This is a genomic window from Paenibacillus contaminans, from assembly GCF_003285015.1.
In the GTDB taxonomy this organism is placed as follows: domain Bacteria; phylum Bacillota; class Bacilli; order Paenibacillales; family NBRC-103111; genus Paenibacillus_V; species Paenibacillus_V contaminans.
The window spans coordinates 1-104517 of record NZ_QMFB01000033.1 but is presented as its reverse complement, the minus strand read 5'-3'; the positions used below and the strand labels follow the sequence as shown (position 1 = coordinate 104517).

Here is a 104517-nt window from a genome sequence, read left to right as displayed (position 1 = left end):
GAGTATCGCCTCAAAAGCGACTTTTATACTATAACACATTGTTCTTTCTCATTGCAAGCACTTTTTTTCAACCGATTTCGTCCGCCGCCTTACAGACAGCGTTCTAACGGGCGTCTTGCGCTTGCTTTGTTGCTTGTCCGCCTCAGAAGCGGCAAGAAGTAATGTATCACATTCCGCATACCGAATGCAAGCTTTTTATACGAAATTATTTTTCCATCGGCTAAACCTCCCTGCTTTATATGACGACAAGCTTTACCGCCGCCAATAAAGCAAGACCCGGAACCCCGAGAATGGCCACAACCGCAAGAGTCGGGACATTGATCGGAATATGGAACTGATAGGAGCTCCCCGCCCAATCGACCAAGTAGAGCAGCAGTCCGGCGACTACAACGTTCAACCCTACGTAAGCCAGCCACTGGACGGACAGTCTGCTTCTCAACAACAGCAAAATCAACAGCGAGAACGATACGATGAACACCATCCACCAAATCGATTGCATAAAACCCCTCCGAATCGTAAAGCTTTACCTTCAATTCCCACGGACCTTTAGCCGTTAAATAAACTTAGAAATGATACGTGCGCAAAAACGGAACGGACGAATCGACCGGTTCATGCACCGAGAACGGAGCTTTGTCCCAATTCAGCTTTTTGGCTTGGCGAAGCAGCATCTCGTACTTTTTCTCAGCAGCTTCCATAGCGTAAACGGCATAATCGATCTCGTCATGCTCCAGCACCCAGTCCAGTCGCATTTGAGCCGCCAGCCATTCGAGATGCGCTTTGCGAATCTCCTTCACAAGCAGCTGCTTGTCCTCTTCTTCCTGGTTCGAACGCTTTTTGAACAACAGCGTCATGCGTTTACCCCTCCTCGCATAGTCGAAAGACAGCATTCTTCTATACATATAGGCGGGACTTCCCTTTTTTAGAACCATACTCTCGCTAAAAAAACACCCTGCTTCAACTGCCTCAACGTTTTCGGAATTGCAATATCCGAATAACAATCGACAAGGGATCCCCCTGTCAATCCAGAAAAATATACTCCAGCTCGTTATCCGCATAATAAAAAAGAGCCCTTGCGGCAAAAACCGCAAGAAGCTCTCGTGCTAACGTCAATTCAGTTCGCGCCTGCCTTCAAGCGCCTTGGTTAGCGTCACTTCGTCCGCATACTCCAGATCGCCGCCGACCGGCAAGCCGTGCGCAATCCGCGTTACCTTCAGACCGAAAGGCTTGACGAGCCTGGATAAATACATGGCCGTCGCTTCGCCCTCGATATTCGGATTCGTCGCCAAAATAAGCTCCTGCACCTGCTCATCGCCCAGCCTCTTAAGAAGCTCCGCAATATAAATTTCGTCCGGACCGATTCCTTCCATCGGCGAAATCGCGCCGTGCAGCACATGGTAATAACCGCCGAATTCCTTCGTGCGTTCCATCGCCACCAAGTCTTTAGGCTCCTGAACGACGCAAATGACCGACCCGTCCCTGCTTTTGTCCTGGCAAACCCGGCACGGGTCGATATCGGTAATGTTGCAGCATACCGAACAGTAGTGAAGATTTCGCTTTACATTAACCAACGCTTTGGCAAAATCGACGACCTGCTCTTCTTTCATCCGCAGGACGTGGAAAGCGAGACGCCCCGCCGTCTTCGGTCCGACACCAGGAAGCTTGCCGAATGCATCGATTAATTTCGCAATAGGTTCCGGGTAATACAATACAATTGCTCCCTCTTTAATCGGGCGTTAGGCGCTGTTTATTAGAACAGGCCCGGAATTTTCATTCCGCCCGTATATTTGCCCATATCTTTGTTAGCCAGCTCTTCCGCTTGGTTCAGCGCATCGTTCACAGCCGTCAGAACGAGATCCTGCAGCATATCGATATCGTCCGGATCCACCGCTTCCGGCTTAATAACGATGCTTGAAATTTTCTTGTGCCCGTTAGCGACTACCGTTACGACGCCGCCCCCCGCGCTGCCTTCCACCGTTTTGGTGCCGAGCTCTTCTTGCGCCTTCATCATTTGCTCTTGCATTTTTTTCACTTGCTTCATCATTTGGTTCATGTTGTTCATATCGTTCGTCTCCTTTAATCTTTGATTTTGACTAAGTCCTCGCCGAACATATTAAGCGCCTGGTTAACATGCTCTTCCTTGTATCCGGCCGGCTCTTCCGCTTCCAAACGCATCTCTTCGGCCGGCTGCTGCGGAGCCGCCTCGGCCTCCTGCCATTCCTTCTGCATTACGGTTACGAAAGCAACCGTATGCCCGAAAACGCCGGTCATCACTTGCTCGATCAGCTGCTTGTTAGCAGGCTTCTCGGTCGTTTCGCGATGGAGGGGACTCTTGAAACAGAGCAGCACGTTATCTTGATGGAACGATACCGGTTCTCCGTTTACAAGCCAAGCGTGAACGGAAATTTTCTGCTCCTTGACCTGCGCCAGCACCTGGCTCCATTTCATCAAAACCTGCTTGAAATCGGACGAGTCTTTGCCCGCCAAATAAGGATCGAGCTTGACCGTCGATCTTCTGACGGCAGGCGCCGAAGTCGTGCGCGACGGCGCATCCTGCCCCCGGGAAGCGGCGGCCCCCGCAGCAGGCGCGGCTCCCGTCTGAATGATGCGCTGGAGCTGCTGCTCAAGCTGCGCAACCCTGTTCTTCAGCATCTCCACTTCCGGAGCGGAAGCCGCCGGCGCCGCTGCGGCTGCAGAAGCTGCAGCGCCTTGCTCGGCAGACGATGAAGACGTGCATATTTTCATGACGGCTACTTCAAGCAGCGTTTGCGGCTGGGCGGAATACTTCATTTCGACCTGATAGCGGTTCAGCGTATCGATGATGCCGAAAATTCGCTCGTTCGCGTATGCCCGGCCAAGCTCGGCGAACGACTGTACGTCGATGATCCGCTCCGTCACCGCTTGCCCTTCCGGCATCAGCTTAATCATAAGCATATCCCGGAAGTAGTGCAGCAAGCTTTCGATACAGCGGTCGGCGCTTTTGCCTTCCTCCAGCAGTCCGCCGACCAAAGCCAGCGCTTGCCCGACATTAGCGTCCTTCACCATAACGGCAAGCTGCCGGAATTGATCGTGCGCGATCCCGCCGGTCATCGAGACGACGCTGTCATACGTAATCTCACGCCCGGAGAACGAAATCATCTGATCCATCAGGCTGAGCGCATCGCGCATTCCGCCTTCGGACAGGCGCGCAATATATTGCAGCGCTTCCTTCTCCGTCTCGATTCCTTCTTCCCGGCAAACATGCGCAAGGCGTCCGACCTGCTCTTCGAGCGGAACGCGGCGGAAATCATAACGCTGACATCTCGAAATGATCGTGGCCGGAAGCTTGTGCGGCTCCGTCGTGGCAAGAATAAACATAACGTGCGCCGGCGGCTCCTCCAATGTTTTCAGCAGGGCGTTAAACGCTTCTGTCGTCAGCATATGGACTTCGTCGATGATATATACTTTGTGACGCACCTCAGTGGGCGCATACTTCACTTTATCGCGAATATCGCGAATTTCCTCCACGCCGCGGTTAGAAGCGGCATCGATCTCCTGCACATCGACAAGCGCGCCCTCCGTAATGCGCCGGCATGCCGAACATTCGTTACATGGCTCCTCGGCAGGACCTCGTTCGCAGTTGACCGCTTTCGCCAAAATTTTGGCGGCGCTTGTTTTACCGGTACCGCGAGGTCCGCAGAACAAATACGCATGCGTAAGTCTGCCTTCCTTCAAAGAGTTTTGCAGCGTACGCGTAATATGCGCCTGTCCAACCATATCGCCGAAAGCCTGCGGTCGCCATGACCGATACAATGCAATATGCGCCATTGGGTCCTTCTCCACATTTCATTTATTTCAGAACATTCATATCCATTATACTATACACGGCCTGCCAAGGAAATGGAGGGAATCTCCCCCGGCTGTTCTATAAGATCGGAATACAAAGGGTGAAGGTCGTGCCGAACCCCTTGGAGGCGACACGGATGGTCCCTCCCATGTCATGAATGATTCTCTGGCAAACCGACAGCCCTAGTCCGGTACCGTTCTCTTTAGTGGTGAAAAAGGGATCGAATATTTTGTCGATGACAAAATTGGGAATGCCGGGTCCCGTATCGTGAATATCGATGTGTACTTTTCTTTCGTCCATATCGACCTTTTCTGAAATGGAAAGGACCCCGCCCTCCGTCATCGCCTCGATTCCGTTCTTGCAAATGTTCAGAAAAACCTGCTTCAGCATCTCGCGGTCCGCTATGACCTGCGGCGCATCGCTGGCGCTCTCGTACTGTACGGTAACGCCGTGCAAAAGCGCCTCATTGTTAATAATAGGCAGCATCTCGCTCATAACCGCCGTAACCGACATCTTGTCGAAGTTAACGTTCTTGCGTTTGCCGAGCAGCAGAAACTCGCTGACCAGCTCGTTGATCCGGTTGATCTCCGTCAGCATAATGTCGGTGTAGCTCTTTTCCTTCTCCATGCCGCTCTCTACGAAGGAATTTTTGAGCACCTGCAAAAAGCCTTTTATCGAGGTCAGCGGATTGCGAATTTCGTGAGCCGTACCCGCTGCGATCTGCCCGATCATAGCCAGCCTGTCGCTTCTCTGAACTTGCTCCTCAAGCGAACGGAGATTCGTCACGTCCTTAAAAATGACGTAAGCCCCGACCGTGCGGCCCATGAAGTCTTTAAGCAGGTTGGAATCGAGCAAAAGCTCGTAGCGTTCCCGGTTATTCGTCCAGGAAACGGCGTGGTTGCGTACGATGACTCCTTCAAGGAGCGAAGGCTGCACAAGCCGATGCTCCAGCGGCACGGACGAAAATATGCGATCCATCGGCGTATTGATAATATCGTTCTTGTTAAGCCCGAGCACGCGGCATGCCATGTCGCTTATGTCGATCAGCGTAAAATCCGCGTCGATTAGCAGCACGCCGAGATTGACATCCTTCATGAGCGACCCGGCAAATTGCTGCAGGATCGTAGGCTCTTCTTTGCTGAGCAGCTGCTTGATATGGAGCAAATACATCGTTTCTCCCGTATCGACAGCCCGCAGCCGGAACATTTCATATTCGCTCTCGCGGACCCGGCCATATACGCTGATGCGCAGCTTTGGGACGCGCCCCGTTTTGGAAGCCTTTTCACATTCGTTATGAAGCTTTGAAGCCGGATCGTAGAGCTTAAACGCTTGAATGAGCGTCTCTCCGACAACGCACTTCCCGATTGCCGAGGTTAAAGCGGAGTTGCACATGACGATTCTTTGTTTGTCGTCAGTCACAAGTAAAGCTTGATTCGTGCTGCATTGGATAAAGACGCGAAGCTCATCCATTGAAAGATCCATTCGAAATAATTGAGGCGTATCCAACAACAAATCCCCCCAGTTTCAACTGCAAGCTGGTTTTCAATTTCCCGGCAGATCTGTCTTACCTGTTGTTAGGGTCCCATGGATAAAGGCGCGCTTCGCAAGCCGTTTATGCGACGCAACCGTTTATCTTCGTTCGGCCGTGTACTCTGATATGTATTTAACTTCTCCCTTTCTTTGCATTTTCCTTCCAAAACAAACAAAAACATTCCAAATCAAGACATCGTCTTAACTGGAATGTTTCGTTATTCGCTATTCGTTATCGAACGATATTCATTTGATGCCGCGCACCTGTTATTGATCGCTGCGATCCAAGCGGAACGCTTATCGTTAGCTCTGGCTAGGCTGCCCTCCGGCACATGAAAAATCTCACTTATGGCTGCTTCCTTCCGGACCTGACCAGGTTCATGAGCATCCATTGCGGAGGACCCGGCCGTCAACACCACGTGTAAGCGTCAGACCTTACATCGACAGGACCTCTAACAAGGAATTCAACCCCGCTATAGCGGATTGCAGGTTACAGGGCACCGCTACCTCCCCGTCTAGCGCGGCAAAACTAAGTATAGCCGATTAAACGCCAAATAGCAACATGGTCCAGCCATTGGCAGCAGCGGCTATTTTACCCCGTTCAGCATCCGCGACTTATTCGTGGACACTTTCACATTATAACGGGGCATCATCTGGCTTACCTTCGTCTGCGCCTCGTTTTTGATCCGCATCGCTTCTTCAAGCGGGGTGTCATCCGTCAAATCGAGGTTCACGTATACGTTAGGACCGTTCATGATAATGCTCGAAGAGCGGATCCCGGAAATTTGCTGGAGCGTGCTTTTGATGAGCTGCGTATCGGCGGCATAGGTATGATATTGGGGATTGGCGGGATTATTCGGATTCCCCTGCGTCGTCCCGAGCAATCCGTCATTTTTATAAGAGTTCGTCTTCACCTTATCGGCATTACCCCCGCAGCCGATCAACGCGATGGAAATAAGGGCGGCCGCGGCGACCGTACGGCTCCGCTTGCCGAGAAGCCGAACGAATTGCGGCGAAATGCAAGCCGGTATATTCATAAAAAAACAACCTCCTTTGGTCATAGGATGACCCGAAGAGGTTGGTTTAATCCGTTTGTGCTTAGATGCCGTATTTTTTCTTGAACTTGTCGACACGTCCGCCGGCATCGATAAATTTCTGCTTCCCTGTAAAGAACGGGTGGCAATTCGAGCAAATCTCAACGCGCAGATTTTGCTTGATCGAACCGGATTCAAACGTATTGCCGCAAGCGCAAGTAACGTTAGTAACGTGGTAGTTCGGATGAACTCCTGCTTTCATGTCTTTCACCTCTTTCCGCCCTGAGCCTTTGTTGGCAGCCCAGAGTAAATTGACACAGTAAAACGAGTATAACACGAACGAAGAAATCGTTGCAACTTCATTTTCATCCCCGGCGGGCGGAAAGTTCTGCCGGTACGTGCGTGTACGAACCGATAATGACGTCAGGCAGCTCTTCGCGGAAAATGTCGATCATCTGGTTCATCCCGAGAAGCTCGCCCTTCGCTTTTGGAATCAGCTCCAAGTACGCCTCCGGATCGATATTCAAATTCCGCATTTGGATGAGCTTGAGCCCGGTACGGCGGGCAAAGTCGATCATCGCTTCGACTTCTTCCTCCCGGTCGGTAACGCCGGGAAAGATCAAGTAGTTGATCGATGTTACGACACCTTTATCCGATGCGTAGCGGAGCGATTTCTCCACGTTTTTCAAGCTATAGGCGCGCGGTTTGTAATAAGCGTTGTAATGATCGTCAAGCGCGCTGATGGTGCTGACCCGCATCAAATTAAGCCCGGCGTCTACGATACCGCGTATGTGATCGGTCAAGCCGGCATTCGTATTGATATTGATGAATCCCATATCCGTCCGCTCGCGCACCCGCTTAATCGCTTCAATAATAAGCTTGGCCTGGGTGGAAGGCTCCCCTTCGCAGCCTTGGCCGAAGCTGATGATACTTTCCGGCGTCTTTAAATGCTCCAGCATCACTTCAACGATTTCGTCCACCGTCGGCTTGAAGTTCATTCGCGTCTGCGGCGCGACAAAGCCGCTTTCGTCAGGCTGTTCGGAGATGCAGCCGAAGCAGCCGGCATTGCATGAGTACGACACGGGAACCGCCCCTTCCCAACGATTCAGGAAGGTGTTCGATGCCGTTAAACATTCGTATTCAAGCGCGCACTTTGTCAAATGCTTGTACAAGCGGTTTTCCGGATACTTGGCCGCAATTTCCTCAACCTGAAGCTCAAGCTGATTCACATCGCAATTCGCAGGATTCCAGCGGTGCGGATCGTCCGTCAGGCGGCCGGCCACATAAAAGCCGCCGTCCTTCCAAACGACTGCGGAATACCCGAACAGCGGCAACCGCTGCGTTTTGTCCGTCTTGACGTAGCCCGGCAGCAGAAGCCGCGTATAACCTTGCGGCATCAGGGCGCCGACCGCCGTATATTCGCCGGGAAACGGCTTCATGTCTCCTGTCCGCGCATCCATATAGACCGGCCGAGTGTGAGGGAGACTGACGAGCGTAGCGCCTTCCGGAAGCGGAATCAGCTCGTCGTCCATCACTTCCACGATCATATCCCCATTCCGCGCAAGCGCGATATGGTCGGGATGATCGAACACGTTGCCGTCTTTATCTGCATAAACCAAATGCATGGTTGCTGGTTCCCCTTTATGCTACGAAGCTGAGTTTTTGACCTTTTTGGTTACGGCAGCGCCATTCTTGGCATCGAGCGTTTCCAAAAATTCGATGTTCGTTTTGGAGTCGCCCAGCTTCTTGATGAATGCCTCGGTAAAATCGTGCGATTCCTGCATGTTTTTGCGGACCGCCCAAATTTTTTCGAGCTCTTCCTTGGTCAGCAGCATCTCTTCGCGCCGCGTACCCGATCTGCGGATATCGATAGCCGGGAAAATCCGTTTCTCCGCAAGCTTGCGGTCGAGATGCAGCTCGAGATTGCCCGTACCCTTAAATTCTTCATAGATGACGTCATCCATCCGCGATCCGGTCTCAACAAGAGCTGTAGCCAGGATCGTCAGACTGCCGCCTTCCTCGATATTTCTCGCCGCTCCGAAAAACCGCTTCGGCCGGTGAAACGCTCCGGGATCGATACCGCCGGAAAGCGTACGCCCGGACGGAGGCACGACCAGGTTGTATGCCCGTGCAAGCCGCGTGATGCTGTCAAGCAGAATGACTACGTCCTTCTTATGCTCGACAAGCCGCTGAGCCCGCTCGAGTACAAGCTCGGCCACTTTAATATGATTTTCCGGAAGCTCGTCGAATGTGGATGCCACAACTTCGCCTTTAACCGAACGCTGCATATCCGTCACTTCCTCCGGCCGCTCATCGATAAGCAGAACGAATAGCTCGATATCCGGATAGTTGGTCGAAATGCTGTTGGCGATTTCTTTGAGGAGCAGCGTTTTACCGGCTTTCGGAGGCGCCACGATCAAACCGCGTTGGCCCAAGCCAACCGGAGCGAGCAGGTCCATAACCCGAGTGGACAGAACGTTAGGCGACGTTTCCAAGACGATTTTCTTTTGCGGATACAGCGGCGTCAGCGCCGGGAAATGAAGACGTTCCGCGGCCGTTTCCGGCTTTTCGCCGTTGACCGCTTCTACTTGCAGAAGTCCGAAATAACGCTCGTTCTCTTTAGGAGGACGGCACTTGCCGGACACGCGGTCGCCCGAACGAAGATCGAATTTACGGATTTGCGAAGCGGAAATATAAATATCCTCCGAGCTCGGCAAATAGTTGATCGGGCGCAAAAATCCGAAGCCTTCCTGCAAAATGTCGAGAATGCCTTCCATAAACATCAGTCCGCTCTTCTCAGCCTGTGCCCGAAGAATAGCAAAAATAAGTTCTTTCTTTTTCATTTGACTGTATTGCGAAATTTGATGCGTTTTGGCCAATTTGTAAAGATCGTTGAGCTTAAGCGTCTCAAGCTCAGCCAAGTGTAAGTCCATTACGTTTACCACCACACCTATTCAGTTTTTTTAGGAATTCTTTTGGCATTGAAAAATCATTAAAAAATATACATCGGATTTGCGAAACACAGAACCGGGAAAGTAGGATAAGCCCGAGGAAGGGGAAGCAGCATCTTCGGGAAAACGAGGGGAGCCTTCTTTCATTTTCCTCTCTAGCATTGCCTATTCGATACGAATCTATTCTTCCACATGGTATGCCGAAAAAGTGTTTACAGCTTCTCGCGCCATATTTCGGCCCCAAGCCGGGATAGATGATCGACCAGAAAGTCATATCCGCGGTCGATGTATTCCACGCCGTTCACTTCGGTTACGCCGTTCGAGACGGTCAAGCCGGCCACGACAAGCGCCGCTCCTGCGCGAAGATCGGTTGCCGTCACTTTCGCAGCGGATAGCTTGGAGCCTTCGATAATGGCCGAGCGGCCCTCGAGCTTGATGCGCGCGCCCATTCTCAGAAGCTCCGGAACATGCTTATACCGGTTGCTGTAGACGTAGTCCGTCATCATGCTGGTTCCTCTCGCCTGCGTAAGCAGACTCGTCATAGGCGATTGTATATCGGTTGCAAAGCCCGGATAAACGAGCGCTTTCACATCGACGCTCTCATATTCCGGCTGTCCCACTACACGAATCGACTCATCCATTTCGTAAATATGAACGCCCATTTCCTGCAGCTTGGCGGTGACCGCCTCCAGATGCTTCGGAATCACGTTATCCACGACAACGTCGCCTCGCGTTGCAGCGGCGGCGATCATATACGTAGCCGCTTGAATGCGGTCGGGGATAATGGAATGGCGGCAGCCGTGAAGAGAGTCCACCCCTTCTACGCGGATCGTTTCCGTGCCGGCGCCCTTGATTTTGGCCCCCATGGCATTAAGCAGAGTGGCAACATCGATTATTTCAGGCTCTTTGGCCGCATTTTCAATGATCGTAGCGCCTTTGGCACGAGATGCCGCCAGCATAATATTAATGGTCGCGCCCACGCTGACGACGTCCAAGTAAATTTTGGCGCCCTGCAGCTTCTTTGCGCGAATATGGATAGCCCCGTATTCGTTGCTTATTTCCGCTCCAAGCGCTTCAAAGCCTTTGATATGCTGATCGATCGGACGCGGTTCGAAATTGCAGCCTCCCGGCAGCCCGATTACGGCTTCGCCGAAACGGCCCAGTAATGCGCCCATCATATAATAAGAAGCTCTGAGCTTCTTTACGTTTCCGTTCGGCATCGGAACGGGCCGAAGCGATGTCGGATCGATTTTCATTTGATCGCCTTGCCGTTCGATAACGGCACCAAGCTCCGTAAGCAGCTCGGTATAGATGTTTACGTCGCTCAATTCCGGTAAATTATCCAGAATGACGGGCGACTCCGCCAATATGGCCGCAGGAATAAGCGCTATGGCGCTGTTCTTAGCTCCGCTAATCGGAACCGTGCCCCGCAGCGGCCTTCCTCCTGCTATCATCAACTTCTCACTCACACTACGAATCCCCCTGCCGCATTGATCATTCTCCGGCCCTCGGCGCAAGCCCTGCAATCCAAAAAAAGGCTCGCCAACCGGTATTCCATGCTGCTGTCAAAGACCGGCAGCGCCAACCGCCGGCAAGCTAGCAATCTAGCAGCCCTTCCGTCTATCAATCATTATATTTTAAAAATCGCCAAAGCATGAAAACAATCAAAGGAAGAGCATCGCAGCGGCAATGCCTTCCCTTTGAAGTTCTTAATCCATCCTTGAATTTACGCTTGGTTCGCGCTTCCGAACAGTTGGATTTTGGATTTAACGACCTCGACCATAGCTTGACGGGCAGGTGTGAGGTATTTGCGGGGATCGTACACTTTCGCGTCTTTAGCAAGCGCTTCGCGGATAGCTTCCGTGCAGGCCACTTGATTTTCCGTGTTCACGTTGATTTTGCCTACGCCTGCAAGGATCGACTTGCGGATCATTTCATCCGGTACGCCCGAACCGCCGTGCAGAACAACCGGTACCGGAATCGCGCTTGCCACCTTCTCGATGATATCGAAGCGGATGTTCGGCTCGCCTGCATACATGCCGTGCGCCGTACCTACTGCGATCGCCAAGCAATCGACGCCTGTCTCTTCATAGAAACGAATCGCTTCTTCCGGCTTCGCCAAGTTAGCGTCAGCTTCGTCAACGCTGATGTCGTCCTCTACGCCGCCGATCGTTCCGAGCTCGCCTTCGACGGATACGCCCATCGCGCGCGCCGCTTTCACCACTTCTTTAGTCAAACGGATGTTGTCTTCATAGGAATGGTGGGAGCCGTCGAACATTACCGAGCTGAAGCCGGCGCGAATACATTTCATAGCGACTTCAAACGTGCTGCCGTGGTCCAGATGAAGAGCAACCGGCAAGCCGCTTTGCTTCGCAGCCGCTTCCGCAATCGCTACCGTATACTCAATCCCCATATACTTCAGTGCGCCTTCGCTGACGCCGAAAATGAACGGGGAATTCAATTCCTTAGCTGCCTGGGCAATCGCTTGGGCGAATTCCAGGTTGTTCATGTTAAATTGACCGACTGCAAATTTGTTGGCTTTCGCCTTAGGCAAAAATTCATTCATCGAAACGAGTGGCATAGTACGTTCCTCCTTAAGGTTATGCGTAAGCCAACGACAGGTTAGACTTCCCGTGATCGCCAGAGAGCGAACACCCGCTTCACCTTCGCAGCTGTAGTTTCGGTTTTCATTCGTTTCGAAATTACAGAAATGCATACGCGCTTTATTTTCGTCTGATGTATTATAACACATGTCCCGTCAAATGATAACCAAGCTTCCCGCCGCCTAAGGCGCCTTCCCCGATACACGTTCCGATGGACATAAAAATGATCCTTTTGCAAGGATCAGACGGCGTAGCCAGGAGATGCCGGACTGCTCAGTTGGTTGTTCACCGCAATCCGCATTTCGTCTATATCGAAAGGCTTCGTAAAATGCATCAGCGCTCCCAGTTCGGTAGCTTCCCGAATCATGTCGAGTTCGCCGTATGCGGTCATCATAATGACTTTAATCGCAGGATTGATTTTCTTGATGTGCTTCAAGATGTCTAGTCCGTCCATGCCCGGTATTTTCATATCGAGCAGAACCAAATCAGGAGCTTCCGTCTTTACGATTTCGAGTGCGAGTTTTCCGTTGGATGCTTGAAAAGTTCGGTAGCCTTCGGACCCGAATACTTCCATCAGTAGTACCCGGATGCCATTCTGGTCATCAACGATCAGTATTTTTTCCTTTACCAAAAGGTATACCCTCCTCGAACGGAATGGCTGACATGACGCCCAATCCACATTGTGTATATAGTTTCGCTATAAAAATCGAGAATCCTTCTCGTCTGCAAAAGAAATTGAAGAGTTTTACAAAAAAGTGAACAATGACCCAAAAAAAAAAAAAAACGTTCCGAATCGCAGCGCCATGCCGCAAACCCGGAACGTAAAAATATACATCTATAGCTGTTGATGCAGCGCAGCTTTCACGAATTCGCGGAAAAGCGGCTGCGGACGGTTCGGACGGGACGTAAATTCCGGATGGAATTGAACGGCCAGGAACCATGGATGCTCAGGCATTTCGATCATTTCGACGAGACGGCCGTCCGGAGACGTACCGGTAATTTTCAAACCGGCCGCTTCAATCGCTTCGCGGTATTCATTGTTAAATTCATAGCGGTGGCGATGACGCTCGTAAACGAGCTCATCCTCGTAGCATTGCATAGCGAGCGAGCCCTCGGCGATTTTGCAAGGGTACAAGCCCAAACGCATGGTTCCGCCCAAATCCTCGATATCCTTCTGCTCGGGGAGCAAATCGATAACCGGATACGGCGTCGTCGGGTTGATCTCGGAGCTGTTGGCGCTCTCCAGCCCGACTACGTTGCGCGCATATTCAATGACCGCGACTTGCATGCCGAGACAAATGCCGAAGAACGGAATTTTCCGTTCGCGCGCATAACGAATCGCCATGATTTTGCCTTCGATCCCCCGGTCGCCGAAGCCTCCGGGTACGAGAATGCCGTGTACGCCGCCAAGCATTTCATCCACGTTGTTCTCATAAATGTCCTCGGCGTTCACCCAACGGATGTTCACCTCGGTGTTGCTTGCAAAGCCCGCATGCGACAAGGCCTCGACGATGCTCAAATAAGCGTCGTGAAGCGCCACATATTTGCCCACGATGGCAATTTCGGTCTTATGCTGCAGCTGCTTGATACGCTGAACCATGCTTTCCCAGCCGCTCATATCCGGAGGGTTGGTGTTCAGCTTCAAATGGTTGACGACGATATCGTCAAGCCCTTGCTCGCGCAGCGCGAGCGGTACGTCATACAACGTCTCGGCATCGAGACATTCGACGACGGCGTTCGGATCGATATCGCAGAAAAGCGCCATTTTGCGTTTGAGATCTTCGGACAGCGGATGCTCCGAACGGCAAACGATGACGTTCGGCTGAATGCCGATGCTGCGCAGTTCCTTAACGCTGTGCTGGGTCGGCTTCGTTTTGACCTCGCCCGCCGCTTTAATATAGGGAATAAGCGTAACGTGAATATACATGACGTTGTCGCGGCCGATATCGCTTTTGATCTGGCGGATGGCTTCCAGGAAAGGCAAGCTCTCGATATCGCCGACCGTTCCGCCGATCTCGGTAATCACAACGTCGGATTGCGCTTCGCGGCCCGCGCGGAACACGCGATCCTTGATCTCGTTCGTAATGTGCGGAATAACCTGCACCGTTCCGCCCAAGTATTCGCCGCGGCGTTCTTTCGTAATAACGGAAGAGTAAATTTTACCGGTCGTGACGTTGCTGTTTTTCGTCAAATTAATGTCGATAAACCGCTCGTAATGGCCGAGGTCGAGATCGGTCTCCGCCCCGTCGTCGGTTACGAACACTTCGCCGTGCTGATAAGGACTCATGGTCCCCGGGTCGACGTTGATATAAGGATCGAACTTCTGAATCGTCACCTTAAGTCCCCTGTTTTTAAGCAGCCGTCCAAGCGATGCCGCCGTTATCCCCTTGCCGAGCGAGGAAACGACACCGCCTGTCACAAAGATGTACTTGGTCATTATGGTACCCCCCGAAAAAATAGAAAAAAGTGACACCCGTTAGTCACGGGGCACTTTCAACGTTATCGCTATTATGAACCGTTGCACGTTTAGCCCATGCAATAGTTTACTCTGTACGGGTTACGCTGTCAAGTCACGAAAACCGGTATTTCCGGATGGCGGAAATCGGCGGCTGCCGGCCTTACTTATCTTCCTCGTCGTCGTCGGCTTCATCGTCCTCGAAGTCTTCTTCTTCCTCTTCCTCATCTTCGAGCTTGTCGATTTCCTCGTCGATCTCTTCGCCTTCTTCTTCCTCGATCTCTTCCTCGCCGAACATGTCGTCTTCTTCCTCTTCTTCGGCGACATCGTCGCGTTCCGTATCGAAAGCGTCGAAATCTTCTTCGTCGCCTGCATAGGTTTCTTCTTCTTCGGCGTAGTCCTCTTCATCGAGATCGTCGTCTTCGTCGTTGATGATGCGCGGACGCTTGGCGCTGCCCATCTCATCCGATTTATTGTCGACAGGGTACCACCGTTTCAACCCCCACAGGTTGCTGCCTACGCAAGCAAAGCGTCCATCCACGTTGATTTCCGTATACAGCTGCGCGATGACCTGCATCACTTGATCGTCGGAAAATTCTTTGATCTTCGCGATTTCCATCATAAGGTCTCGATAGTAAAATGGCGTGTTGGCAGCCTTCAGCACCTCGAACGCAAGGTCGACCATCGGCAGTTCCTTCGCTTGCGCCGTGGGAATTTTGAGCGTGTATTCGCTACTCAATCGGTTCACGTCCCTTCCAATATTCACTGCAGGCGGCGTCCGGAATACTCATCGTATGCCGGCCGCAACCGTTATCGTTTCTCTCAGCTTTCGCTAGTTCATCCTTAAGTAAACCCTATTTTATACAAAAATGCAACTGGCTCTCGCGCACGGGACAAGGGTGTGCCGAAAGACGGACAAAAATAAGCGAAGGCCATAATCGCCTCCGCTTCGTGACTGTACCCTTTTTGTTGATGGTGATCGGCCACTCACCACCTCGTCCCAGTAGCAAGAGTTCCGAATTCAACCCTCAAACCATCGTATGTGGGAAATAGTCCGTTGACACGGCCCTGCGTCTAATTATTTTCAAGCAGGCTACAATCTCAATCCAGTTCGCCGACCTGTACATATGATAACTCCATAACTGAAATCATTGCGGCAAAGGGGAAATTCCTGTGAGAGACGCCTGCCTGTTCCACTCGCTTCATGAGGAAATCCAGGTCCCGAACGATTCCGACCGCAGAGCCATCATCCGGTTCAATTCCCGCGATGATTTCAACCGGTGGCTGCGGTTGCGCGATACGCTTATTCCCGCGCTTCCCCGCTTAGCATACGTACAACCGCTTCCGATGATTCATGCCTTTGCTTGTCCCCTTTCGTGTGCCGGCCAACTCGCTTCCTTTCCGTCCGTCCTGTCCGTAGAAGAAGATTGCAAAACGGCCGTCGTTCACGGTTTGCCGGAATTCAGACGATCGTCCACGATCAAGCTGTCGGGCGACCACCCGTATATTCCATGGGGCGTCAGCCATATCAAAGCTCCACTGACGTGGAACCGGACAACGGGGGACCGGGTCCGCGTCGCCGTCATCGACACGGGTATCGATTACAACCATCCCGATCTCCAGCACGCCATAGAGAACGGGATCAATCTTATTCACCGCCATGCCTTGCCCGTGGACGACAACGGCCACGGCACCCATATCGCCGGAACGATCGCCGCGTCTGCCCGCCAAACCGGCATTGCAGGCGTCGCTCCGCAAGCATCCATCCACCCGGTCAAAGCCTTCGACGAGAACGGAACGGCTTACGTTTCCGACATTATATACGGCATTTATTGGTGTTTGCGAAACCGGATCGACGTCGTGAATATGAGCTTCGGCATGAAGCATCACAGCCGGGCGCTCGAGGACGCCGTCCGCACCGCCTATTACTCCGGCATGATCATCGTGGCGTCCTCCGGCAACGACGGCCGTACCTCGCGGATCGATTATCCCGCCCGATTCCCGCATACGCTGTCCGTAGGCGCCACCAACAAGAAGGGGCAAATCGCTTCGTTCAGCAACAAGAGCAAGTATATCGACATCTACGCGCCCGGCGAAAAGATCGTATCCACGTGGCTGCGCGGCGAATATCAGGAGCTAAGCGGCACCTCCATGGCAACCTCGCATGTCTCCGGCGTGGTCGCCCTGCTTCTATCCGCGAACCGGAAGCTGACGCCGCGTAAAATAAAATCCATTTTACGGCGGAATGCATCGCGAATCGCCTCCAAACGGCTAGTATCCTCCGAAACCGGCGAGCTCAATGCTTACCGAAGCGTAAAGTCCGCATTATAAACCGACCGAAGATAAACTCCCCGGTCGGTTTTCGATTTCTTAAGGGTATTTTTTATCCTGCCGTTACAGGCGCTGCGGCTATAATCGGATTTTCGGCCTTGTCGAAATCCGCATCAAACGTCGAACATTGTCATCGTAAGCTTGTAGCGTCCGGCATAGTCGCCGCTTACATATAAGTCGTACCTCCACGTTACGCTGGCCGGCTGCTCCTGCAGCTTTATTCTCAATTGCTTCGTCTCCGTATACAGCTCCATCGCGCCTTGCGCCGTCTCGTAATAACCGCGGAGTCTTTGCGAGGGGATAAACGTTTGCTCCGATCGGGTATCTCCATGCCGTATGATCCGAAGCTGCTTATCCCCGATTTTGACGGTGGTGACCGTCCGCCCCAGCTGGCTCTCCTCTTCGTTATACCGCAAATATACGTCTCCCGCTTTATCGTAAAGATCGGCCTTCACCCGCCGTTCGATCCGTTCGCCTCCGGTCTCGCTTACGATATGCAGCTCTACCGTCCGTTTGTCCGTCATCGTTCCGTATGCAATTCCTCTCTGCCGAGACCCCTTGGGAGCCCCCCTGATTTGGTTACTAGTTTAGCGGAAGGAACGGCCTATTTCAATCCGCTTCCGCGTTAAAACTGTGCTTGCCTCGCCGCCGGGCATGATATAATAATGCAAGCAAGGATAAACGGCTTCGCCTTCTGTTTGGAGCGAATGACGTTTATCGGGAAATGGAACAATCAACGAAGGTATGCTTTCTGACATTTCAAAGATACGGCCTCGCCCTCCTAAACGCTTTCGAAGAAACCGACTTCGTAAGCATAAGCTTGAGGCGAGACAGGGAGTGACATATGAACCGAAACACCTTCCCGCTGTTAACGGAAGCGGAGCGCAAGCTTCCGCTGTACGTTACCAGCGTAGGCGGCTGGAACAATCAAGAGCGGATGGTCCGGGAAACGGGCTTTCCGGATTATCAATGGATTCAGACGCTTGGCGGCGAAGGCACCCTCCATACCGAACGCATGTCCGCCGGCATAGCCAAAGGCCAGGGCATGCTGCTGTTTCCGCATGAGCGTCATGAGTATTACGGAACCAAAGAGCCTTGGGAGGTCATGTGGGTATCGTTCAACGGGAGCATGGCCGAGGAGCTTCTTGCATCGCTACATTTTACGCAGTCGCAGACGCTTTACGTGTCGCATCCCGATACGCTGCTCAAAAAAATGCACGCCGTCTTCTCGCTTCTCGACGCGCAAACGTCGCTGACCGGATTCGAATGCTCCGGTGTCATGTATCAGATCCTGCTCGACCTGCACACATACGCTTCGCCTTCCGAGGTCCGGTCCAAACGCCAGCATTACGAGCAGCTTTCGCCGGTATTCGGTTATATCGACTCCAATTTTCGACAGCCGATATCCCTGGAGATGATCGCTTCCCGGCTAAATCTGTCGCCGCAGTATACATGCCATTTATTTCAGCAAACGCTCGGCATGCGTCCGTTCGAATACATCAATAAGTTTCGGCTGAGCAAAGCGAAGGAATTGCTGCTGGACGAGATGACGATGGACGTCAAAGAAGTTGCGCAGCGGGTCGGCTACGAACACGCCAGCTATTTCATCAAGCTGTTCAAGCGCGAGGAAGGCGTGACGCCGAGCGCGTTTCGCCGCATCCATCGATAAACGGAAGCCGCGAATGCAAGGATAAACGCCTACCGGGTCGTTGACGATGGAGTTTACCAAGATTTAGAGCCGCTTCCACGATATACTTTCTGATTAATCAAGGACAACACGGCGTTGCCGACCTAACTAAGCCATATACGCTTTTATTTAAAGAAAAGCGCCCGGCGCTGCTTTGACAAGCAGTACGGGCGCTTTTTTTGAGAAAGCATATGGTGCCGGATGCAAAGCCTACTTGACCAAATTCCGGACGAAACGCGGAAGCGCGAACGCCGCTTTATGCAGCTCCGGCGTGTAATACTTCGTATCGATTTCCGGAATGGACGCTTCATCCACCAGAAGCGGATCATGCGTTTTGCTGCCGAGCGTGAACGTCCACAGGCCGCTTGGGTAAGTCGGAATATTCGCTACGTATACGCGTACGATCGGGAAAATTTCCTTCACGTCCCGGTTGACGGTTTGAATCAGATCCGCTTTGAACCACGGGTTGTCCGTTTGCGCTACAAAAATGCCGTCATCCTTGAGCGATTCGTAAATCCCTTGATAGAACCCTTTGCTGAACAATTCCACGGCAGGTCCGACTGGCTCGGTCGAGTCCACCATGATGACGTCGTACGTATTTTTATGGTCGTGGATGTGCATGTAACCGTCGTTTACGATCACTTCAACACGCGGATTGTCGAGCTCTCCGGCAATTTCCGGCAAAAATTTCTTCGAGTATTCGATAACCTTGCCGTCGATTTCGACAAGCACGGCTTTTTTCACTTTAGGGTGCTTCAGCACTTCGCGGATAACGCCGCCGTCGCCGCCGCCCACCACTAGCACGTACTCCGGATTGGGATGAGTAAACAGTGCGGGGTGAGCCACCATTTCATGATAAACGAACTCGTCCTTTACCGTCGTCATAACCATACCATCCAGAACGAGCATCCGCCCGAACTCTTCCGTTTCGATCATCGCGAGATCTTGGAAATCCGTTTTTTCCGTCACCAGCGTCTGGCGAACTTTCGCCGTAATTCCGAACGTTTCCGTCTGTTTCTCCGTGTACCACAATTCCATCGTCAGCACCTCAACTTCCTAAATGTATTTTTGTATCCGCAGGTGAAATCCGTCCGAACCATCGAACCGTTGCTGCTGCAGTACCTTCAATCGTCTTCGTCACCGTTTCATACTAATAAAAACCGCCGCTTTTTAAAATATCAGAATTGATATGTTTCACAACTACTTAAACCTGATATTTCACAGGTAAACGCGCCAGTCCTTAGCTTATGCTTACGAAGCCGTTTCTTCGAAAGCGTTTAGGACGGCGAAGCCGTTTATCCTTGGGGGGCTTTTTAAACATCCTCTATTATAGTAAATCACGTCAAAAAAGCAATATCGGCGCCTCCCTTCACAAAATATTTACTACTTTCGGCCAAACGGCGGTATAGCCGCGCCGCTCCGTTTCCATACTGGTAAGAACAACCCGAAACGACGCGACCTTGGCAGCGTACTTCAAGCGTTTGGCCGCGCCGCCGGGAAGAAATGCCCTGCAAAGCAAACTTGCAGCAGAAAGGAGGCAGCCCATGGCCAAGGACGAACCCCGTGCCGATAACGGTACGACCCGCAGCGGCTCAAGGGGAGCCGCGAACGGGACGCGAAGCGGAGGAAGCGGAGCCCGCCGTCCGCGCAGCAGATGGAAATCGGTATTTTCTTTTCTCTTTTCCTGCATCGTCATAGGCGGATTCGGCATGCTGCTCGGGCTGCTGTACCTCCGCTCGCAGGCGCTTCCCGCAGTAAGCGTCAGCCAGACGTCGCAAATCTATGATGCGCAAGGCAAGCTGATCGGGGCGATGAACGGCGGGGAAAACCGCCAGGTCGTCCCGCTCAAAGACGTATCGCCGACTTTCCTGAAGGCGATTCTCGCGGTGGAGGACCACCGCTTCTACGAACATGTGGGCTTTGACCCGAAAGGAATGGCGCGCGCGGCGGCGACCAATCTCAAGACGCTGTCCAAGGAGCAAGGAGCCAGTACGATCACCCAGCAATTGGCGCGCAATCTGTACTTAAACCACGACCGTACTTGGTCCCGGAAGGTCAAGGAGCTCATGTATGCCGTCCAGCTCGAAATGCAGCTAAGCAAGGACCAAATACTGGAGCAATACGTCAATCAGATCTATTTCGGCCACTCCACGTACGGCGTGCAGGCGGCGGCCCAAATGTTTTTCGGAAAAGACGCGAAGGATTTGGATCTCGCGGAGGCCGCGCTGCTTGCCGGCGTACCGAAGGGCCCCAAATATTACTCGCCGTATTTGGATATGGACAACGCGAAGCAGCGGCAAAAAATCATTTTGGACAAGATGGCCGACTATGGCGATATTACGGAGGCGGAAGCCGGCACCGCGTACGCCGAACAGCTTACGATAATTCCGCGCAAGACGGAGCAGCCGACGGAGGCGCCCTACTTTCGCGAATATATCCGTACGCTCGTCACGCAAAAATACGAGATCGACGAAAAAACGTTCGATTCCGGCGGGATCAAAATTTTTACGACGCTCGATTTGAACGCCCAGAGGGCGGCCGAGGAAGCGATCGCCAAGCAAATCGACAAAACCAGCGGACTGCAGGCGGCGCTTATCGCGATCGACCCGCGGAACGGTTATATCAAAGCGATGGTGGGCGGCAAAAATTACGGCGAAAACCAGTTCAACCGAGTCTTTGCCAACAGCCGGCAGCCCGGCTCCGCCTTTAAGGCGATCGTGTATTTAGCGGCGCTGCAGAACGGCTTCACGCCGATCAGCCGCTACAAAAGCGAGCCGACGTCATTCCCTTACGACGAAAACCGAAAAACGTACACGCCAAGCAATTTCAGCAACCGCTACTTCGGCGACATCGACATGCGGACGGCCATTTCGAAATCGGACAACATCTATGCCGTTCATACGCTCATGGATGTAGGGGCAGAGAAAGTAATCGAGCTGGCACGCAAAATGGGCATAACAAGCCCGCTCGAAGCGGTTCCTTCGCTTGCGCTCGGCACTTCGCCCGTCAGCCCGTTCGAGATGGCTTCCGCTTTCGGCACGATCGCCAACCAAGGCATCCGCGTCGAGCCGACGGCTATTCTGCGCATTGAGGATTCGCGCGGCCGCGTGCTCGTCCAAACATCGCCGAGCGAGCAGCGCGTATCCGCCCCCGCCTATACGTATGTGCTTACCGGCTTGATGGAGAGCGTATTCGAGGAAGGCGGCACCGGCTTCCGCGTATCCGACGTGATGAAGCGGCCCGTGGCCGGCAAGTCCGGGACGACCGACAGCGACGCCTGGATGGTCGGCTTCACGCCCGAGCTGTCTACGGCCGTGTGGGTCGGCTATGACCGCGACCGCAATATCAGCACGCTGGAACAGTATAAGGCGGCGCCGATTTTCGCGGAATTCACGGAAAGGACGCTGGAGGCGATTCCGCCTAAGCTGTTTCCGATGCCCGAAGGCGTGACGAACGTGTACATCGACACCGTTACCGGAAAGCTGGCTAACGACGCCTGTACGAGCTCCCGTTTGGAAACGTTCGTGAGCGGCACGGAGCCTACCGAGTACTGCGCCGAGTCCAAAACCGGCGTTCAGCCGCCGCAGCCGAACGGCAGCAAGCAGAAAAAATCGTGGTGGGACGATCTGAAGCGCTGGTGGAACGAGTAATGGCGCTGCCTACAATAAGTATCTTATCGCCATCGGGCGTAAAGGCTTTTGGAGACAGGCTTTTGGAAACGAATTTCATACGAACGTTTGCCCTGCAGCATCCCGGGAAGGCCAGCCTTCTCAGGATGCTGCTTGCGTTCGCAGAAAAAAGAATCCTTCCGCCTCTGTTCTGCGTATTAAACAAATAAGCGTAATTTCGGAAAGGGGAAAACGAATGGACGGCATAAACCCGGCTGCGATATCAACAACGAAGGGGGCTTCGCCGGAAACGCGGGAAGCTCTGTTAGCCGAGCTGAAGGCGGTGGAGCAATGGGAGCGGAGCCAGAAGGATTTATGGTTTTGGGAGAAGCTCGGGCGCTTGCCGTTTATGCTGCTTGACAAACTGACCCCCAAATTTCTGCAGGATAAAATCGGGCAGGCGATCGACGAGGTCGGCAGCTATGTACAGACAGGCGGGCAATATTTGATCTCGGAGCGTTCCGTCCTGCAAGGACTAAGCCGCCGCAGCGAAGCAAGCGGTAAGCAGCGCGTCGAAACCGTCGCGGAAGCGGCACGGCTGCCGATCGCCGTCATGGACGCCGAAGCCGACGATTTTGCCGGAACGCGCGCAAAGCTTGCCGCCGTGCAAGGGGCTACGACCGGTATCGGGGGCATCTTTACGCTTGCGATCGACATCCCGGCATTGCTTAGCTTGTCGCTCAAGGTGCTTCAAGAAATCGCCCTCTGTTACGGCTATGATCCGAAGGACCAGAAGGAGCGGATGTTCGTCGTGTTATGTCTGCAGTTCGCATCCTCCGACATCGTCGGCAAACGGGCGGTTCTGGAGAAGCTTTCCACTTTCGACAGTGACCAAAAGCAGCATCAGGCATTCTCGCAGCTCCAAGGCTGGCGCGAGGTCGTGGCGACATACCGGGACAACTTCGGCTGGAAGAAGCTTTTCCAGATGGTGCCGATCGCCGGCATGCTGTTCGGCGCCTTCCTTAATAAAGGCACGCTGCAGGATGTAGCCGAGGCAGGCAAAATGCTGTACCGCAAACGCCGCATTCTGGAGCGGTTGACATGTTAAGATTCATACATGCCGTCCGGCTTCCGGAGAACGCAAAAAAGCAGACACAGGGTCTGCTTTTTTGCTGTCCTAGTATATTGCTTAAAATATACTTCACCTAGTATACATCGACCCCAGAACGGTTCACAACCACTGACACAGAATCGCCACAATTAAGAATCAGGCCGTTCGGACGCCGATTTTGGTACAAACGCACATTTTCGTCGCCCCGTACAAATGTCCACGCCATAGCCGGATATCCCCATACAATATGGGTGTATCGTCAATAGTCTTTCTTCCCGGCCAATTCGCCCGGTATGCATAATTTGTCAGTGAAAGGGGTTGACCACATGCAACAACAGGTAAACGAACAAACCCTGAAGGCGTTAATAGGAAAGGACATTTACGCCGTCAAAAACGACGGATCGGTCGTTTACGGCAGGCTCGTCCGGCTGCATGGCAACATGCTGTATCTGGAAACAATCGGCGCCGATAAAGCCAGATTCGGCCCGATCATCCCTCTCGTTCTTTTCAATTTGCTCGCGATCGGCACGTTAGGCGCTTGGGGCGGCGGCGGTTGCGGATTCGGAGGCTGCGGCCCCTATCCGGGCTACGGCCCGTACGGAGCCGGTCCCGGCGGATTCCCCGGCCCCGGACCGTATCCGGGCGGTCCGTGCACGCCTTACGGCTGCGGCGGCAAAGGAGGCTATTACCGGCAAGGATAAACGCTTTCGAAGAAAGCGGCTTCGTAAGCATAAGCTAGGGACAGGCGCGTTTACCGGGAAGTCGAACAATCAGCGGAGGATATACTTTCTGAGACTTTAAGAAAACCCTTATCGGGGATACCTCCTTCTTCCTGCGGAAAGGCTCCTCGCACCATACGCGAGGGTCTTTCTTTGCTTAGCAGGATTATTAAGGCTTATATGCGATTTATCATGTTTTCTATATAAAAGACAGCAGAAAGATACCGGCATACGGCCAACAATTAGTGTGTTATAATGATGTCGACCTGTCAACCCAACAACGACGAAACGGGTGAACTCCTTGTCCCCAGAACTTCGCAAAATGTTGATTATGAATTTCGTTTCGGCGATTATTTTTATTTACATCGGCATTTTCGTTAATTTGTACATATGGGAAGCGAATAAAAGCATTTTCGAAGTATCTTGGTACAATTTGATTTTGTTCACCGGCTGGGGAGTATCTTATACGCTCGGGGCGAATTTGCTCTGGCGGTATTCGGTGCGGCTTTTGCTTGCGTTGTCCGCAGGCTGCGGAACGCTGGCATTCCTTCTGCTCACCTATTTGACATTGGACAACCGTTTGATATGGATTGCGCTGATCGGGGTGCCCGTCGGGTTCATGTGGGGCTTTTTCGCATCGGCCCAAAATTTAAGCATCGCCTTTTTCGGCAAGGGCAACGACGTAGCGGTTTATTTCGCGACGGCAAGCATCATTTCGCAAGGGCTGTCCATGCTCGTGCCTGTCGTATCCGCCCAAGTCATCGGATGGTTCGGCTACGGCGGGTCGTTCACCATGATGTTTGCCTTCCTCACGGTTATGCTCGTTTTTTCCTATTTCATGCCGCGTATTTCCGTACCGGCAGCAAGCATAGCGGAAGGAAGCTTCTGGGCGCAGATGAGCGTGAAACGGGTTTTCGCCGATCCAAGCTCCAAATGGCTGGCAATGGCTATTTTGGCGGCGGGCGTTTTCCTGCAGTTTCAAAACCTGTTCGCTCTGCTGTTCACCTTTTCGGTTACGCAAAGCAAGCTCTTGATCGCGCTGCTCAACGCGCTTTATACGATATCCGCGCTTCTGGGACTGCTTATGTACAAACGGATCAAATGGAGCGAGAACAGTTATTTATGGCTTGGCGTAGCGCTGTTATCGGCCGGGTTTCTGATGGTCATGTTCCCGCTGAAGCCTGTGCTCATCGTTTCCAACCTGCTCACGACGCTCGGCATGTTTTTCTTCGGTACGGTATGGAACGCCCAGCAGTTCCGCTGCATCCGGCATTATTCCCAAGGACGCCAAGCGACGTTCCTCGTATGGCGGGAATGCTTCATTTGCCTGACGCGCTGCATTATGCTGATTACGATCCTTTCGCTCGAAGAATTAAAAGGCGGCCTGTTCTACGCCTTGATTGCCATCTCCCTGGCTAGCCTGCTGTCGATTCCGCTGTTTCAAACCAAAGCTTCCAAGGAAGCGTCGAGGGTTCAACAGCCCGGAGGGATCGGCCCTTCCCTATAGCTTCATTAATAAGCGCAGGAAGTTAAGCTCGTATCGCTTATGCTTTCCTTTCATAACCCGAACCCCGGTCATGACGGTATCCGTCTGTCGGGGTTCGTTTCGTTTCCGCAAATTAGCGCAAAGTATGAAGGAACAGCGTGGCGTTCAAATACCGGCGGGCAAGCGAGTTGAAAAACGACGTTTGCACGCTGACAAGCGCGATGACGAGCATATTGCGCAGCGCCTCTTTCTGTTCGGAAGGAAGCGCCGTCAAGGCTTCTACGTAAAAATCCGTCTTTTGCCGGATCATCTGCTCCATAAGAATATCGTGATTGCGCAGACTGCCCTTGTCATGGCCGCTCACGTCGAGCAGCTGGTCATTGTTCTCGTCCAGCTCTTCGAATAAAGCGGAATACGTCCAGAACAGCTGCACGGGAAGCATCAAATCGTCGGTTTCGTCGTCCGGACTGCGGAAAATGATATGAAACATTTTGCGGATCGATTCGAAATCGAGATTCGATTTGAGATCCTCTATGATGAACAGCATAGCCGCTTGTTCGATCGAATATTTTTTACCGGCCTTTGGCGATCCGAGGAATTCCTTGAAATCCCGCTTCACCCAATTTTGCACCGATGTAACCGAAAAGTTCGTGTACTCGATTTGATTGCCGAGCGAGACGATTTCCGACAAGGAAAATCCGTCCACGCGCTGCTGCTTGATCATTTTCTCGAATACCGGCGGAAGCGCGGTCGACAAGAAGGCTACCAGCGAACCGCCTTTGGCCATATCTCCTTTATGGGTTCGTATCCAGGCCTCCTGCAGTACGGCCAAAGGCGCTCTATCGTGCTTGCCCTGCAGAGCCAGCAATAAAGCAGCCGCTTCCCGTCTGGTCAATATAAAGGTCTCCAACTCTGCCACCTCGCAATACTTACAAGTTCTTATGAACTTATCATAAAACCGAAGCAGGCTTGTTGTCAAAGATGAATACGGTCGTCCGCATTTGCCAAGATAAGAAAAGGATCAATGGAACGTTTATCTCTTACTGAAATCCGCGAGGTCAAACGCTTGCGAGGCCGGCGCCGGCCATGACGTCCGCGTTCGCCAAGAAATCGAACAATCAACGAAGCTACGACCCTCTGAAGTTTCCGAAACGGCGCCAAATGCGCAAATGATGGAATATTCGGCCCGAATCGGACATTGCGGTTTCCTTATTTACGGTCTTATAATAAGTTCATATGAACTAATCATATAAACTACTCAAATCAAACAGAGGGAAGGTTGTTATGGCCTTAAATTTAGTGCTCGTCGCTGTATTGATCTTTTTAACCGCATTTTTCGTCGCTACCGAATTTGCTATCATCAGACTTCGCTCCAGCCGTGTCGATCAGCTAGTTATGGAAGGGCGCAAAAACGCGATCGCCGTACAGAAGGTAACGAGCAATTTGGACGGTTACTTGTCCGCCTGTCAGCTTGGTATTACGATCACCGCACTCGGCTTAGGCTGGCTTGGAGAGCCTACCGTCGAAAAAATTCTTCATCCGCTGTTCTCGGCTTTGGGATTAAGCGATGATATCGGCAGCTTGTTGTCTTTCCTGATCGCCTTCATTAGTATTACTTATCTTCATGTGGTGCTCGGCGAATTGGCTCCGAAGACGCTGGCGATTCAGAAGGCGGAGGCAATCAGCTTTTTGACGGCAAAACCGATCATGGCTTTCTATAAAATCATGTACCCGTTCATCTGGGTTCTTAACGGCTCTGCAAACGCCCTGATCCGCGCATTCGGACTTAAGCCGGCCAAAGAAAGCGAAGAAGCGCACTCGGAGGAAGAAATCCGGATCATTTTATCGGAAAGCTTGGAGAGCGGCAAAATCAATACGACCGAATACGGGTATGTCAGCCGGATTTTTACTTTCGACGAGCTGCTCGCCCGGGAAATTATGATTCCGCGGACGGACATGGTCTGCTTATACACCGAAAACACGCTGGAGGAAAACTTGGCGATTATCAAGCAAGAGCAGTACACCCGTTTTCCTGTCGTGAGCGAAAGCAAGGATAATGTCGTCGGCTTCATTAATACGAAGCAGTTTTTCCTGCGGTACGATAATAATGCGGACTTCGATCTTAAGACGATCCTGCAGCCGGCCATTATGGTGCCGGACGTGACGCCGGTCAAAATGCTGCTCAAGCAGCTCCAGCAAGCGCAGGTCCATATCGCGATACTCGTCGACGAATACGGCGGAACCGCCGGTCTGATTACGATCGAGGACATTCTGGAGGAAATCGTCGGGGAAATCCGCGATGAATTCGATACGAACGAACGGAAGGAAATCGAGCAGCTCGACGATCGTCTGATCGTGGACGGACTGGCTTCGCTCAGCGAAGTGAACGATTTGCTCAATGCCGACCTGGAAAGCGACGATATGGATACGATCGGCGGATGGCTGTACAGCAAAGCGCCGGAAATCAAGGTCGATCAGAAGTTCGAGTATGACAATCTCCTGTTTGTCGTGAAAGAACGGGAGCCGAACCGGATTCGTAAAATCGAGGTTTTCAAGCAATCCGAATAGAAACGGACATGAGCGCAAACGCTGTCCCATACAACGAAGAAGCCGCCAACGCCACTGTTAAAGTGATGTTGACGGCTTCTTTTTGGTGCAGAAGAAACTATAAAGCTTGCTGCGCCGCTTCCGAACGCGCCCACCAATCGGCATTATGCCCTTCCAGCGCTTTCTTGAGCGCAGCTTTCTCGGCATCGTCCAGCCCTTCGACAAGAATATGGCGCTTCATCGCTTTGTCCATCCGGTTGACGTGGTCGGCAAGAATTTTCCAGCCCCGGCGCGCCTCCGTATCGATCAGCATTTCGCAAGCCGCCAGTCCCGCATAATAAGCGCCTTCCTCGGTCCGGTCGACGGCTACCCAAACGATCCAGCATTTGCGCCCGTTCGGCACGTCTTCTTTATTCGGCGAAAACTTAATGCCCTTCTCGATCTTGCTTTTGGCATGAAGCGTCCCGTCGTCGACATACGCTTCGCCGGCATCGATGATGATCCCGGATACGTTGCTAAGATCGATCGAGCCCGCGCCGAATCCTTTATGGTTCACTTTGGTGCTGACGATATTTAAAGCGGGAAGCTTTTTCCCTTTTCCTTGTTCCTCCATCGTTCCCACCGCCTATTATGTTGTTGTGTGGCGCTTCAAAGAGCGTTGTCCACTTTTTTCTCTATTTTAGCTAATATTTGTCCCAATGCAAACATATACATGCTGTAGATGCTTGTCAACGGGGTGAATAATCGTATGAAACCAATTCCTGCAAGCCGATCCGTCTTGTGGATCGTCGCCGTTCTGCTCGTTTGCGGCCTGACGATCACCTTGCACGCCCTGCTGTTTCCGAAACAGACGGGACAAACCATAGCCGTCTCATCCCTGAACGAGCCGGACGGGAATAACGCCATTCCGCTGGAGCCGCCGAAAACCCCGGAGAAAACGACGGAAACGCCGCTCAGCAACCGCATCGTGGAATATCACATGTCGGCGGTTCTGCAGCCGGATTCCAAAACGCTGCTCGGCGCGCAAACCGTCACCTGGGAGAACCCGGGGAAAAAACCGGTAAGCGAGCTTTATTTTCACCTGTACCCGAATGCCTTCGAGTCCAAAAAAACGACCTTCAACCGAGAATCGGGCGGCAAGCTGCGCGACACCGAAATGAAGGGCGACACGAACGGCTCCATGAGCATTCAATCGATCGTCAATCAGCAGGGCATGGATTTGCTGCCGCGCATCAGCTACGTCCAGCCGGACGACGGCAATGCGAGCGACCGCACGCTGATGAAGCTGGAGCTCCCGCAAACCGTCGGTCCGGGGCAAAAGGTGACGCTGACGATGAAGTATGCCGTCAAGCTTCCTTATGTATATGCGCGAATGGGCTACGCCGACAACGACTTTTATATGATCGGCCAGTGGTTTCCGAAGGTTGCCGTTTATGAGCCTGCAGGTATGCGCGGACGCGAAGAGGAAGGCTGGAACCTCCATCAGTACCACGGCAATTCGGAGTTTTATGCGGATTTCGGCATTTTCGACGTCAAAATTAAAGTGCCCTCTTCCTATGTGGTTGCTGCTACCGGGTTTCCGACCAAGCCGGCTGCCGAGGACAAAGGTTATAAAACGTACTCGTTCTACGCGGACGACGTGCACGATTTCGCTTGGGCGGCCTCGCCGAATTTCAAATATTTCGAGGAGCCGTTTTCGACTCCCGACCTGCCGGGCGTGAGAATCAAGCTGTATCTCGATCCGAAGCACGAGCCGTACAAAAACCGGTATATGCTGGCCGCCAAAAAAGCGCTCTCCCGCTACAGCGAATGGTACGGAACGTATCCGTATTCGACGCTCTCCATCGTCGTGCCTCCGGAAGGCGGGGACGGCGCGGGCGGGATGGAATATCCGAACCTGGTCACCGCATGGAGCGCTTCCGACGAAAAACCGAGCCTGGAGCTCGAACGCGTAGTCGTTCATGAGATCGGCCATCAGTTTTTCTACGGCATGGTCGCCTCCAATGAGTTTGAGGAAGCCTGGCTCGACGAAGGCTTCACCTCCTATGCCGAAGATAAGCTGATGGAGAAAGAGTACGGCGTCCGGTCGAACCTCCCTCTGGAAGGCAGCTACATGACCGCCCCTGCTCCGCTGAAGAAAAACGCTTGGGATTACGGCTCTCACGGCCAATACGCGGAAAATGTGTACACCCGCTCGAAGCTCGTCCTGAGCGCACTCGAGAAGGAAGTGGGTACGGCCACGATGAACAAAATCATGCGCACGTACTTCAGCCGCTGGAAATTCAAGCATCCGTCGACGCAGGATTTCCAGAAGACCGTCGAGGACGTCACCAAACGCAAATGGGACGACTTCTTCAATCAATACGTCTACGGCGGGATGATGATCGATTATGCCGTAGAAAGCATCCGCATGCGCAAAACCGAGCAGCAAGGTCAAACCGTCTACGAGAGCGAAGTGCTCATCCGCAAGCGCGGCGCGCAGCACGATGCCGTTCCGATCCGCTTCCATTTCAGCGACGGCACGAAGCTGGACAAAACCTGGAACAGCGACGGTACGGAAACGCTGTATAAGCTTAGTCACAGCGCACCTGTCGACTGGGTGATGATCGATCCCGACCGCAATCTTATACTCGAAAACAAACATATGAACAACTTTATGAAAGCGGAAGTCGATCCGAAATGGAATGCGCGCTGGAACATCGGCATCGATAAAATATTGGAGACCTTGTTCGGATGGGTCGCCTGGTGAGGTGGGTCGGATGATTCGATACGTGAAGGAAGGCTGGACGTCGGCCTGGAGGCAGCCTTTCGTCCTGCTGACGATGTTTGTATACCGGTTTGCCTGGGGTTTTGCGCTTTATTCCCTCTCCCGCTCCATCGTGCTGCCGCTCCTGCACCGCTACCCGGGCCAGTCGATCTCGGAAACGCAGGTCCAGTTGTTTTATGCGGAAGGACAGTTCCAGCTGCTCAAAACGAACGTCGCGGACAATTACCTCTGGCTGCTGCTCGTCCTGCTGCTTGCCCGCATGGCGCTCTCGCCGCTGCTGAACGCCGCCGTTTACTATTCGATCGCCCGTCCCGAGGAAAATGCAGGCTACCGTTTTTTCAAAGGCATCAAGAAGCTCGCTTTGCCGTTTATCGGTTACTACGCGCTGCGAATGGCGCTGACTCTCGCCCCGTTACCGCTGCTTCTGCCGAGGATCAAGAGCGTGCTGGCTAAAAGCATCAGCTATCAGGCGATGGGCATGGAGCTACTGCCTTATTTGATCGGCGCGCTCCTATACGGCGCCTTGCTCCATCTCGTGTTCGTTTATATCCAGTTAGGCCGGGCCGAGGAACGGCCGATGGGCGCATCGATCGGCATTTTGTTCCGCGCCTTCCTGACGATGCTGGGCGTAGCCCTCATCGTGTTTCTTACCGCCATACTCGTCTCGGGTATCGTCGTCTTCGCATCGCTTATGTGGGCGGGTCTCTGGGCACTCATCTTCTATCAATGCTACCGCTTCATGCAAACCATGTTCGATCTATGGGGAATTACATCCCAGCATCGCCTGTATGTGGAGAAAAGCGAGCCGTGAAACGCGGCTGTCGGCCGCTACTAGTATCGCAGCTTATCGGTTCCACGCCGGCTGACAAGCGTATAGTCCCTGCGAAGCCGGTACGCGCTCGACAAGGATTGAAAAATCGACGCTTATTACCGCTATAGCCGAATGACTTTTCAAGCACCGCTTAAGCGGTGTTTTTTTGTTGCTTATTGCCCGAATTCTTCTTGTTCATCACGCACTTCCGATCATTCAGGTTCGGTTCTTCCGCTAACTCCGTTATTCGCCGCTGACCCACTCTTCCTGCTAAGCCGCCGTTTCCACTGCTCCGCTCTTCTCGATAACCTCACTCTTCCGCCAACCGCCTCTCCCCCACTAACCCGTGCTTCACCCTAACCGTATTCTTCTCGCCATCCGCTTCTCCTCACTCCCCCGTTCACGCCGTCCCGCTCATCCCGCAATTTCATCTTGCCATTCGACAAAAGTCCCCGTTATCTTTAAAAACTCGAGAAATTCTTAAAGAATTTTTAAGAAACCGGCAGGATTTTCCCCTAAAACGACGAATCTATTACCTCGGCAAGAAAAAAAAGGAATGATGCCGAATTCCCTTATCGGGAAACGGGGGAACCACAAACGGGTGAATTGGTCTCGAAAGCAAGGGACCATAGGGATCCTTCAACCGAACCCTCAGCTAACCTCGTAGGCACGGAAGGAGTTTCGTTTTTGAAGAAGGCCGTCGTTTTTTTCGTAAGTATCGTAATGTTTTTAAGCTTTATGGCAAGCAGCGTTTCTGCGGAAACCCCGTTGAACGCAGCCGTCGATGAATTGATCGGAACCCCTTACAGGGATGGAGGAATGTCGGAAAAAGGGTTTGACTGCTCCGGCTTCACCAAATTTCTGTTCGACAAACTCGGCATCGAGCTGACACGCACCTCAAGATCGCAAAACACCGAGGGCTATTGGGTCGACAAGAGCGATCTCCGCGCAGGAGATCTGGTGTTCTTCAATACTAGCGGCAAAGGAATTTCCCATGTTGGCGTCTATCTCGGAGACGGCGTGTTCGCTCACTCCGCATCGGATGAAGGCGTCACGAAGTCGAAACTGTCCGAAAAGTATTACAAGGAGCGTTATGTTTCGGCACGCCGGGTCATGTGGGACGATATTTACAACCAACTGACCACGGAAAAATCAGAGTAATCGAAAGCTGAAATATAAGTACGTATAGAGAAAACCTGTACATATGCTTATATTTTGCGAAAAAACCTTCCGGAGGCTCCGGAAGGTTTTTTACTTTATTCAGAAAGATATCGCGGAAGCAACTAAACCGCTGATAGGCGTTTATCCTTGCTTTATGCCAGGCAGGTATTTATACGGCATGCATGATCGGCCAGTGCAGCTCGACGCCCTGCGTCGTAAGCAGCCGCTGAAAATCGGCGAGCAAAGCTGCGTCGTTGCGTACCTGCCGCGGCTCGACATGATTCAGCAGACAATATGCAGCCAGGTAACCGGCCGCTTCCCCGATGTTCCACTCCACCGGATGAAGCCTGTAACAGCCGTTCGTCAAATGCGTCGTCCCGATATTTTTGCAAGCCGGCAAAAGATTGTTCATCCGCACCGGAATTAGGCTGCCGAGCGGGATTTGGAACGGATAGGTGGAGCTGTCGATATACGTGCGCTGCCCGGTGCTCGGGTGCAGGTCCATCCGGTAGCAGCCGATGCCGATCGTATCATGGAACGGCATGGCGCCTTGATCGCCGCGGCAAGGAGCGGCAATATGCTGCTCGAGCACGGTAAATTCGGCGCGGATCCGGCGCGACTCTCGGATGTAGACGGCCTTCGCCAGTCCGTCCTCCGTCCCGACCACGTCCTTGCGAAGCCGTAATCCGGGGTAACCGAGCTTGCCGTCCGGACGCGGCGCTTCCGTCTGCATCCAGTAGAAGAACGAAAGACTAAGCTGTCTCGCCCCTTCGAGATGGCGCTGCCGCTCTTCTTCGCTGACGTCGATAACCGGCCCGAGCCAGTAATCGTGCATGATCCAGTTGACAAGCGTAATATCGCTGGCGTAAGTGCCCGGAGCGAAGTTCGATTTGTCTATGATGCGACGATACCGCCAAAAATCGGTCATGCCGTCCTGCGGCATGATCGAGTATAGCGTCGGTTCCAGCGAAATAAAGTGCGGAACGAGCATACCGAGCTGCTTGCCCGGCCAGAAGTCCGCTTGATAACTGCGCCAGAACTCGTAGTCCCGCGGCTTCTCGATGGTGTGGTCTTCTCCTTCAATATAATCCATTGCGAAGCAATGCGTGATCGCCTGCATATCCATCGGATCGGCATCGCCCGCAAGCGCATGCGGCTCGCCCGTCTCCCGCTGAGATTCCGACCCCGTTACATATTCCGTGCCCGTTAAAGGAAGCAAGTCGCCGCATTCCGTAGCGTCCAGGAAGTAAGGCGCCGTCAATACCGTTTCGCCGCCGATATCCGTATGGCGCACCGTAACGGAGCGAACGCGGTCGCCTTCCGTTTCGGCAGCTGTAGGCACGCAGTTCGTCAAAACGACAAGGCTGCCGTTATGAACGTACGGCGCCAGCATCTCCTGCAATACCGCCAGCGCAGTACGCGGCTCATGGCATATCCGGCTGACGTTCCCGTTGCCGGGGTTTAGATTCCGGTTTGCGCGAGCCTCCGGTGTAAGAGGCATATTCCGGCGGTAGTAATCGCGCACGCCGTCGCGAAATTGACGGTAGGTACGCGTACAGCCGAACTGCTCGATCCATTTGTGCTCGTCGGGCGGTACCGCTTGGCTGGTGAGCTGGCCGCCGATCCAATCCGTTTCTTCGGTCATGATAACCGTTTTGCCCATTCTTGCCGCAGCCAGCGCTGCCGCGCACCCTCCTGTGCCTCCGCCGATAATAACTACATCGCTATGCCGTTCCCGTTTCATCTGCCCTTCATCCCTTTCGCTTTCGGTTAGTGGTTAGTTACGGTAAGTTTCGTTTTACTTTCTTTCGACGCATAACGAATTGCCTTCATGCTGCATAACGTCCTTTGCATTGACATTCGTTTTTCCATCATTCTATAATCAAGTTACGCAACCTTTCTAGTTACGTTTTACATTCGTTTTTGCTTTTCTTAATTTCACTTTAAGTATGCCAAGGATAAACGAAGGCTGTAAAAATCACCATGTAAAGACGAGGAGATCGCAATGCCGCGAAAAAAATCGATCAAGCTGGACGATCTGGCGGAAGAGCTTGGATTAACGGCTCATACCGTATCCAAAGCGCTCAGAGGACTTCCGGGGATGTCCGAGGAAACGCGCCGGGCCGTTCGCGAGCATGCAGCCAAACGCGGATACTTTACCAAAGAGCAGAAGCAGGCCGCATCGCTCGAAGGCGTGCCGCTTTATGCCGGCAAGCCGTACCGGTTTCTTTTTGTCGTGCCGACGGAGCAGCTCAAGCAGTCCTATATTCATCATCTGCTGCTTCAGGGACTTCAAGAAAGACTGGCGGAAATCGGTCATACCGCGACAATGCTGTTTATGCCGGATAACGTGCAGACGGATCAGCAGTTCGCCGCTTGGATGGAGCAGCATGAGGTCTCGTATGCGGACGGCATCTTTATGACGCCGAATACGCCCCTTTTTGCCGAGCAAAAACTTCTAGAGCTCCCTATGCCGCGCATTCTGCTCAACTTCCCGCCGCCCGGCGCCCCTATCGACAGCATCGTATGGGACGTATACGACACTACCGTGCTGGCGGTCAATCATCTGCTGGCGAACGGGCACAAACGCATCATGTACATTGGCAACATTAAACAAACGCGGGGCTACAAGCTTCGATGGCAGGCGTTCGTCGACGCGATGGATCAGGCAGGACTCGCCGTCTCTCCGGACGACCATCTGTTGTTCGGAACCGTTCGCGCCGAAGAGCTTACCGCCATGTTTCTGGACAAACGTAAGCGGATGCTGCCCACCGCCCTGATTTGCGCAAGCGATCTCGACTTGTCCTGGCTGTATTATGCCTATGGCACGCTGCAGCAGCACATTCCGACCGATTGCTCGCTGATCAGCCTGGCCGCTTCGCCGCTGCCGTCCGACGTGACACGCCCTGCCTTCTTGATCAAAGAATGCGGCCACCGCGCGGCCGACCGGATGCTGTGGCGCATCGCCAATCCGCATGCCCCTTACGAGCAAGTCCGGCTGATCAGCCGTTTGCTGGAGGGCTCGACGGTCGCTTCGATCAAGCCTGCCGGCGAAGCCCGGTAACCCGTACCGGACGAATGTACGGAAGCATAACGTGAACGCACCGTAATGCTAATATGCCGACTGCGCAATTCGTCTCAGGCGTTTGCCTCAGGTTTAACGCCGCCGCACCCTAGAAAATCTTCCGAGAAACGAAAAGGAGCCTGACATCATGACAAGAATCGTATACTTGCCGCTCGACGAAAGACCCTGCAACCTGCAATACCCTCAGCATTTGGCCGACATGACGGACCTTGCGCTGATCGCGCCCGACATAAAGCTGCTAGGCGACAAAAAAAAGCCGGCCGATATTTCCGCTCTGCACGATTGGCTTCGCGACACTGCTGCCGAAGCGGAATATTTGATCGTTTCGATCGACATGCTCCTCTACGGAGGCATAGTCCCTTCCCGGCTGCATCAGCTATCGTTTGAGCAGTGCGCGGAGCGTCTCGACCTGCTTCGCTCCGTCAAAAAACGCAACCCTAACATCCGTATCCACGCGTTCAACCTCATCATGCGCGTTCCGAGCATGAGCACGAGCGAAGAAGAACCGGATTATTACGCCGATTACGGCTCCGATATTTTTAAATTCGGCTGGCTGACGGATAAGGCCGAACGCGGCGAGCTGACGGAAGAGGATCGGATCGAGCTTGATGCGGTGACCCGACATATTCCGGAGGACGTATTAAACGACTTCGTGGGACGCCGTGCGGTTAATGCGGAGGTAAACCGTCATGTCATCGCGCTGACCGAAGAGGGAATTATCGACAACCTCATCATTCCGCTGGACGACAACTCGCAATACGGCTTCTCTCCGAAGGAGCAGCGTGAGCTGATCGTGCGCGTACAAAAAGCGAATCTGTTCGACCGGGTCATGATCTATCCGGGAGCGGACGAAATCGGCTGCATTTTATTTGCTAGAGTGTTCGGGGAAGTCAAGGGGTACGTACCGGAAATATTCGTCCGCTACTCGTCCACGATCGGGCCGATGATGAAACCGAAATACGAGGACCGCAGCCTGCAGGAAAGCATCAAATCGCATATTACCGCGGCCGGCGGCGTTATGGCCGACAACTCCGTCGAAACCGATATCGTCTTGATGGTCAATGCGCCTCCAGCCGAACAACGTCTTATGGCTGAGCAGGGACCGTTCGAGAACCGCAGCCGGACATATTTTTCGGAAATTCACTATAGGGAATTCAGCGAGGCGATCAAGCATTATTTGCGTAAAGGCAAGCTCGTCGGACTTGGCGACGTCGCCATCTGCAACGGCTCCGATGTCGTGCTGATGAATTTGCTCGGCAAGCTCGGCCTGCTCGATCAATTGACTGCTTACGCAGGCTGGAATACGTCGGGCAACACGCTCGGCACCGTCATTTCGCATCTTATCGTCATTTCCTACTATGAGCGGCTCGCAAACGACGAGGCCCAAGCGAAAGCGCGCGCCGTCAGCCGCGCCTACTACTATAAGCGCCTGATCGAGGACTGGGGCTACATGTCGATCATCCGGCAGGAGACCGTTCGAGAAGTGCTGCCCGAGCTGGGCGCCAGCTATTATAACCTGTACCATGTCCGCGACGAGCTGTACCGCATTTTAACCGGGAAGCTGAACGCCTTTGCAGCCGAAAAAATCGGCAGCGTACGCGAAGGAAACGTTACGGTCGAAAACGTTTTTCTGCCATGGAAGCGCATGTTCGAGGTCGGGTTCGACGTCAAAATCGAGGGATAATTCCGCTGCGTATATGACGTATGGCTCCCCCAATCCGGGTATGAGATCGATCCGGCAGTCTGCGCCGACTTCGAATATTACCCCGAGCCGATTACGGACCGCGAGCATGCGCTCGTCGAAATTTATTTGCCTGTCGTGGCGAAGTCTTAATCGTTCGACAAGATGTTCCTCGATATACTTTCCAATAGTTTAAAAAAAGCCTAGCGGAGTTGGAATTCCGCTAGGCTTTTTTCCTTTTTCACGCGATCGTCTATTCGAGACTGCCGCCGGTAACCCACTTCGCGATGTCATCGATAATGGCCGGTGCAACGTTAGCCGGCTGGCCGTATTCGGCGCCGATCGAAACGCCTTCGTATACCGTCAGCACGTGGTTCACGCCCGGATACGACTTGAATTGAACGTCCTTCCGCTCCTGAAGCGTCTTCTTCCAACCGTCGAACTGCTTCATGGACACCTGCCAATCATTCTCACCCTGCATAATGAGCAGCGGAAGGTTTTGCTTCTTCGCCGTTTCAGCCGGCTGGTAGTTTTTCTGCTCGAACCACCAGTACGGCTGAGGCAGCGGGAAGTTAGCTGGGATATGGTCAACGGTATTTTGCGGATCGGCGACCATTTTGCCGATTTCAATCCATGCAGCGGCCGATTGCTCATAAGCGGCCGTCACTTCGGCGGGAAAACCCAAGCCTTTTACCCGCTCCACCACTTCCTGCTGCTGCTCGATCAGCGTCTCCGCCAAGCCCAAGCTCGGAGCCGATAGGATGACCGCCCCGGCGATGTCGCCAGCCTGATCTAGCCCGATCATTTTCGGCACCGCCATCCCGCCTTGGCTGTGGCCGGCTACATAGATGCGCGCAGGGTCGATTCCTTTCGTGCCCTTCAACAGCTCTACGGCCTCAAGCGCATCGTCGACCGTTTCCCGCTGCAGCGTCTGCTTCGGATCCAAGGCGAATTTCAAGTTATGCTCCTTCGTCACCTTCTCGTAGCGAAGAACGGCAATGTTCTGCGCAGCCAAGCCGACGGCCAAGTCCCGGAATGGCTTCACGCCGCCTATGGTTGAATCCCGGTCGTGCGGACCCGACCCATGAACGAGCACGACGACCGGGAAAGGCCCCTCACCGGCAGGCATCGTCAACGTTCCGGGCAGCGCGAAGGCGCCTTCGCCGATGACGACCTCTTGCTCCGTATATTTCGTGTCGTCGTCATAGGAAGGCTTTATGTAACCAACAGACGGCTGTGCAGGCGCCAAGCCGAAATCATCGACAAGTCCGGCCTTATCCAGCCGGATCGTCACTTCAACAGGGACGCTCGTCCCCTCGAAAATAAACGTAACGTTATCGTGTACCCCGTTCGATACGGCGTTTGCCGAAAGCATCTTCCCAAGCTCTCCGGCTTGCTGCCCGGCCATTTGCCATATTTGCTGCAAACCCGGCAGCGGTAAAGCGGCTTGCAGATTCGGGCTCAGCGATTTATGCGCGGCTGCAAATTCCCCGGCGTTCAGCTGCTCCAAAAAAGCGGCGGCCACTGCGGCAGTCCCGGTAAGAGCAGGCGTTTCGGCGCTAACCTCTTGATCGAGCCGCAGCTGACGGAGCAGCTCCATCGGAACTACCGTTTTCTCGTTGACAAGCTCGATCGTCTCCCCCAGCTCGATCGTTTTTCCGTTTAACTCCGCCTGGGCGCTGCCTATTTGCAAAATAAGCGTCATGCCTCCCCGCTTTACGGTTACGGTACGCGTACTATTTTCCCAGGTTACGACCGCGCCCGCCTTTTCGGCAATTTCACGGACCGGGACATACCCGGCGACGGCCGCTTCCGAAGCGGCAGCTGCCGTAACTGCAGCCTCTGCCGCAGCCGCGGTCCCGCTTACCGCCGGCATCGCTATAGCGGCGCTCAAGATAACGGCAGCTGCCGTTTGCTTTACATGTTTCATCCGGTTTCCACTCCCCTAATTTTCTTCTCGAAAGTAATACGAATGAGAAGCGGAAATCGTTCAGTTTTTTTGAAAAATTTTCTATTGGCGCTGCGAATGCGTATATTCGAGCGGACATACGCCGGTTGCGTTTTTGAACACGCGGCTAAAATACGCGGCGTCGGAATAGCCGACCTTCTCCGCGATTTCGTAGATCATGTACCGGTTCGCATTAAGCAGCTCCTTGGCCCTTTCGATGCGGTAGCTCGTCAAGTAGGCGATAAAGCTCGTGCCGGTTTCCCGCTTGAATAAATAGCTTAAATGATTGCGCGTCATGTGCAGCTGCCTTGCCAGCTCCGAGAACGAGAGCGGCTCCGCGAAACGGGATTCGATCTGCTCGATTAACTTACGGACGCAATCATGTGACGGACGCTGCTGCGATTCACGCTGACGAAACTGTTCGAGCAGCGCATTCAACTGATCCTCGACAAGCTGGACAACGGCTTCTTTGGAGCGGTGCTTGTATATGTCCTGAACGATGGGCAAAAAACGGTTCGCATTCTCGCGCTCCTCCTCCGCCAATTCCAGCGTCAGCCCGCTCATCAGCGAGATGGCGGCAATTTGCGCGACGCCTAGCGGCACCGATTCGCGCAGCAGCGCACCGCGCATTTCCCGCCACATCTCCGCCGTTTCGCCCCAGCCGCCCTGCCGGAAAGTTCCGCTCAGCAGCCGGATGGCTTTGAGCGGATCGTACGCCATAGAAGCGGCATAGTCGTTTTCCTCATCCGCCGACACGATTCTGTGGTATCCTTCGAAGTCGAGCGACCGAAGCATGTCGCAGCATTGCACATAAGAGGCGCGGTATTGCCCCGCCTTGCCGAACCACCCGCCGATGGCGACATTCAGCTCGATCCCGAGATGACGGGTGACGCTTTCGAGAACCGCCTCGGCCAGCCGCCGCGCTCTCAAGACGGCTTCGCCGGCATTCATGCTTATCACGAGAAGCGGAAGCCGGTCCTCTACGTAGCGGAGAAGAAAACAGCCGCCCGGTATGTCGTCCGCTGCCGCGATCGTCTCCGACACGATATTCGCGACCGAAAACTTGAACAGCTGCCAGTCCCGCTCGCTCGCGAATCTCGCGTCATCCGTCCGGTACAGCCCGATCGTCACGACGAGGCCGCCGGTCATCAGCTCGTCTTCGAGCTGATGGAAACGCAGCTGCTCCGCCGTCACGACGGCGCCGCCGGTAACGACGAGATCGAATAACAGCTGCTCGCGCAGCAGCGGTATCGAATGCTTCATCTGCCGGGAAAATTCGTCGGCGTATTGCTTCTGCTTCCGGACCGCTTCAAGATCGCCGATCACTTCGGCGAGCATCTCCTGAATTTCGGTGAACACCGCCGGCTTTAGAATATAGCGGGATACGCTCAGATGAACGGCCTCGCGCGCATATTCGAAATCGTCGTAGCCGCTTAAGATGACGATCGGGACATGCGGATCCTCCCGGCGAATCCGGGCGGACAGCTCAAGTCCGTTCATCTGCGGCATCGCCACATCCGTCAGCACGACGTCAGGCCGGTGGCTGCAGTACAATTGCCACGCCTCTTCCCCGTCCGCGGCTGTAAACACTCGGTCGATATGCAGCGCTTCCCAATCGATCATCTCGCGCAATCCATCGATGACATGCTCTTCATCGTCAACCAATAAGATGTTCATCCCGATCATCTCCCCGGTTTATATATCGTTCCAGCTCGTCCGTCGAATCGAAACGCGGCAGCGTAATTTCAACCCGTACGCCTGCGGTGCCGCAGCCGGTCAGTTGCACCGTGTATGCCTTTCCGAAATAGAGCTCGATCCGCTGTCTGACATTGCCGATGCCGTAACCGCTAGTCCCGTCCGCGTTCGGAGAGCCGTACTCCGATCCCTTCCCATTCCAGTCGGCCGGGAGCCCGTAGCCGTTGTCTTCGATAATCAGGCACAAGACCGACTCGCCCCGCAGCTCGGCCGACACTTTCACGACTCCTTGCCGCTCCAGCTGTTTGGGAAATCCGTGAATGATCGCATTTTCGATAAAGGGCTGAAGAATAAGCTTCGGCACGTACAGTTCTTTCAGAGCAGGCTCCGCATAAGACTCATACGTAAACCGGTCCTTGAAACGGGCCTGCTGAATTTGCGCATAAAGCAAGCCGTGCTCCAGCTCATCGCCAAGCTTGATGAACGTTTTCCCTTTGCTGAGGCTGATTCGGAACAGCTTTGCCAGCTTCGACGCCATCTGGCTGACGTCGTGGGCCCCTTTGCGCGCTGCCATCCAATTGATCATATCGAGCGTATTGTATAAAAAATGCGGATTGATCTGGCTTTGCAGGGCGGCATATTCGGCCTGCCGCTTGGCCCGGTGCTCCTCCCGCAGCTGGGCGAGCAGCTCCTTCAGCTGCGCAGCCATCCGGTTGAAGCTCTGCGACAATTGATTGAATTCGACGATCGGATTTTGCTCCGCCGCTTGCGTGTTGAAATTGCCGCCCTGAATTTGCTTGAAGCCTGCCAGCAGCTCGGGAATCGGCCGAATAATGCGTTTGGACAAATAAGATGCGGCCGGGAACGACAGCAAAATGCCGAGCAAGCCGATCGCAAGCACGATATTCCGAATCGTTCGAACGCCCCGATATAGTTCGTCGGCGGGAATCATTTCCAAAATACGCCACTGAGCATGATTCGGGGCGGAGAAGAGAATGAGGCTCGAGGTTCCCCCGATTTTGGCGGACTTGTAGCCTTCATCCTGCAGGAGCAGCAGCTCGGTCAGCCATTTCGGTCTCGCCGTCGGGTCGAAGCCGCCGTCGTTGCTCGACCCGCTCTGCGAGATCAACCGGCCGCCGCTGTCGAGCAGTACGATCGTGCCCGCCTGACGCTTGCGGTCTTTGAATAAATCGAATACCGTCTCTTCCGCGACATGTATCGCCAAATAACCGCCGACGCCGCCTTTATCCGTAAATATTTTGCTGATATAGGTGACGACCGGCTTTGGATTGTATTGCACGTTCGGTTCCATATGCGACTTCACCCAGAGCGCGTCCGACTGATCGAGCCGGTCCTTGTCTTCCAGCCAAGACATGAGCGATAATGGCAAATTATGCTCCGACGACATTCCGGCCAGTTCGTCGAACCGGTCGCTGTAAATTTGAATGCTTTTGATGGAAGCCTTGGCGAACCAGAATCGGTCGACGATTTGGTTGACTTCTTTCCGTATCGTAATGTTGTCGTATGGGTCCGCCGGTTTATTCGAGAAGGCCTCGATTATTTTCGGATGCGTCGAAATGGAAAGGGCGGTTTCCTCCACTTCCCGGAAGCGGGCGGTCAGCTGCTTCTGCATTTCCGCTATGAGCTGCAGCCGTGTCTCGCTCGTCTGCTCCGTAATGACGCGGGAAACGCCGAAATAAATGATCGCCGTCGTTATAAGCAGCATCGCTCCGGTAAACAGCACGAATGCAAGAAGAAGCAGCGGCTGCAGCCGCCACTTCCCCGTCCTTTCCATTCGCATCGCAATCAGCCTCCTATGAGGGCAAAGTCTATTCCCTGGGGAAAAAGTCCGGCCGGCCGGCATGTTCCCGCTCCTGTTTTTTCGTACCGGTTGCCGTCCGGCCCGGGAGTACGGCGGGCGCACGTTACCGGCGCTTCATCTTCTGCAGAGCGGCTTGCCGTCCGCTCCGGAATTCCAGAGGACACTTTGCGAGACGCAGAATGTCCTCGTTTTCAGCCGAATCCGTTCAGCCCCACGTCACGTCAGCCCTTCAACCCGCTTGTGGCGATGCCCTGAACGAAATACTTTTGACACGTCATAAAAATGACAAAGCTTGGAAGCAGAGAAAGCACAGACATCGCAAGCATCGGTCCCCATTCGTTTTTGCCGCTGCCGTCAAGGAACAGTCTTAACCCGAGCGGAGCCGTATATTTCTTCACATCATTAATGTATATCAGTTGCCCGAAAAAATCATCCCATGTCCAAATAAAGCTGAATATGGCCGTTGTAATCAGCGCCGGACCGCACAAAGGCATGACGATGCGCCAATAAATTTGAAAGGTGCCGCAGCCGTCGATCGTAGCCGCTTCGTCAAGCTCCCGCGGAATACCGCGGATGAACTGGACGAGCAGGAAGATGAAGAACGGCGTACCGCCGAGAAAATGCGGGACGGTCAGCGGCAAATACGTGTTGATCCAATCCAGCTTGTGAAACAGCGCATATTGCGGAATGAGCGTCACCTGTCCCGGCAGCATCATCGTCATCAGCATGACGCCGAACCATAACGACTTAAGCTTGAACCTCAGCCGGGCAAAAGCGAATGCGACAAGCGATGCGGAGACGATGTTGCCGATAACGACGAGCAGACTGATCAGCGACGAATTGGCGAGGAACGTGCCGAAGTTCATTTTGGGGACGCCGAACCAGCCCGTCTTGTAATTGGCAAACAGCCATTGCTTCGGAAGCAGCGCCTCGGAAGAGAAAATTTCCGCCGTCGGCTTGAACGAGCTGAATACCATCCACAACACCGGATATATCATGACGAGGCAGGAAAGCGCCAGAACGATGTGCAGCAGCACGCGCTTCATCCGTCTTCCGCCTATTGTCAAAGCCGTCATCCGTTCCCCTCCTCCGATTCATAATGCACCCACATCTTCGAGGAGCGGAAAATAAGCACCGTCATGGCCCCGACCAGCACCAGCAATATCCATGCGAGCGCCGAAGCGTAGCCCATTTTAAAATAAGTGAACCCTTTCTCGTACAAGTAGATGGAATAGAACAGCGTCGAGTCGAGCGGACCGTTCTTGGAAATGATGAACCCTTGCGTAAAAACCATAAACCCGCCGATCGTCTGCATGACGAGATTGAAAAAGATGACCGGCGACAGCATCGGCACCGTAATTTTTATGAATTGCTGAAATTTGCCCGCCCCGTCGATCGCGGAAGCTTCGTACAAGTGCTGCGGAATTTGCTTCAGTCCCGCCAGGAAAATGACCATCGAAGAGCCGAATTGCCAAACCGCGAGTATGATGAGCGGGTAGATGGCATAATCCGGATCGCCGAGCCAAATCGGTCCCGAAATGCCGAACAAATCGGACAGCAGCTTGTTAACGGTGCCGAGATCGCCGAAAATTTGCCGCCACATGACGGCGATTGCCACGCTGCCGCCAAGCAGCGACGGCAAATAATAGACGCTGCGGTACAAGCCGATCGCCCGGATGCCGCGGTTCAGCAGCATCGCGACGAGCAGAGCGAACAGCAGCTTGCACGGAACCGAAACGATAACGAAGAAAAAAGTAACCTTCAACGATTGGTAAAACCGACTGTCCTCTAAAAAGATTTCTTTATAATTTTGCAAGCCGATCCACTGCGGATCCGTCAGCAGATCGAACTTCGTCATGGACAAATACAAGGAGCTGGCGACCGGGCCGATCGTAAACAGCAGCAGCCCGGCCAGCCAAGGCAGCATGAACAAATAAGCAGTGGCGTTCCTCCGAAACGTACTCGCGCGCATACGCACCTCCATTTCCCGATAAACCCGTTATCGATGCCGCGATTGGGACGCCGTTATTTCGCTTTTTCCAATATGTCGTTCGCCTTCTTGATAAAGTCTTGCGCGGCTTGCTCCGGCGTTTTCTTGTCGAACTGCATTTCCTGGGTAACGGACACCAGCAAATTACGTACCTCGGCGGCCCCTTTCGGCTCGATGACGTCCGCAGGCACGGCGATTTTCGTTATTTTATCGATATAGGCGATTTGCTTCTTGTCCGTTTCGCTCAGCTGCGGTTTGATCGCATCGCGGATTTTGGAGGAAATCGGGACGCCGCGGTTTACACCCTGTATTTTGCCGGCTTCGACATCGTTGGTCAAAAAGTCGATCAGCATCGCCGCCTCCTTCGTATGCTTGCTCTTGCTGTAAACGGACCAATACATCGACGGAATCAAATAGTTGGCTTCCTTCCCGTCCGGCTGCCTCGGCGTGAGCGCCAATTCAAGCGGCCGGTTCGCCATCCCGAAATAAGAGACGTACTGGTTCATCGAGAACATCGTGAATGGGGTTTTGCCGGTCACGATCGGCGATTTTTCGATCGTCCCTCCCGCGAACGAAGCGGTCAACGCGCCCGATGCTACGGTACCCGCCTTGCGCAATTTCGTCCAGTAATTGAAATATTCGGTCAGCGCCTGCTCGGTAAATCCGAGTTTATTGCCGCTGAAGAAGGCCATCCCTTTCTGCCTGACGTACAAATTCAAAATGTCGATATTGCCGCTCTCGTCCATCAGCACGATGCCTTCTCGGCCGAGCTTGTCCTTGATCTGCTGGCCCATCTTCTCGTAATCGTCCCATGTCGGCTGCTCGGGCAGCTTTATGTTCGCCTTCTCCAGCATCGCGGGATCGTACAGCATCGCGTATGAGCTTATTCCGGCCGGTACCGCGTACAGCTTGCCGTTCAGCTTGCCGGTGCTCAGCGTACTATCCTCGATGCCGTCGAAGCCGATGCCTTGGCCGGTCAGGTCAAGCATCGCCTGCCGGTTCACATAATCGCTCAAATACGCATAGGACATCTGGATGACGTCCGGAGCGTTGCCGCCGCTGATCTGCACGGACAATTTGTCCCAGTATCCGTCCCATCCGGTAAACTCGGGCGTCACTTTAATGTTCGGATATTTTTTCTGAAACAGATCGAGCACCTTGAGCGTCATATCATGCCGGTCCTGGCTGCCCCACCAAAGGATCCGCAGCTCCGTCTGCTCGGTTTTCCCGCCGTCCTTCGCCTCCGGACTTGCCCCGCCCTTATTGTCCGCAGACGCTCCCGGCACTGCACTTGCATCCGGCGACGCCCCTCCTGAGCAGCCGGCAAAAACGACAGCCATAAGCGACAAGCTTAACGCCAGCAGCTTGTTTCGTTTACTCATGCTTACACTCTCCTCTTTTTGATATTGCGGCAGTCCCCTCGTGTATCGCACAGAAATCCGGAACCGCTTTCATAGGACTATCGTATAGCCGATGAGCTGCGAATGGAATGTAGAAATGTACGGACCGTTTGCAGAAACGTAAGAATCTATCTCCAAGGCCGTACAGCCAAGCAAAAGGCAAAGACACGGAAAAGCATACGGCTGATAGCCGGTTATGCAGCCCGTTATCATGCGCCGGAGCCGGACGATTCTGGAACGAAAAAAACCTAGGGGAATCCCGCTAGGTCCGTTACGTATAGCTTTTTGAGCTGCTGCCGGTTCGTCCATCGCCCCGGACAGCAGCCCTTGCATTCGATTAGTAGCTGATCAGCGCCGCCATCAGAAGACCCGTAGCTATGCTCAGTCTTGACGTAAAAATGCCCACCGAAACGTTGCCGGCCGGAATTTCCTTAATGACCTTGAACGGCGTGACGAGCTCGAACAAATAAAAAACGATGACCTGGAAAGCCGTCCCCAGCAATCCCCATATGATAAGATCGACAATGCCGAGCGAGTGATACACCGCTGAAGCAAGCACGAGCGACAAACCGATTATTTTGCCGCCCAAGTCGTTGGCTACCGCTTTGGCTGCCATCACTTTTTGCTGATCGGCGCCGTTCGCCCCTTCGCGAATAATTTGGAACTCCTTGTACGGGGTCGTTACCATGAACATCAAAAATCCGAACCCGAGCAGCGGTACCGTCACCCCCAAATAAATGAGAAAATTCGCGATATTATCCCATTGCATAAACTTGCCTGCCTCCCTAAATTGTTTTGGTGACACAAAGGTAACTGTAACGGCTCAACATGCATTGGCCGAATTAAAAATGAGGATACGCCTCGATCGCTACCCTTCCACGGCAACCGGCAAATAACACGATAAATTGCCCGTAATGGCTCCGCCGATGCGGGCGACCACTGCGGACGGCTTGCCGCCGATCAGAAACTGCCCCCACAGCAGTTTTCCTTCAAAGGGGCCGTTCATCGTTTCCACGCGCAGCGTCTCCAGCTCCGCCAGCTCCTGATAGACCATCGGCTGCTCCCAGTAAAATTCTTCGCCGTCCTGCGCGATCGTCTCTCCTTCCGCTCCGAACAACGTGACGCCGCCGCCTTCGCGGCCGAGAATCGGTTTGCTGACATAGGCGCATTTGCCCTGAAACCGGTTCTCCATATAGGTTGGCAGCATATATTTCTCGATCGCCTCGTGCTCCGTCTCGGTAAAAAACTGCCCTTCCTCGTGCAGCGTCCAGATGAGCGCCTGCAGCGACTTGGGCTGAGCCAAAAAAGCCGCGGGCGGATTGATCGTCGCCAGCCTTCCGCGGGCGATCAGATCGAGCGCATGCGCTCCTGTCGGATAGCCGTCGGTATCGGCATCCTCCGCCAGCTTCTCGATCGCATGCAGACGGTACAACACGTCGATCGGCTCATGACGGCCGTCTTCGGTCAATACGTGCAGCCGGTCTTCGTAGACGCGCAGCTCCGAAAGCGGCACGAATGCCGCCGGCCGGCCGTACCTTTCGAGCAAATAACGGGTCGTCAACGCGTCCTCTTCGTGCCAGCCGAGCGCGCTGAACACGACGCGCTCCGTCGGATAGCCGGCTTCGCCGTAAGCGTCCACAGCTTGCTGCAGCGCCAGGCACAGATGATCGGCCATCCCTTCGTTCGGATCGCGAAGGCCATAATAACGGCAAGCCTCGCCGTTTACATAGTAGGCTTCGACGATTCCGGTCGGCGTATCGCTGTTGAATTCGAGCATTTTGACGCCGTTCTTCGTATATGCGAAATCGAACCGCCCGATGACCGTCGGCCATTCCGGCAGAACGGTCAGCCTTACCGCGGCGAGCGCCGCTTCCGGTACGCCGAGCTCGAGCAAAAATTCGTCGTCGCCTTGCCGCACGATTTCGACTGCTTTTCGAAACACTTCGCCCAGCCGTTCGGCCGCTTCGGCCATCTCTGTCAGCTTGCCGGCGGACACACGGTGCACATCTGCGAGCGCATATTCTTCTTCATACATATAATCCCATGTAAAAATGCCTTTTTCGCGGATACTGCTATATAACTGCGCGCGCCGCTGCGTGTAATCCATGCTTCCCCTCCTCCAAGCCTTGGCCCTACCCGAAATTCGCGCTTCCGACTAGCTGCTGCTCGATTTGCTCGAGCTGCCTATGCCGCCTTTGGAGCCCGATGAGACGCTGTTAGAGCTGCCGCCTTTCGTCGTAAAGCTGCCGCTGCCTTGCGAGGTCGTAACCGAGCTGTTCGAGCCCGATGTCGAGCTGCCGCCGGTGCCGGAGTTCGTTCCGCTCGAGGTCACGCCGTTCCCGCCGGTAACCGTTCCCGAAGGCTTGCTGCCCCGGACATAATAATAATGACCGCCGGAATATCCGGCGCTTCGGCCTACAGAGCTGCCGTCGTCGTCGCAATAGCCGTCCTTGTTGTCGTCGTAGCATTTGGACTTGTTGTCCGAGCAGCCGACGGAACCTACCGCAAGCGCCGTCGTCAGAAACATGGCCGCAAGCAGCTTCGTTTTATTGGCGGCGGGGCTTGTGCCGGCCGCAATTCGTCTATTTTCAGCTTGTTCAGCCAATGTCGTTCACCTCCCGCACATACACCACGTACCGTTTGCGGTCCTCGTCAATTTCGGTCGACGATTTCTCCCATTCCTTCCCATCGGCATATACATAATGGCTGTTGATTTGCAGCAGCGCCTCTCTCTCGTCCTCAAAATCGCGGATGTCGAGCACGGGGTAATGAATCGCCTCGTTCGTATACTTTCGAAGCTCCACGCGGACTCCGCGCCAATCCGGGCGCTGCACTTGAACCGCTTCGTATGCGTGTTCTTCCTCCGCCTTTTTCACATAGATCACATACAAGTCCCGCTTCTCCATCGAACAGGACGTTTTCTCATACACCGTCTGTTCTTTCACGAAATAATCGCAAGAAAACCGCAGCGCGATCTCGCCGAGACCGATACGGGCATATTCATACAATAAAGGCATTTGTTGCTCCTCATCCAGTAAACGATATTCCAAGCTTGCCATGACAGCAATTCCCTCCCGGACATTAAGTATGACACTTTATACGAACGGAACGGCGATAAGTTCCTTTTCTTAGGAAAGCATTTTTTTGGAAAACCGGCAAGCGCCGGATCGGTTACGTTATAATAGAACTGAAGACAAAATGGAACAGAGAGAGGAGGCGATCTTCCGGTGCAGCTTCGAATAAGGGAGATGACCGAAACGGACGGCCGCGCCATTTGCGAATGGCGGTACGAGCCCCCGTACGACATTTATACATCCGAGCCTTGGGAGACGATGGCTGCCCGAGCGTTTGAATTCGCGGATCCGGACATCCGGAAGGCGCAATATGCATCGGTGGAGGACGAAGGCGGAGAATTGATCGGCTTTGCGCAATTTTTTCCGATTGTGGGCGTTACGCGTATCGGTCTCGGACTGCGCCCTGATCGCTGCGGGCAAGGGTATGGCTTGCCGTTCGTGAAAGCGATCGTCGCGGAAGCGAAGCGCAGAGCGCCGGACGACGAAATCGATCTGGAAGTGCTGGTTTGGAACGGCCGCGCCCGCAAGGTATACGAAAAAGCCGGCTTCCGCCTGACCGATACTTATGTCAGGAATACGCCGACAGGCTTGGCAGAATTCCACTGCATGGTGTACGAAGGAGAGTAACAGCCCGCTTTTGCTTACTCCGCAACATCGAGACGGGCGCTTTTCGTCCTAAACGGGTTCAGCTTCCATTGCGCCAGCAGCCTGACGACTACCGGCGCCTGCGCCGCCAGCACCATCGTCAACATAAGTCCGAGCAAGGAGCCGCATACGGACAGCGGGATGGACCATATATCGGCCGGATTCGCGAAGAACGGCACGAACGACACGGCCACGACCGGCGCCGCATTCAAACGCAGCTTCTGGATGAACATGACGGCCATTAAAGCGGTGACGAAGAAGGACAACATACCGGAAGACAGCGCGTAAAGGAGGCTTCCGACAGTGACGGCCAGAACGGCGGCCGAAACGATTTTGAACATTTCCTTGACGGAGCGAACCAGAAACAAGAAACCGAACGCCCCAAGCGTCGGATAAAAAACCATGCGAAGCTCATCCATTTGATGCGACAGACCATACAATGAAGCCAAATAAAGGCATAAAACGATTGAACGAAAGACCATGGGTTGCTTCCTTTTCATATAAACGTAGTCGGGATTTCTTTGAAACGGTTTAATTTTACGACGGTGGTTCTGATCGGTCAATGTTTTTTTACCTTGAACGGCATGAATCGCCGATCGCATTCGAAGGAGCGTGAATACGCATGAGCGCAAACGGACAGCAGACTTTTGCATCTCTCTATTTGCAGCAAGTACTCAGCGATTTTGAAGGAATTAAAAAGCTGGGCGATAAAGCCATGGCGCAGCTGAACGATGAAACGATCAATTATACGCCCGATGCGGAGTCGAACAGCATTGCGATTATCGTCAAGCACATGCATGGGAATATGTTGTCGAGATGGACCGATTTTCTGACGACGGACGGCGAAAAGCCGAACCGGCAGCGGGACGAGGAATTCGAAGGCGGGCTGCCTAGCCTTGCGGAGCTTCTGCGGCTGTGGGAGGAAGGCTGGGGGCTGGTGTTGTCGACGATCGAAGGCTTAACGGAGGCGGACGTGCTGCGCACGGTCACGATTCGCGGCGAGCCGCATTCGGTCTTGCAGGCGATTCAGCGGCAGATCAGCCATTACGGTTATCATGTCGGGCAAATCGTCTATGCGGCCAAGCTGATTCGCAGCAGCGAGTGGAACACGCTCAGCATTCCAAAAAGAAAGCCGTCGGTTTAAACGGCCCTACTGCGCATGTATCGCAGCCGGCAAGGCCGGTAGTGTTGCCGAACTGGCAAATACATGAGGATGCGGTCTGACCGATAGCGCGCAGCGACGCAAGGCGCGCCCGGAGAAGCGCGCCTTGCGTTAATCGGTGGCACCGACGGTGAAGTGCGCCCTTACGTCAAGCTGATCGTGACGTCGGCGGCAAAGCGCACCCTTACGTCAAGCTGATCGTGACGTCGGCGGCGATGCGCACCCTTACGTCAAGCTGAACATGACGTCGACGGCGATGCGCACCCTTACGTCAAGCTGAACGTGACGTCGACGGCGATGCGCACCCTTACGTCAAGCTGAACGTGACGTCGACGGCGATGCTTACCCTTACGTCAAGCTGAACGTGACGTCGACGACGAAGCGCACCCTTACGTCAAGCTGAACGTGACGTCGACGGCGATGCGCACCCTTACGTCAAGCTGAACGTGACGTCGACGGCGATGCGCACCCTTACGTCAAGCTGAACGTGACGTCGACGGCGATGCGCACCCTTACGTCAAGCTGAACGTGACGTCGACGGCGATGCGCACCCTTACGTCAAGCTGAACGTGACGTCGACGGCGATGCGCACCCTTACGTCAAGCTGAACGTGACGTCGACGGCGATGCGCACCCTTACGTCAAGCTGAACGTGACGTCGACGGCGATGCGCACCCTTACGTCAAGCTGAACGTGACGTCGACGGCGATGCGCACCCTTACGTCAAGCTGAACGTGACGTCGACGGCGATGCGCACCCTTACGTCAAGCTGAACGTGACGTCGACGGCGATGCGCACCCTTACGTCAAGCTGAACGTGACGTCGACGGCGATGCGCACCCTTACGTCAAGCTGAACGTGACGTCGACGGCGATGCGCACCCTTACGTCAAGCTGAACGTGACGTCGACGGCGATGCGCACCCTTACGTCAAGCTGAACGTGACGTCGACGGCGATGCGCACCCTTACGTCAAGCTGAACGTGACGTCGACGGCGATGCGCACCCTTACGTCAAGCTGAACGTGACGTCGACGGCGATGCGCACCCTTACGTCAAGCTGAACGTGACGTCGACGGCGATGCGCACCCTTACGTCAAGCTGAACGTGACGTCGACGGCGATGCGCACCCTTACGTCAAGCTGAACGTGACGTCGACGGCGATGCGCACCCTGCTTCAACCGGAAAGCGGCAGCGACGGAGAAACATGCCTTGCGTCAAGCGGAACTTGATGTGGCCGCCTGCAGAGCGGCTCGACCGGTAACGCAGCGGACAGGTTAGCCCGTTTAATCGGACGCGGCCGGGGAGCGCCTGACCGGAACCCCGTTCAGCAGCAGCCGCTGCTCTTCGATGCGGGCGATCCGTTTGTGGGCCGGCTCATATTCCGGCAGCCGCTCCAGCACCTTCTCGTACATCAGCTTTGCTTGCGCCTGCTTGCCAGCGAAGCGCGCCACCTCGGCAAGCAAGTAGTCGGATTTCCAGCCCGCGCTATCGGGACTCGCCTCTACGACGCCCCGATAGGACGGATATACGTCCTTCGCTTTGCGCAGGCGGGATTCGGCTGACTGAACAAGCCGGTATGCGCGCTTCAATTCGATTTCCGCAAGCATCACAAGCGCATCCGGGAAGTCCGGAATGCTCTCGAGCGCCCTGCGGCATGCGCTTTCCGCTTCTTCCAGCTCACCCGCTTGCAAATGCGTAAAAGCCAGCAGGAGCCGCACCTCCGCAATACGGCTGAAATGCGGGCTTGCCGGCGCATGCCGCTCCGCTGCGCGCAGCGCCTCCTGCGCCTTCCCGCAGTCGCCGGTTCCCAGCATGTCTCTCCCGTAGAAAAACAGCCAGCCCGGATTGTCGGGCTCCTCGCGCAGCATCATCTCGAGAAGACGGACATTGCGGGCCAGCTTTTGCTTTTGCTTCATTACCGAAGGCTCGTAGCCGTCGTGATGAAAACGGATAAGCACCGGCTTGCCGATCGGGTCGCGCGCGGACAATCCCTCAGCTCCCCCGATCTGCTCATGCACGCGTCCCTTGTAACGAAGCCCTCTGTTCAGCGGAAACATGCGGCTTCTGTTATATTTGATCCCGGCATCCCCGTTTTGGTGCTCTTGTACGCCGGCGTTGATGATGACGAGCTGCGCAAGCTTCCCGAACAAGCCCGCTGCCGTACGAATATTCGCGCGGTCCTCGGGCCACAGCGATTCATCCGCATCGACCCATATGACCCAATCACTTTCAATATGCGGCAGCCCGGCGTTGCGCGCCGCGGCAAAATCGTCGCACCATTCGAACGTCACCAGCTTCACGCCCGGAAATGCCGATGCCGCTTCTCTCGTCCCGTCTGTCGAGCCGCAGTCAATGACGACGATTTCGTCTACCGCGCCAAGCAGGCTTCGCAAGCACCGATCTATACAGCGGATTTCATCCTTCGCCAAAATCGCTGCGGCAACAGTTACCCGCGGCACGTCGAGCATCGCTTCTATGTCGATGCGCATATCTCCTGCAGGCGCTTGCCCGACCGCAGCGCGAGCCGTATCGGCCCAGGCGGCATGCGGATCGAGGAGCTGCGCCCGCTCGAAGACGCGGCCGGCCGTCTCGCCGTAGCCCCGATGAAGCAGCGCTTCGCCCAGCAGCACCCAGCTCTGGGCATCGAGCGGAAATTGCCGAAGATGCGCAGCGGCCGCCCGCTCCGCCCCCGCGAAATCCTTCTCCTTCAAAAGCGCGGCTATGCTGGCTTGGGAAGCGGTTATCATCGGATTTTCCTCCCTCATTATTCATGCAAACGAAACGCGGCCAACACGATGGTCGGCCGCCGGCATTTCATTTGCGTCACTAAAAATCTGCAAGTTAAGAGTTGACCGTGCGTGCGCCTAGTAGGCTGACCGCATAGGTTCTAAGGAGTGCTGCCCGCACTTGTCACGAAAGGAACCGCAATCAAACCGCGGGTTTCGTAAGAAGAATGGCAGCAAAGAACCTTACATGAAATGCGGTTAGTCTATTCGTACACAGTCCGATCTAAAGCTAAAGATTGTTACGGAATCGAACGCTTGATCGTTAATAAATCCGCACCTCGCCACGCGCGACTGCCGGCGCGCGGTGCTGGTGCTCGGTTACACGCCGGCTGTCAAACCTCTATGAATGGACCAAGCAATTAGTGAAGAAAACCTCATTGCTAATGAGGCAATCCTCACTATTTTACCGGCAAACTGTAGGTCTAGCTGCAGTTTTCAGCAGCTAGTGAGGCAAACCGAACTATTCATTTCCTTTTCCTCACTAATAATAACGTTTGCCTCATTATGTGGCCAAATCGCGTGTTGTGGGCGAGAAATAGTGAGGACTGCCTCACGAATAATAACGTTTGCCTCATTAGCCGGCCAATATGAATGGATTAAGCAATTAGTGAAGAAAACCTCATTGCTAATGAGGTAATCCTCACTAATAATAACGTTTGCCTCATTATGTGGCCAAATCTCGTGTTGTGGGCGAGAAATAGTGAGGACTGCCTCATGAATAATAACGTTTGCCTCATTATGTGGCCAAATCTCGTGTTGTGGGCGAGAAATAGTGAGGACTGCCTCATGAATAATAACGTTTGCCTCATTAACCGACCAGGCGAGTGTTATGAGCGAGAACTAATGAGGACTGCCTCATGAATCATAACGAGTGCCTCATTAAGCGGCCAAAACACGTGTAGGCAAGAACAGCGAGGACTGTCTCATGAATCATAACGTTTGCCTCACTAAACGGCCAAAACACGTATTGTGGACGAGAACTAGTGATTGTTTGCGTGTCGATTACTAACGCTCATTAACCGTTCAGAACACGAGCCGGCGGCGGTACGGAGTGCGTCTCTGGAGCCACGGTTTGATCGTGATGTCCGTCCGCTACTCGATCAAACACGCGGCATCGCTAGCCAAGTATTATACTCCGCCCTCCTGAGAGCCGGGGCGGCTGGAGGAACCGATAAGCGTCAGCAAATACCGCATGTCTCTGCGGTCATAATTACCGTCTTTGGTCACATCGCTAAACCCCGCGTCGGTCAAGCTCTGGAGTTTGACAATGTCGCCGATCTCGATTTTTTCATCTCCATTCAGGTCGAACTGCGGCTTCAGAGCAGCAAGATCCGCGACCAAGAACGGCTTCGAAACCATATTGACTTTACCGTCGCTGTCAAGCGTATACAACCAATACTCGCCCACGGGAATATCGGATGCCTCAATCCCGCCATACGCGCCGCCTTCATATAGCGGAACGACAATATCCTGTCCCGGCGTTTCGGCTGCTCCGACAATTACCTCGGAAGGCCGCAAATAGACGTTCTCCGGAGCGAAGCCTGCCGGCGGAATCACTTGGATGCTCAGCTCCGATTGCTTATTTACGATCGGCGCTTCAGGAGCTTCACCGTTGACCCTGACAATTATAGCAGGCTCAATCGTCAGATTGAACGTGATCGGCTCGGAGATCAGGCCGCCGTTATCAATCGCGCTTACCATTACAGGAACCGTTTGGCCGGGCGACACGCCCGAAACATTCAGCAAATGGCCGTTTTCCCGAGCGTAAACAGAGCCCGAATCATATGACAATTGGTATCCCAGAACTTCTTCGTTTATAAAATCCTCGGCAAGATCGGCATCGTCGAAATACTCGCTTAGATCAATAATTGCTCCGCCGGCCGGGTTCGCCGTAACCGCAACCGCAGCTTCGGAAATTTTCTTTTGCGGCTCCCTGTTCTCTATTACATCCAGCGTGAGGAGGCTCACCGCTTCCGCAGTGCCTGTCCCGTCCTCCCGATAGTCGTTGTCCCTAGCCGTCAGCGTGACGGTCTCGGTGCCCGTTTTATTGATAATAAAGAACGGTTGCAGACTTTCTCCATTCCAGTTTGCCGATTGGCTTGAATAAAGCCCGTCGGAAGGCGGGGAGACGGTTACTGTCAGCTCTGAGCTGTCCTCGTCCGCAAAGACGTTAGGGATTGTAGGATTTAGAATCTTGGTGTAGCCATTGCTGATATACCTATACTTAATAACCGGCTCGCTGCCCCCCACCGGAGACGACGCCGTGCGTACAGTAAAGGGATTGGAGTAAGTGACATTGCCGACCGTGTCCGTCGCCGCAATCTTATAGCTGTAGTAGTCAGGGGATGCCACGGTTCCGGGAGTGATTTGCAGGAATGTTCCGTCCGTTATGCCGACGCCCGCTATGCCCGGAGATTCCGGATCGAGACTGTTAATGGAATAGGAAAGAGTGTCCCCCTCATCCGGATCGCTGAAAAATTCGCTTAAATCAAGCGTATGCGGAGTACCGCCCTTGATCATAAGCTGATTAAGGATTTCATTGGAAAACACTGGGCTGCCTGCCGCGACGGCCGTAACCGCGCCTACAGCCGGCGATAACGCCAACACGGCCGCCATTGCCCCGGCCGCCTTGCGGACGGAAAAACGCTGTTCCTTCCTTTTGCTTCGCTTCATCTGTTAACTTCCTCTCCTTCCAGAACGCCAATGAAAATCTATCTAGTCTATTTATGTAGAAAACGAATTCCGGACTTGTGCGTTTCCCGCATGGGAAACGGCCCAACTTATGGGCTTTCTGGCTATAATTTTAACATAACGGGAACCTTAACTCTATCATTTCTTGCCGCGTATTCTTACTTTAAGCTAAAGCTTCCCGAAGCGGCCGGCGGATCCGGCCCTACTTCCCGTTACCTGCGCCGCCGCAATAGGCAAAACAATCCCAAATCTGGTATCATGTAAGGATAGCCTTTTTATGTTCGTGATGAAATCGTACCGGCCGCCGGCCGGCACCGATATAAGCGGTGAACGCTCCGCCCCCGGAAAGGGCAGTCCGTTCAACCAGGGAGGAGCGAATACGACCGATGCTCAAGCTGAAGCTTCCCGTAAACCGAATCAACTACTTGGCCGATGAAATCCGGTCGCGTTTTAGCCCTGGCGTTCTGGAGCGAGGCTGGCTTTATTACCATAAAGGCCGGGTTAAAGAATTGGAGCTCGAGGGCGGTACGGAGCTGCGTGCACGCGTGCGCGGATCGGAGTGGTACCGGGTCGTCGTCAATCTCGAATCGTTCGCGCGCAGTACGTGCGAGTGCCCGGCCGACGGCTGGTGCCAGCATATTGCAGCTGTCTTTTTTCAAACCTACGAATCGCATGGCCGGCCGGAGCTTATGCTCCGCCAGCTGCAGCTAGCCATACAAACGCGGGCAAGAAACAGCAAATCGGCCGCCGCTAAATTACGGAAAGAAGCGGAACGAAGGTCGGCGATCGAACTCGGCGACGGACCGAAGGAATGGCAGCGTTTCTTCGAGCAGCGCTTTCACGGCTACTCGCTTGGCAGTCCGCAGGCGGTCGAGGAATTTTACGATATGGCCGTATCCTCGCTGGAGAAGCTGGCCGAAGACTGGGATCCGCGCATAAAGCCGCTCTACTCCCTGCACGTTCTGTTGTTCATCCTGCGCAAGGTGGAGCAGCTCCATGAGGACAGCCAGTCGACCTATCTTTCCTACTATGTGGGAGTCGGCTCGGCCGCCGTATCGGAACGCTGCCGCGAGGCGATAGCCGGACTGGCCTCTGAGAACGAGCCGTCCCCGATCCGGAAGGCATATCCGAAGCATTGGGAGGAAACCATTGCGTTTTCGGCGGAAACGATGCTGACCGGAAAAGCCGGGCCGATCGACTGGCTGGATCTGTATCGGCTGTTATGGTGGCGTTGGTTCGGTGACGGCGGCGGGGAAGGAAGCGCAGTCCGCGAGGAGCGCACCCGCCTGACTCTTTTGCTTGGCCGCCAGGGGTTGACGCCCCGACGCAAAGATACGCTGCTGCTCGCTTTGACTCATTTCGATTTGATGAACGGCGAAGACGAACAAGCGATGCGCCAGCTCAATGAACTGCAAGCCAAAAAAGTCGGCGACTTCCGTATCGTGCTCCAGCACTTGACGAACGAGGGAGCATGGACCAGGCTGACGGCATGGCTGCGCTGGCTGCTCCCGGAAACCGTCAAGGCACGCCAAGACGAGTTTGTGATGATCTGCGGATTTTGGCAGTCGGCCGCCCCTCACCTCGAATCGGACGAAGAATGGGTGCGGATCATGCTCTCTCTGCTCCCGCGAAGCTATCCCTTCTATGCCGGATATTTAATGCAAAGCGGACGGATTAAGCAATGGGTCGATTTGCAGCTTTCGCTTAACGTGCTCCCGAACCGCCTGAACGCAATCGATCTGAAAACGGTCGAGCACGAAGATCCGGCGCTGCTGCTGCCGCTCTTTCACCAGGCTGTCGAGCGCTCGATTCTCGAAAAAAACCGTACCTCCTACAAAACCGCGGTGAAGCTGCTGCGTAAGCTGCAAACCATTTACAAAAAGCTGAACCGGCTGGACCGCTGGGAAGATTTCCTCCAGCGGCTTGCCGTCAAATATTCCCGGCTGCGCGCCTTCCAAGAGGAATTGAAGAAAGGGAAGTGGCTCACATGATCGCATCGTCCGCCGTTACCGTCATTTGCTCTTGGCTGCCTTCCGGCGCGTTGTTCCTGTGGGGTTCGAGGAGCCAGCACAGCTCGATCGATTCGCTGGAATTGAAGCATCAGCTGTTCGCCTGGCACGAGGAATCGTTCTACGGGACGTTTATCGATACAGCCGATCACCTCGATAAAGAAGGCGTGATCCTTCCCGCCGAGCTTGCGCTCGATTACTTCTGCGAGACGGTCCAGCTTCAGCATGCCTCGTTGCGCTGGAGCCCCGAGCTGGAGGCGCTGCGGCAATTGGCTCCGGCCGTGCGTCAAGCGCTGGAGGAAGGCCGCTGCATGCCCGATTTCGAGAAGTGGAAGAAAGGCTCGCTCGGCTGGAAGCTCGATCTGCCGGACGACGACGGCTCTGCGGCGGGAACGGTAGCGAAGGAGTGGATGAATACGCTCCTTACCGAATGGGCCCGCAAACAGCCGGCTTTTCGCGGCGCGCTGGAGCGATTGGAGCAGGCGCATCCGCAGCTGCGCGAAGGCGGGATCGCGAGCGGCATATGGCTCGACGAAGAAGACTGGCTGGTGGCCATCGGCTGGAAGCATGATTCCAGCCCGTTCCGCACCTGCCTCCAGCTGGTCGAGCCCGAGGAGGGCCGCACTTGGCGCCTGCAGGTGCTCCTGCAGGACCGCCGCGACGCGGCAATGCTGCTCGCATGCAGCCCGCAGGGCTTGCCCGCGGACGATACCCTCCTGCCGGAGAGCTGGCAGGACGACATCGCCCGCGTCGGCAAGGATGTGCAGCGATGGCTGCACATCCTGCCCTGGCTGCGCGAGCCTGACGAGCCCGAGCGCATGCGCGAAGCCATCTCCCACGACGAAGCGTGGGAGTTTCTGGCGCATGGCAGCCTGCGGCTCGCCGAGGCGGGCAGCACAGTATTTCTGCCCGCTTGGTGGGAACGCGTCAGCCAATTGAAGCCGCGGCTGCGCGCCAAAATCAAAGCGCCCGCCGGCACGGCCGGCGAGTCCATGTTCGGCATCGGCCAGCTGATGGAGTTCGACTGGCGGCTGGCCGTCGGCGACCTCGAGCTGACCGAAGCGGAATTCATGCAGCTCATCGAAGAGAAACGCAAGCTTGTCCGTTTCCGCGGCCGGTGGATTCAGCTCGATCCGCGCCAGCTTGCGCAAATCGAGCAAGCGATCAAGAAAGTCAAAAAGAAAAAAGGACTGTCGCTGCGCGATGTCCTCGAGCTGCATCTGCTTGGCTTGGCGGAAGCCGAGCAAGGCGACCAGGCCGGCGGCGATCCCCGATTCGACGAAGACAGCCCGGAACGGCTCGCGATGGAGGTCGAGCTGAACGGGCATCTGCTGCGCCTGATCGATCAGTTGAAGGAGCAATCGTCGATCCCGCGCATCGTCCCTCCTGCGGAATTCCGGGGAGAGCTCCGGCCTTACCAGTTGGACGGCGTATCGTGGATGATGTTTTTGCGGCGCTTCGGACTTGGCGGCTGTCTAGCCGACGATATGGGGCTCGGCAAAACGATCCAATGGATTACTTACCTGCTCGCCATCAAGCATGAGACCCGTTCAGGCATCGGCGCGGCACCGGAAAGCGGTCCGCTTCCTGACCAGACTCAGGCGGAAGGCGCGGCCTTCCCCTCTCTGCTCGTTTGCCCGACCTCCGTGCTTGGCAACTGGCAGAAAGAGCTGCAGCGGTTTGCGCCCGGGCTTCGGGTGCATCTGCACTACGGCCCGCACCGGCTGAAGGGCGATGCTTTCGTCGAAACGGCCGGGCAGGCCGATCTCGTCATGACCTCGTACACGCTCGCGCATCTCGACGAGCAGGAGCTTGCCGCCGTAGCATGGAACTCGATCTGCCTCGACGAAGCGCAGAATATCAAGAATGCTTATACGAAACAAGCAAGCGCCGTTAGAAGGCTTGAAGGCTATCACCGCATCGCCCTGACCGGAACGCCGATTGAGAACCGGCTGACCGAGCTGTGGTCGATTATGGACTTTCTCAATCCCGGCTACTTGGGCACATTGCGCGAGTTTTCGGCCAGGTATGCGATGCAGATCGAGAAATCGAAGGATTCCGCGTCCATCGCCAAGGTTCAGCAGCTGATCCGTCCGTTCATGCTGCGCCGCGTCAAGAAGGATCCGGCCATACAGCTGGATTTGCCGGATAAATACGAAAGCAAATCATTCGTTTCGCTGACTCCGGAGCAAGCCTCCCTGTATGAAAACTACATTCAGGACATGTTTTCGCGCATCGACCGTTCTTCTACGATGGAACGTCGCGGGCTCATCCTGACGGCGCTGACGAAGCTCAAGCAAATATGCAACCATCCGGCGATGCTGCTCAAGGAAGGAAACCGCGCCGTTTGGCGCGAGCGCTCCAACAAGCTGGAGCGGATCGTCGACATGGTGAACGAGCTGCGGCAGGAGGGGGATAAATGCCTCATTTTCACGCAATTCGTTGAAACCGGCCACATGCTTCAGACTGTGCTTGCCGAGGAGCTGCAAGAACCCGTGCTGTTTCTGCACGGCGGAACGCCGAAGGCGGCGCGCGACCGGATGATCGAAGAGTTCCAGAGCGGCAGCCCGGCATCCGGGGCTGCCGCTCCCGAACAGGCATCGGACGAAACGCTGGAAGCCGCGAACGCCGAAGGCGGGGTGTTCGTGCTTTCGCTGAAAGCGGGTGGAACCGGCCTTAACCTGACGGCCGCCAATCACGTGTTCCACTTCGATCGCTGGTGGAACCCTGCGGTCGAGAATCAGGCGACCGACCGCGCCTTCCGCATCGGCCAAACGCGTCATGTGCAGGTGCATAAGTTCGTCACGCTCGGCACATTGGAGGAACGCATCGACGAAATGATCGAGCGCAAGCAAAGCTTGAGCCAGCAAATCGTCGGCAGCGGGGAGAACTGGATCACCGAGCTGTCGACAGACGAGCTGCGCGATATTTTCGCCCTGCGCCGCGATTGGGTCGAATCCGTATAAACAAGTACGCTTCCAAGACACCGGTAAAGTGGATGGAGGCGTATTTGTTTGCCGATTTGGCATTTTGAAGCAACTACAGGTGGGGTCATGAAGATGGTAATGACTTCGGACTAATCGGGTTAGCCCCGTTTTTGTCGTGCCCGGGGTCCAGGGTCTAGATGGGAAAACTACAGCTAGTTTTGCTTAAAACATGAAAAATCGGCATCTTGATGGAAAAACTACAGGTATTTTCGTCGATTTCATCAATAATAGCCGAAACGGGTAAAATCAACTGCAGATTTTCCATTTAGTTCGTTCTGAAGCCGTGAAAGCTGAATAATAGATGTAGATTTTCCAGTATACTATTCCACGTGATGGGGGAAGAAGCTCTTTTTGAGACAGCCCCTTCCTTTTGTCGTATAACGAATAGTTTCCGGCTTCCAATTCATACTAAAGGAAATATCGATTCCATTTAGAGAAGGCCCGTATTAGGAGGCATTATGGAGACTTTTTGGGAAGTTATTCTGCGGACGGCTGCCGCATTCGTCCTGATTATGATCATCGCCCGATTGCTGGGCAAGCAAACCGTTTCGCAAATGACCTATCACGATTTTGTCGTCACGATTACGCTCGGCGCGATTGCCGGAAATTTCGCGTTTAATACTTATTATCATTTGTGGCACCTGTTGACCAGCCTCCTGCTATTCAGCGCGATCGCCTATTTCCTCTCCCATGTTTCCTTGAAAAGCCGCAAATCCCGCAAATGGATATCCGGAAAACCGACGGTCGTCATCGAGAACAGCAAAATTCTCGAGCAAAACCTGCGCAAGCTGAAGCTCACGCTCGACACGCTGAATCAGGAGCTGCGAGAGAAAGATATTTTCAACATAGAGGAAGTCGAATATGCCGTGCTTGAGCTGAACGGGCGGTTATCCGTGCTCAAGAAGCCGGAATACCGGCAGGTTATCCGCAAGGATCTGGCGATTCGGACGGCCGGCAAAGAGGCTTTCCCGGTCGAACTCATTATGGACGGGGAAGTCATTCATGAAAATTTGCGCAGGCATCCGGAGCTTGGCGAGGAGTGGCTGAACAGGGAGCTGAACAAACGCAATCTGACTCTGGCAGACATATGCTACGCCGTAAAGGGGACGAACGGCAAGCTTTTTATCGATAAATACGAAGACAACATCAAAAAGCCGATCGACAAGGAATAGCCTTGCGTCGGCTTTTTTTAAAATGTCGGAAAGAGCACCCCCGCAGATGCTCCAGACTTTGGGACAACCCCGTTCTTATCTCGGAATCGTCAGCTTCGCCCGAATCGCTCCGGCAGAAGATCCTTCAGCTCCGCATCGGTCAAGTCCCGCCATTGCCCGATTTTCAAAGCGCCCAGCTTGACGTTGGTAATCCTCACCCGCTGAAGCCGCCGGACATTGTACCCGAATGCCGAGCACATACGGCGGATTTGCCGGTTCAACCCCTGCGTAAGCACGATCCGGAACGTGTGCTGGCCCATCTTTACAACCTTGCACCGCTTCGTGATCTGGTCCAAAATCCGGACGCCGTTCGCCATCCCTTCAAGAAAGGAATCGGTAATCGGCCGGTCTACCGTGACGATGTATTCCTTCTCGTGATTGTTCTCCGAGCGTAAAATCTCGTTGACGATGTCCCCATTGTTCGTCAGCAAAATAAGCCCTTCCGAATCCTTGTCCAGCCGCCCGATCGGAAAAATGCGCTCCTTGTGGCCTACGAAGTCGACGATATTCCCTTTGATATGGCGCTCCGTCGTGCATGTAATGCCGACCGGCTTGTTCAAGGCAATGTATACGTGGCGGGTTTTGGCGCCGATCGGACGGCCGTTCACCCTGACATCGTCGCCTTCGCCCACCTGGCTGCCGAGTCCGGCAAGGACGCCGTTAATCGTCACTCTGCCCTCTTCGACCCATTTATCCGCCTCGCGGCGCGAGCATACGCCCGTTTCACTTATATATTTATTGATTCTCATCATCCTGCGATCACCCGCATCTATCTTCTCATTTCCATCGTCCGATGTCCAATCGATGGGGGGGGCCGGCTGCCAAGGACCCGTCAAATTCGCAACCAATCCATCTACACCTCCGTTGAAACCAGGAAATCTGGAATTGATTTTGCGGTCATTTCCCGGTTTCAAAGTCGGCCGCTAGGTCTTTCCGACGGACACCCCTATGCCCCTCCCCCGACTATGACGAATCCTTGGGCAGGCTGCAGGCAACACCCCTACAGCTTCGCATCGTCGATCGCATCGAGGCTTCCTTCGATGTGGCCGATTACCGATTCCACGCAGCCGTCCTCGAACGGCGAGCGCAGACCCGCCTCCCGCACCAGCTCCGTAAACGAGAGGCTCCCGCCCAGCTTGCAAAGATGCAAGTAATCGGCCCAAGCCTTCGTCCGGTCTTCTCCAGCCCGCTTCCAGAACTGCAGCGCGCAAATTTGCGCCAGCGTATAGTCGATGTAGTAGAAGGGCGCATTGAAAATATGGCCCTGCTGGTGCCAAAACCCGCCCCGTTCCAGGTACTCGTTATCCTCGTATTGGCGATGCGGCAAATAAGCGCGCTCGATATCGCGCCATGCCCGCTTCCGCTCGGCCGGCGTCGCTTCCGGATGCTCGTAGACGAAATGCTGGAATTCATCGACCGACACCCCGTACGGGATGAAAAGCAAAGCGTCGCTCAGATGCGTGAACCGGTATTTGTCCGCATCCTCCTTGAAGAACAGCTCCGCCCACGGCCAAGCGAAAAATTCCATGCTCATCGAGTGAATCTCGCAGGCCTCAAGCGTCGGACCGTAATATTCCGGTACTTCGAAATCGCGGCTTACATACATTTGGAACGCGTGGCCGATTTCATGCGTCAGCACGTCCACATCGCCGGTCGTTCCATTAAAGTTCGCGAAAATATACGGCGAGCGGTAGTCCGGGAAATACGTGCAGTAGCCGCCGCCCGCCTTTCCTTTTTTGCTGGCGAGATCCATCAGCTCATGCTCAAGCATGAACCGGAAGAACGCCGACGTCTCGGGAGACATGTCGTCATACATTCTTGTGGCCTGATCGACGATCCAGTCCAGATCGCCCTTCGGCTTGGCATTCCCGCTTGCGAATAAGTATTTGTCATCGTAGTAACGGATCCGGTCAACGCCGATTCTTGCGCGCTGCCGTTCCTTCAGCTTGGAAGCGACGGGCACGATATGCGTCTTTACCTGATTGCGGAAGTTCGCCACCATAGCCGCATCGTAGCCGATCCGCTCCATTCGCGCATAGCCAAGCTCGACAAAATTGCGGTATCCCAGCTTACGGGCAATCGACGTGCGCACCTTGACCAGCTGGTCGTAGATGCCGTCCAGCTCCTCCTCATGCTCGCGGAAAAATCCGTACCTCGCTTCTCCCGCCTGCCTTCTCACCTCGCGATCGGGCGATTGCATGAACGGCACGAGCTGGGACAACGTCCTTTCCTCGCCCGCAAACGGGATTTTGGCCGAGGCGATAAGCCTTGTATAGTCGCTTGAAAGCTTGTTCTCCTGCTGCAGCTCCGCCATCACTTCCGGCGAGAACGTCCGCAGCGCCAGCTCGGCGAGGCTGAACAGCTGCCGGCCCCATTTGGCCTCCAGCTCTCCGCGGTACGGGGAACGGACGAGCGCTTCGTAAAGCTTCGTCGTCATCCCTTGTACGATCGGCTGCGATTCGTCGTCGAATTCTTGCTCCGCCTTGTAGAAGGGATCGTTCGTGTCGACCGTATGCCGTACGCCGGCTATAGCCGACAGCGTTTTGTACTCGCCCCGAAGCTTATTTATCGCCGCCAGCGCCTCGATTTGCGCTTCCCCCGTATCCGCCTGCTCCAGCTTGCCTAGCCAAGCTTCGAATTGCTCCTCCAATAGCGCCATATCCGGCCGCCGGTACGCAAAATCGCTGAACTTCATGCTTCGATCGCTCCTCCCGCATCTTTGCGGCTTCCATCGCCGCTTGCAGCGCTGCAATTCTACCAACGCCGCCTCATATATCTTCCAAATTACGCATTAGAGCTCGTAGATGCTTTTTACGTGCTAACCGTATTTTACCACGCAACGGACGGCAACCCCAAAAACCTTCTCTAACCTATCAGCACTCCGCTAAACACTGATAGATAAAGGTGGAATTTCGAAGAATCTAGTTGTTTGGCTAGTACCTCTTAAATAAGGGATACGTATATATAAAGTACAAAGCACCACCAATGACAACCGAAAGGGGAACAAGCAAATGGCAGGACACAGCTATCTGAAATCCATGGTAGGCAAAGAGTTTAAAGTGAACAGAGGAGGACACGACGCAGTCTGGGGTAAACTGATCGACGTCAAGAACGACTTTCTCGTTCTGGACACCGGCGAAGGCAACGGCATCTGCTACTTCAACCTGAAACACATCAAAAGCTTCAACGAAGTCATCGGCGGCCAAAACGGTCAAAACGGCAACAATAACGCCAACGGCAACAGCAAAATCACGTACAGCAGCAGCCCGGAATACGTCCACGCAAGCAAATTTTCCGAAGTGCTGGAAAAGCTTCGTCCGAACGTCGTCACGATCAACCGCGGCGGCCCTGAAAAAATTGAAGGCGTGCTGACCGACGCCAACGAAGATTATATGATCGTCGTCGTCAACAAAGACATCATCCGCATCCCGACTTACCATGTTAAATCCATCTCGCTCTACACCGGCAACAACGACAAAAACGACGGCAATGCAAACGCCAATAACAACAAGAACGACAAAAACGACAAGAACGATAAAAATGACAAAAACAAAAACAAATCCGGCGGGAAAAACGACAAATCCGGCAAAAACAACCGCCGCGGCTACACCAGAGACCATGACCGCAGCGATCGCAGCGACGATCGGAGCGGACGCCGCGAACGCCGCGGACGTACGCGCAACGCTTACAGCAGCCGCACGCGTGCCGTTAACGGCAGCCGCAAGCAAGCCAGAACTCGAATGGCCGGCAAAAGCACAGCCAAAGTCCGGGCGAACGTTCGCGTCAAATAACCCTCCGAGCTTTCTACGGGTCTATAAGGGAGGGATAAATCATGCTGCCGTACCTCATTTCCATGCTTGCAGGCCTCCTGCTCTATAAGCTGCTTAAACCTCAACCGCACCCAACAGCCGAATATATCCAAACGAACGACGCACTCGATTCCGCCAACCTCTCTTACAGTCATAAGGCAAGATCCAATGCTTAAAAACAGTTGCTTATCATAGGCTTGCAAATCGCCGCAGCGGGGTGCTGCTCCCATAAGGACCCCCCGCTCGGCAAACGAGCCGGTACCGGCCGCAACGGAAAGCCGAAAGGCTTTTTCGCGGCCGGTGTCGCTTCGCTGACTTACGAAGAGAGGGGGTATACGATATTGAATGGCATTCGAAATTTTCTTGGTAAGCATATCGACGTGAACATATCCGGGAAAGGCGTGTTTACGGGGTTATTGATCGACCTGGGCAGCGACATTCTGGTCATGCATAACGGGTTTCATTATTTGTACATCCCGCTTGTGCACATCCAAAGCGTGAAGCTGGGCATGACCGATCTCGCGATTTCCGAACTGTCCGAGCAGCCGATCGAGAATCATGCGGAGCCTATTTCCTACCGTAAGATCCTCGTCAACGCCAAGGGACTTTTTCTGGAAATATACACATCCGGGGGCCACTCGATTCACGGTTATTTGACCGGCATCATGAACGATTATTTCGTTTTCTACTCGCCTGTTTACCATACGGTGTTCATTTCGATGAACCACCTCAAGTATTTAATTCCGTATCAGCAGGACATGACGCCGTATTCGCTGAATCAGGAATATTTTCCGGTCAAACCGTCCAATATCACGCTGTCCCGGACGTTCGAGCAGCAAATCAAAAAGCTGGAGGGCAAGTTCGTAGTGCTCGACATGGACGAACATCCGCGTAAAATCGGGCTTCTCAAAAGCTTCGAGGATCAGCAGCTGGAGCTCGTCACGGCTAACGGCGATACGTATTATTGGAACATGCACCATATCAAAACCGTTCATCTCCCCTAAATCAAGGCCTCTCCTCACCCTAAAAGGAATTCCTCCATCACCGCAGTCGAGAACTGCGTGGTTTTGGGGGATTTTTTTTAGGGAGTTTTTCGTTGATAAAATGAACCGTTTTGGCACATGTTAGAACTGGTTATCACTTTCCGAAGAGGAGGCCGTCCACAAATGGAAAACCGCACGCATGAGGGCAACTACGAAGGCACGCGCAATATGAAGCCCAAAAATCAGGATATGGCATTCGTCAACGATACGATCGATCAGGCGAAAAGCACGACCAATCCCGTAGGCGCCGTCACCAAAAAAGGACATGATAAAACGGCGCAGTGACGCTCCGATATGACGCATGAGCAAACAATCGAAGGGGTAATCCCTTGAACATCCGAGATGCTCCGGGGAACGGCCCCTTCGCCCGCTTATGCCTCCTTGATACCTCCTATATATGAAATCCCCGTCATGCCTTCGGCACAGCCGACAGAGACGCGATCTGATTCATATGATGATCGTCATGCCAAGCGAAATCGGCGATATATTCCGTAATGACAAACTTGCAATCGACTGCGGCATGGACGGCGGAATAATGCTCCTCCGGGATGGCCCGCAAATGTTCTACGATTTCCCGGCGGACCTGCACCGCCTCGTCGAGCAGCTCGTCCCTGCTTTTGGCCCTGCCGTAAACGGCCGCATCGCGGTTGAAGCCTTCAAAGTCGAAGTTCGCGAGCGTCAGCGGCTCATCGCGGCGCACCTTCGAAACCGCCGTCTCCATATAGTAGCGGTCCCACAGCATCATGTGACTGACGATATCGTGAACCGCCCATTTTCCCTCGCCGATCGCCATGGTCCATACACGCTCGTCCAGGCCGCGCAAAGACTCCGCGAATGAAATCCATTTCTCCATCGATCGGACAAGCTTCTCTTTATTCAACATGTATTCCCCTCCCATTTTAAGAACATATGTTTGTATTCTTCGTTTCTCCCTCAAATTCCTGCTTCCATTACTGAAAAAATTAGGGTGCCGAGCGTAAAGGTTCATGCCTTTTTCGCCATTCGATCTTATTCGCCAATGCCGGTATCTCTCTGAACAGTTTTCCCCCGCTGTCATCTATCGTTCAAGGATAATTACCCGCCTCGTTTATACGACGGCGTTTACGTTTTAGCGGTAAGCCGGCTTCCGATATTTCTTTCCGACTGCAAAAAAAAAGCCGCTGCAGTCCGAGTGCAGCGGCTTACTCTTCTTATCCTCTCCGGTAAAACTCGCCCAACGCTCCGAGCATCGGCACATAACCTTCATCATAAAGCTTCCGGTAAGCTTCGTGCCTCTCGACGTCCGCCTCGATGCGGGCGGAGCCGGAGGTGCGGACCGCCTTCACCGCTTCCTCGGGCGAGCCGTAAACGCCGCAGCCGATGCCTGCCGCCATTGCAGCTCCGAGAAGAGTGGCCTCTTCGATTGGCGGCACCTCCAGCGAGCAGTTCAGCACGTCGGCTTTGACCTGCAGCCATTGGCGGTTTCGCGTGCCGCCGCCTACGACGAGCAGCGTGCCGATCGGGCTGCCTGCGATTTCTTCCGCCGAACGGCGGATCAATTGCAGCTGATAGGCCGTCCCCTCAAGCACGGCTTTAATCAGCTCGCCTTTGCCTTGCTTGCCGGTGAAGCCGATGAACGCCGCCTTTGCGCGAGGGTTAGGCGACGGCGCCCCGCTGCCGGACAAGTACGGGTAATACAAAATGCCGGTCGGTCCCGGCTTGACCGCATCAAGCAGCTTGATCAGCTGCTCGTAGCTCATCGGTTCCTCGCCGAATTGCGCGCGCAGCCACTCGATCGAGCCGCCGGATGCGGAGTTGCCGCCCATCCAGAAATGGCGGTCCGGTACGACGTGGCAGCCGTAAGACAATCCGGAATCGAACTGCTTGCGGGTAAGCGGGCGCTCCTCAAGCGTGCCGACGAGCGTTTCCGCCGTCCCCATCGAATCGTAGACGACGCCCGGCGCTATCGAACCGACAGCGAGCGCGGCGATCACATGATCGTGACCGGCTACCGCCACCGGCGTCCCCGTCGTCAAGCCCGTCTTTGCCGCCGCATTCGCGTTTACGTCGCCCATGCGGGCTCCGCTTGGCAATGCCTGCGGGAAGAGCGATTCCTCGAAGCCGAAATGAGCGAGCCATTCCCGGTTCCAGCGCTTCTCGTCGATTCGGAAAGCGAGCGTTCTCGCCGCCAGCGAATAGTCGATCGCCATGCTGCCGGACAGCCTGTACGCGATATAACTGGAAGCCGACAGCCAAGTTACCGGGCCGTCCAAGGCTTCCGGGAACCGGTCGCGGATCCACAGCAGCTTGGCGAGTCCCATTTTAAAGCTGTTGCGGAGACCCGTTTGTTGAAACAACTCGAACGGCTCCGTCTCTTGCGCGATCCGGTCCGCCTGCGCCTGCGAGCATGTATCGAACCAAGGCATGAAGGGCGATTTGGCTTGTCCGGTTTCGCGATCGACCAGCAGCCCGCTTTCCGCCATGCTCGTAATACCGACAGCCTTTACCTTTGGGTTCCCGGCTTTCTGAAGCACCGTGCGAACCGCAGATGCGATGCTTTCCCACATTCCGTCCGGATCGTAGTATGAGTAGCCCTCGGCGTGAGTATGGGTTACCGTTTTGCGGCTTTCTACGGCCACCGCCCTGCCGTCTTCCGTATACAGCCCGGCCTTGCTGTTCGTCGTACCGATATCAATGCCAAGAAGCATCGCTTATGCATCTCCCTTTATCGTGCGTATTGGTCGTTATGTAAACGTGTGCAATCAAATATAAACCTTATGACCGTTACAATGGAAATCATGAAGTTCATTTCGCGGAAATATGAAGGAGGGGCAGAACGGCTTGCTTTCGCAAGTCTTCTGACATTTTAACAAAACCTTCAGGCAAAAAAAAGACGCCCGCTTGTTTTGCGCAAGCGGACGGCTTTGCTCGAATCAAAAACAGGTGAACTGGTCGATTTGGCGAAGATCGACGCCGAAATACTGCCACCAGAAACCGTTCCAGCGGAAGCCGGCTACGGAACGCGGGCCGACAAACGTCAAAAATGCCCAATACTGATCCCCGTTACGCTGCCATATATAGACGAACCGGAACATGCAGCGACGGATAGCGCCCGGGTCGACGGCGAATGTGCTTACACCCTGCGTCGTGACGGGCTTCTGCGGCGTAAAGCCGGGCGGCGGCGTTTGCGGCATGCCGGCCTGGCCTCCAGGGCCGCCTGGTCCCCCGCCTGGCCCCCCGCCCGGACCTCCAGGTCCGCCCGGAAATCCTCCAGGTCCGCCGGGACCGCCAGGCCCTCCAGGGAATCCTCCGGGTCCTCCAGGGCCGCCGGGACCGCCGGGAAACCCGCCGGGACCTCCCGGACCGCCAGGGCCGCCGCCCGGCATCATCCACCAAAGTAAACTCGAAGGCATTTGTCTATAATCGTACATTTATTTATCCCCTTTATCCGGTATTTAGCCCGCATCGCTTTCCTGCGTGTGGGCGATTTCACCAACAGTATATGTGGCATCCGCCCGAAGTTTATGGGCGAATACCCGTTTTTGCTGAAAAAGGTGGGTCCTTTTTGCCTTCGCCTGCTTATATTGATACTATAAAGGCATAAAGGACGCCATTTGGCGCTTCCGACAGCTACGACATCTTTACTTTGAGGAGGGCCCGATTTGGTTACCATAAAAACAAAAGAACAAATCGCTAAAATGAAGCAAGCCGGCATTATTCTCGCCGACATTCATAAACAGCTCCGGAGCATGATCAAACCCGGCGTGACGACGTGGGAGATCGATCAGTTTGCCGAATCGTACATGCGCAGCCACGGCGCCACACCCGAACAAATCGGTTACCGCGGATACGAATACGCCACCTGCGCCTCGGTCAACGACGTCATCTGTCACGGCTTTCCGAAACGCGAGCCTCTGCAGAACGGCGATATCGTCAAAATCGACATGGTCGTCAACCTGAACGGCTGGCTGGCGGACTCCGCTTGGTGTTATGCCGTCGGTACCGTTTCGAAGGAAGCGGAGGATCTGATGGCAACAACCAAAGAAGCGCTGTACCGGGGTATTGCGCAAGCGAAGCCGGGCAATCGTCTGGGCGACATTTCGCACGCGATCCAAACCTTCGCGGAAGAACGCGGTTATTCGGTCGTACGCGACTTCACCGGACACGCGATCGGCCAAACGATTCACGAAGACCCGCATGTACCGCACTACGGCCCTCCGGGACGGGGACTGCGGCTGAAGGAAGGCATGGTCATTACGATCGAGCCGATGATCAATACCGGAGCGTACGGCACGAAAATCGATGCGGACGGATGGACGGCGCGCACGATAGACGGTGGCTTGTCCTGCCAGTACGAGCACACGGTGGCGATTACCGCGGACGGTCCGTATATTTTGACGGACCAGGACGAATAAGAAAGCTCGGCATATCACCAAAAATAGCTGCAGGTTTTTGCAGTTCGTCTCGCTGCCATCTACCAAGTGTCCGCCAGTCCGGCTTCCGAAACGCGTGCCCTTCCGGCGCGCGTTTCGGCGCTGCATGGCAGTTTTCAGCTCGCGCACAGCATAAACCACCGTATCTTATGGTATAATCGTTGAAAAACACGCATACCTGCTAGGAAAGGAAACGACTATGCTCCGGTTCGGCCAACTTCCTTTAACCCGTACCTTCGCGTCCGTCTCTCCGCAGCTATCGGGGACGGAAGCTTCCAAACAACATAAAGACGAACCGTACGTCGTCATCGAAAGCGAACCGCCGTATGCGCTTGCCGCAAGCGAATTCATTGCCGCCGCCCATAAAGCCGGACAAAGGCCGCTAATCCATGCCGTTCGGGAAATGGCGATCCCCCCTTCCGCAATCTGCACGGCGGAAGAGTCGTCATCCGCAGCGATCGATTGGACAAGACCGCTCTTGATTCGCGGCGAAACGGATGGCGGAATCGCCGGCATCGTTGCTGCCGCCGAGCTTGCTCCGCTTATGCTTAAAGAAAACAAGCAGCTGTGGGCCTATTTCATGACGCTTGCGGAAACGGTCGGCGATGCGGTAACCGCCGTCGATAAATTCGGCAAGGTGCTTTGCTGGAACACTGCGGCTGAGCAAACGTACGGCATCAAGCGCGAGCAAATCGTCGGGCAGACGATCGGCGAGCATTTCGAAGCGGAGTCGATTATGCTGTACCGCATCTTGGACGAGGGCCGTACGGTTCGCCAAGTGTATCATCAGCCGACGGGGGACAAGCATGTCCTGATCAATGCATCGCCGATCGTCGAAGCGAACGAAATTATCGGGGGCATCGCAACCGAGCATGATATTACGCGAATCGTGCGTTTGAACAAGGAGCTGTATGAAGCTCCGTTATGGCTCGAAAGCGATCGTCCGATGGATCTGTTCATGAGCGTAGACGGCTTGCAGCCCGCGATCAGGCAGGCGCTCAAGGTCGCCGCTACCGACAGCGCTTTGCTGCTGATCGGGGAGCACGGCTCGGAGAACGAGCTGCTCGCGCAAACGGTACATGAAGCAAGCACAAGACAGCATGGCCCGTTCCTATCCTTTAACTGCGGCGCCTATCCGGCCGGCATTCTGGAATCCGAGCTTTTCGGCTATCAGAGCGGTGCGTTTACCGGCGCGGAGCCTGAAGCAAGACCCGGCAAGCTGGAGCAAGCGGCCGGCGGCACGCTGTTCATCGACGAGATCGACGAGCTTCCCGCAGAGCTTCAAATGAAGCTTTTGCAAGCGATGGAGCAGGGCTTTTTTACCCGCCCGGGATATGCCGAGCCGATTCGACTGAACGCCCGGATCATCGCGTCCGCAGCGCCCGTTCTGTTCGACAAATGGAAGCAGGGAAGCTTCAAAAGCTCGCTTTACTATAAACTAAGCGCCGTAAGCATTACGATTCCGCCGCTCCGCGAACGTACGGAGGATATACCGCAGCTCGTGCAATTTTTTCTGCGGCAGCTCAGCGCCAAATACCAGAAACCGCTGCCTAGGCTGGATTCGCCGGTTATGGCGGCCCTCATGAATTACGAATGGCCTGGCAACATGCGCGAGCTGCAGCAAGTAGCGGAACGATTCGTGCTTTTGCAGGATAACGGGACGGTCGGGCTTGCCGATCTGCCGAAGGAAATGCTTGCGGACGACGGTGAAGAAACGGCTGACGATGCGGGCACCGACATGCTGCTGAAAGCCCGCGTCTCGGGAGAACAGGAAGCGGCGATGATCGAGGAAGCGCTGCGCAAGACGTACGGCAACAAAAGCGCGGCAGCCAAGCTGCTCGGCATTTCCCGCGCGACGCTGTACAACAAAATGCGGGAGTATGGCTTAACTTGATTTTGGGCCGCAAAACGCCCCCAGTCCTGCTTGTTCAGCGGATATGGAGGCGTTTTGTTTTCAATCGACAAGAATAAACGGTTACGCCGTCCTAAACGCTTTCGAAGAAAGCGACTTCGTAAGCATAAGCTTTAGACGAGCGCCAAAAAGAAGCCTCCATTCCATCTTACGGATTTGGAGGCTTCTCGCTTGGAATGTCGTATGATCCGGCTGCCCCGGCACTCATTCCTGCGTTTACAAGGTAACCGGCAGCTTGCCTGTCGCAGGGATCGCGCCCGTCAGCACTTTAGCGGCGCTGCTGAGCGCAAGCGGCCTGGATTCGTACGCGGCGACGTACGTAGAAACCTCCGGGAACCGGCGAAGATCGTACGGATTCCGCAATGCGACGATGACGAGCTTGACGCCGAGCGCTTGTACGGCTTGAACCAGCTGTGCCTGAGCCGGATTCAGCGACGCGTTATAGGTGCCGATGACGATCTGTCCGAATTCGGACGACTTCGCCCGCTCGACAGCCTCGGTCAGCCGCCCACCCGCTTCGGCAAGCGGAATGACCGTCTCTTCGATGCTCAAGCCCTCGGCGGACAGCGCTTTGCCAAGCGTCGCCTTCATGGAGATCGCTTCGTCGACGAAGGAGGACACCGCGGCCTCGAAGCTGATGACGAGCGTCTTGACGGCGGGGAGCAGCGGGAGAAGACCCTGCTCGTCTTTGACAAGCGTGATGCTCGCTTCGCTGATGCGGCGGGCTACCTCGCGATGCTCGGCGCTGCCGATCTGTTCGATCGGCAAATATACGCGCTCCCTGTCGGCATGTTGTTCGCCGCCTTCGAGCAGTCCCCTTCTCTGCTTTAATACAAGCAGCCGCTTGACAGACTCGTCGATCCGTTCTTCGCTTATGCGTCCCGACTCGACCGCTTCCACAAGCGCTTCGATCGCCCCGACCTGCAAATCGTATCTGTGGCTGATCAGAACGGTATCGGCCCCGGCTTCTACCGCCATAACCGCAGCACGAATCGTGCCGTAATGATCGGAGATGGCTTGCATTTCCATGCAATCCGTCATGATGACGCCTTCGTAGCCCAGCTCCTGCCTAAGCAGCCCGGTTAATACGGCGTGCGATAACGTAGCCGGCAGCTTCTGCGACTCGAATGCCGGAAAATAAATATGCGAAGACATGATCGCATCGACGCCGCCAGCAATCGCCCGGCGGAACGGAGCAAGCTCCACCCGCTCGATTCTATCCCGGCTATGCGTAATGGTAGGCAGATCGAGATGGGAATCGACATTCGTATCCCCATGTCCGGGAAAATGCTTCGCGGTCGCAACCACATTCGCTTCTTGATAACCGCGTATAGCCGCTGCGCCGAAACGGCCGACCGTCTCCGGAGATTCCCCGAACGAACGGACGCCGATGACCGGGTTGTCCGGATTGACGTTTACATCAAGAACCGGAGCGAAGTTCAAGTTAATCCCCAGCGCCCGCAGCTCGCGGCCTGATACGTAAGCGGCCCGATACGAGGCATCCGCCGACCCGCCTGCAGCAATCGCCATATTGCCAGGCATAAGCGCTACGCCCTCGGTAATGCGCGCCACCATGCCGCCCTCCTGGTCGATCGAAATCCAAAGCGGCAAAGTACCCGAGCGCTCAGCCGATTTCTGCAGCCCTTCGTTCAAGGACGCGACTTGCTCGAGCGTGCCGATATTCCGTGCGAACAAAATAACGCCGCCGAGATGATGCTTCTCGATCAGCTCCGTGACCGCCTCGTTAGGCTCCGTGCCCTCAAATCCCGCTTGTATCATTTGCCCGATTTTTTGCCGCAAGCTCATCGCCGCCAGCAATTCCGTCATATCCGTCATGATGTCCCCTCTCCCTGTTGCGTAACTGGTCAGCAGTTTATTTTTTCGCTTCTATCTAGTATGACCTTATTCGATTATGCCGATGAACCTAGCGTTTCTCATCGTACTCTACCTTTATTATATACTACTATTGAAATTTTAAAATATAAAAATTATATACTTATGAAATTTTATTTCATGAGTACGAACGGATTATGCCTTCACCGCACCAACCTTCCATGTTCGTTTTCCGTCTAAAACGAAAAGTCCCGCACCATCCGGTACGGGATTTCCTTGCGTGTATTACAGCTTTCTCGATGTCAGCTTCGCTTGGGTGAAAAGGAGCAGGTAGTCGTGGCCGCCCGCCTTGGAATCCGTACCGGACATATTGAACCCGCCGAACGGATGCACGCCGACAAGCGCGCCCGTACATTTGCGGTTGATATACAGGTTGCCGCAATGCACCGTTTCGAGCGCCTCCTCGATACGCTCTTCCACCGCGGAGAAAAACGCGCCGGTCAAGCCGAATTCCGTATCGTTGAACATTTCGATCGCATGCTTCCAATCCTTCGCTTTGGCAATTGCCAGCACAGGGCCGAAAATCTCTTCCTGCATGATGCGAGCCTTGCCGTCAACGTCGGCGAAAACCGTCGGCTGAATATAGTAGCCGTTTCCTTCCGCCGCTCCTCCGCCTACAAGCAACCGGCCTTCCGTTTTGCCGATTTCGATGTAGCCCAGGATACGCTCGTATGACGTCTTGTCAACGACTGGTCCGATCGGATAGTTAAGCTCAGGCAGACCTACCGTCAGTTTGCTTGCAAGCGCGGCAACTTTATCGACAACCTTGTCGTATACGGATTCGACGATGATGGCGCGAGAGCCTGCAGAGCACTTTTGCCCCTGGAAGCCGAAGGCCGAAGCCACGATCGCCGCGGCAGCCGCGTCCAGATCCGCCGTTTCGTCGACGACGATGCCGTCTTTGCCGCCCATTTCCGCTACAAGGCGCTTGATCCAAATTTGCCCTTCCGACGTTTGCGCTGCGAGACGATTAATATGCAGACCGACTTCCTTCGAGCCCGTAAAGCTGATGAACCGCGTTTTCGGGTGCATTGTCAAATAGTCGCCCACTTCGGCGCCGCTGCCCGGAATGAAGTTCAAAACGCCTGCAGGCAGGCCGACTTCTTCCATCAGCTCGACAAATTTATGCGCGATGACCGGCGTCGTCGAAGCCGGCTTCAGCACGACCGTATTGCCCGAAACGATCGCCGCCGTCGTCATCCCGACACAGATCGCTAGCGGGAAGTTCCAAGGCGGGATGACAACGCCGACGCCGAGCGGGATATAGGTCAGACGGTTGTCCTCGCCTTCCAGCTTAACGAGCGGCTGATGAATCGACGTCTCGCTTAAACGAATCATTTCGCGGGCATAATATTCCATGAAATCGATCGCTTCGGCCGTGTCGGCATCCGCTTCGGCGTAGTTTTTACCGGCTTCGTACACCATCCATGCCGAAAATTCATGCTTGCGCTCGCGCATCCGCTTAGCCGCTTCGAACAGGAATTCGGCGCGCTCGCGGGCAGGTACTCTTTTCCACGTCTCGAAAGCCCCGACTGCGGTTTGCATAGCCTGCTCAGCCAGTTCTTTGCTCGCTTTGCTGACGGTGCCGATCGTTTGGTCGACGTTACCCGGATTGATCGATACGATTTTGTCTCCGGTTTCGATTTTGTCCGAGCCGATATGCAGCGGATAGCTTTTGCCGAGCTCGTTTTTTACTTTGGCCAGTGCCGCTTCCATCGCTTGCTTGTTTTCCGGAAGGCTGAAATCGGTGAACGGTTCGGTGGCGAAAGGCGCGACTTTCTGTGTCAGCTGTGTCATGGAGAATCTCCCCTTATATGAAATGTAGTTAAAAATCGGTAAACGATTCGATGCATTACTTGAACATATTCTTCAGAACGAACCAGACGTTCGCCGGCCGCTCGGCCAGCCTTCGCATGAAATAGCCGAACCAGTCGATACCGTACGGGACATACACGCGTACGCGGTAGCCTTCTTCCACGAGACGGTTTTGCAAATCGACGCAAATGCCGAACAGCATCTGAAACTCGAATTGATCATTCGATATGCCCTGTTCTTTAATAAACGCTTTCATATCCGCAATTACCGATTCGTCGTGGGTCGCGATGGCCGCATAGCAGCCGTTCAAAAGATGCCGCTTGATGATCGCCCGGAAGTTGGCGTCGACATCCTTCTTCTCCGGGTAGGCCACTTCAGGAGACTCCTTGTAAGCGCCTTTAACCAACCGCAGGTTGAGCCGCAGCTCCTTCAAATCGTCGATATCCTGCATCGTCCGGTACAAATACGCTTGAACGACGATTCCGACATTGTCGTACTCCTGCCGCAGCTCGCGGAGAATATCGAACGAAATTTGGCAATGCGCGAAATCCTCCATATCGATCCGCACGAAGTTGCCGTATGCCTTGGCCCGATCCAAAATGCGGCGCATGTTGCGCACGCACAGCTCGCGGCTGATATCTAAGCCGAGCGACGTCATTTTGAGCGACAGATTGGACGAAACTCCCGCCTCGTTGATCGCATCCAGCGTCTTCAGGCACATGTCCGCCGACTCGTTCGCTTCCTCTTCCGTAAAAACGAATTCGCCAAGATGATCGAGGGTGACGACCTTCCCTTCCCGGTTCAGCTCCCGCACCGCTTCGATCGCTCTCTGGATCGTTTCGCCCGCCACGAATCGGCCCGCTCCGAACCGGAGACCGTATCGTTTTGCCATTTTATTGGCTGCACGGCTTTTCGCAAGCGATTGAAATAAATTGCGCATAACCATTTCCATCGCGCCCAACTCCCATGTTGTACTCTTACTTTTTACGTTTTGTACAATGTTGTACACTATTCGTCACACTGGATGAACCATCTATACTTACAGCGTATTCAAGCCGGTAAGGCTTTGCTGCAAAATCCGCTCCCGCCCTCGGCAGATGAGGGACGAAGCACGCCGCTCTTTTACAAATTCATTGTACAACAAAAATACATAGTTGTATATATTTTGTACAGTTATGTTTATTTTATGTTTAACACGTCCCCAGCAAGCACAAATCCCTTCGGCATCCCGACGCTCCATTTTCCCGCATACGTTACCGCACAACCATGAAAACCGCCTTGCGGCGGCTTTGATGTTTGATATACGTTTGTCCGTTGGTGAGGCAATGGGTATAGGCTTTCAGCCGCTCTTGAAATCGTGTTTCTTTGAACTTATTACGAGGGAGAAACACGATTTCAAAGGCGGCACGTAAACTTTACAGCCCATACCCATTACCTCTTGTTCGCCTTCGGTGCTTTCTGTCACGTCTTTGACATTTAACCGGTCCTCCAACCGTATTCATTCCCGCTTGCCCCTCCTCGCTCTTCGCTTGCATGCACTGGAGTCCGATTTTGCCGTCTTGGAATCGAGTACGGCTTCCATTACCCGCATGTAGTCCGAAAGCGCCTGCTTGCAGCGGGTATTTTGCTCGGCACACCTGTGAATCCGCTCTCCAAGCCGGCAAAATCGGACTCCAGCGTAAGTCGAACCTCGATTCCATGCTCCAAGTGGGCGTTTTCGGACTACAAGCATATAGTGGAGCCTTAATGGCAGCGCAGGTTGAACGGCTTTGCCATCCTTTAAAGGATTGGCGCGTTTACCGGAAAAGGGAAATCGAACAATCCCGGAGGTATACTTTCTGAGATTCGCAAAAAAACCGCATTCCTCCGTAGAAGAATTGCGGTTCTCTATAGTCTCGAACGGAAGCTTCAAGCCGCCCGGTGCGACCTTATCTAGTTCTCTATGAATTGTAGATGCCCGATGACATAAGGAACCCCGAAAAGCAGCCGGTAAAAAAGCTCCGAGTCTCCGTCCCCCGCCTCATAACCAGACAAATCGTCCTTCGCCGCCGTGTAAAAATAAAAACGTCCGTTCGCCGATCCGATCGGCGTGTACGGAATTTCCTCGGCGCCGCCAAGCTCCTGCAGCTCGGCGTCCGTGTAAACATATATGGAAGCCAGCATCCCGTTTTTGCCGGAGCCGGAGGAAGCTTTAGAAGAAATCTCAATCTGACGGCCTTTCTCCGTCACCTCGAATTTCCCTCTCCAATATGCGGGAACGTATACCGTCAGCCGCTGGGCTTCGCTTGTATACCGGAGCTCATCGTCATATAAAGAGGGCTCGTCCTTGCTTGCATAAACGAGACGCCCCGACAAATCGGTCAACTCGCGATTGGCCGCGACACCGGCCTCGTAAATATCGACGGCACTGTCGCCGTTCATGAAGGTCATCCGGACGCTCCGGCCTTCCCACATACTTCCGCCGGCGTAAACGCCCTTCTCGATCACTTTCCCTTTCCGGTAGGCGACCCCTTCGCCGTTCTTGAGATCGTCCTTCCATTTTCCCTGGAAAAGCAGAGACCCTTCCGCATCCAGCAAGCTTCCGTTTCCGGACTGCTTCCCTTCCGCAAAGTCGCCCGTATACTTTGAGCCGTCCTTCAAATAACGAACCCCTTCGCCATCCGGCGCGTTATCGGCAAAATTCCCCGCATACAACAGCGCTCCGTCCTCTACGCGGTACAAAAAGCCGTAACCGTTCAGCCGGCCGTCCTTCAGTTCGCCGTCATACAGCTTGGCCCCGTCCGCGAACAGCTTTCCCGGCCCGTTCCATACGCCGTTAGCAAGCGTGTCGCCTTCATAGCTCAGCTTGCCCTTGTCGAGCAGCAGCTCCCCGATATAGACGGACAACGGCGTATGAATTGCGATGGTTTGATCCTGCCCGTTCCAAACGACGACTCTTCCCGTCGCCTCCCCGACTACTCTGAGCGGCACGAACGTGTAGCCGTCGATTAAACGCGGCGCAACTTCCAGCAGCGTCGAAGCGCCCCCGATTTGGGCCGTTCTGCTGCCGATCGACAGTTGAACGAGCGCATTCCCTTTGAACGATCCGCTTACCGTCTGGGTGTCGCCGTTCCAGCGAATATCGAGACCCAGCTTTTCCATTATCGGCCGTACCTGTACAAGCGTCGTTCCGTCAATGATAACGGGCTGCACGTCGAATGCCACCGGGCTGCCGTCAATCGATACGACAATCGGATTCGCGGCTGCTTTCGCCTGTATAGGAATGATCCAAATCAACACGAACGTCAGCAAAACCATTTTGGCCGCAAGCCTGCTCCGCCGCATTCCGTCTCACCTCGGGTTTTCACATTTATCTCATTCTACCTTACGACAAAAAGAATGGAAAGCGCTGCCGATTCCTGTCAAAATAAGTCCAGCTGCCGGGGTCCGAGCCCCTCGTCGCCGATTCCGAGCATCGCCATAAGCTGCTTGGCGTTGGCCGCCGCATCGCCGCCCGAATTGTTGTTGAAGATGACGATCACTTCTTCGCTTTCCTCCTGAAGACGTTCCAGCCGTTCCTTCCACTCCAGAAGCTCCCGCGCGCTATAACGGTACAAGTACCGGACCTCCCGCCAGCTTTGCCGCTCTCGCCCGTCGCTATTCCAGCCGCTCTCGTTCCGCCCGTGAAAACGGACGATCGTTTGCCTTCGGTCCGTCGCTTTCAGCACCGTAGGAATTGACCCGATCCCCGCCTGCGGCTCGTCGCAAACGCTGTGGATCCATCCCTCCCGCTCCATAAAAGAAAGCGTCTTGGCCTCCATCTCCCGAGTAAACCAGGTCCTGTTGCGAAACTCTAGCGCCACCGGCAGCCCCTCCATCAGCCGCTTCGCTTCCCTCAGTTCGTTAACATGCTCGCGGGTACAGTCGAACCAAGGGGGGTACTGAAAAAGAACCGCCTTCATTTTACCGGCGTCGACGACCGGCTGGATCGATTCCCGGAACGCCTGAAACATCGCTTCCCCGCTCTCGAACGGATGTGTAGGATGCGCGCCGCGCAGATGGCCTGTCATTCCCTGGTAGGCCTTAAAAACAAATCCGAACCCGTCCGGCGTTTCGCTCACCCATTTCTCCGCATTGCGGGCGGGCTGCACGGCATAAAACGAGCTGTCCACCTCAACAACCGGGAAGTGGCCGCCGTAGGTTTTCAATTTGTCGCGGCTCGACGAGCCGCCCGTATACAAATCCGCATGGTCTCCCCACCCGGCCAGTCCGATCCGAATCACCCGAATCCTCCTCTACACGCCAACTGCCGTACGCTTGTCGAATGCCCCCGTTTTTTCCGCCCCATTTATGAATATTGTACCATATAATGACTGACAACCCGGAATCATCCTACTCCTTATAAGTCGAACGAATAAACAACCTATATAGATCTCCATTGTAGCAATTATTAACAAATTCACATAATGTTCGTAAATGCTTAACCTTTACTGGAGGGTTTTCCCATTATAATATTTGAAACGCGTATCAAAAACCAGTCCGTCCGGACCAGGAGGAAATGCCCATGAGTTCACTGCCGTCATTCCGGTTTAAAAATACGATCCGCTTCAAGCTGCTGGCCGCTTGTTTGTTTTTATTGATCGTCCCCATTGCGGTGGTCGGCACGATCAGCTACGAGGCGTCCAAGAACGAATCGGACAGCCTGATCGAGAAAAACCTGCGCAACAACGTCAAATTTGCGGCCGAGCTTGTCAACTCGTTCAACGAGTCGGTCAAATCGGGGACAATGACGAGGGAGGAGGCGCAAGAGCGCGCCAAAACACTGCTTCTCGGGCCGCTGCAAGACGGCAAACGCAAAATCAACACGAATATCGATCTAGGCTCGAACGGCTATTTTTATGTGCTGGACGAGAAAGGGACCCTGCTTGCGCACCCGCTTATTGAGGGCGACAACATCTGGGACAAACAGTCTTCCGACGGAACCTTCTATATTCAAGACGTCATCGGCAAGGCCAAAAATGACGGAGGCGGATTCACCTACTACGAATGGCCGCTCCCCAAAACGAATGAAAGCGACGCGGTAAAGGAAGAAACGAAGATCGTCTACGGCACTTACTACGCCGAATGGGGATGGGTTATCGCCGCCGGCTCCTACATGATCGATTACAACTACGGACAAAAGCATATTTTCAACGTCATCATCCTGACATTGGCCGCTTGTATCGTCGTCGGCTCCGTTTTCTCGCTTTTGTTCGCCCGGCATGTGGCCCGCCCGTTGCTTCAGGTAACCGCCCAAACGAAGCGCATCGCGGAAGGCGATCTGACGGCGTCGGAATCCCGCATCCGCAACAACGACGAAATCGGCCGGCTCGCCGGCATGTTCGGGCAAATGCGCGATAACCTGCGGCAGCTCGTGACCCAAATCAGCGGAAGCGTGGATATGGTTACCGGCAAATCGGCGCGGCTCTCCTCCTCGATTCATGAGATTACGCAGGCGTCGAACCAAATCGCCACCTCGATTCAAGATATTTCGGCCGTTACGCATACGCAGGCGGTCAATGTGGAGGAAAGCGCCAACGCCATGGAGGAGATGGCCGCGGGCATTCAGCGCATCGCCGAAACGTCTTCGTCCGCCTTCGAAGTATCGGAGAATACCGCTCGCGAAGCAGAGCAAGGACAGCAGCAAATTAAACTGTCGATCGACCAAATGAACGCGCTGCGCACAACCGTGACCGATCTTGCCGGCGTAATCGGTTTGCTCGAGGACCGCTCGCAGCAAATCGGCGACATCGTACAGGTCATTACGGAAATCGCCGACCAGACGAACCTGCTCGCCCTCAACGCCGCAATCGAAGCGGCGCGAGCCGGGGAAACCGGTAAAGGCTTCGCCGTCGTCGCCTCCGAGGTGCGCAAGCTGGCGGAGCGCTCCAGCCAATCCGCTCAGCAGGTTTCGGAGCTGATCGAAGCGATACAGGGCAACATTTCGTTCGCCGTCAAGGAAATGAACCGGAGCGATCAGGAAGTCAACAACAGCGTAGAGGCCGTAACGAACTCCGGAATCGCCTTCGAGCACATCCTGCAAGCGACGAAGCAAGTTGTCGAGCACATTCAGGAAGCGTCCGCCGCATCCGAGCAAATGTCGGCAAGCGCGCAGCAGGTCGCCGCATCGCTTCAGGACATGCGCAAGATGGCCGGCGAATCGGCCGCAGCGGCCCAGACGATTTCCGGCTTCACGGAGGAGCAGCTTGCCGCTATGGAAGAAGTCGAATCGGCTTCCAAGGCGATCAGCGGCATGGCCCAGGAGCTGCAGCAGGCGGCTCACCGTTTTAAGCTGTAGGATAAACGTTCATGACCGTTCGGGTCGCAAGCTGCGATGAAAACTAGGCCCGGCGATCGCGCCTGTCCGTAAAAACGGCTGCGCCTCCCAAACGATTTCGAAGAAAGCGACTTCGTAAGCATAAGCTTGGACGAGCGCGTTTACCGTTGAATATATAAGCACTTATTAGGCCTTATATTTTAAGAAAAACGCCTTTCAGAGTCGGTGGTGTATGATTGACGTTTGCGCTTGGGGGAGGGAAGCGGTATGGGCTCCAACGCCCCACTCGCTCGCCGCTTGCGCGGCTGCAGTCCGATTTTGCCCAATTGGAATCGAGTCCGGAGCCCCTTACTCGCCTGCAGTCCGAAAACGCCTGCTTGCAGCGGCTTTTTGGCTCGGCACACCGGTAAATCCATTCCCCAAGCAGGTGAAATCGGACTACAGCATAAAAGTAACCTCGTTTCCTTACTCCAAGCGGGCTGATTCGGACTACAATGTACAAAGAGGGCCCAAGGCAACCGGTTTAAAAGCAAACAAATACGCTTCCACTCCCGCTACGGCAGGTTTGGAAGCCTATTTGTCTTTTTACGGGACTGCCTCACTCCGCACCAGCCGGTCCGGTACCCTGCGTGAATCCCGGCGCGCGGCAAGCAGTCACACGGCGGCTGTCGAACCTCGTACGGCTGGGATACCCCTTCGCGAAGCCGCTATGTTGATGACGCCGATGAGCTACGGCCGATCTTCCTGCGTCCCTGCGTTCTCATCTTTCGCAGCCGCATCCTGGCCGTCGTCCGCACCGCCTACAAAATATCCTGCTTGCGGCTGCTTGCCGATCCACTTGCCGTTAATGTACGTTATGGCCAGCGATATGATGCCGAGCACGAACAGCACGATGACTTTATATATCGTATCCTCGCCCGCCAGGTCGAAGAGGAGCGTTTTGCCCGCCACAAGAATCAACACGGCTGAACCGAATATGCGAAAGACGTTCTGCTTGCTGTACGCCCCCCACAAAAACAGCAGAAGCGCATAAATCCCCCAAGTGACCGATAAAGTGAGAGGCAAATCGAATACGCGGTCCACCCGGTACTCCTCGAACACGTTGGATACTTGCACGGTAAGCAGGCCGCCCACAATCAGATGGCTTAATACGGCATATATATTGGCCAGAAGCGGATTGTTCCAGCCTTTTCCGCTCATTTCCACCTTCGCCGAGAAGTAGAAGCCGAGTCCGGCGAGAATGCCCCATGCCAGCGCTCCCCAGTTTAGGAATGGAATATAAATGCCGAACCATTCCCCGCGGGGCGTATCCCAAGTGACAGCCACCCAATACAAGCCTGCCGCCAACCAAACGAGAGCGGCCGCCAGCTTAAACGCGTCCAGCCGTTTTTTCTGACCGGCTGCGAGAAGCAACGCCGCAACAAGTCCCCAGAAATAAACGCTGAGCAGCGGCTTAACGTCCAGCCCTTTGCCGATCTGGGAGCCTGCAAGCAGAAGCAGGAACAGCCCGCCGAACCATTTTGTCAAAACCGGTTCGCTGTATGCGTTCCCGGTCAGCCGGTATACGATATAAGCTAACCCGACATAGAGCAGCCCCATTATCGCAAGCGGATAAGCGAATGGCATATAGCCGTCAAGCAGCGCCACCGCCCACAAGCCGTAAATGACGGCATTCGCAAACCCCAAATACAGATTCAATCCGTCGAACTTCCGCCCGTTCCGCCAGGAAGACGCTACAAAACCAATGAGATAAAAAACGTATGCCGCTGTCGCATAACGGAACGGCAAGCTCCAAATCCCGTTCACGTCCGGCTCGAAATGCACGTAATAGACGATGTACAGCAGCCAAGTCCCGATAAAAGCCAACAGCCGCAGTTCCGTCCAGCTCTTGCGGATGCTCAGGAAGAAAAACGCCGCATTCAGCACAAGCAGATAAAGAAACAGCGTAAACACCTGATCGCTCTCGGACCGCATGACAAGCGGAGAAATAAGCGCCCCGAGCAGCACGATATTAATAAGCGTCCGAAGCCCGAACCGATAAGCGGCCCAAGCCAGCAGTACGGTTACGGCTACCATGCACAAAAACACCGTCATGGCATCCCATAACGTTTCATATATTCCAGCGAACGTAAAAGTCGCATACACGATAGCCGCACCCAGCCCGCACAGAATTTCTCCCGCCATCCGGGCGCGGCCGATCGCCAGCTTCAGCCCCCAAGCGGCCAGCCCTGCTCCGGCGATCAGGCCTAAGCCGATTTTCAACTCCTCCGTAAACCAGGTTTGGTCGAACGTAAATTTAAACAAATACACGAACGCGCTAACGATAAAAAGCGCACCGAGCAGCGATGTCCAATGCTTACGCACCAAATCATTCATCGATAAGCCCTCCTTGGCGGTCTCTCGGCAGCCGGCTCTGCTCTATGCCTCCGGGCATATGCCATCTGCTATAAGGACCAGGTCTTATCTTTAATTGTAAGGATTGCCGCAGGACGCATAAGTACTAACTTTTTCTAGTACTGCCCGGCTTATAGGTTCATGCTTAACCCGGGCGGCAGCGCGCCAAATCGGTTTTGCACTTGAGCAGCGACAATTTGCACATAGCCAGATCCTTCGAGCTTTCCGCCAATGCCGTTTGCGAATTGGCAAGCGCCGTCCTCATGTCCGGTAAGCTTCTTATCCAACTGCAGGGCTTCCGCGTCCAGCTTCTTAAGCTTCCTCGCGCAAGCGTCGGCGGATCGTTTGCAGCCGGCGGTTCGCTCCGGGTAAAGCGCAAGCCGCTTAAGGCATTTGCTTAACTCATCCCTCCGCCAGACAGGCGAAGCCGCCCTCGCCTTCGTTCCGCCGGCTCGCTTCGCCCTTTGCCCCGGTTTTATGGCCGCGCACACCCAAACGTTCGCCGGGCTTTTAAACATAAGACATCCGGCACGCAATCAAGTCCGACTTGCATTTGGAGAGCTCAAATATGCATAGTTCCAGTTCTTCGCGGCTTAGCTTAATCTGCGCCTCCGTTCGTGCCAATTCGGCCTTTAACTGAGCCATTTGGGCTTTCCTCAGCTGATTTTGCTCGCTTTTGAGCCGTGCCGCCTCCTTGCAGGCCTTCAGCTCTCCCCGGCACTTGGCAAATTCCGCACGCTTGGCGGCCAAGTCGGTTTTGCATTTGCTCAACCGCTCTTGGTAGGTCTTCGGGTCAATCGGGCTGATCGCTGACAGACGGTGCGCGCGCATATTCATCCCTCCGCCTTTTTCATATATAGTACTCGGCGAAATCCCCGTATGCTCTCGGCATTTATCCATTCACGGAGCGTATATCGCCTAGGGCATGCGCTCCAGGATGAGCAGTGTTAAGGGGAATTTGGAATAGACCCGAGCGGAAAGCGCCATGATGATCTACAATGTGTTGAAGCCGAGTTACTGATAAGCCCTGCCTATTCCGCACCGAGCGCGACTCCCGGCACACGGTGCTCGGTCACACGTCGGCTGTCAAACCTCGTGTAAATCTGCAAGAAGCCGCGAAACCACATAGCTTTGGGTTTCGCGGCTTCTGATTTTTGGAAGGGAGTCGCTCATTTTTTCGTATCGATAACCAAGGCTGAATCTCCCGAAGTATTTTCCCCCTAATGTTACTCGCTTTCTCCCGATACCCCGGCGCCTTCCCCTCCTTCTCTCCCCTCTGTGCTTTTCCACGCTTTCCGATAAGACTGAGGTGTCTCGCCGGTCTTCTGCTTGAACAAAGTACAGAACCTCTCCTGCGAGGTGAAACCCAGCTTCTCGGAAATCATGAGGATCGAATCCTTCGAATGCTTCAGCCTGTCCTTGGCCTCTTCGATCCGGATGTCCTCCAATTTCTCCATGAAGGTCGTGCCGTACAGCTTGGAAAGGATGCGTCTCGTCTGGCGGGGACTGAGCTGCAGCTGCCCGGCCAACTGCTCCAGCGTCAAATCCGAACGGTATTGATCGAAGAACGCATCGATGATCAGGCTGCGGTTATCGTCACCCAGGCGGCTCGGTATCCGGTAAGGAGGCTGTGTGCCGGATGCAGTCGAACGAATGACGTTAACGAGCACCTGGTTGAAGCAGGATTGCAGCTTGGCGTAATACCCCAAGGATTGCGTATTTAATTCATGGATGACGTCATGCAAAATACGGATGTTACCGGCCTGGTCCCGCTCGTAGAAATAACCGATTCCCGTTAGCGCGGTTTTCAGTCTTTCGACTTCGTTAGCGGGAAAATAAGTATCGTAATCGTTCAATTCCGTGTAGTCGAAGCGAAACGTATACTTGCTTAAACGGATTGCCGGATCGGTCAAGATTGCATGATAAACGCCCGGCGGGATCACGTAGTAATGGCCGGGCTGCAGCCGGATCTCTTCCCCGTTCATCACAAGGAGACCGCCGCCTTCTACGATAAAATGAAGCTCGAAGTTGGCATGATTATGCCGGTTCGAGCGGCTGGGCGCCTGTGCGGACAGAAACGAATCATCAAGGTAAATATCGAACAATATGGGGCCGATCCTGGTTTTGATGTTGTAATTTTCCGGCGATGCGTGAAGCATTCGATCACCTTCTCGTCGTAAGGGATAGTACCTGTCCTTCATTATACATGTAAAAGCAAGAGGACATCTTTTGCGAAATGATGACCGTAATGCCGGTATTGTCCTCCCATTCGATTCGATAAACTCAAGTTGAAGTTAAAAACATACCAATCATATGGAGGAATCAACTATGATCAAAGCATTCGTCAAACGTCTACCCGAGCTTCAAGGTTTCCATGGAGAAGGCGTCACTTTTCTGGATGAGCATGAAGCCGAAACGATATCCAGTAACTACGTCAGATTGAAAACGGGCCAATCGACGCCGGAAGGCTGCCATGACGACGAAGAAGAGGTGTATGTCATTACAGGCGGCAAAGCCCGACTGATTCTAGGGGACGCCACGCATGAAGTCGGTGCAGGCGACGTCGTGTACATTCCCAGAGACGTGGTGCACCAGGCTACTTGCATTTCCGCAGAAGACTTCGAATACATTTGCGTGGCTAACTGGCCTGACAGACTGCCCAAGCTGACCGCTCACAGCTGAGGAGAAGATCGATGAGATTCGGGATTGCCAAAGATCTCATTACGCCGGACATAACGACTTATATGTCCGGCTACGCCTCCTATTTCGATCGACCGTTCCTTGGCATACACGACGACTTGTACGTCCGCACTCTGTCGGTGGATGACGGGCATAAACGGCTGTTGTTCATTTCTTTGGACTTGCTTTTCCATGACGCCGCCCTGACCCGAACCGTACAAGAGTGGACGGAACGTCATTTCGGATTTCCGCCTGACCGGTTATTCCTGACTTACAGCCATACGCATGGCGGCCCGGCGGTGCGAGGCTATGACGATGTCAGCCAGCATTCCGGGGAGTACGAAGCCTTTCTGCTGACGCGTATTCAAAGCTGCATCGCACGCGCGATGGCGAACGAGTTTGAAGGCTCGCTGGAATACGGAAGCGCCGCCGGCGACTGGAACATCAACCGCAGGCTTCCTGTTGGCGGAGAGGTGACGAACAATCCGAATCCGCAAGGGGTCAAAGACGATCGGCTGCATGTACTCCGAGTATTGGATACGACCGGAAAAACGCGAGTCATTCTGTTCAATTATGCCTGCCATCCGGTTACCGTGCGCGATACGCCGTATATCTCGGGCGATTTCCCCGGCCGCGCATGCCAACTGCTGGAGGCTGAATATTTCGGCGCGGTCGGCATGTTTTTTCAAGGAGCCGGAGGCAACTCCCGTCCCAAAGTAACGGCCTACGGCGGCTCGTTCATTACTTGCACCTATGAGGAAGTGGACGAAATGGCGCTGTCCCTGACGCGGAGCATCAAGCGTTTATGCCGGACGCCGGGCGCACTCTCTCCGGTGAAGCTTACGCTGGACGCCTCCCAATTTACCGTACGGTTGGAGTTGGAGCCCTTCCCTAAATCATATTTGGAGGAGCTGGCGGCGAACGGGTATCCGGGCCTTCGAAAAATTGCGGTACGCGTGCTCGACAAGTATGACGACATGCCGGACGATATCGAGCTTCGAGCCGGCCTCGCCAAACTGAGCGACAGCCTGTACATCGCCTACATGGGCGGGGAACCGTGTTGCGAAGTGAAACAAAAACTGGAGGCGCTGTTTCCCGGCGTTACGCTGCTGTTTTTCGGCTACGCCGACTCGACCGCCTACATTCCGGACGATAAGATTATCGCCGAGGGCGGCTATGAGGCCGAAGGCTCGGCTGTGGAGTACGGACACAAGGGAAGCTTGAAGAACGGTGTCGACGCTCGGATGGCGCAAGCATTCAAGAACGCCTATGATCGTTTGAGCAAGCGATAGCATGGATATACAAAAGAGGGCTCCCTTTAGGGAAGCCCTCTTTCATTTCGATCTGTTCGTCATATCATCGCTAGCTTCCCGCTGTCCATTTTCTTGCAACTTACATTCGCCTTGTACACGGTATTCTCCTCAAATGTATGCGAAAAACCGAATATATTCGGTCCAACTGCCGCATTCTCACCCAAATGTAGCGAAAAATTGTATACAGCAACTCGCTTCCGACCGAAAACCGCCGCAGCAATCAAACAACCGCGCCTGTGGCGTCAATCCAGTCCGAGCCGTTCCACCAGATCGGCTTGCCGCCGGGATCGAGCATCGTGTCCAGGTACATCACCCCGGCGTCGAACGCGTACATAAACGGGCGGGCGAATGACGTCCCTTTCTGCACAACATGGCTGTACGATTGCCAAACACCCGGGCTGCCGGCCGTCACGCATATATAGGACATCGAAGGCTTGCCGTTATCCCCGACAAAGGTAATATCCCCGACCTGCGCATCGGTGCCGTTCAGCACCCGCTGCCGCCCCCCGTTTACCCTCCGGTATACGGTTGCGAAATCGCCGGCCACATATTCGACCACGGCGCCCTCGGCATACAAATTCAGTGAGACGTGCTCGCCCTTATAGTAAAAATTCGTGCTGAAATTGTTATGGCCGATACGCATCACGCGCCCCGCGCCTTTGCTTTTGATATTCAGTTTAGCGGCGGCGTGGCTGGTCAGTTCGTTTCCTTCGAACACCCCGTCGACCATATAAACTTCCTTCTCGGCGAATTGAACATCCGATTGAATCGTAATCACATTATGCCGCACCGTGTTTTTTCCGAGGCCGACCAGATTGAAGCCGAAGCAATCTGCGCTAGCCGAATCCTGGCGGGAGACGGACATCGTATTATGCTCAAAAAAGAACCTGCCCGCCACATTGACATATAAGCCGCCCGTACCCGTAAACCCGTTATGCCGCACGATAATATTGTCCAGCCCCGTTGCCGTCCCGAACGGATTGATGCGAACCGTCGCACTGTTGCTCGGCAGATCCGTCGTTTTGACGATATTTTTCTGGAAAATAAAGTTCGTCACGTCGCTCCCCATCAAAAACAGGCACGCCTTGTTCGTCGTAATCACGTTGCTTTCGATAATAATATCGGAGGCAGCTCCGTCCGCGAAGATCGCGCCGCTCGTATTTCCTTCCTCCATGACGCAATGGGAAATGACCACATGGGAAGTTCGGATAAAGTTTAATGAACCCCGAACGTTATTTTGAAACCGGCAATGGCTGACGATCATATTTTTCTGCGTATAGGAGGCGTCCGGCTCAAAATCGATACCATGCCCGAACGAACCGCCATTCGTATTCGCAATCGTACACTGCGTAATCGTCACATCGTCGCAGCGGACGATGGATATGCCCTGCCTGGTGTTGTTGTCCATGCGGCAGCCCTCGATCCGGGCCTGCTGCGAAGCATAAAGGTCGAGATAAGACGGCGCAATGGTCAGCCCGTCCGTCCCCCAGCCGGTGCAAACAACGTCCTTGACCACTATGCGATAAACGCCCCTGAATATCAACCCGCTGCAAGCGCCGTCCCCGGTCGCCAGGCTAAACGGCACGCGAGCGCCCTCCATAGTCAACCCATAGACGGCAATATCGCGGCACTCACCCGGCGTGTCATTCCCCCCACGGAATTGCATAGGGCTTTCCTGATTGGCGGGAAGTCCTCCGGCCGTCCACGACGGGTCCTTCACCTGCTTGATTACGGCGCCGTACCCGATAATCGTCAGACGCTTCACATTAACAAACTCGACCGACATACGCCACTCGTAATCGCCGGCATCCGACGGGGTATAGACATACACGCCGGGCGGAAACACGACGGTGCAATTCCCGCCCCTGGCGTTGACGAACGCAGCCAACCGCTTGAAGGCAGCCGCATTGTTCGTCACCCCGTCTCCCTTGCCGCCAAACCATAGGAAGCTGAACGTATAATCGACTACCCGCTTAAACCTTCCTCCGTCCGCCGAAACAATAACCGTAGCCCCGTTGTCCGCGGAAACCGCATCCGCCGGATCGCGGAAGAAAAATCCTTCGCCCCCGGCATCTGTCACATAATACAGATCATTGGCCGGCGAACAATCCAATGCCCGAAGCTGGTCGGCCGTTACGGCCGTCACGACGTCGCCGGGTGTGCAGCCCGGCGTTCCGCCTTCGCCGTAAACCGACTCGCTAACCGAGCCTCCTCCGCCTGCGGCGCCCCAAACGCTCGACGGCAGCAGGCTTGCGGCCGCGAGCGCCGCCCCTCCCATCCCAAGCGAAGCGAGCAGCGCCCTCCGGCTGACCGGTTGCGGCGCGGCTTCCTTTTCCTGCGGGATTTGCGACAAATCCTTGTGTGGTCCTGGTCCTGGCATTTCGCATTCCTCCATCATTCGAATTGGGATCATTCGTTAGGGAATACACGTCAAGAGCCTTTTGGCGTTTAAGCCCAATATTCGCTCTTTGACCGAATCGGGAACATCAGCGTACAACACATTGCCGATCTCCGAATACAGACTCAAGAATGTCATATCGCTGGAAAACAACAATTTGTCCGGGTCTGTCCGCTCCGTAAACTGTTTCAGAGTGCATTGGGAGGAAATAAAGCTGCCCGTCAAATCGAGATACACATTGTCGTACCGGTTGGCCAACTGCATCGAGGTCGTAATCGCCGGCTCCACGCCGCCGAGATGAGCAAGCAGCAGCTTCATATTTTTGTAGCGAGCGGGAATGTCGGCGAACAGCGCCGGGTCCGAATTAGGCCCCCAGGCATGCGCCAGCACGAGCAAGCCTTTTTCGTCGGCAAACTCCCACATCGGCTCATATTTCTCTTGGTCAATCCGATACTGGTTCACCTCCGGATGCACCTTCAATCCGATAAAGCGATCGGATGCAGCCAGGCATTGTTCGGCTATATGCAAGCTTTTATCGCTCAAGTAGGGAATGTAGGTCACCCAACCCAGCAGGTTGTCGTTTTCCTTCATCATCCCGGCTAAGTCCAGGTTTGCTTCCAGTTCATCCGTTGACAACCCGCGCAGCATCGAAATCGCCGCATAATCGACCCCGACCCTGTCCATCGACTTCCGGAAGCGGACCAACTGCTCCTTCTCATCCGCGTAAGGAACGAACGGATTGGACGGGCAGCCGAGATGACAATGGATGTCGATGACCAGAACATCGCGCAGCGGCAGCCCTTCCTCCGCATATTCACTGAGCCGCATAACGATCACCTCCACCGCTAATCAACAGCTCCGCATTCAGACAAGCAATGTTGTCTCTATCCTCGCGCGAAAGCTCGGAGTACGACAGCATCGTAATCGCCGGGCCCGGACTGTTGAACGGCATATTGGAACCGAACAGCAGCCGCTCCGAGCCGAACAGCCGAACCGCCTCCTCGTACGCCAGCCAGTTGTTGAGCGTTGAAAATTCCACATGCACGTTCGCAAACCGCTCTAAATAGCTGTACAGCGACATATTGCGGCGGTATAAGGCTTCTACCAGCACAATGTTGACGTTGGGATAATCCCGGCATAATCGTGCAAACCCTTCCGTTTCCCCCAACGTATCTGTAATTTCGCTTGCGCTCAGCAGCATCGTCATATTCAGGCGTGCGGCAATTTCGAACATCGCGTCCGTATGGGCGGAATTCAACGAATAGCCATGCAAGCCCGGGTACAGTTTGGCGAAGCGGATCTCCTCCTCCCGCAGCCGCCGCTCCAAATCCCCCCATCCTCCGCTATATTTGTAGTGAGGCGATAAAATAAAACACGGAATCAGACTATCGTGTTGTTTCGCGAGACGGAGCAGCTTTTCGTTGCCTTGAATCGGATTGTAAAACCGGGCGTCCGCATGATAGACAACCGCCTTCTCTATCTGATAAAAAGCCATCGTCTCCAGAAAACTTGGCTCGTCCCGGATCGCCAAATCCTGCTTCACGTACATGCCGATCATCGCGTTCACATCGATTTTTCGCATATGTTCACCCACCTGTCGTTAAGCTGCCGAAGGCAGGCAGACAGCGTACAGCCGCCGCCAGAACCGCGCCTTCGGGTACGCGCGCCGTTAACCCGCTGCCGCGCATCAATCTACTGCATGACCCGCGATCACATCCCGGTAATAATGCCAGCTCTTCTTCCGGGTTCGCTGCTGCGTCCCGTAATCGATCTGTACAAGACCGAAGCGGTAACGATAGCCGGATGTCGCCTCGTACGTGTCGGTATACGACCAATAATAGTAGCCATGTACGTTGCAGCCGCTCCCGATCGCCCGATGCAGCTCGCGCAGATGCTCCCGCATATACGCGATGCGGTCGTCGTCGTCAAGCTGCGCTTCCAGCGGCTTGTTCACGGAATCGTGGGCGATCCCGTTCTCGGTCAGGTACATCTTCGGATTGCCGTACCGCTCCTTCATATAGCGCAGCGAATCGAACAACCCTTGCGGGTAAATTTGAAACCCGTAATCGCTCTGAGCATAAAAATTCCGCACCGACGTCGACGACAGAAACACGTCTGCCTCATAACGGCAGCGGGCAGGCGTATAATAATTCAGCCCGATCATATCCATCGGCTCGAACCGTTCGCGCAACTGCTCTACGCTGCCATCCGGCATATGCGGGCCGATCTCCGCCGCCTGCAGCAAGGACTCCGGATAGGCCCCCTCAAGCAGCGGCTGCAGCCACCAGCCGCAAACGAAGTCGAACTGCCGGTTCGCTGCGTCCCGATCCGCTGCCGATAAAGTGTCCGGGTAAACCGGGACGAACGCGACAACTGCGCCGATCTCGCCGCCCAGCCGCAGCGAGCGGTACAGCTTGACCGCTTCGTAATGCATCAACAGCATATGATGCCCGGCCAGCAGCGCCCCCTTCATATCCTCCTCATAGGGGGGATAAACCCCGTTCAGGTATGAAGTGAAAGCCATCACCGACGGCTCGTTCATCGTGCTCCAAAGCTTGACGCGATCACCGTAACGGTTGAAGCAGATTTCCGCATAACGTCGGAACGCTTCCACGATGTCCGGGTTTTTGAAGCCACCCTGCTCGGCAAGCGCCTGGGGCAAATCCCAATGATACAGATCGACGAGTGGCTCGATGCCGTTTTGAAGAAAGCAATCGATTACTTTATTGTAATAGTCCAGCCCCGCCTCGCTCGCAACCCCCGTTCCTTCCGGCAAAATCCGCGACCAGGAAAGCGACAGGCGGAACGATTGCAAGCCCAATTCCCGCATCGAGGCAATATCCTCGGGATACCGGTGATAAAAATCTGCCGCCGTTTCGGGCGTATCCCCGTTCCAGAAACGTTCTGCGTCCGCGCGGGCCGCGATATCCCAGATGCTCGGCCCCCGTCCGCCCTCAGCCGCCCCTCCTTCGATTTGAAAAGACGATGCGGCTGCTCCCCACATAAAGCGGGAAGGAAATGAAAAATGGATCACAGCTTGCCTCCTAACCTTTGACCGATCCGATCATGACCCCTTTAATGAAGAACCGCTGCAGGAACGGATAAATCAGAACGATCGGCAAAATGACGATAATAATGACCGCATATTTAATCGAAAGCGATTGGAGCACCCTGTCAAACCCAGTCAACGAACCGAGCATCATCGTATTGTCCTCCTGGATCAGCAGCTTCATCAAATACAGTTGCATCGGCTGCAGCTTCGGATCGGTTAAATAAATCATCGCGGGGAAATAACTGTTCCAATGGGCGACCGCATAAAACAGCGCAAGCACCGCCAAGATCGGCTTTGATAGCGGGATGGCGATTTTCCACATGATCTGCGCATCGTTGGCTCCGTCAATATACGCCGATTCATATAAGCTTTCCGGGATTTCCTGAAAAAACGTCCGGGCCATAATAATCAGAAACGCGCTCGCGGCCGAAGGCAGGATAATCGCCCAGCGCGTATCGAACAGACCGAGATTTTTGATCAGCAAATATTCGGGAATGAGCCCTCCGCCGAAAAACATCGTAAATGCAATCAGCATCATAATGACATGCCGGCTGGAAAACGTTCTGCGCGACAGCGTGAACCCGGCCAGCACCGTCATCGCGACATTTACCCCCGTACCAACAACCGTATACCAAATCGTATTGTAGTAGGAGGTAAACAACCCCGGATTGCTGAACGCCCGTTTGTACGCCTCGAGCGAAAATCCTTTCGGGAACAGCCACACCGACATTTTCGCCACTTCCTGCGGATCGCTGACCGACAGGCTGAACACGTAAATGAACGGGTACAGCGTAACCGCCATAGCCCCCAGCATGACGAGCGCGATCAGCGCATCCTCGATCCGTTCCCTTAGCGATTTTTGATAGGCTTGCATGAAGCAGCTCTCCTTACCACAAAGATACTTCCGTGACTTTCCTGCTGAGCCTGTTAAAGAGGACAAGCAGCATGAAATTGATGACGCTATTGAACAGCGATACCGCGGCGGCGAAGCTGAAATCGGAATCGAGTAAGCCTTTGCGATACACGTAAGTCGAGATGACGTCGGCCGTCTCGTACGTGGATGGATTGTACAGCAAAATAATTTTCTCGAAGCCAACGCTGAGCAAGGAGCCGAAGTTGAGCATCAGCAAAATCATGATCGTCGGAAAAATGCCCGGCAGCGTAATGTACCGCATCTTCTCCCAGCGGCTGGCTCCGTCCGTTACGGCCGCCTCGTACAACTCCGGGTTGATCGATGCGATCGCAGCGATAAAGATGATCGAATTCCAGCCGAACGACTGCCAGATGCCTGAACCGATGTAAACCGTCCGAAACCATTCCGGCTCTGCGAGGAAATGAATCGGTGCGAAGCCGAACTGCTTGAGCAGTTCGTTAACGATTCCCGTCGTCGGAGACACGAACGAGACGACGAGGCCGCAGATCACGACAATCGAGATGAAGTGCGGGAGATAGCTGACCGTCTGCACGACTTTTTTGAACATCCCCTGCTTCAATTCATTGAGCAGCAGCGCGAACAGAATCGGAACCGGAAACCCCCACAGGATGCCGTACAGACTAAGCTTCAACGTATTCAGCAGAAGACGGCCGAAGTACACAGAGTTGAAAAACTCCTGGAACCACTCGAGTCCTACCCAGGGGCTCCCCCATATTCCCTTGACCGGTGAATATTCTTTGAAGGCAATGATGACCCCGTACATCGGCGCGTAGTGGAACACCGCATAGTAGACGAGCACAGGCGAGAGGAGCAGCCAAATATATTTATCTTTCTTCCATTTGGCCAGCATCATTTTTTCGAGACGCGGTCATACTTTTGCTGTTCGATTTTACCCCACTCGTCGATGCCCATGCTTTTTAGCGTTTCCTTGTATTTGCCGAAGTTGTCGAGACTCTCCTTGCCCGTAATGAATTTCAGCAGCATTTCGTTTCGGTACGTCGTAGTATCGCCCGACAGCCGGCTTACGCTGCGCTGCTCGTCCGGGGAGTCGATAATTTGCGGATACGGCGGGACGACCATTTTCTGAAGCTCCTTCGTTTGCGCCCATAGCTCCGGATTGGAAGCCGACCAGTACGCCTCGAAAAATTCATAGGTCAAAATATGCGGCAGCACCGACTCCGTCCCGACCGCTCTGCCTGGATCGACGCCCGCCGCAGGCTTCAGGAACGATTCCATCAGCTTGATTTTTCCATTCTCCATCGTGTACGTAACGCCTTCGATACCCGCCAGCATATACCGCTGCCCTTCCTCCGACGCAAACACGTAATCGAGCCACTTAATCGTCGCCACCGGGTCCTTAACGCTCTTGTTAACAGAGACAAAAATACTCGCAAGCGAGTTGCCGAGCAAATACCGCTTCTCGTCCTTACCGGCAGGAGGTGCGACTCCGACCAACTTGGCGCTGTTTATGCCGCTTTGCTTTAATACGCCTTCATGAATCGGAATATTGCCCATATGCTTGTAAAACACGCCGGCCAAATTATTGTTGATATTCGCCGATTCCTTATCGCCTTGCGTCGTCGGATAGCCAGGGTCGAGCAAGCCCTCCTTATAGAGCGTGTTCAGGAACGCCAGCAAATCCTTCATTTTGTCATCTATCCACTCGTAGCTTACCTTGCCGTTCGCATCCGCCCACCAATCGCGGCTTTCGCTCAAATGCAATCCGAACGCGTTGCCGAACAGCGGCAGGACGCCGAGCGGACCGGAAACGGAAAGCGGAATTTCATCGGCCTTCTGGTTGCCGTTCGGGTCCTTCTCCTTAAACGCCCGCAGCACGGTCAGCCATTCGTCGATCGTTTCCGGCGCTTTCAAATTCAGACGATCCAGCCAATCTTTGCGGATGATCATCGTTGTCATTTGCGGCGAATAATTAAGCGTAGGCAGCCCGTAAATATGCCCGTCCGGCGATTTCAGACTTTTGACGATATTCGGGTCCTTCTCAAACAGCTTCTTAATATTCGGCGCATGCTTGTCGATCAAATCCTCCAGCGGCAGCAGCAACCCTTCGGACCCGTATTTGACCATATCGCTTGCCCCGTTCGGCATCTGGATCAAATCCGGCAAGTCTTTGCCCGACGCCAGCTTCAGCTGCATGACTTGCTTGAACTGGTCCGGCGGCGTAACTTCCCATTGCAGCTTGACCCCGGTTTTTTGCTCGATCTGCTGGAATACCGGCAAATTGTTCGCCAAGCTGGCGGGCGCATAATAACTGTCCTGGATGCCGACGCGCAGCGTAAGCGATCCCGGCGCCACAATTTGCGTACCGTTCTGCTTGTCATTCCCCGGCTTGTTTGTCTCGCTCGCGCCTTTCTCGCCGTTTCCCGCCGGTGTTCCGGACGGCTGCGGCTCCTTCTCCGGACTTGAACAGCCCGCAAGCGTCAGCGATGCGAGGACTAGCGCCGAAGCGACCGACGAAGCCAATTGTCGTTTCTTCGTTTTCGTTTGCAAAATGGCAACACCTCTTCTTTTTTGTGTGATGGTTTGCGACCCCCTGGGCTTATTCGAGCCATTGTCGAAACCGTCGGGAACGGACCGCTTGACACCACAATACCGGGCGGAGGCCGCCGCTGTATACGCACACTTTCACGCCATATCCGCGATTTTTCGGGTAAACCGCAAATTGGTGTATTCGATGGGGAAAAGCATATTGCTTTTCCTCTACGCGCGCAGCAAAATAAGGGAGAATCAAAACGGAAGAAAGGAATCGGGCCTGCCATGATGAACACCAAACAGCTCTTTCCATTATCCAAAAATTCCTTGCTTCTGCGGCTGCTGTCCGGCTTTCTCGGCATCATTCTGCTGTTGCTTTCTTTCAACGCCTTATCCTTCTCCTTCTTTCAAACCAACATCAAGAACGAGATTATCCACGCGAACCAATTGAACCTGAGCAAAACGACGGACAGCTATGAGAACCATATCCAACTGATCGACAGCATGCTGAGCGGATTCTACTTCGACGACACTGTAACCGTTTTCAAAAATAACCCTTCACCAGCCGAGTTCGAGCTTTATTTTCGCATCCGCGACAAGCTGAACGCCTTGTTGACGAATCCGCTTCTATATTTGCACAATATTTTGTTCTATTTTCAGAAAACCGGCGTCGTCGTGGACGCATCCGGGTTCGACAACGCCGCGGCTACCTTCGCCGTGCGTTACAACAGTCCGGCGTATCCCCCGCAATTTTGGGAAGAGCAGTTCCTCGGGGACGATCGGCTCCAGTTGTTTCCTGCGGCGATCTTTGCCAGAACCAATCCGGATCAAACCAAATTGTCTGTCGGCAACCTGCTGCCCGTCGTCATCAAGAACAAATTCGAGGACTTCTATATCATCGCCTTCCTCAACGCGGACAAGCTGTTTCAAGCCTTCCAGGTGTCCGGCCCTTCCGCCTTCTATATGCAGGATACCGGGGGAGCTCTGCTGTACAGCTATGGACCGCAAGCGCAGCGGGTCGAGTTTGCGGAGGAAGACCTCGCGAAAGGCTACGCCAAGCGGGGCAGCGACTATTCTTTTGTCAAAACAGGCGCGACGACCGGTATCACCTACGTACAATCGATTCCCAACGGGAATATCGCGTCCAAGGTGGCCCGGCTCAATGTGCTGCTGGTCGCGCTGCTGATCGTTTCCATTGTTGCCGCCGTTCTAATCTCCATCATCCTCAGCATCCGGTTCAACACGCCGATCAAGGCGATTATCCATTCGCTTAATAAGCAGAATCCGGATATTTCATTGCGAAGCAACATTAACGAATATGTGATGATCCGCGAGAAATTCCAGCATTTGCTCCAGTCCAACCGCGACATTCGCACCGACTTGACGAACAAGAACAAGCTGCTGCGCAATTACGGCTACATCACGCATTTGAAAAGCATTTACTCCGAGCATAACGAGATTGAGAAGCTAACCGAAACCAAGAAGCCGTTCTATTTAGCATTGTTCGACCTGACGTATACGCAGCAATTCAATCATGAGCTGGGAATCGGGCAGGACCGGGCCTCCTATGCGATCAAGGAGCTGATCTCCAATCATCTTTCGGGGGAGTTTGGCGAAACCGTTACGCTGCAAGTCGAGAAGGAACAAATCGTTTCGCTGGTTTTCACCGAAGAGAGTATCCAGAAGGTTTGGAAGGCATTGGAAGCGCTAAAGCCCATGTTCGACTTTGACAAAGATTATTGCGTCCTGACCATCGCCATCTCCCCCGAAAAGACCAACATGCTGAGCTTCCCCGACGCTTACGGAAAAGCGGTGGAAATGCTGGGGCAGCAAAAGCTGGTCCATGAAACGCAAATCATTACGGTTTACGAGTCGCAGGTGATGAGGTACGTATTCACGGCGGCGGAGGAGCAGGAGTTTTTCTCCAATCTGCAGGCCGGCAACAAGAAGAACGTTATCGACCTCGTTCGGCGTATTCTGGAGCATATGCGCAAAAAAGATTTAAGCGCCTTCCACTACAAGCAACTTGCCGTGGAGGTAACGACGAAAGCGATCAAGGCGCTGATTTCCTACAATCTGGATATTTCCGTGATATTGAAGCATTACTCCCCGGAGCAGCATATGAAAAAAGCACTCTCTGTGGAGCAGTATATCGATTTTTTCGAACGGCTGCTGACGCAAACAACCGATATGATTCATCTGCACAAATCGGTGGAAGATCCGATCGTCACCTTCGTCATGAGCTTTTTGAACGCCAACTACCATCTGGACGTTACGCAGGAGTTGGTCGCGGATAAGCTCAACATCTCGAGCGGCCATCTGTCCGCCCATTTCAAGGAGAAAACCGGCATCCATTTCAGCGACTACCTGAACGATATCCGCATCGCCAACGCCAAAGACATGCTGAAGAACACCACGTTCAAAATTCAGGAAATCGCCGAAAAAATCGGCTATCAGAACGTCAACTCCTTTATACGCATGTTCAAAAAAGGAACGGGCGTCACGCCCGGCGAGTTCAGACGCTCCATCGTCGCGGAATAAACCGGCCGAGCCCCGCGTCGCACGCGACCGGGGCTTCTGCTATTCCCGTCGCAACTCGTCCTTGTCGCGGGGCTTCGCAATTTTGTGCTTCTTATCGAAAACCTTTGCCGCAGCTTTCGCTACTCGTACTTCCCGTCCAAGAAACCATGTCGCAGCTTTCGCTACTTATTCTTCTCGTCAAAAAAGCCCATATCGCGGGCTTTCTTCGCCGCATCCTTGCTGCTCCCGCCGCCCAGCTTCTTGAGAATGTTCCCGACATGCACCTTGATCGTGCGGATGGAAACGACAAGCTTGTCGGCAATGTCCGTCTGCGTATAGCCGCTATCGATCATCTCCAGCACCTGCAGCTCGGCCGGCGTTATTTTGTCGCGCACCTCTTTCACCTGCACCTGGCGCTCCAGCTGCTTCAACCGCCGGAACTCCTCGCGCATTTGCTCCGCGACCGATGCGTGAATCGACGAGCGGTTCTGATGCGCGCCGCGGATCGCCGCCGGAATTTCGGCGAATTCGGACTTTACGACGTAATCCGTCGCCCCGGCTTGGAAGGCGCTGAACACGACGTCGTTTTCACGAAGCGAGCTGAGCATGATTACCTTGGCGGTACATGTGCGGCACACTTCCTCCGTCAGCCAAATGCCCTCCATGCTGCTGGCCAGCATAATATCCATCAGCACGATGTCGAGCTCGTGCCCGCGGATCGCCGTCAGCGCATCCTCTGCCGTGCTTGCCTGCGCCACGACGGCAACATCCGGCTCCTTCGCCAAATATGCCGTAAGCCCGCGCAGCCAATCCGGATCATCCTCGACGATCAGCACCTTGATTCGTTCCATGCGTCCCTCTCCTTCTTCTGGAGAAATAAAGCGAAACCGCCGTGCCCTTCCCGATTTCGCTATCGATTTCCATTTTGCCGCCGTGTTTGTTCATGACATTGTAACAGTAAGCGAGCCCGAGCCCGAAATTGAGCCGTCCTCCGCCGCCCTTAGTCGAATAGAAAGGCTCCAGCACTTGCTTAAGATGCTGCTTGGCAATGCCGGGACCGGTATCCCGCACTTCGATTACGGCATGTTTTTTCGTCTCATATAAGCGCACAAACAGCGACCCGCCCTTCGGCATAGCCTCCGCTGCATTCATAATAAGGTTGTTGACCGTTTCGGCGATTTGGGCCCTGTCTATCTCAAGCTCCACATCTTCCTTCAGCTCGACCCCGACATCCAAATGACGCAGATACGGCGCCAGCTGCTCAAGCAGCTCGCGGACGATGTCCGCAGGCCGGTGGCGGCCGACGACAAGCGCCAAATCCTGCGTTTGCTCGTGAACGCGCGAAATCATCTCTTGGATATGCCGGGACGCATTCCGGATCACCTGAATATCCGCCGCAAGCTCGGTCTGCTTCGTTTCTTCCGCATAGGCCGCGATTTTTTCGGAGAACAGCTTCATTTTGCCGACGTCGTTCTTGATGGCATGATTCAAAATCGACGTTCCAGAAGTAATCGCCCGGATCGTGACGTCCAGACGTTTTTTCTCGATCAGGAATTGCACGCCCATAAACCCGTACTTAAAAATAGCGACCAAAAACAGCAGCACGGCGTACGCGATTATCCACGTGTTGTAGCGCCACATTTCGAAATAGCCGAGAGACGGGAGCACGTAATTCATCACGGCGCAGAAAACGACGGTTGGCACCACGATCAAAATGACGAGCATATGATTGCGCCGCAAAGCGCGCGTCGGCTCCCGCTTGAACAATACGAGCAGCGTGCCCGCCACGACGTAAGGAAGCGCCCAAAGCGCGGCAATCGGATAATTTACCGGATGAATCGGCTTGACGAACAACAGCATGGCGGCGGCTGGAATAAGCAGCACCGAGGAAGCAAAGCGGATCCGTGATCCGACCAGAGATGGCGTATTATAATATAGCGCAAACAGCGCAAAGGAATAAGGCATTCCGTAATATTGAAACAGCGAAGTCAAAATACGCAAGCCGTCAAGCAGCTTCTGGATCGTAGCATTCGCGCCTTGTTCGATCGCGTAGGGCAGTATCGTATCGCCGATTACCGCCGAGAGCGCTCCGCAGCCGCCGCAGAAGGCGACCGCGCTGAGCCAGCGGATCGAGCTTTTGCGCGAATCCGACATGAGCAGCACGATGCTGACGAGCCATAATGCAATCCATACGAACAACATGCTTCTTTCCTCCGTTACTTTGAGGATAGCCTTAGTATAGCATGATGCCGCGGGATTAACGACTAGGACATCGCCCGGTTCTAGCAAAGTGAAGACTTGATCATGCATGGGTACGCTATGACAAAAACAAATTTGAGTTTACTTCTTGAGCATTCACCTGCGGAAGAACGAATGAATCTACGCGTGGAGAAGCTGCGCGGACGTGCGCAGACGGGTGCTAACTGGAAAACATGCAGTTATTTTCGGCTAAAAAGCGAGGAAACGACATTTAGCTGGAAAAACTGCAGGTAATTTGAGGGATTTTTTAGTTTTTGAGGAATTTCTATAATGTTAACTGGAGTTTTTCCATTAAAATCTGCTAATCAAGGTAATTTTCAAAAAATAACTGCAGGTTTTCCATTAAGCATGGCGGCGATTTGCAAATACATTTGTAAATCTGTGCAGAGTCTCGTGCGGACGCAGCAAAAAGCCCCGGCCAATAATGATCTGGACCCTTTGTCAAGGACACTTGAAAAAAGCCTAGCATCTAGGCGGTTAACAAAAGATGG

General features: G+C 54.3%; 84 protein-coding genes, 1 other RNA gene and 1 riboswitch. Of the genes, 28 read left to right on the top strand and 57 right to left on the bottom strand.

Features of this window, described 5'->3' with window-relative positions:
• Positions 1 to 235 precede the first annotated feature (235 nt).
• The 16 genes from DQG23_RS34920 to rpoE form a co-directional block, all read right to left on the bottom strand.
• Positions 236 to 499 (bottom strand): pro-sigmaK processing inhibitor BofA family protein, encoded by a 264-nt coding sequence (locus DQG23_RS34920; RefSeq protein WP_113035670.1) that lies wholly within the window; start codon positions 497 to 499, stop codon positions 236 to 238.
• A 64-nt stretch (positions 500 to 563) separates the two neighbouring features.
• Entirely contained in the window at positions 564 to 851 is a 288-nt protein-coding gene (locus DQG23_RS34915) for a DUF2508 family protein (RefSeq protein WP_192894673.1), read from the bottom strand.
• Positions 852 to 1106: 255 nt separating this feature from the next.
• Positions 1107 to 1706, bottom strand: a complete 600-nt coding sequence (recR, locus tag DQG23_RS34910; RefSeq protein ID WP_113035669.1) for a recombination mediator RecR — start codon at positions 1704 to 1706, stop codon at positions 1107 to 1109.
• A 41-nt stretch (positions 1707 to 1747) separates the two neighbouring features.
• Positions 1748 to 2059 carry a YbaB/EbfC family nucleoid-associated protein gene (locus DQG23_RS34905; protein WP_113035668.1) on the bottom strand — a complete coding sequence of 104 codons (312 nt, stop codon included), beginning with the start codon at positions 2057 to 2059 and terminating at the stop codon, positions 1748 to 1750.
• 14 nt (positions 2060 to 2073) lie between these two features.
• Complete coding sequence (gene dnaX, locus DQG23_RS34900; protein WP_113035667.1) at positions 2074 to 3804, bottom strand: DNA polymerase III subunit gamma/tau; 1731 nt, start codon at positions 3802 to 3804, stop codon at positions 2074 to 2076.
• Between the two features lie 97 nt (positions 3805 to 3901).
• Positions 3902 to 5329 (bottom strand): ATP-binding protein, encoded by a 1428-nt coding sequence (locus DQG23_RS34895; protein WP_420330267.1) that lies wholly within the window; start codon positions 5327 to 5329, stop codon positions 3902 to 3904.
• 280 nt (positions 5330 to 5609) lie between these two features.
• An RNA gene (gene ffs / locus DQG23_RS34890) (signal recognition particle sRNA large type) lies at positions 5610 to 5877 on the bottom strand.
• A gap of 63 nt (positions 5878 to 5940) precedes the next feature.
• Positions 5941 to 6390 (bottom strand): YhcN/YlaJ family sporulation lipoprotein, encoded by a 450-nt coding sequence (locus tag DQG23_RS34885; protein ID WP_158560863.1) that lies wholly within the window; start codon positions 6388 to 6390, stop codon positions 5941 to 5943.
• 61 nt (positions 6391 to 6451) lie between these two features.
• Positions 6452 to 6649: a 50S ribosomal protein L31 gene (gene rpmE, locus DQG23_RS34880; RefSeq protein WP_113035665.1), complete on the bottom strand. Its 198-nt coding sequence runs from the start codon at positions 6647 to 6649 to the stop codon at positions 6452 to 6454.
• A 103-nt stretch (positions 6650 to 6752) separates the two neighbouring features.
• Positions 6753 to 8012: a radical SAM family protein gene (locus DQG23_RS34875; RefSeq protein WP_113035664.1), complete on the bottom strand. Its 1260-nt coding sequence runs from the start codon at positions 8010 to 8012 to the stop codon at positions 6753 to 6755.
• A 21-nt stretch (positions 8013 to 8033) separates the two neighbouring features.
• Positions 8034 to 9320 carry a transcription termination factor Rho gene (gene rho, locus DQG23_RS34870; RefSeq protein WP_113035663.1) on the bottom strand — a complete coding sequence of 429 codons (1287 nt, stop codon included), beginning with the start codon at positions 9318 to 9320 and terminating at the stop codon, positions 8034 to 8036.
• A 230-nt stretch (positions 9321 to 9550) separates the two neighbouring features.
• Complete coding sequence (locus DQG23_RS34865) at positions 9551 to 10792, bottom strand: UDP-N-acetylglucosamine 1-carboxyvinyltransferase (RefSeq protein WP_113035676.1); 1242 nt, start codon at positions 10790 to 10792, stop codon at positions 9551 to 9553.
• Positions 10793 to 11064: 272 nt separating this feature from the next.
• Complete coding sequence (fba, locus tag DQG23_RS34860) at positions 11065 to 11919, bottom strand: class II fructose-1,6-bisphosphate aldolase (protein ID WP_113035662.1); 855 nt, start codon at positions 11917 to 11919, stop codon at positions 11065 to 11067.
• Positions 11920 to 12182: 263 nt separating this feature from the next.
• Entirely contained in the window at positions 12183 to 12572 is a 390-nt protein-coding gene (locus DQG23_RS34855; RefSeq protein WP_113035661.1) for a response regulator, read from the bottom strand.
• 204 nt (positions 12573 to 12776) lie between these two features.
• The gene (locus DQG23_RS34850; protein WP_113035660.1) at positions 12777 to 14378 is read right to left on the bottom strand and encodes a CTP synthase; all 1602 of its coding nucleotides are present in this window, start codon (positions 14376 to 14378) and stop codon (positions 12777 to 12779) included.
• Between the two features lie 181 nt (positions 14379 to 14559).
• On the bottom strand, positions 14560 to 15135 hold the full coding sequence (gene rpoE / locus DQG23_RS34845; RefSeq protein ID WP_113035659.1) for a DNA-directed RNA polymerase subunit delta: 576 nt from the start codon (positions 15133 to 15135) through the stop codon (positions 14560 to 14562).
• A gap of 434 nt (positions 15136 to 15569) precedes the next feature.
• Between rpoE and DQG23_RS34840 the strand changes: the two genes are divergently transcribed.
• Entirely contained in the window at positions 15570 to 16727 is a 1158-nt protein-coding gene (locus DQG23_RS34840) for a S8 family peptidase (protein WP_113035658.1), read from the top strand.
• Between the two features lie 113 nt (positions 16728 to 16840).
• Here the strand turns inward: DQG23_RS34840 and DQG23_RS34835 are convergent, their stop codons facing one another.
• Positions 16841 to 17251: a YwiB family protein gene (locus tag DQG23_RS34835; protein WP_113035657.1), complete on the bottom strand. Its 411-nt coding sequence runs from the start codon at positions 17249 to 17251 to the stop codon at positions 16841 to 16843.
• A 320-nt stretch (positions 17252 to 17571) separates the two neighbouring features.
• On the opposite strand from DQG23_RS34835, the gene DQG23_RS34830 reads away from it, so the two are divergent.
• Positions 17572 to 18396, top strand: coding sequence for an AraC family transcriptional regulator (locus DQG23_RS34830; RefSeq protein ID WP_113035656.1), 825 nt, complete (start codon positions 17572 to 17574; stop codon positions 18394 to 18396).
• Positions 18397 to 18624: 228 nt separating this feature from the next.
• Here the strand turns inward: DQG23_RS34830 and speE are convergent, their stop codons facing one another.
• Complete coding sequence (gene speE, locus DQG23_RS34825) at positions 18625 to 19452, bottom strand: polyamine aminopropyltransferase (protein WP_113035675.1); 828 nt, start codon at positions 19450 to 19452, stop codon at positions 18625 to 18627.
• Between the two features lie 506 nt (positions 19453 to 19958).
• Between speE and DQG23_RS34820 the strand changes: the two genes are divergently transcribed.
• From DQG23_RS34820 to DQG23_RS34800, 4 genes are all read left to right on the top strand, one after another.
• The gene (locus DQG23_RS34820; RefSeq protein WP_113035655.1) at positions 19959 to 22064 is read left to right on the top strand and encodes a transglycosylase domain-containing protein; all 2106 of its coding nucleotides are present in this window, start codon (positions 19959 to 19961) and stop codon (positions 22062 to 22064) included.
• 214 nt (positions 22065 to 22278) lie between these two features.
• Complete coding sequence (locus DQG23_RS34810; protein WP_113035653.1) at positions 22279 to 23130, top strand: EcsC family protein; 852 nt, start codon at positions 22279 to 22281, stop codon at positions 23128 to 23130.
• Between the two features lie 329 nt (positions 23131 to 23459).
• A complete protein-coding gene (locus DQG23_RS34805) occupies positions 23460 to 23834 on the top strand; it encodes a hypothetical protein (RefSeq protein ID WP_113035652.1) in 375 nt (124 codons plus the stop codon).
• A gap of 319 nt (positions 23835 to 24153) precedes the next feature.
• The gene (locus DQG23_RS34800) at positions 24154 to 25359 is read left to right on the top strand and encodes an MFS transporter (protein ID WP_146762443.1); all 1206 of its coding nucleotides are present in this window, start codon (positions 24154 to 24156) and stop codon (positions 25357 to 25359) included.
• Positions 25360 to 25471: 112 nt separating this feature from the next.
• Here DQG23_RS34800 and DQG23_RS34795 read toward each other — a convergent pair whose 3' ends face one another.
• Positions 25472 to 26248, bottom strand: a complete 777-nt coding sequence (locus DQG23_RS34795; RefSeq protein WP_113035650.1) for a DUF1836 domain-containing protein — start codon at positions 26246 to 26248, stop codon at positions 25472 to 25474.
• Between the two features lie 374 nt (positions 26249 to 26622).
• On the opposite strand from DQG23_RS34795, the gene DQG23_RS34790 reads away from it, so the two are divergent.
• On the top strand, positions 26623 to 27906 hold the full coding sequence (locus tag DQG23_RS34790; RefSeq protein ID WP_113035649.1) for a hemolysin family protein: 1284 nt from the start codon (positions 26623 to 26625) through the stop codon (positions 27904 to 27906).
• A 97-nt stretch (positions 27907 to 28003) separates the two neighbouring features.
• Here DQG23_RS34790 and DQG23_RS34785 read toward each other — a convergent pair whose 3' ends face one another.
• Entirely contained in the window at positions 28004 to 28498 is a 495-nt protein-coding gene (locus DQG23_RS34785) for a YwhD family protein (RefSeq protein ID WP_113035648.1), read from the bottom strand.
• 135 nt (positions 28499 to 28633) lie between these two features.
• Between DQG23_RS34785 and DQG23_RS34780 the strand changes: the two genes are divergently transcribed.
• From DQG23_RS34780 to DQG23_RS34770, 3 genes are all read left to right on the top strand, one after another.
• The gene (locus DQG23_RS34780; RefSeq protein WP_192894672.1) at positions 28634 to 30634 is read left to right on the top strand and encodes a M1 family metallopeptidase; all 2001 of its coding nucleotides are present in this window, start codon (positions 28634 to 28636) and stop codon (positions 30632 to 30634) included.
• Positions 30635 to 30644: 10 nt separating this feature from the next.
• Positions 30645 to 31463, top strand: a complete 819-nt coding sequence (locus DQG23_RS34775) for a hypothetical protein (protein ID WP_113035646.1) — start codon at positions 30645 to 30647, stop codon at positions 31461 to 31463.
• A 550-nt stretch (positions 31464 to 32013) separates the two neighbouring features.
• Positions 32014 to 32147: riboswitch (cyclic di-AMP (ydaO/yuaA leader) on the top strand.
• A 3-nt stretch (positions 32148 to 32150) separates the two neighbouring features.
• Positions 32151 to 32624, top strand: coding sequence for a C40 family peptidase (locus DQG23_RS34770; protein WP_113035645.1), 474 nt, complete (start codon positions 32151 to 32153; stop codon positions 32622 to 32624).
• 169 nt (positions 32625 to 32793) lie between these two features.
• On the opposite strand, the gene DQG23_RS34765 is transcribed toward DQG23_RS34770, so the two are convergent.
• Entirely contained in the window at positions 32794 to 34368 is a 1575-nt protein-coding gene (locus DQG23_RS34765; protein ID WP_113035644.1) for an FAD-dependent oxidoreductase, read from the bottom strand.
• 261 nt (positions 34369 to 34629) lie between these two features.
• Here DQG23_RS34765 and DQG23_RS34760 point away from each other — a divergent pair, with 261 nt between their 5' ends.
• Together DQG23_RS34760 and DQG23_RS34755 are read left to right on the top strand one after the other, a co-directional pair.
• Positions 34630 to 35688: a LacI family DNA-binding transcriptional regulator gene (locus DQG23_RS34760; protein ID WP_113035643.1), complete on the top strand. Its 1059-nt coding sequence runs from the start codon at positions 34630 to 34632 to the stop codon at positions 35686 to 35688.
• A gap of 148 nt (positions 35689 to 35836) precedes the next feature.
• Positions 35837 to 37393, top strand: coding sequence for a DUF4127 family protein (locus DQG23_RS34755; RefSeq protein ID WP_113035642.1), 1557 nt, complete (start codon positions 35837 to 35839; stop codon positions 37391 to 37393).
• A gap of 250 nt (positions 37394 to 37643) precedes the next feature.
• Here the strand turns inward: DQG23_RS34755 and DQG23_RS34750 are convergent, their stop codons facing one another.
• From DQG23_RS34750 to DQG23_RS34705, 10 genes are all read right to left on the bottom strand, one after another.
• Positions 37644 to 39320, bottom strand: a complete 1677-nt coding sequence (locus tag DQG23_RS34750; protein WP_113035641.1) for an alpha/beta fold hydrolase — start codon at positions 39318 to 39320, stop codon at positions 37644 to 37646.
• A gap of 81 nt (positions 39321 to 39401) precedes the next feature.
• Complete coding sequence (locus tag DQG23_RS34745) at positions 39402 to 41015, bottom strand: response regulator (RefSeq protein WP_158560862.1); 1614 nt, start codon at positions 41013 to 41015, stop codon at positions 39402 to 39404.
• Positions 40996 to 42834 carry a cache domain-containing sensor histidine kinase gene (locus DQG23_RS34740; RefSeq protein ID WP_158560861.1) on the bottom strand — a complete coding sequence of 613 codons (1839 nt, stop codon included), beginning with the start codon at positions 42832 to 42834 and terminating at the stop codon, positions 40996 to 40998. Before DQG23_RS34740 ends, DQG23_RS34745 begins: the two co-directional genes overlap by 20 nt.
• Positions 42835 to 43076: 242 nt before the next feature.
• Positions 43077 to 43931, bottom strand: a complete 855-nt coding sequence (locus DQG23_RS34735) for a carbohydrate ABC transporter permease (protein ID WP_113035638.1) — start codon at positions 43929 to 43931, stop codon at positions 43077 to 43079.
• Complete coding sequence (locus tag DQG23_RS34730; RefSeq protein ID WP_113035637.1) at positions 43928 to 44827, bottom strand: carbohydrate ABC transporter permease; 900 nt, start codon at positions 44825 to 44827, stop codon at positions 43928 to 43930. Before DQG23_RS34730 ends, DQG23_RS34735 begins: the two co-directional genes overlap by 4 nt.
• Positions 44828 to 44880: 53 nt before the next feature.
• Positions 44881 to 46227, bottom strand: a complete 1347-nt coding sequence (locus DQG23_RS34725; RefSeq protein WP_113035636.1) for an ABC transporter substrate-binding protein — start codon at positions 46225 to 46227, stop codon at positions 44881 to 44883.
• Positions 46228 to 46582: 355 nt separating this feature from the next.
• Entirely contained in the window at positions 46583 to 47014 is a 432-nt protein-coding gene (locus DQG23_RS34720; protein ID WP_113035635.1) for a DUF350 domain-containing protein, read from the bottom strand.
• Between the two features lie 99 nt (positions 47015 to 47113).
• The gene (locus DQG23_RS34715; RefSeq protein WP_113035634.1) at positions 47114 to 48352 is read right to left on the bottom strand and encodes a glutathionylspermidine synthase family protein; all 1239 of its coding nucleotides are present in this window, start codon (positions 48350 to 48352) and stop codon (positions 47114 to 47116) included.
• 48 nt (positions 48353 to 48400) lie between these two features.
• A complete protein-coding gene (locus tag DQG23_RS42670) occupies positions 48401 to 48850 on the bottom strand; it encodes a hypothetical protein (protein ID WP_192894671.1) in 450 nt (149 codons plus the stop codon).
• The gene (locus tag DQG23_RS34705) at positions 48843 to 49304 is read right to left on the bottom strand and encodes a hypothetical protein (protein WP_113035633.1); all 462 of its coding nucleotides are present in this window, start codon (positions 49302 to 49304) and stop codon (positions 48843 to 48845) included. Before DQG23_RS34705 ends, DQG23_RS42670 begins: the two co-directional genes overlap by 8 nt.
• 168 nt (positions 49305 to 49472) lie before the next feature.
• Here DQG23_RS34705 and DQG23_RS34700 point away from each other — a divergent pair, with 168 nt between their 5' ends.
• The gene (locus tag DQG23_RS34700) at positions 49473 to 49946 is read left to right on the top strand and encodes a GNAT family N-acetyltransferase (RefSeq protein ID WP_272949087.1); all 474 of its coding nucleotides are present in this window, start codon (positions 49473 to 49475) and stop codon (positions 49944 to 49946) included.
• 14 nt (positions 49947 to 49960) lie between these two features.
• On the opposite strand, the gene DQG23_RS34695 is transcribed toward DQG23_RS34700, so the two are convergent.
• On the bottom strand, positions 49961 to 50446 hold the full coding sequence (locus DQG23_RS34695; RefSeq protein WP_113035631.1) for a hypothetical protein: 486 nt from the start codon (positions 50444 to 50446) through the stop codon (positions 49961 to 49963).
• A 140-nt stretch (positions 50447 to 50586) separates the two neighbouring features.
• Here DQG23_RS34695 and DQG23_RS34690 point away from each other — a divergent pair, with 140 nt between their 5' ends.
• Positions 50587 to 51108 carry a DUF1572 family protein gene (locus tag DQG23_RS34690; protein ID WP_113035630.1) on the top strand — a complete coding sequence of 174 codons (522 nt, stop codon included), beginning with the start codon at positions 50587 to 50589 and terminating at the stop codon, positions 51106 to 51108.
• Positions 51109 to 52407: 1299 nt separating this feature from the next.
• On the opposite strand, the gene DQG23_RS34685 is transcribed toward DQG23_RS34690, so the two are convergent.
• Positions 52408 to 53871, bottom strand: coding sequence for a glycosyltransferase (locus DQG23_RS34685; protein ID WP_158560860.1), 1464 nt, complete (start codon positions 53869 to 53871; stop codon positions 52408 to 52410).
• A 1167-nt stretch (positions 53872 to 55038) separates the two neighbouring features.
• Entirely contained in the window at positions 55039 to 56583 is a 1545-nt protein-coding gene (locus DQG23_RS34680) for a hypothetical protein (RefSeq protein ID WP_113035628.1), read from the bottom strand.
• Positions 56584 to 56987: 404 nt separating this feature from the next.
• Here DQG23_RS34680 and DQG23_RS34675 point away from each other — a divergent pair, with 404 nt between their 5' ends.
• From DQG23_RS34675 to DQG23_RS34665, 3 genes are all read left to right on the top strand, one after another.
• Entirely contained in the window at positions 56988 to 58592 is a 1605-nt protein-coding gene (locus DQG23_RS34675; RefSeq protein ID WP_113035627.1) for an SWIM zinc finger family protein, read from the top strand.
• Positions 58589 to 61576: a DEAD/DEAH box helicase gene (locus DQG23_RS34670; RefSeq protein WP_113035626.1), complete on the top strand. Its 2988-nt coding sequence runs from the start codon at positions 58589 to 58591 to the stop codon at positions 61574 to 61576. The genes DQG23_RS34675 and DQG23_RS34670 overlap by 4 nt, the downstream gene beginning before the upstream one ends.
• A 479-nt stretch (positions 61577 to 62055) precedes the next feature.
• Positions 62056 to 62769, top strand: a complete 714-nt coding sequence (locus tag DQG23_RS34665) for a DUF421 domain-containing protein (RefSeq protein ID WP_113035625.1) — start codon at positions 62056 to 62058, stop codon at positions 62767 to 62769.
• 89 nt (positions 62770 to 62858) lie between these two features.
• On the opposite strand, the gene rluF is transcribed toward DQG23_RS34665, so the two are convergent.
• Both rluF and DQG23_RS34655 read right to left on the bottom strand, forming a co-directional pair.
• On the bottom strand, positions 62859 to 63557 hold the full coding sequence (gene rluF, locus DQG23_RS34660) for a 23S rRNA pseudouridine(2604) synthase RluF (protein ID WP_113035674.1): 699 nt from the start codon (positions 63555 to 63557) through the stop codon (positions 62859 to 62861).
• A 251-nt stretch (positions 63558 to 63808) separates the two neighbouring features.
• Positions 63809 to 65503: a M3 family oligoendopeptidase gene (locus DQG23_RS34655; protein WP_113035624.1), complete on the bottom strand. Its 1695-nt coding sequence runs from the start codon at positions 65501 to 65503 to the stop codon at positions 63809 to 63811.
• A gap of 316 nt (positions 65504 to 65819) precedes the next feature.
• On the opposite strand from DQG23_RS34655, the gene DQG23_RS34650 reads away from it, so the two are divergent.
• From DQG23_RS34650 to DQG23_RS42665, 4 genes are all read left to right on the top strand, one after another.
• Positions 65820 to 66599 carry a hypothetical protein gene (locus DQG23_RS34650; RefSeq protein WP_113035623.1) on the top strand — a complete coding sequence of 260 codons (780 nt, stop codon included), beginning with the start codon at positions 65820 to 65822 and terminating at the stop codon, positions 66597 to 66599.
• Between the two features lie 41 nt (positions 66600 to 66640).
• Positions 66641 to 66793 (top strand): hypothetical protein, encoded by a 153-nt coding sequence (locus tag DQG23_RS42375; protein WP_158560859.1) that lies wholly within the window; start codon positions 66641 to 66643, stop codon positions 66791 to 66793.
• Between the two features lie 165 nt (positions 66794 to 66958).
• The gene (locus DQG23_RS34645) at positions 66959 to 67621 is read left to right on the top strand and encodes a DUF2642 domain-containing protein (protein ID WP_113035673.1); all 663 of its coding nucleotides are present in this window, start codon (positions 66959 to 66961) and stop codon (positions 67619 to 67621) included.
• A 162-nt stretch (positions 67622 to 67783) separates the two neighbouring features.
• The gene (locus DQG23_RS42665; protein WP_192894670.1) at positions 67784 to 67945 is read left to right on the top strand and encodes a hypothetical protein; all 162 of its coding nucleotides are present in this window, start codon (positions 67784 to 67786) and stop codon (positions 67943 to 67945) included.
• Positions 67946 to 68069: 124 nt separating this feature from the next.
• On the opposite strand, the gene DQG23_RS34640 is transcribed toward DQG23_RS42665, so the two are convergent.
• The 3 genes from DQG23_RS34640 to DQG23_RS34630 form a co-directional block, all read right to left on the bottom strand.
• The gene (locus tag DQG23_RS34640) at positions 68070 to 68543 is read right to left on the bottom strand and encodes a DinB family protein (protein WP_158560858.1); all 474 of its coding nucleotides are present in this window, start codon (positions 68541 to 68543) and stop codon (positions 68070 to 68072) included.
• A gap of 307 nt (positions 68544 to 68850) precedes the next feature.
• Positions 68851 to 70347 carry an FGGY-family carbohydrate kinase gene (locus tag DQG23_RS34635; RefSeq protein ID WP_113035621.1) on the bottom strand — a complete coding sequence of 499 codons (1497 nt, stop codon included), beginning with the start codon at positions 70345 to 70347 and terminating at the stop codon, positions 68851 to 68853.
• 225 nt (positions 70348 to 70572) lie between these two features.
• Entirely contained in the window at positions 70573 to 71070 is a 498-nt protein-coding gene (locus DQG23_RS34630) for a hypothetical protein (protein WP_158560857.1), read from the bottom strand.
• 231 nt (positions 71071 to 71301) lie between these two features.
• On the opposite strand from DQG23_RS34630, the gene map reads away from it, so the two are divergent.
• Both map and DQG23_RS34620 read left to right on the top strand, forming a co-directional pair.
• Complete coding sequence (map, locus tag DQG23_RS34625; protein ID WP_113035620.1) at positions 71302 to 72054, top strand: type I methionyl aminopeptidase; 753 nt, start codon at positions 71302 to 71304, stop codon at positions 72052 to 72054.
• A 217-nt stretch (positions 72055 to 72271) separates the two neighbouring features.
• Entirely contained in the window at positions 72272 to 73966 is a 1695-nt protein-coding gene (locus tag DQG23_RS34620; RefSeq protein WP_113035619.1) for a sigma-54 interaction domain-containing protein, read from the top strand.
• A 234-nt stretch (positions 73967 to 74200) separates the two neighbouring features.
• Here DQG23_RS34620 and nagZ read toward each other — a convergent pair whose 3' ends face one another.
• From nagZ to DQG23_RS34590, 5 genes are all read right to left on the bottom strand, one after another.
• Positions 74201 to 75820, bottom strand: a complete 1620-nt coding sequence (gene nagZ, locus DQG23_RS34615) for a beta-N-acetylhexosaminidase (RefSeq protein ID WP_238178175.1) — start codon at positions 75818 to 75820, stop codon at positions 74201 to 74203.
• A gap of 282 nt (positions 75821 to 76102) precedes the next feature.
• Positions 76103 to 77674: an L-glutamate gamma-semialdehyde dehydrogenase gene (pruA, locus tag DQG23_RS34610; protein ID WP_113035618.1), complete on the bottom strand. Its 1572-nt coding sequence runs from the start codon at positions 77672 to 77674 to the stop codon at positions 76103 to 76105.
• Between the two features lie 55 nt (positions 77675 to 77729).
• Positions 77730 to 78644 (bottom strand): proline dehydrogenase family protein, encoded by a 915-nt coding sequence (locus DQG23_RS34605; RefSeq protein WP_113035617.1) that lies wholly within the window; start codon positions 78642 to 78644, stop codon positions 77730 to 77732.
• A gap of 980 nt (positions 78645 to 79624) precedes the next feature.
• Positions 79625 to 81016: a stalk domain-containing protein gene (locus tag DQG23_RS34595; protein WP_113035615.1), complete on the bottom strand. Its 1392-nt coding sequence runs from the start codon at positions 81014 to 81016 to the stop codon at positions 79625 to 79627.
• Between the two features lie 77 nt (positions 81017 to 81093).
• Positions 81094 to 81954: a DUF72 domain-containing protein gene (locus DQG23_RS34590; RefSeq protein WP_113035614.1), complete on the bottom strand. Its 861-nt coding sequence runs from the start codon at positions 81952 to 81954 to the stop codon at positions 81094 to 81096.
• 281 nt (positions 81955 to 82235) lie between these two features.
• On the opposite strand from DQG23_RS34590, the gene DQG23_RS34585 reads away from it, so the two are divergent.
• Positions 82236 to 84008, top strand: a complete 1773-nt coding sequence (locus tag DQG23_RS34585; RefSeq protein WP_158560856.1) for a methyl-accepting chemotaxis protein — start codon at positions 82236 to 82238, stop codon at positions 84006 to 84008.
• A gap of 708 nt (positions 84009 to 84716) precedes the next feature.
• Here DQG23_RS34585 and DQG23_RS34580 read toward each other — a convergent pair.
• The 4 genes from DQG23_RS34580 to DQG23_RS34565 all read right to left on the bottom strand — a co-directional run bounded on the left by DQG23_RS34580 (position 84717) and on the right by DQG23_RS34565 (position 88540).
• Positions 84717 to 86363, bottom strand: coding sequence for a DUF2339 domain-containing protein (locus DQG23_RS34580; RefSeq protein ID WP_113035612.1), 1647 nt, complete (start codon positions 86361 to 86363; stop codon positions 84717 to 84719).
• A gap of 149 nt (positions 86364 to 86512) precedes the next feature.
• The gene (locus DQG23_RS34575; RefSeq protein ID WP_113035611.1) at positions 86513 to 86899 is read right to left on the bottom strand and encodes a hypothetical protein; all 387 of its coding nucleotides are present in this window, start codon (positions 86897 to 86899) and stop codon (positions 86513 to 86515) included.
• A complete protein-coding gene (locus DQG23_RS34570) occupies positions 86892 to 87212 on the bottom strand; it encodes an efflux RND transporter periplasmic adaptor subunit (RefSeq protein ID WP_113035610.1) in 321 nt (106 codons plus the stop codon). The genes DQG23_RS34575 and DQG23_RS34570 overlap by 8 nt, the downstream gene beginning before the upstream one ends.
• A gap of 395 nt (positions 87213 to 87607) precedes the next feature.
• Positions 87608 to 88540 (bottom strand): AraC family transcriptional regulator, encoded by a 933-nt coding sequence (locus tag DQG23_RS34565; protein ID WP_158560855.1) that lies wholly within the window; start codon positions 88538 to 88540, stop codon positions 87608 to 87610.
• Positions 88541 to 88709: 169 nt separating this feature from the next.
• On the opposite strand from DQG23_RS34565, the gene DQG23_RS34560 reads away from it, so the two are divergent.
• Together DQG23_RS34560 and DQG23_RS34555 are read left to right on the top strand one after the other, a co-directional pair.
• Positions 88710 to 89063 (top strand): cupin domain-containing protein, encoded by a 354-nt coding sequence (locus DQG23_RS34560; protein ID WP_158560854.1) that lies wholly within the window; start codon positions 88710 to 88712, stop codon positions 89061 to 89063.
• 11 nt (positions 89064 to 89074) lie between these two features.
• Positions 89075 to 90352 (top strand): neutral/alkaline non-lysosomal ceramidase N-terminal domain-containing protein, encoded by a 1278-nt coding sequence (locus DQG23_RS34555; protein ID WP_113035607.1) that lies wholly within the window; start codon positions 89075 to 89077, stop codon positions 90350 to 90352.
• A 241-nt stretch (positions 90353 to 90593) separates the two neighbouring features.
• Here DQG23_RS34555 and DQG23_RS34545 read toward each other — a convergent pair whose 3' ends face one another.
• The 7 genes from DQG23_RS34545 to DQG23_RS34515 form a co-directional block, all read right to left on the bottom strand.
• On the bottom strand, positions 90594 to 92753 hold the full coding sequence (locus DQG23_RS34545) for a right-handed parallel beta-helix repeat-containing protein (RefSeq protein ID WP_158560853.1): 2160 nt from the start codon (positions 92751 to 92753) through the stop codon (positions 90594 to 90596).
• A 36-nt stretch (positions 92754 to 92789) separates the two neighbouring features.
• The gene (locus tag DQG23_RS34540; RefSeq protein WP_113035604.1) at positions 92790 to 93599 is read right to left on the bottom strand and encodes an amidohydrolase family protein; all 810 of its coding nucleotides are present in this window, start codon (positions 93597 to 93599) and stop codon (positions 92790 to 92792) included.
• A complete protein-coding gene (locus DQG23_RS34535; RefSeq protein WP_113035603.1) occupies positions 93586 to 94353 on the bottom strand; it encodes an amidohydrolase family protein in 768 nt (255 codons plus the stop codon). The genes DQG23_RS34540 and DQG23_RS34535 overlap by 14 nt, the downstream gene beginning before the upstream one ends.
• Positions 94354 to 94458: 105 nt before the next feature.
• Entirely contained in the window at positions 94459 to 95805 is a 1347-nt protein-coding gene (locus DQG23_RS34530; protein WP_113035602.1) for a glycoside hydrolase family 1 protein, read from the bottom strand.
• A gap of 10 nt (positions 95806 to 95815) precedes the next feature.
• A complete protein-coding gene (locus DQG23_RS34525) occupies positions 95816 to 96697 on the bottom strand; it encodes a carbohydrate ABC transporter permease (RefSeq protein ID WP_113035601.1) in 882 nt (293 codons plus the stop codon).
• Positions 96698 to 96710: 13 nt separating this feature from the next.
• On the bottom strand, positions 96711 to 97610 hold the full coding sequence (locus DQG23_RS34520; protein ID WP_113035600.1) for an ABC transporter permease: 900 nt from the start codon (positions 97608 to 97610) through the stop codon (positions 96711 to 96713).
• Complete coding sequence (locus DQG23_RS34515) at positions 97607 to 99265, bottom strand: extracellular solute-binding protein (RefSeq protein WP_158560852.1); 1659 nt, start codon at positions 99263 to 99265, stop codon at positions 97607 to 97609. The genes DQG23_RS34520 and DQG23_RS34515 overlap by 4 nt, the downstream gene beginning before the upstream one ends.
• A 267-nt stretch (positions 99266 to 99532) precedes the next feature.
• Between DQG23_RS34515 and DQG23_RS34510 the strand changes: the two genes are divergently transcribed.
• Positions 99533 to 101788, top strand: coding sequence for a helix-turn-helix domain-containing protein (locus DQG23_RS34510; RefSeq protein WP_113035598.1), 2256 nt, complete (start codon positions 99533 to 99535; stop codon positions 101786 to 101788).
• Between the two features lie 161 nt (positions 101789 to 101949).
• Here DQG23_RS34510 and DQG23_RS34505 read toward each other — a convergent pair whose 3' ends face one another.
• Positions 101950 to 102618, bottom strand: coding sequence for a response regulator transcription factor (locus tag DQG23_RS34505; RefSeq protein WP_113035597.1), 669 nt, complete (start codon positions 102616 to 102618; stop codon positions 101950 to 101952).
• Positions 102584 to 103969 (bottom strand): sensor histidine kinase, encoded by a 1386-nt coding sequence (locus DQG23_RS34500; protein WP_158560851.1) that lies wholly within the window; start codon positions 103967 to 103969, stop codon positions 102584 to 102586. The genes DQG23_RS34505 and DQG23_RS34500 overlap by 35 nt, the downstream gene beginning before the upstream one ends.
• Before the next feature lie 327 nt (positions 103970 to 104296).
• Between DQG23_RS34500 and DQG23_RS43240 the strand changes: the two genes are divergently transcribed.
• Positions 104297 to 104517 (top strand): hypothetical protein (locus DQG23_RS43240; RefSeq protein WP_238178174.1); only part of this gene is annotated, 221 nt, incomplete at its 3' end.

What these genes read in the sequence shown, in the direction of transcription:
- DQG23_RS34810 (WP_113035653.1), top strand. Translation starts at nt 22,279, where the DNA reads ATGGACGGCATAAACCCGGCTGCGATATCAACAACGAAGGGGGCTTCG.
- DQG23_RS34585 (WP_158560856.1), top strand. Translation starts at nt 82,236, where the DNA reads ATGAGTTCACTGCCGTCATTCCGGTTTAAAAATACGATCCGCTTCAAG.
- DQG23_RS34780 (WP_192894672.1), top strand. Translation starts at nt 28,634, where the DNA reads ATGAAACCAATTCCTGCAAGCCGATCCGTCTTGTGGATCGTCGCCGTT.
- dnaX (WP_113035667.1), bottom strand. Translation starts at nt 3,804, where the DNA reads ATGGCGCATATTGCATTGTATCGGTCATGGCGACCGCAGGCTTTCGGC.
- DQG23_RS34545 (WP_158560853.1), bottom strand. Translation starts at nt 92,753, where the DNA reads ATGCCAGGACCAGGACCACACAAGGATTTGTCGCAAATCCCGCAGGAA.
- DQG23_RS34630 (WP_158560857.1), bottom strand. Translation starts at nt 71,070, where the DNA reads ATGTACGATTATAGACAAATGCCTTCGAGTTTACTTTGGTGGATGATG.
- DQG23_RS34720 (WP_113035635.1), bottom strand. Translation starts at nt 47,014, where the DNA reads ATGCAATGGGATAATATCGCGAATTTTCTCATTTATTTGGGGGTGACG.
- DQG23_RS34505 (WP_113035597.1), bottom strand. Translation starts at nt 102,618, where the DNA reads ATGGAACGAATCAAGGTGCTGATCGTCGAGGATGATCCGGATTGGCTG.
- DQG23_RS34580 (WP_113035612.1), bottom strand. Translation starts at nt 86,363, where the DNA reads ATGAATGATTTGGTGCGTAAGCATTGGACATCGCTGCTCGGTGCGCTT.
- DQG23_RS34640 (WP_158560858.1), bottom strand. Translation starts at nt 68,543, where the DNA reads ATGTTGAATAAAGAGAAGCTTGTCCGATCGATGGAGAAATGGATTTCA.
- DQG23_RS34535 (WP_113035603.1), bottom strand. Translation starts at nt 94,353, where the DNA reads ATGCGAAAAATCGATGTGAACGCGATGATCGGCATGTACGTGAAGCAG.
- DQG23_RS34705 (WP_113035633.1), bottom strand. Translation starts at nt 49,304, where the DNA reads ATGGCAAGCTTGGAATATCGTTTACTGGATGAGGAGCAACAAATGCCT.
- DQG23_RS34525 (WP_113035601.1), bottom strand. Translation starts at nt 96,697, where the DNA reads ATGCAAGCCTATCAAAAATCGCTAAGGGAACGGATCGAGGATGCGCTG.
- DQG23_RS34885 (WP_158560863.1), bottom strand. Translation starts at nt 6,390, where the DNA reads ATGAATATACCGGCTTGCATTTCGCCGCAATTCGTTCGGCTTCTCGGC.
- DQG23_RS34730 (WP_113035637.1), bottom strand. Translation starts at nt 44,827, where the DNA reads ATGCGCGCGAGTACGTTTCGGAGGAACGCCACTGCTTATTTGTTCATG.
- DQG23_RS34555 (WP_113035607.1), top strand. Translation starts at nt 89,075, where the DNA reads ATGAGATTCGGGATTGCCAAAGATCTCATTACGCCGGACATAACGACT.
- DQG23_RS34820 (WP_113035655.1), top strand. Translation starts at nt 19,959, where the DNA reads ATGGCCAAGGACGAACCCCGTGCCGATAACGGTACGACCCGCAGCGGC.
- DQG23_RS34680 (WP_113035628.1), bottom strand. Translation starts at nt 56,583, where the DNA reads ATGAAGCGAAGCAAAAGGAAGGAACAGCGTTTTTCCGTCCGCAAGGCG.
- DQG23_RS34830 (WP_113035656.1), top strand. Translation starts at nt 17,572, where the DNA reads ATGAACCGAAACACCTTCCCGCTGTTAACGGAAGCGGAGCGCAAGCTT.
- DQG23_RS34725 (WP_113035636.1), bottom strand. Translation starts at nt 46,227, where the DNA reads ATGAGTAAACGAAACAAGCTGCTGGCGTTAAGCTTGTCGCTTATGGCT.
- DQG23_RS34790 (WP_113035649.1), top strand. Translation starts at nt 26,623, where the DNA reads ATGGCCTTAAATTTAGTGCTCGTCGCTGTATTGATCTTTTTAACCGCA.
- DQG23_RS34875 (WP_113035664.1), bottom strand. Translation starts at nt 8,012, where the DNA reads ATGCATTTGGTTTATGCAGATAAAGACGGCAACGTGTTCGATCATCCC.
- DQG23_RS34740 (WP_158560861.1), bottom strand. Translation starts at nt 42,834, where the DNA reads ATGCGAATGGAAAGGACGGGGAAGTGGCGGCTGCAGCCGCTGCTTCTT.
- rho (WP_113035663.1), bottom strand. Translation starts at nt 9,320, where the DNA reads ATGGACTTACACTTGGCTGAGCTTGAGACGCTTAAGCTCAACGATCTT.
- DQG23_RS34635 (WP_113035621.1), bottom strand. Translation starts at nt 70,347, where the DNA reads ATGCTTCTTGGCATTGATATCGGTACGACGAACAGCAAGGCCGGGCTG.
- rpmE (WP_113035665.1), bottom strand. Translation starts at nt 6,649, where the DNA reads ATGAAAGCAGGAGTTCATCCGAACTACCACGTTACTAACGTTACTTGC.
- DQG23_RS34560 (WP_158560854.1), top strand. Translation starts at nt 88,710, where the DNA reads ATGATCAAAGCATTCGTCAAACGTCTACCCGAGCTTCAAGGTTTCCAT.
- nagZ (WP_238178175.1), bottom strand. Translation starts at nt 75,820, where the DNA reads ATGACGGATATGACGGAATTGCTGGCGGCGATGAGCTTGCGGCAAAAA.
- rluF (WP_113035674.1), bottom strand. Translation starts at nt 63,557, where the DNA reads ATGAGAATCAATAAATATATAAGTGAAACGGGCGTATGCTCGCGCCGC.
- DQG23_RS34670 (WP_113035626.1), top strand. Translation starts at nt 58,589, where the DNA reads ATGATCGCATCGTCCGCCGTTACCGTCATTTGCTCTTGGCTGCCTTCC.
- DQG23_RS34850 (WP_113035660.1), bottom strand. Translation starts at nt 14,378, where the DNA reads ATGACCAAGTACATCTTTGTGACAGGCGGTGTCGTTTCCTCGCTCGGC.
- DQG23_RS34715 (WP_113035634.1), bottom strand. Translation starts at nt 48,352, where the DNA reads ATGGATTACACGCAGCGGCGCGCGCAGTTATATAGCAGTATCCGCGAA.
- DQG23_RS42375 (WP_158560859.1), top strand. Translation starts at nt 66,641, where the DNA reads ATGCTGCCGTACCTCATTTCCATGCTTGCAGGCCTCCTGCTCTATAAG.
- DQG23_RS34775 (WP_113035646.1), top strand. Translation starts at nt 30,645, where the DNA reads ATGATTCGATACGTGAAGGAAGGCTGGACGTCGGCCTGGAGGCAGCCT.
- DQG23_RS34685 (WP_158560860.1), bottom strand. Translation starts at nt 53,871, where the DNA reads ATGATAACCGCTTCCCAAGCCAGCATAGCCGCGCTTTTGAAGGAGAAG.
- DQG23_RS34765 (WP_113035644.1), bottom strand. Translation starts at nt 34,368, where the DNA reads ATGAAACGGGAACGGCATAGCGATGTAGTTATTATCGGCGGAGGCACA.
- DQG23_RS34510 (WP_113035598.1), top strand. Translation starts at nt 99,533, where the DNA reads ATGATGAACACCAAACAGCTCTTTCCATTATCCAAAAATTCCTTGCTT.
- DQG23_RS34655 (WP_113035624.1), bottom strand. Translation starts at nt 65,503, where the DNA reads ATGAAGTTCAGCGATTTTGCGTACCGGCGGCCGGATATGGCGCTATTG.
- DQG23_RS34905 (WP_113035668.1), bottom strand. Translation starts at nt 2,059, where the DNA reads ATGAACAACATGAACCAAATGATGAAGCAAGTGAAAAAAATGCAAGAG.
- DQG23_RS34565 (WP_158560855.1), bottom strand. Translation starts at nt 88,540, where the DNA reads ATGCTTCACGCATCGCCGGAAAATTACAACATCAAAACCAGGATCGGC.
- DQG23_RS34920 (WP_113035670.1), bottom strand. Translation starts at nt 499, where the DNA reads ATGCAATCGATTTGGTGGATGGTGTTCATCGTATCGTTCTCGCTGTTG.
- DQG23_RS34805 (WP_113035652.1), top strand. Translation starts at nt 23,460, where the DNA reads ATGCAACAACAGGTAAACGAACAAACCCTGAAGGCGTTAATAGGAAAG.
- DQG23_RS34520 (WP_113035600.1), bottom strand. Translation starts at nt 97,610, where the DNA reads ATGATGCTGGCCAAATGGAAGAAAGATAAATATATTTGGCTGCTCCTC.
- DQG23_RS34595 (WP_113035615.1), bottom strand. Translation starts at nt 81,016, where the DNA reads ATGCGGCGGAGCAGGCTTGCGGCCAAAATGGTTTTGCTGACGTTCGTG.
- DQG23_RS34735 (WP_113035638.1), bottom strand. Translation starts at nt 43,931, where the DNA reads ATGACGGCTTTGACAATAGGCGGAAGACGGATGAAGCGCGTGCTGCTG.
- DQG23_RS42665 (WP_192894670.1), top strand. Translation starts at nt 67,784, where the DNA reads ATGGAAAACCGCACGCATGAGGGCAACTACGAAGGCACGCGCAATATG.
- pruA (WP_113035618.1), bottom strand. Translation starts at nt 77,674, where the DNA reads ATGACACAGCTGACACAGAAAGTCGCGCCTTTCGCCACCGAACCGTTC.
- DQG23_RS34500 (WP_158560851.1), bottom strand. Translation starts at nt 103,969, where the DNA reads ATGTTGTTCGTATGGATTGCATTATGGCTCGTCAGCATCGTGCTGCTC.
- DQG23_RS34575 (WP_113035611.1), bottom strand. Translation starts at nt 86,899, where the DNA reads ATGTTTAAAAGCCCGGCGAACGTTTGGGTGTGCGCGGCCATAAAACCG.
- DQG23_RS34750 (WP_113035641.1), bottom strand. Translation starts at nt 39,320, where the DNA reads ATGAAACATGTAAAGCAAACGGCAGCTGCCGTTATCTTGAGCGCCGCT.
- DQG23_RS34665 (WP_113035625.1), top strand. Translation starts at nt 62,056, where the DNA reads ATGGAGACTTTTTGGGAAGTTATTCTGCGGACGGCTGCCGCATTCGTC.
- fba (WP_113035662.1), bottom strand. Translation starts at nt 11,919, where the DNA reads ATGCCACTCGTTTCGATGAATGAATTTTTGCCTAAGGCGAAAGCCAAC.
- DQG23_RS34695 (WP_113035631.1), bottom strand. Translation starts at nt 50,446, where the DNA reads ATGGTCTTTCGTTCAATCGTTTTATGCCTTTATTTGGCTTCATTGTAT.
- DQG23_RS34755 (WP_113035642.1), top strand. Translation starts at nt 35,837, where the DNA reads ATGACAAGAATCGTATACTTGCCGCTCGACGAAAGACCCTGCAACCTG.
- DQG23_RS34605 (WP_113035617.1), bottom strand. Translation starts at nt 78,644, where the DNA reads ATGGAAATGGTTATGCGCAATTTATTTCAATCGCTTGCGAAAAGCCGT.
- DQG23_RS34785 (WP_113035648.1), bottom strand. Translation starts at nt 28,498, where the DNA reads ATGGAGGAACAAGGAAAAGGGAAAAAGCTTCCCGCTTTAAATATCGTC.
- DQG23_RS34690 (WP_113035630.1), top strand. Translation starts at nt 50,587, where the DNA reads ATGAGCGCAAACGGACAGCAGACTTTTGCATCTCTCTATTTGCAGCAA.
- DQG23_RS34540 (WP_113035604.1), bottom strand. Translation starts at nt 93,599, where the DNA reads ATGCGGCTCAGTGAATATGCGGAGGAAGGGCTGCCGCTGCGCGATGTT.
- DQG23_RS34835 (WP_113035657.1), bottom strand. Translation starts at nt 17,251, where the DNA reads ATGACGGACAAACGGACGGTAGAGCTGCATATCGTAAGCGAGACCGGA.
- DQG23_RS34745 (WP_158560862.1), bottom strand. Translation starts at nt 41,015, where the DNA reads ATGAACATCTTATTGGTTGACGATGAAGAGCATGTCATCGATGGATTG.
- DQG23_RS34675 (WP_113035627.1), top strand. Translation starts at nt 56,988, where the DNA reads ATGCTCAAGCTGAAGCTTCCCGTAAACCGAATCAACTACTTGGCCGAT.
- DQG23_RS34865 (WP_113035676.1), bottom strand. Translation starts at nt 10,792, where the DNA reads ATGATAGCAGGAGGAAGGCCGCTGCGGGGCACGGTTCCGATTAGCGGA.
- DQG23_RS34650 (WP_113035623.1), top strand. Translation starts at nt 65,820, where the DNA reads ATGGCAGGACACAGCTATCTGAAATCCATGGTAGGCAAAGAGTTTAAA.
- DQG23_RS34760 (WP_113035643.1), top strand. Translation starts at nt 34,630, where the DNA reads ATGCCGCGAAAAAAATCGATCAAGCTGGACGATCTGGCGGAAGAGCTT.
- DQG23_RS34570 (WP_113035610.1), bottom strand. Translation starts at nt 87,212, where the DNA reads ATGCGCGCGCACCGTCTGTCAGCGATCAGCCCGATTGACCCGAAGACC.
- DQG23_RS34620 (WP_113035619.1), top strand. Translation starts at nt 72,272, where the DNA reads ATGCTCCGGTTCGGCCAACTTCCTTTAACCCGTACCTTCGCGTCCGTC.
- speE (WP_113035675.1), bottom strand. Translation starts at nt 19,452, where the DNA reads ATGGAATTGTGGTACACGGAGAAACAGACGGAAACGTTCGGAATTACG.
- DQG23_RS34915 (WP_192894673.1), bottom strand. Translation starts at nt 851, where the DNA reads ATGACGCTGTTGTTCAAAAAGCGTTCGAACCAGGAAGAAGAGGACAAG.